General features: G+C 69.9%; 102 protein-coding genes, 1 tRNA gene and 1 pseudogene (2 of these 104 running past the window's edge). 68 read left to right on the top strand and 36 right to left on the bottom strand.

Annotated features, from left to right (window positions below; translation table 11 throughout):
- The 3 genes from clpB to AAHG03_RS16165 all read left to right on the top strand — a co-directional run.
- A protein-coding gene (gene clpB / locus AAHG03_RS16155; RefSeq protein WP_342151713.1) for an ATP-dependent chaperone ClpB crosses the window boundary here: on the top strand, window positions 1-2372 show its 3' portion. It extends 253 nt beyond the left edge of the window; 2372 of the gene's 2625 nt are visible here — the last part of the coding sequence; its start codon lies off the left edge, out of view; its stop codon occupies window positions 2370-2372.
- 107 nt (window positions 2373-2479) lie between these two features.
- Window positions 2480-2803, top strand: coding sequence for a type II toxin-antitoxin system TacA family antitoxin (locus tag AAHG03_RS16160; protein WP_342151714.1), 324 nt, complete (start codon window positions 2480-2482; stop codon window positions 2801-2803).
- Window positions 2791-3333 carry a GNAT family N-acetyltransferase gene (locus AAHG03_RS16165; protein ID WP_342151715.1) on the top strand — a complete coding sequence of 181 codons (543 nt, stop codon included), beginning with the start codon at window positions 2791-2793 and terminating at the stop codon, window positions 3331-3333. The genes AAHG03_RS16160 and AAHG03_RS16165 overlap by 13 nt, the downstream gene beginning before the upstream one ends.
- Before the next feature lie 22 nt (window positions 3334-3355).
- Here AAHG03_RS16165 and AAHG03_RS16170 read toward each other — a convergent pair whose 3' ends face one another.
- Entirely contained in the window at window positions 3356-3760 is a 405-nt protein-coding gene (locus AAHG03_RS16170; protein ID WP_342151716.1) for a hypothetical protein, read from the bottom strand.
- A gap of 201 nt (window positions 3761-3961) precedes the next feature.
- Between AAHG03_RS16170 and AAHG03_RS16175 the strand changes: the two genes are divergently transcribed.
- Together AAHG03_RS16175 and AAHG03_RS16180 are read left to right on the top strand one after the other, a co-directional pair.
- Window positions 3962-4636, top strand: a complete 675-nt coding sequence (locus AAHG03_RS16175) for a metallophosphoesterase family protein (protein WP_342151717.1) — start codon at window positions 3962-3964, stop codon at window positions 4634-4636.
- Window positions 4637-4722: 86 nt separating this feature from the next.
- A complete protein-coding gene (locus AAHG03_RS16180) occupies window positions 4723-6153 on the top strand; it encodes a short-chain fatty acid transporter (protein WP_342151718.1) in 1431 nt (476 codons plus the stop codon).
- A 127-nt stretch (window positions 6154-6280) separates the two neighbouring features.
- On the opposite strand, the gene AAHG03_RS16185 is transcribed toward AAHG03_RS16180, so the two are convergent.
- From AAHG03_RS16185 to rpmH, 5 genes are all read right to left on the bottom strand, one after another.
- The gene (locus AAHG03_RS16185; protein ID WP_342151719.1) at window positions 6281-6643 is read right to left on the bottom strand and encodes a DUF423 domain-containing protein; all 363 of its coding nucleotides are present in this window, start codon (window positions 6641-6643) and stop codon (window positions 6281-6283) included.
- The gene (gene yihA / locus AAHG03_RS16190; RefSeq protein ID WP_342151720.1) at window positions 6640-7296 is read right to left on the bottom strand and encodes a ribosome biogenesis GTP-binding protein YihA/YsxC; all 657 of its coding nucleotides are present in this window, start codon (window positions 7294-7296) and stop codon (window positions 6640-6642) included. The genes AAHG03_RS16185 and yihA overlap by 4 nt, the downstream gene beginning before the upstream one ends.
- 139 nt (window positions 7297-7435) lie before the next feature.
- Window positions 7436-9280, bottom strand: coding sequence for a membrane protein insertase YidC (gene yidC / locus AAHG03_RS16195; RefSeq protein ID WP_342151721.1), 1845 nt, complete (start codon window positions 9278-9280; stop codon window positions 7436-7438).
- The gene (gene rnpA / locus AAHG03_RS16200) at window positions 9273-9758 is read right to left on the bottom strand and encodes a ribonuclease P protein component (RefSeq protein WP_342151722.1); all 486 of its coding nucleotides are present in this window, start codon (window positions 9756-9758) and stop codon (window positions 9273-9275) included. The genes yidC and rnpA overlap by 8 nt, the downstream gene beginning before the upstream one ends.
- Before the next feature lie 74 nt (window positions 9759-9832).
- A complete protein-coding gene (gene rpmH, locus AAHG03_RS16205; protein WP_012253788.1) occupies window positions 9833-9967 on the bottom strand; it encodes a 50S ribosomal protein L34 in 135 nt (44 codons plus the stop codon).
- Between the two features lie 669 nt (window positions 9968-10636).
- Here rpmH and rcdA point away from each other — a divergent pair.
- Window positions 10637-11170, top strand: a complete 534-nt coding sequence (gene rcdA, locus AAHG03_RS16210; protein ID WP_342151723.1) for a protease adaptor protein RcdA — start codon at window positions 10637-10639, stop codon at window positions 11168-11170.
- Window positions 11171-11490: 320 nt separating this feature from the next.
- Window positions 11491-14187: an FG-GAP-like repeat-containing protein gene (locus tag AAHG03_RS16215; RefSeq protein ID WP_342151724.1), complete on the top strand. Its 2697-nt coding sequence runs from the start codon at window positions 11491-11493 to the stop codon at window positions 14185-14187.
- Window positions 14188-14293: 106 nt separating this feature from the next.
- On the opposite strand, the gene rpmE is transcribed toward AAHG03_RS16215, so the two are convergent.
- Window positions 14294-14548, bottom strand: a complete 255-nt coding sequence (gene rpmE, locus AAHG03_RS16220) for a 50S ribosomal protein L31 (RefSeq protein WP_342151725.1) — start codon at window positions 14546-14548, stop codon at window positions 14294-14296.
- A gap of 334 nt (window positions 14549-14882) precedes the next feature.
- On the opposite strand from rpmE, the gene AAHG03_RS16225 reads away from it, so the two are divergent.
- The 3 genes from AAHG03_RS16225 (at window position 14883) to AAHG03_RS16235 (ending at window position 19396) form a co-directional block, all read left to right on the top strand.
- The gene (locus AAHG03_RS16225) at window positions 14883-16730 is read left to right on the top strand and encodes an ABC transporter transmembrane domain-containing protein (protein ID WP_342151726.1); all 1848 of its coding nucleotides are present in this window, start codon (window positions 14883-14885) and stop codon (window positions 16728-16730) included.
- A gap of 17 nt (window positions 16731-16747) precedes the next feature.
- Complete coding sequence (locus tag AAHG03_RS16230) at window positions 16748-17764, top strand: D-cysteine desulfhydrase family protein (RefSeq protein WP_342151727.1); 1017 nt, start codon at window positions 16748-16750, stop codon at window positions 17762-17764.
- Between the two features lie 273 nt (window positions 17765-18037).
- Window positions 18038-19396 carry an ATP-binding protein gene (locus tag AAHG03_RS16235; protein ID WP_342151728.1) on the top strand — a complete coding sequence of 453 codons (1359 nt, stop codon included), beginning with the start codon at window positions 18038-18040 and terminating at the stop codon, window positions 19394-19396.
- A gap of 31 nt (window positions 19397-19427) precedes the next feature.
- Here the strand turns inward: AAHG03_RS16235 and polA are convergent, their stop codons facing one another.
- Window positions 19428-22556: a DNA polymerase I gene (gene polA / locus AAHG03_RS16240; RefSeq protein WP_342151848.1), complete on the bottom strand. Its 3129-nt coding sequence runs from the start codon at window positions 22554-22556 to the stop codon at window positions 19428-19430.
- A gap of 451 nt (window positions 22557-23007) precedes the next feature.
- Here polA and AAHG03_RS16245 point away from each other — a divergent pair, with 451 nt between their 5' ends.
- Window positions 23008-23436, top strand: coding sequence for a hypothetical protein (locus AAHG03_RS16245; RefSeq protein ID WP_342151729.1), 429 nt, complete (start codon window positions 23008-23010; stop codon window positions 23434-23436).
- Window positions 23437-23577: 141 nt separating this feature from the next.
- On the top strand, window positions 23578-24069 hold the full coding sequence (locus AAHG03_RS16250) for a cupin domain-containing protein (protein ID WP_342151730.1): 492 nt from the start codon (window positions 23578-23580) through the stop codon (window positions 24067-24069).
- 182 nt (window positions 24070-24251) lie between these two features.
- On the opposite strand, the gene AAHG03_RS16255 is transcribed toward AAHG03_RS16250, so the two are convergent.
- Window positions 24252-25412 carry a YihY/virulence factor BrkB family protein gene (locus AAHG03_RS16255; protein WP_342151731.1) on the bottom strand — a complete coding sequence of 387 codons (1161 nt, stop codon included), beginning with the start codon at window positions 25410-25412 and terminating at the stop codon, window positions 24252-24254.
- 257 nt (window positions 25413-25669) lie between these two features.
- On the opposite strand from AAHG03_RS16255, the gene AAHG03_RS16260 reads away from it, so the two are divergent.
- The 4 genes from AAHG03_RS16260 to dgcA all read left to right on the top strand — a co-directional run bounded on the left by AAHG03_RS16260 (window position 25670) and on the right by dgcA (window position 30119).
- Entirely contained in the window at window positions 25670-26404 is a 735-nt protein-coding gene (locus tag AAHG03_RS16260) for a hypothetical protein (RefSeq protein ID WP_342151732.1), read from the top strand.
- Between the two features lie 323 nt (window positions 26405-26727).
- Window positions 26728-27822, top strand: a complete 1095-nt coding sequence (locus AAHG03_RS16265) for an NAD(P)/FAD-dependent oxidoreductase (protein WP_342151733.1) — start codon at window positions 26728-26730, stop codon at window positions 27820-27822.
- A 285-nt stretch (window positions 27823-28107) separates the two neighbouring features.
- A complete protein-coding gene (dgcN, locus tag AAHG03_RS16270; protein ID WP_342151734.1) occupies window positions 28108-29118 on the top strand; it encodes an N-acetyltransferase DgcN in 1011 nt (336 codons plus the stop codon).
- Window positions 29119-29135: 17 nt separating this feature from the next.
- Window positions 29136-30119, top strand: a complete 984-nt coding sequence (gene dgcA / locus AAHG03_RS16275) for an N-acetyl-D-Glu racemase DgcA (RefSeq protein ID WP_342151735.1) — start codon at window positions 29136-29138, stop codon at window positions 30117-30119.
- A 176-nt stretch (window positions 30120-30295) separates the two neighbouring features.
- Here dgcA and AAHG03_RS16280 read toward each other — a convergent pair whose 3' ends face one another.
- Window positions 30296-30589 carry a hypothetical protein gene (locus tag AAHG03_RS16280; protein WP_342151736.1) on the bottom strand — a complete coding sequence of 98 codons (294 nt, stop codon included), beginning with the start codon at window positions 30587-30589 and terminating at the stop codon, window positions 30296-30298.
- Window positions 30590-30937: 348 nt separating this feature from the next.
- Between AAHG03_RS16280 and AAHG03_RS16285 the strand changes: the two genes are divergently transcribed.
- Window positions 30938-32818, top strand: coding sequence for an ATP-binding protein (locus tag AAHG03_RS16285; protein ID WP_342151737.1), 1881 nt, complete (start codon window positions 30938-30940; stop codon window positions 32816-32818).
- Between the two features lie 30 nt (window positions 32819-32848).
- Window positions 32849-33553 carry a peptidoglycan-binding domain-containing protein gene (locus AAHG03_RS16290; RefSeq protein WP_342151738.1) on the top strand — a complete coding sequence of 235 codons (705 nt, stop codon included), beginning with the start codon at window positions 32849-32851 and terminating at the stop codon, window positions 33551-33553.
- A 184-nt stretch (window positions 33554-33737) separates the two neighbouring features.
- On the opposite strand, the gene AAHG03_RS16295 is transcribed toward AAHG03_RS16290, so the two are convergent.
- The 3 genes from AAHG03_RS16295 to AAHG03_RS16305 form a co-directional block, all read right to left on the bottom strand.
- Window positions 33738-33935: a hypothetical protein gene (locus tag AAHG03_RS16295; RefSeq protein WP_342151739.1), complete on the bottom strand. Its 198-nt coding sequence runs from the start codon at window positions 33933-33935 to the stop codon at window positions 33738-33740.
- Window positions 33936-34301: 366 nt separating this feature from the next.
- Entirely contained in the window at window positions 34302-35381 is a 1080-nt protein-coding gene (recA, locus tag AAHG03_RS16300; RefSeq protein ID WP_412759760.1) for a recombinase RecA, read from the bottom strand.
- 319 nt (window positions 35382-35700) lie between these two features.
- Window positions 35701-36993 carry a hypothetical protein gene (locus AAHG03_RS16305; RefSeq protein ID WP_342151741.1) on the bottom strand — a complete coding sequence of 431 codons (1293 nt, stop codon included), beginning with the start codon at window positions 36991-36993 and terminating at the stop codon, window positions 35701-35703.
- Between the two features lie 272 nt (window positions 36994-37265).
- Between AAHG03_RS16305 and flgB the strand changes: the two genes are divergently transcribed.
- From flgB to cckA, 7 genes are all read left to right on the top strand, one after another.
- Window positions 37266-37688 carry a flagellar basal body rod protein FlgB gene (gene flgB / locus AAHG03_RS16310; protein ID WP_342151742.1) on the top strand — a complete coding sequence of 141 codons (423 nt, stop codon included), beginning with the start codon at window positions 37266-37268 and terminating at the stop codon, window positions 37686-37688.
- Window positions 37689-37760: 72 nt separating this feature from the next.
- Entirely contained in the window at window positions 37761-38171 is a 411-nt protein-coding gene (gene flgC, locus AAHG03_RS16315; RefSeq protein ID WP_342151743.1) for a flagellar basal body rod protein FlgC, read from the top strand.
- A 2-nt stretch (window positions 38172-38173) separates the two neighbouring features.
- Window positions 38174-38482: a flagellar hook-basal body complex protein FliE gene (gene fliE / locus AAHG03_RS16320; RefSeq protein WP_342151744.1), complete on the top strand. Its 309-nt coding sequence runs from the start codon at window positions 38174-38176 to the stop codon at window positions 38480-38482.
- Window positions 38483-38742: 260 nt separating this feature from the next.
- Window positions 38743-39009 (top strand): flagellar biosynthesis protein FliQ, encoded by a 267-nt coding sequence (gene fliQ / locus AAHG03_RS16325; RefSeq protein WP_342151745.1) that lies wholly within the window; start codon window positions 38743-38745, stop codon window positions 39007-39009.
- Window positions 39010-39042: 33 nt separating this feature from the next.
- Complete coding sequence (gene fliR, locus AAHG03_RS16330) at window positions 39043-39819, top strand: flagellar biosynthetic protein FliR (protein WP_342151746.1); 777 nt, start codon at window positions 39043-39045, stop codon at window positions 39817-39819.
- Window positions 39820-39831: 12 nt separating this feature from the next.
- On the top strand, window positions 39832-40899 hold the full coding sequence (flhB, locus tag AAHG03_RS16335) for a flagellar biosynthesis protein FlhB (protein WP_342151747.1): 1068 nt from the start codon (window positions 39832-39834) through the stop codon (window positions 40897-40899).
- A 125-nt stretch (window positions 40900-41024) separates the two neighbouring features.
- Complete coding sequence (gene cckA, locus AAHG03_RS16340; protein WP_342151748.1) at window positions 41025-43688, top strand: cell cycle histidine kinase CckA; 2664 nt, start codon at window positions 41025-41027, stop codon at window positions 43686-43688.
- Between the two features lie 279 nt (window positions 43689-43967).
- Here cckA and glpX read toward each other — a convergent pair whose 3' ends face one another.
- The 4 genes from glpX to AAHG03_RS16360 all read right to left on the bottom strand — a co-directional run bounded on the left by glpX (window position 43968) and on the right by AAHG03_RS16360 (window position 47722).
- Window positions 43968-44966 (bottom strand): class II fructose-bisphosphatase, encoded by a 999-nt coding sequence (gene glpX, locus AAHG03_RS16345; protein ID WP_342151749.1) that lies wholly within the window; start codon window positions 44964-44966, stop codon window positions 43968-43970.
- A gap of 134 nt (window positions 44967-45100) precedes the next feature.
- Entirely contained in the window at window positions 45101-46420 is a 1320-nt protein-coding gene (locus AAHG03_RS16350; RefSeq protein ID WP_342151750.1) for a homoserine dehydrogenase, read from the bottom strand.
- Between the two features lie 361 nt (window positions 46421-46781).
- On the bottom strand, window positions 46782-47159 hold the full coding sequence (locus AAHG03_RS16355; RefSeq protein WP_342151751.1) for a TIGR02300 family protein: 378 nt from the start codon (window positions 47157-47159) through the stop codon (window positions 46782-46784).
- A gap of 257 nt (window positions 47160-47416) precedes the next feature.
- Window positions 47417-47722: a hypothetical protein gene (locus tag AAHG03_RS16360; RefSeq protein WP_342151752.1), complete on the bottom strand. Its 306-nt coding sequence runs from the start codon at window positions 47720-47722 to the stop codon at window positions 47417-47419.
- A 173-nt stretch (window positions 47723-47895) separates the two neighbouring features.
- Here AAHG03_RS16360 and aroA point away from each other — a divergent pair, with 173 nt between their 5' ends.
- The 3 genes from aroA to AAHG03_RS16375 all read left to right on the top strand — a co-directional run bounded on the left by aroA (window position 47896) and on the right by AAHG03_RS16375 (window position 52761).
- Window positions 47896-49257 carry a 3-phosphoshikimate 1-carboxyvinyltransferase gene (aroA, locus tag AAHG03_RS16365; RefSeq protein ID WP_342151753.1) on the top strand — a complete coding sequence of 454 codons (1362 nt, stop codon included), beginning with the start codon at window positions 47896-47898 and terminating at the stop codon, window positions 49255-49257.
- A gap of 5 nt (window positions 49258-49262) precedes the next feature.
- Window positions 49263-49895, top strand: coding sequence for a (d)CMP kinase (cmk, locus tag AAHG03_RS16370; protein ID WP_342151849.1), 633 nt, complete (start codon window positions 49263-49265; stop codon window positions 49893-49895).
- A gap of 409 nt (window positions 49896-50304) precedes the next feature.
- Window positions 50305-52761 (top strand): sensor domain-containing protein, encoded by a 2457-nt coding sequence (locus AAHG03_RS16375; RefSeq protein WP_342151754.1) that lies wholly within the window; start codon window positions 50305-50307, stop codon window positions 52759-52761.
- 170 nt (window positions 52762-52931) lie between these two features.
- On the opposite strand, the gene AAHG03_RS16380 is transcribed toward AAHG03_RS16375, so the two are convergent.
- The gene (locus tag AAHG03_RS16380) at window positions 52932-53399 is read right to left on the bottom strand and encodes a sigma factor-like helix-turn-helix DNA-binding protein (RefSeq protein ID WP_342151755.1); all 468 of its coding nucleotides are present in this window, start codon (window positions 53397-53399) and stop codon (window positions 52932-52934) included.
- A gap of 221 nt (window positions 53400-53620) precedes the next feature.
- On the opposite strand from AAHG03_RS16380, the gene AAHG03_RS16385 reads away from it, so the two are divergent.
- The 4 genes from AAHG03_RS16385 (at window position 53621) to AAHG03_RS16400 (ending at window position 57583) form a co-directional block, all read left to right on the top strand.
- Window positions 53621-53696 (top strand) — tRNA-Thr (locus tag AAHG03_RS16385).
- A 61-nt stretch (window positions 53697-53757) separates the two neighbouring features.
- The gene (locus AAHG03_RS16390; RefSeq protein ID WP_342151756.1) at window positions 53758-54636 is read left to right on the top strand and encodes an SDR family oxidoreductase; all 879 of its coding nucleotides are present in this window, start codon (window positions 53758-53760) and stop codon (window positions 54634-54636) included.
- Window positions 54637-54702: 66 nt separating this feature from the next.
- Window positions 54703-55401 (top strand): glutathione S-transferase family protein, encoded by a 699-nt coding sequence (locus tag AAHG03_RS16395; protein ID WP_342151757.1) that lies wholly within the window; start codon window positions 54703-54705, stop codon window positions 55399-55401.
- Window positions 55402-55501: 100 nt separating this feature from the next.
- Window positions 55502-57583, top strand: coding sequence for a YgiQ family radical SAM protein (locus AAHG03_RS16400; protein ID WP_342151758.1), 2082 nt, complete (start codon window positions 55502-55504; stop codon window positions 57581-57583).
- Window positions 57584-57620: 37 nt separating this feature from the next.
- On the opposite strand, the gene AAHG03_RS16405 is transcribed toward AAHG03_RS16400, so the two are convergent.
- Complete coding sequence (locus AAHG03_RS16405; RefSeq protein ID WP_342151759.1) at window positions 57621-59054, bottom strand: aminotransferase-like domain-containing protein; 1434 nt, start codon at window positions 59052-59054, stop codon at window positions 57621-57623.
- Window positions 59055-59412: 358 nt separating this feature from the next.
- On the opposite strand from AAHG03_RS16405, the gene AAHG03_RS16410 reads away from it, so the two are divergent.
- From AAHG03_RS16410 to AAHG03_RS16445, 8 genes are all read left to right on the top strand, one after another.
- Entirely contained in the window at window positions 59413-59895 is a 483-nt protein-coding gene (locus AAHG03_RS16410; RefSeq protein ID WP_342151760.1) for an MSMEG_0572/Sll0783 family nitrogen starvation response protein, read from the top strand.
- Window positions 59896-59958: 63 nt separating this feature from the next.
- A complete protein-coding gene (locus tag AAHG03_RS16415; RefSeq protein WP_342151761.1) occupies window positions 59959-61035 on the top strand; it encodes a Nit6803 family nitrilase in 1077 nt (358 codons plus the stop codon).
- Entirely contained in the window at window positions 60989-62086 is a 1098-nt protein-coding gene (locus AAHG03_RS16420; RefSeq protein ID WP_342151762.1) for an MSMEG_0568 family radical SAM protein, read from the top strand. Before AAHG03_RS16415 ends, AAHG03_RS16420 begins: the two co-directional genes overlap by 47 nt.
- Window positions 62083-62622, top strand: coding sequence for an MSMEG_0567/Sll0786 family nitrogen starvation N-acetyltransferase (locus tag AAHG03_RS16425; RefSeq protein ID WP_342151763.1), 540 nt, complete (start codon window positions 62083-62085; stop codon window positions 62620-62622). Before AAHG03_RS16420 ends, AAHG03_RS16425 begins: the two co-directional genes overlap by 4 nt.
- Complete coding sequence (locus tag AAHG03_RS16430) at window positions 62622-63614, top strand: sll0787 family AIR synthase-like protein (RefSeq protein WP_342151764.1); 993 nt, start codon at window positions 62622-62624, stop codon at window positions 63612-63614. The genes AAHG03_RS16425 and AAHG03_RS16430 overlap by 1 nt, the downstream gene beginning before the upstream one ends.
- The gene (locus AAHG03_RS16435; protein WP_342151765.1) at window positions 63611-64786 is read left to right on the top strand and encodes an MSMEG_0565 family glycosyltransferase; all 1176 of its coding nucleotides are present in this window, start codon (window positions 63611-63613) and stop codon (window positions 64784-64786) included. The genes AAHG03_RS16430 and AAHG03_RS16435 overlap by 4 nt, the downstream gene beginning before the upstream one ends.
- Complete coding sequence (locus tag AAHG03_RS16440) at window positions 64779-65060, top strand: MSMEG_0570 family nitrogen starvation response protein (protein WP_342151766.1); 282 nt, start codon at window positions 64779-64781, stop codon at window positions 65058-65060. The genes AAHG03_RS16435 and AAHG03_RS16440 overlap by 8 nt, the downstream gene beginning before the upstream one ends.
- Before the next feature lie 39 nt (window positions 65061-65099).
- Complete coding sequence (locus AAHG03_RS16445) at window positions 65100-66368, top strand: MSMEG_0569 family flavin-dependent oxidoreductase (RefSeq protein WP_342151767.1); 1269 nt, start codon at window positions 65100-65102, stop codon at window positions 66366-66368.
- A gap of 25 nt (window positions 66369-66393) precedes the next feature.
- On the opposite strand, the gene AAHG03_RS16450 is transcribed toward AAHG03_RS16445, so the two are convergent.
- The 3 genes from AAHG03_RS16450 to AAHG03_RS16460 all read right to left on the bottom strand — a co-directional run bounded on the left by AAHG03_RS16450 (window position 66394) and on the right by AAHG03_RS16460 (window position 68004).
- The gene (locus AAHG03_RS16450; protein ID WP_342151768.1) at window positions 66394-67170 is read right to left on the bottom strand and encodes a creatininase family protein; all 777 of its coding nucleotides are present in this window, start codon (window positions 67168-67170) and stop codon (window positions 66394-66396) included.
- 109 nt (window positions 67171-67279) lie between these two features.
- Window positions 67280-67696 carry a CsbD family protein gene (locus AAHG03_RS16455; RefSeq protein ID WP_342151769.1) on the bottom strand — a complete coding sequence of 139 codons (417 nt, stop codon included), beginning with the start codon at window positions 67694-67696 and terminating at the stop codon, window positions 67280-67282.
- 107 nt (window positions 67697-67803) lie between these two features.
- On the bottom strand, window positions 67804-68004 hold the full coding sequence (locus tag AAHG03_RS16460) for a CsbD family protein (protein ID WP_342151770.1): 201 nt from the start codon (window positions 68002-68004) through the stop codon (window positions 67804-67806).
- Between the two features lie 321 nt (window positions 68005-68325).
- Between AAHG03_RS16460 and AAHG03_RS16465 the strand changes: the two genes are divergently transcribed.
- The 3 genes from AAHG03_RS16465 (at window position 68326) to AAHG03_RS16475 (ending at window position 71875) form a co-directional block, all read left to right on the top strand.
- Complete coding sequence (locus AAHG03_RS16465; RefSeq protein ID WP_342151850.1) at window positions 68326-69102, top strand: fumarylacetoacetate hydrolase family protein; 777 nt, start codon at window positions 68326-68328, stop codon at window positions 69100-69102.
- A 180-nt stretch (window positions 69103-69282) separates the two neighbouring features.
- The gene (locus AAHG03_RS16470) at window positions 69283-70290 is read left to right on the top strand and encodes a 2-dehydropantoate 2-reductase (protein ID WP_342151771.1); all 1008 of its coding nucleotides are present in this window, start codon (window positions 69283-69285) and stop codon (window positions 70288-70290) included.
- 4 nt (window positions 70291-70294) lie between these two features.
- Complete coding sequence (locus tag AAHG03_RS16475; protein ID WP_342151772.1) at window positions 70295-71875, top strand: acyl--CoA ligase; 1581 nt, start codon at window positions 70295-70297, stop codon at window positions 71873-71875.
- A gap of 319 nt (window positions 71876-72194) precedes the next feature.
- On the opposite strand, the gene ctrA is transcribed toward AAHG03_RS16475, so the two are convergent.
- Window positions 72195-72896, bottom strand: a complete 702-nt coding sequence (gene ctrA / locus AAHG03_RS16480; RefSeq protein ID WP_183568645.1) for a response regulator transcription factor CtrA — start codon at window positions 72894-72896, stop codon at window positions 72195-72197.
- A 457-nt stretch (window positions 72897-73353) separates the two neighbouring features.
- Here ctrA and fliI point away from each other — a divergent pair, with 457 nt between their 5' ends.
- From fliI to AAHG03_RS16500, 4 genes are all read left to right on the top strand, one after another.
- Window positions 73354-74688 (top strand): flagellar protein export ATPase FliI, encoded by a 1335-nt coding sequence (fliI, locus tag AAHG03_RS16485; protein ID WP_342151773.1) that lies wholly within the window; start codon window positions 73354-73356, stop codon window positions 74686-74688.
- An 89-nt stretch (window positions 74689-74777) separates the two neighbouring features.
- Window positions 74778-75182 carry a flagellar export protein FliJ gene (fliJ, locus tag AAHG03_RS16490; protein WP_056242087.1) on the top strand — a complete coding sequence of 135 codons (405 nt, stop codon included), beginning with the start codon at window positions 74778-74780 and terminating at the stop codon, window positions 75180-75182.
- Between the two features lie 490 nt (window positions 75183-75672).
- Window positions 75673-76725 carry a lysylphosphatidylglycerol synthase domain-containing protein gene (locus AAHG03_RS16495; protein WP_342151774.1) on the top strand — a complete coding sequence of 351 codons (1053 nt, stop codon included), beginning with the start codon at window positions 75673-75675 and terminating at the stop codon, window positions 76723-76725.
- A 304-nt stretch (window positions 76726-77029) separates the two neighbouring features.
- Entirely contained in the window at window positions 77030-77170 is a 141-nt protein-coding gene (locus AAHG03_RS16500) for a hypothetical protein (RefSeq protein WP_342151775.1), read from the top strand.
- 203 nt (window positions 77171-77373) lie between these two features.
- On the opposite strand, the gene flhA is transcribed toward AAHG03_RS16500, so the two are convergent.
- Window positions 77374-79506 (bottom strand): flagellar biosynthesis protein FlhA, encoded by a 2133-nt coding sequence (gene flhA / locus AAHG03_RS16505; RefSeq protein WP_342151776.1) that lies wholly within the window; start codon window positions 79504-79506, stop codon window positions 77374-77376.
- Window positions 79507-79662: 156 nt separating this feature from the next.
- Here flhA and AAHG03_RS16510 point away from each other — a divergent pair, with 156 nt between their 5' ends.
- A complete protein-coding gene (locus AAHG03_RS16510) occupies window positions 79663-80346 on the top strand; it encodes a hypothetical protein (protein WP_342151777.1) in 684 nt (227 codons plus the stop codon).
- Window positions 80347-80350: 4 nt separating this feature from the next.
- Here the strand turns inward: AAHG03_RS16510 and AAHG03_RS16515 are convergent, their stop codons facing one another.
- From AAHG03_RS16515 to AAHG03_RS16525, 3 genes are all read right to left on the bottom strand, one after another.
- Window positions 80351-81595 carry a capsule biosynthesis protein gene (locus AAHG03_RS16515; RefSeq protein WP_342151778.1) on the bottom strand — a complete coding sequence of 415 codons (1245 nt, stop codon included), beginning with the start codon at window positions 81593-81595 and terminating at the stop codon, window positions 80351-80353.
- An 87-nt stretch (window positions 81596-81682) separates the two neighbouring features.
- Entirely contained in the window at window positions 81683-82339 is a 657-nt protein-coding gene (locus AAHG03_RS16520; RefSeq protein ID WP_342151779.1) for an ABC transporter ATP-binding protein, read from the bottom strand.
- A gap of 76 nt (window positions 82340-82415) precedes the next feature.
- Window positions 82416-83084, bottom strand: a complete 669-nt coding sequence (locus AAHG03_RS16525; protein ID WP_342151851.1) for a hypothetical protein — start codon at window positions 83082-83084, stop codon at window positions 82416-82418.
- Window positions 83085-83341: 257 nt separating this feature from the next.
- Between AAHG03_RS16525 and xth the strand changes: the two genes are divergently transcribed.
- Together xth and AAHG03_RS16535 are read left to right on the top strand one after the other, a co-directional pair.
- Window positions 83342-84136: an exodeoxyribonuclease III gene (gene xth, locus AAHG03_RS16530; RefSeq protein ID WP_342151853.1), complete on the top strand. Its 795-nt coding sequence runs from the start codon at window positions 83342-83344 to the stop codon at window positions 84134-84136.
- A 108-nt stretch (window positions 84137-84244) separates the two neighbouring features.
- Window positions 84245-85234 (top strand): hypothetical protein, encoded by a 990-nt coding sequence (locus AAHG03_RS16535; RefSeq protein WP_342151780.1) that lies wholly within the window; start codon window positions 84245-84247, stop codon window positions 85232-85234.
- Between the two features lie 11 nt (window positions 85235-85245).
- On the opposite strand, the gene AAHG03_RS16540 is transcribed toward AAHG03_RS16535, so the two are convergent.
- Together AAHG03_RS16540 and AAHG03_RS16545 are read right to left on the bottom strand one after the other, a co-directional pair.
- The gene (locus AAHG03_RS16540; protein WP_342151781.1) at window positions 85246-85584 is read right to left on the bottom strand and encodes a DUF1491 family protein; all 339 of its coding nucleotides are present in this window, start codon (window positions 85582-85584) and stop codon (window positions 85246-85248) included.
- A 50-nt stretch (window positions 85585-85634) separates the two neighbouring features.
- Window positions 85635-86234: a glutathione S-transferase family protein gene (locus AAHG03_RS16545; protein WP_342151782.1), complete on the bottom strand. Its 600-nt coding sequence runs from the start codon at window positions 86232-86234 to the stop codon at window positions 85635-85637.
- 74 nt (window positions 86235-86308) lie between these two features.
- On the opposite strand from AAHG03_RS16545, the gene AAHG03_RS16550 reads away from it, so the two are divergent.
- The 3 genes from AAHG03_RS16550 (at window position 86309) to AAHG03_RS16560 (ending at window position 91054) form a co-directional block, all read left to right on the top strand.
- On the top strand, window positions 86309-87016 hold the full coding sequence (locus AAHG03_RS16550; RefSeq protein WP_342151783.1) for a helix-turn-helix transcriptional regulator: 708 nt from the start codon (window positions 86309-86311) through the stop codon (window positions 87014-87016).
- Window positions 87017-87106: 90 nt separating this feature from the next.
- On the top strand, window positions 87107-89785 hold the full coding sequence (alaS, locus tag AAHG03_RS16555; protein ID WP_342151784.1) for an alanine--tRNA ligase: 2679 nt from the start codon (window positions 87107-87109) through the stop codon (window positions 89783-89785).
- 204 nt (window positions 89786-89989) lie between these two features.
- On the top strand, window positions 89990-91054 hold the full coding sequence (locus tag AAHG03_RS16560; RefSeq protein ID WP_342151786.1) for a zinc-binding metallopeptidase family protein: 1065 nt from the start codon (window positions 89990-89992) through the stop codon (window positions 91052-91054).
- Window positions 91055-91184: 130 nt separating this feature from the next.
- On the opposite strand, the gene AAHG03_RS16565 is transcribed toward AAHG03_RS16560, so the two are convergent.
- On the bottom strand, window positions 91185-91562 hold the full coding sequence (locus AAHG03_RS16565; RefSeq protein ID WP_342151788.1) for a response regulator: 378 nt from the start codon (window positions 91560-91562) through the stop codon (window positions 91185-91187).
- 117 nt (window positions 91563-91679) lie between these two features.
- Window positions 91680-92549 carry a tetratricopeptide repeat protein gene (locus AAHG03_RS16570; RefSeq protein WP_342151789.1) on the bottom strand — a complete coding sequence of 290 codons (870 nt, stop codon included), beginning with the start codon at window positions 92547-92549 and terminating at the stop codon, window positions 91680-91682.
- 294 nt (window positions 92550-92843) lie between these two features.
- On the opposite strand from AAHG03_RS16570, the gene AAHG03_RS16575 reads away from it, so the two are divergent.
- Complete coding sequence (locus AAHG03_RS16575; protein WP_342151791.1) at window positions 92844-93233, top strand: response regulator; 390 nt, start codon at window positions 92844-92846, stop codon at window positions 93231-93233.
- Here the strand turns inward: AAHG03_RS16575 and AAHG03_RS16580 are convergent.
- Both AAHG03_RS16580 and purE read right to left on the bottom strand, forming a co-directional pair.
- Window positions 93202-94311 (bottom strand): 5-(carboxyamino)imidazole ribonucleotide synthase, encoded by a 1110-nt coding sequence (locus tag AAHG03_RS16580; protein ID WP_342151793.1) that lies wholly within the window; start codon window positions 94309-94311, stop codon window positions 93202-93204. The two genes, AAHG03_RS16575 and AAHG03_RS16580, sit on opposite strands and share 32 nt — an antisense overlap.
- Window positions 94312-94327: 16 nt before the next feature.
- A complete protein-coding gene (gene purE / locus AAHG03_RS16585; RefSeq protein WP_342151795.1) occupies window positions 94328-94825 on the bottom strand; it encodes a 5-(carboxyamino)imidazole ribonucleotide mutase in 498 nt (165 codons plus the stop codon).
- A gap of 220 nt (window positions 94826-95045) precedes the next feature.
- Here purE and AAHG03_RS16590 point away from each other — a divergent pair, with 220 nt between their 5' ends.
- Window positions 95046-95222, top strand: a complete 177-nt coding sequence (locus tag AAHG03_RS16590; protein WP_342151796.1) for a DUF3606 domain-containing protein — start codon at window positions 95046-95048, stop codon at window positions 95220-95222.
- Between the two features lie 165 nt (window positions 95223-95387).
- Here AAHG03_RS16590 and AAHG03_RS16595 read toward each other — a convergent pair whose 3' ends face one another.
- Window positions 95388-95609 carry a YdcH family protein gene (locus tag AAHG03_RS16595; protein WP_342151855.1) on the bottom strand — a complete coding sequence of 74 codons (222 nt, stop codon included), beginning with the start codon at window positions 95607-95609 and terminating at the stop codon, window positions 95388-95390.
- Window positions 95610-95854: 245 nt separating this feature from the next.
- Between AAHG03_RS16595 and AAHG03_RS16600 the strand changes: the two genes are divergently transcribed.
- Both AAHG03_RS16600 and AAHG03_RS16605 read left to right on the top strand, forming a co-directional pair.
- Complete coding sequence (locus tag AAHG03_RS16600) at window positions 95855-96034, top strand: YdcH family protein (protein WP_342151798.1); 180 nt, start codon at window positions 95855-95857, stop codon at window positions 96032-96034.
- 166 nt (window positions 96035-96200) lie between these two features.
- Window positions 96201-98105, top strand: a complete 1905-nt coding sequence (locus AAHG03_RS16605; protein ID WP_342151799.1) for a propionyl-CoA synthetase — start codon at window positions 96201-96203, stop codon at window positions 98103-98105.
- A gap of 313 nt (window positions 98106-98418) precedes the next feature.
- On the opposite strand, the gene AAHG03_RS16610 is transcribed toward AAHG03_RS16605, so the two are convergent.
- Window positions 98419-99126: a DsbA family oxidoreductase gene (locus AAHG03_RS16610; protein WP_342151801.1), complete on the bottom strand. Its 708-nt coding sequence runs from the start codon at window positions 99124-99126 to the stop codon at window positions 98419-98421.
- Between the two features lie 102 nt (window positions 99127-99228).
- On the opposite strand from AAHG03_RS16610, the gene AAHG03_RS16615 reads away from it, so the two are divergent.
- Window positions 99229-100188, top strand: a complete 960-nt coding sequence (locus tag AAHG03_RS16615) for a LysR family transcriptional regulator (RefSeq protein ID WP_342151802.1) — start codon at window positions 99229-99231, stop codon at window positions 100186-100188.
- A gap of 42 nt (window positions 100189-100230) precedes the next feature.
- Here the strand turns inward: AAHG03_RS16615 and AAHG03_RS16620 are convergent, their stop codons facing one another.
- On the bottom strand, window positions 100231-101130 hold the full coding sequence (locus tag AAHG03_RS16620; RefSeq protein WP_342151804.1) for a LysR substrate-binding domain-containing protein: 900 nt from the start codon (window positions 101128-101130) through the stop codon (window positions 100231-100233).
- A 102-nt stretch (window positions 101131-101232) separates the two neighbouring features.
- Here AAHG03_RS16620 and wrbA point away from each other — a divergent pair, with 102 nt between their 5' ends.
- The 10 genes and pseudogenes from wrbA to AAHG03_RS16670 form a co-directional block, all read left to right on the top strand.
- Window positions 101233-101832 carry an NAD(P)H:quinone oxidoreductase gene (gene wrbA / locus AAHG03_RS16625; protein WP_342151806.1) on the top strand — a complete coding sequence of 200 codons (600 nt, stop codon included), beginning with the start codon at window positions 101233-101235 and terminating at the stop codon, window positions 101830-101832.
- 48 nt (window positions 101833-101880) lie between these two features.
- Complete coding sequence (locus tag AAHG03_RS16630; protein WP_342151807.1) at window positions 101881-102996, top strand: efflux RND transporter periplasmic adaptor subunit; 1116 nt, start codon at window positions 101881-101883, stop codon at window positions 102994-102996.
- Between the two features lie 38 nt (window positions 102997-103034).
- Entirely contained in the window at window positions 103035-106151 is a 3117-nt protein-coding gene (locus AAHG03_RS16635) for an efflux RND transporter permease subunit (protein WP_342151808.1), read from the top strand.
- A 784-nt stretch (window positions 106152-106935) separates the two neighbouring features.
- Window positions 106936-108081, top strand: coding sequence for a hydroxymethylglutaryl-CoA synthase (locus AAHG03_RS16640; RefSeq protein ID WP_412759761.1), 1146 nt, complete (start codon window positions 106936-106938; stop codon window positions 108079-108081).
- A gap of 5 nt (window positions 108082-108086) precedes the next feature.
- Window positions 108087-108212, top strand: a complete 126-nt coding sequence (locus tag AAHG03_RS16645) for a hypothetical protein (RefSeq protein WP_342151809.1) — start codon at window positions 108087-108089, stop codon at window positions 108210-108212.
- A gap of 39 nt (window positions 108213-108251) precedes the next feature.
- Window positions 108252-108875: an enoyl-CoA hydratase-related protein gene (locus AAHG03_RS16650; protein WP_342151810.1), complete on the top strand. Its 624-nt coding sequence runs from the start codon at window positions 108252-108254 to the stop codon at window positions 108873-108875.
- Between the two features lie 10 nt (window positions 108876-108885).
- A complete protein-coding gene (locus AAHG03_RS16655; protein ID WP_342151811.1) occupies window positions 108886-109500 on the top strand; it encodes a class II glutamine amidotransferase domain-containing protein in 615 nt (204 codons plus the stop codon).
- An 85-nt stretch (window positions 109501-109585) separates the two neighbouring features.
- A pseudogene (locus tag AAHG03_RS16660) lies at window positions 109586-110553 on the top strand (asparagine synthetase B family protein).
- 69 nt (window positions 110554-110622) lie between these two features.
- Window positions 110623-110841: a hypothetical protein gene (locus AAHG03_RS16665; protein ID WP_342151812.1), complete on the top strand. Its 219-nt coding sequence runs from the start codon at window positions 110623-110625 to the stop codon at window positions 110839-110841.
- Window positions 110838-111404, top strand: partial view of an FAD-dependent oxidoreductase gene (locus AAHG03_RS16670; RefSeq protein WP_342151814.1) — the 5' portion only. Its footprint extends 312 nt past the window's final position; 567 of the gene's 879 nt are visible here — the first part of the coding sequence; it begins with the start codon at window positions 110838-110840; its stop codon lies off the right edge, out of view. Before AAHG03_RS16665 ends, AAHG03_RS16670 begins: the two co-directional genes overlap by 4 nt.

Raw genomic sequence — 111404 nt, forward strand, 5'->3', positions numbered from 1 at the left:
GCGACCTCGTGCGCCTGTTCGACACCGCGGAAAAAGCCGCCGAGAAGGCGGGCGATTCCTACGTCACCGTCGAGCGGCTGCTGCTGGCCTTCGCGGTCGAGAAGGAGTCGGAGGCCGGCCGCATCCTGACGGCGGCGGGCGTCACCGCGGCCTCGCTCAACGGCGCGATCAATGCCCTGCGCAAGGGCCGCACCGCCGACAACGCCAGCGCCGAGAACGCCTACGACGCGCTGAAGAAATACGCCCGCGATCTCACGGAAGCGGCCCGCGAGGGCAAGCTCGATCCGGTGATCGGCCGCGACGAGGAGATCCGCCGCACCATTCAGGTGCTGTCGCGGCGCACCAAGAACAATCCCGTGCTGATCGGCGAGCCCGGCGTCGGCAAGACCGCCATCGTCGAGGGGCTGGCCCTGCGCATCGTCAACGGCGACGTGCCGGAGAGCCTGAAGGAGAAGAGCCTGCTCGCCCTCGACATGGGCGCGCTGATCGCCGGCGCGAAGTATCGCGGCGAGTTCGAGGAGCGCCTGAAGGGCGTGCTGTCCGAGGTGACGGCGGCGGAAGGCCGGATCATCCTGTTCATCGACGAGATGCACACGCTGGTCGGGGCCGGAAAGGCCGACGGCGCCATGGACGCCTCGAACCTGCTGAAGCCCGCGCTCGCCCGCGGCGAGCTGCACTGCGTCGGCGCGACGACCCTCGACGAGTACCGCAAGCATGTCGAGAAGGACGCCGCGCTCGCCCGGCGCTTCCAGCCCGTCTTCGTGTCCGAGCCCACCGTCGAGGACACGGTGTCGATCCTGCGCGGCATCAAGGAGAAGTACGAGCAGCACCACGGCGTGCGCATCCAGGACTCGGCGCTAGTGGCGGCGGCCACGCTCTCGAACCGCTACATCACCGACCGCTTCCTGCCGGACAAGGCCATCGACCTCGTGGACGAGGCCGGCTCGCGCCTGCGCATGCAGGTCGACTCGAAGCCGGAAGAGCTCGACTCGATCGACCGCGAGATCGTGCGCCTGAAGATCGAGGCCGAGGCCCTGAAGAAGGAGACCGATTCCGCCTCCCGCGACCGCCTCGTGCGGCTGGAAGGTGAACTGGCCAACTTGGAGGAGCAGTCCGCCTCGATCACCGCCCGCTGGAAGGCCGAGAAGGACAAGCTGGGGGCCGCCGCCGAGCTGAAGAAGAAGCTCGACGAGGCCCGCAACGACCTCGCGGCGGCGCAGCGCCAGGGCCAGTACCAGCGCGCGGGCGAACTCGCCTACGGCGTCATCCCCGGCCTGGAAAAGCGTCTGGCCGAGATCGAGGCCGCGGGCGAGGGCGCCTCGGCCCGCGACGGCATGGTCGAGGAGGCGGTGACGCCGGCCCACATCGCGGGCGTCGTCTCGCGCTGGACCGGCGTGCCCGTCGACAAGATGCTGGAGGGCGAGCGCGAGAAGCTGCTGGCGATGGAGGAGACGCTGGGGCGCCGCGTCGTCGGCCAGCGCGAGGCGGTGGAGGCGGTCTCGACCGCGGTGCGTCGCGCGCGCGCCGGCCTTCAGGACCCGAACCGGCCGATCGGCTCGTTCATGTTCCTCGGCCCCACGGGCGTCGGCAAGACCGAGCTGACCAAGGCGCTCGCGGGCTTCCTGTTCGACGACGACACGGCGTTGGTCCGCATCGATATGTCCGAGTACATGGAGAAGCACGCGGTCGCCCGCCTCATCGGCGCGCCCCCGGGCTATGTCGGCTACGAGGAGGGCGGCGCGCTCACCGAGGCCGTGCGGCGCCGGCCCTATCAGGTCGTGCTGTTCGACGAGGTCGAGAAGGCGCATCCGGACGTGTTCAATGTCCTGCTTCAGGTGCTCGACGACGGGCGCCTGACCGACGGGCAGGGCCGCACGGTCGATTTCCGCAACACGCTGCTGATCATGACCTCGAACCTCGGCGCCGAGTTTCTCGTCAGTCAGCCTGCCGGGCAGGATACGGACGCCGTTCGCGATGAAGTCATGGGCGTCGTGAGAAATCATTTCCGGCCGGAATTCCTGAACCGGGTCGATGAGATCATCCTGTTCCACCGCCTCGCGCGCTCGGAGATGGGGGCGATCGTCGACATCCAGCTCGGGCGCCTCGCCAAGCTCTTGGAGGATCGCAAGATCGCCCTCGACCTTGACGAGGAGGCCCGCACCTGGCTCGCCGACAAGGGCTATGACCCGGCCTACGGCGCGCGCCCGCTCAAGCGCGTGATCCAGAAGACCGTGCAGGACCCGCTCGCCGAGGCCCTGCTCTCGGGCGCGATCCACGACGGCGAGACCGTGCCGGTGCGCGTCGGCCCGGCCGGCCTGATGATCGGCGACATCGCCGCCGAGCGCCGGCCCGCAGGGGTGTTGTTGAACTGATCCTTCGCCGGGTCTCAGCTCAGTGAAGGGCCGGGATGGGTTCGGAGCCGATCCCGGCCCTTCGCGTTTGTATGGACACTGTCCATACGCTGTGCGAGGGTTGCGCCATGGCGAAGGCACCCGCTTCATCGTCCGAGACTGCGCTGGCCGAGCGGCTTCCGCCCGCGGAGGCGAAGGGAAGCGTCAACCTGCGCATCGAGGCCGACACCCGCCGGCTCATCGACGATGCGGCGGCGCTCCTGGGCAAGACGCGGACCGAGTTCATGGTCGAGACGGCGCGGCGGCACGCCATTGATGTGCTGCTGGATCGACGGCTCTTCCGGCTCGATCCCGACGGCTACGACGCGTTCCTGCACGCGCTCGACAACCCGCCTGCGCCGGGGCCGAAGCTGAGGGCGCTGATGCGCCGCGCGCCGGCATGGCGGACGTAGGCGGCGAACCGGAGCAGCCTGAGCCGGTCCTTTCCGCTCCTGTTCCCCTGACGGCCGGGCACGATCTGTCCGCCTTCGCCTGTGGCGAGCCGGCGCTCGACGAGTGGCTGCGGCACCGGGCCTTGAAGAACGAGAGCGGGTTCTCCCGGACCTACGTCGTCTGCGACGGCAACAGGGTTGTCGCCTATTTCTGCATCTCGGCCGGAGCCGTCGAGCGCTCCGCCGCACCGGGAAAGTTGCGGCGCAACGCGCCCGACACGATCCCGGTCTCGGTGATCGGACGTTTGGCGGTCAGCCGCGAACATGCCGGCCGCGGGCTCGGGGCCGACCTCCTGTCCGACGCGTTGCGCCGCATCGCCCTCGCGTCGCGGAGCATCGGCATCGGCGCCGTGATGGTCCACGCCAAGGACGACGCCGCGCGGCGTTTCTATCTGAAATGCGCCGAGTTCATCGAGTACCCGCAGGACAGTCGCACGCTGTTCCTGCCGATCGAGACCGTGATGGCGGCCTTCGACGGGGAGTTCGGGTGACGCGCCCCGTGCGCTCCTCGTGTCAGCGAACCGCGATGTGATAACGCGCGCGCATCACGCTGCCATACTTCCCGACCATTTCGAGCACGAAGTCGTCCTCGCCGACGAAGCCGGGCGCCGATTGATAGACGAGCTTGTTGCCCGCGAGTTTGCGCGTGTTGCAGCGGGAACGTGGATTGTTGGGCGGGTAGTTGGGGAAATCGATCCCGCGTTCCATGCTGACCCGGCCGTGGGCCGGACCTTCGAGAATCGTGAAATCACCTGAGCCGGTCAGGTGACAGTCCGGGTCCATGGTCGTGATGAAGTTGATCTGTTGCGGTCGCCCCGAGGGGACGACACGTTGCTGAATTGGAATCTGCTGCGCCCAGCCGACGGCGGGCAGGGCGCAGCACAGGAACGCCGCACCGATCAAGGACAGGCCACGCATCGTCTGATTCCTCCCCATCCGCCGCTCGGGCGCGATGGCGGCGGGTGGAATACACGCGATGGTTAGGGGCTGAAAACTGAGACTTGGCTTTAATCCATGTTGGCGACATCACGTTCGCGTGATGGTGAGGGGTGAGAGAACCGGCCGGGCGGCCCAACGTGTCGCCTTGCATCGCGAAAAGAACCCGCCGACAACGGCCGCATGACCGCCGAAACGCTCACCTACGCCATCGGCGACATCCATGGCTGCGCCGATCTGCTCGACGCGCTGTTGGAGCGCATCGACGCCCATGCCGCGGGGCGCGCGAAGAAACTCGTGTTCCTCGGCGATTACATCGACCGCGGGCCCGACAGCGCGCGGGTGATCGAGACGCTTCGCAAGCTGCAATGGCGCGAGCCCGACGACGTGGTCTGCCTGATGGGCAACCACGAGGCGATGCTGCTGAAGACGCTGCAGGAACCCGGCGCCCTCGACCATTGGCTCGCCAACGGCGGGACGGCGACGCTCGCCTCGTTCGATGCGGCGGGGCCGGAAGAGATTCCCGGCGACGTGCTCGACTGGGTCGAGGGATTGCCGACGCTGCATGCGGACCCACAGCGCTGGTACGTCCATGCCGGCTTCCGGCCGGAGGCCGAGGTGCCCGACCCCGACCGCGAGGTGCATCTGTGGATGCGCGAGCCGTTCCTGTCGGAGGAGCACGATTTCGGCCGCCACGTCGTCCACGGCCACACGCCCCAGACCCGCGGCGGGCCGGAACTGAAGCGCTTCCGCACCAACCTCGACACCGGCGCGGTCTACGGCAACGCCCTGAGCGCGGGGGTGTTTTCGGGCCGCCAGGGGCGCCCTGAGGAAATCCTGAGCGTTCGGGCTTCGTAATCCCCGCGCGCCCTTGAGGCCGTCCCCGCTTCCGCTGCATACCGGGCGAAAGGCGCCTCGAGCGCGGGGAAACGGACGGGAACACCATGACGCCGGACAGCCGACGCCGCGAGGACAGCGGGCTCGCACGCCTCGCGCTGCGCTTCACCGATTGGGCGGAGAAGTGGTTCCCCGACGCCTTCGTGTTCGTGGCGATCGCGGTGGTGATCGTGGCGGGCGCGGCCCTCCTCAACGGCGCGCCGGTCCAGGCGGTGACGAAGAGCTTCGGCGACGGCTTCTGGAGCCTGATCCCCTTCACCATGCAGATGGTGTTCGTCACCATCGGCGGCTACGTGGTGGCGACCTCCGCCCCCGTGCAGGCGCTGATCGAGCGGATGGCACAGGTGCCCAAGACCGGTCGCGGCGCCATCGGCTACGTGGCGCTCGCCACCATGCTGTCCTCGCTCCTGTCCTGGGGCCTCAGCCTGATCTTCGGCGGTTTGCTCGCCCGGGCGCTGGCCCGCCGCACCGACCTCAGGATGGATTACCGCGCCGCGGGTGCGGCCGCGTATCTCGGCCTCGGCGCCACCTGGGCGATGGGCCTGTCCTCGTCCGCCGCGCAGCTTCAGGCCAATCCGAAGAGCCTGCCGCCGGGGCTGTTGCAGATCACCGGCGTGATCCCGTTCAGCGAGACGATCTTCCTCTGGCAGTCGATGCTCATCACCGCGATCCTCGTCGTCCTCTCGGCGGTGATCGCCATCGCCTCGGCGCCGGGGCCGGACACGGCGGTGACGGCGCAGGATCTCGGCGTCGATGTCACCAAGGAGGAGCAGGCGGTCGAGCCCCCGAAGCAACCGGGCGAGTGGCTGGAGCACGCGCCCGTGCTGACGGTGCTGATCGGCCTGCTCGCCGCGGGCTGGCTGATCCAGGAATTCCAGCGCCAGGACTGGATGGTCGCGATCTCCAGCCTCAACACCTACAACTTCCTGTTCCTGATGACCGGCTTCGTGCTGCACTGGCGCCCGAAGCGCTTCCTCGCGGCTCTGGCCAAGTCGGTGCCGGCCACCGCCGGCATCCTGATCCAGTTCCCGTTCTACGCGGCCATCGCGGCGATCCTGACGGGGGCCAAGAACGGCGCCGGCGACAGCCTCTCGCACGTGATCTCCCACGCCTTCGTGTCGCTGAACACGCAAGGGAGCTTCCCGCTCGCCATGGGCGTCTACTCGGCGCTGCTCGGCTTCTTCATCCCGTCTGGGGGCGGCAAGTGGCTGTTGGAAGCGCCCTACGTGATGCAGGCGGCCAACGAATTGAAGGTGCATCTCGGCTGGGCGGTGCAGGTCTACAATGCGGCCGAAGCGCTGCCGAACCTGATCAACCCGTTCTTCATGCTGCCGCTGCTCGGCATCCTGGGCCTCAAGGCCCGCGACATCGTCGGCTTCAGCTTTTTGCAGCTGGTCGTCCACCTGCCGGTGGTGCTGTTCCTGCTCTGGGCGCTGGCCTTCACGCTGGAATACCACCCGCCGGTGATTCCGAGCTGAGGGCACGCCGAAATCCGGGTTTCGAAAGGGATCATCCCTTTCGTGGGTCCAGGGCAAAGCCCTGGTTGAAGGGAAGCCGGGGCGCTGCCCCGGCGCCCCGCCAAAGGGCTCGCCCTTTGGGAACCCGTTACGGGATCAGGGCCGCGACCGCGGCGAGGAGCCAGCCGGCCATCAGCACGAAGCCGCCCGTCGGCGCGGCCATCGGGAAGAGCGGCTGGCCAGCCAGCGCCCGCATCGCGAGGTCGCCCGAGAACAGCGCGAGCCCGACGACCAGCGCGCCCGCCGCCGTGCGGGTGAGAGCGCCGCGGGTCAGCCCGGCGGCGGCGAGGGCCACCAGCGCCAGGATCGCGGGGGCGTGGAACAGCAGGAACTGGGAGGCCGTCTTCAGCGTCTCGCCGCCGCTGGTATGCGCGGCCGCGGCGCTCCCGGCGACGCCGAGGAGGCCCGCCAGCGCGGCCAAGGCGGCGAGCGCGCGGTCGAGGCCGGTCACGCGCCGCGCTCTTGCAGCAGGCGGGCGATGCTGGCACGCAGTTCCGGCACGCCGCGGTCGTCGCGGCTCGATGTCAGCAGCACCTCGGGATAGGCCGCCGGGCGCCGGGCGAGCGCCGCGTGGATGCCGGCGATGCGCTTGTCCATCTCGGATTTCTTGAGCGCGTCGCCCTTGGTCAGGACGATCTGGTAGGACACCGCCGCCTTGTCGAGCCCGTCGAGCAGCGCGGTGTCGATCTCCTTCAGGCCGTGGCGCGAATCGATCAGCACGTAGACGCGGGCGAGGTTCGAGCGGCCCTTGAGGTAGGCGTGGATCAGCCGGGTCCAGGCCTCGACCTTGGCCTTCTCGACCTGGGCGTAGCCGTAGCCCGGCATGTCCACCAGCGTCAGGCGCTCGCCGATGCGGAAGAAGTTGAGCTGCTGCGTCCGCCCCGGCGTGTGCGAGGTGCGCGCCAGGGTGTTGCGCCCGGTGAGCGCGTTGACGAGGCTCGACTTGCCGACGTTGGAGCGCCCGGCGAAGGCGATCTCGACGCCCTCCATCGGCGGCAGCGCCCCGAGTTCGGGGGCCGCCCATACGAAGTCGGCGGCGCCCGCGAACAGCAGGCGGCCGGCTTCCAGAAGTTCGGGGGTGGGTTCGTCGGCGGCGAGGGTCATGAAGGGGGCCGCTGCTTTCCCCTCCCCCTTGCGGGGAGGGGTTAGGGGTGGGGGTGGTTCAGGAGGCACCGGGGCGCCTCATCCTGCACGACCCCCACCTCCTACCTCCTCCCCGCAAGGGGGAGGAGAAGCGCCTGCGTCAGCTCTTGGCCGGCGCGTTCTTGCTGCGTTTGAACGTGCCCTTAAGGTTGTCCCATAACTCCACCTTCACGCCGTTGCGGCGCATGATGACGTATTGCTGGATCACCGAGAGGGTGTTGTTCCAGGCCCAGTAGATCACCAGGCCGGCCGGGAACGAGCCGAGCATGAAGGTGAAGATGATCGGCATGAAGGCGAAGACCTGCGCCTGGACCGGGTCCGGCGGCGCGGGGTTCATCTTCATCTGGATGAACATCGTCACGCCCATGATCAGCGGCCACACGCCGAGATGGACGAAGTCGGGTGCCGCGAAGGGCAGCAGGCCGAACAGGTTCAGAATGCTCGTCGGATCGGGCGCGGCGAGGTCCTGAATCCAGCCGAAGAAAGGCGCATGCCGCATCTCGATGGTGATGAACAGCACCTTGTAGAGCGCGAAGAAGACCGGGATCTGGATCAGCACCGGCCAGCAGCCGGCGACCGGGTTGATCTTTTCCTTCTTGTACAGCTCCATCATCGCCTGTTGCTGCTTCATCTTGTCGTCTTTGTACCGCTCCCGGATGGACATCATCTCGGGCTGCACGGCCTTCATCTTAGCCATGGAGACGTAGGAGCGGTTGGCGATCGGCAGGAAGAAGATCTTCAGGATCAGGGTCACGAGCAGGATCGAGACGCCGAAATTGCCCGCGAGGTGGAAGAAGAAGTCCAGCGCGCGGAACATCGGCTTGGTCAGGAACCAGAACCAGCCCCAGTCGATCATCGAGTCGAACTCGCGGATGTTGAGGTCGCGCTTGTACTCGTTGATCTGGTTGACCTCCTTGGCGCCCGCGAACAGGCGCTGCGTCGAGGCCGAGGAGGCGCCGGGCGCCACCGAGACGGCGTCGCCGCGCACGCTGGTCTGGAAGACCTTGGTCGCGCCGTCGGTGCGCTCGGTGAAGGCGCCGGTGAACGGCTTGTCCTGCTCGGGGATCGCGGCGGCGGCCCAGTACTTGTCGGTGATGCCGACCCAGCCGCCGGTGACGTTCGACCACGCCTTGCCGCGGGTGTTGGCGCCGCCGTAGGCCGGCTCCTTGGCGATGGCGTCGTAGCTGTATTCCTGCAGGCGGTCGTCGCCGAGCCAGCCGATCAGGCCCTCGTGCAGCACGTAGTACCCTTGAGTGACCGGCTTACCCCATCGGGAGACGAGGCTGTAGGGATAGAGCGTGATCGCGTTGCCCGACTTGTTCTCGACCTCGTCGCGGACCGTGAACATGAACTTGTCGTCGACCGCAAGGATGCGCTTGAAGACGAGGCCCTGGCCGTTGTCCCAGGTCAGCGTCACGGGCTTGCCCGGCGCCAGCAGGTCGCCCTCGGCGGTCCACAGCGTGTCGGCGTTGGGCAGCGGCCCGGCGTTCTGACCGACCCAGCCGAACTCGGCGTAGTAGGGGTTCGGGCTGCCGGTGGGCGAGAGCAGGACGATGCGCGGGCTCTCGTCGCTGACGGTCTCGTGGTAGTTCTTGAGGCTCACGTCGTCGATGCGCGCGCCTTTGAGCGCGACCGAACCGTAGAGCGCGGGCGTGTCGATGCGGACGCGGGCCGAGCGGGCGAGCGCGTCCTCGCGCGAGACCGGGCCGGCCTGGGGCAGGGTGCCCGGCACGGGGGCCGAGGGGCCGCCCTGCTGCGGGCTCGGGCCCGGCACGCCGTCGGCGGGCGAGGTGCCGCCGGGCTGCGGGGCCGTCTGGCTCTGCGCCGCCGCCTGCTGCTGCCGCTGCTTCTCGGTCGCCGGGCCGGTCACGAAGTAGTGCCAGCCGAGCAGGACCACCAGAGACAAGGCGATCGCGACGAACATGTTCGTCTTGTCGTTACCCATCGGTCGATCCGTCAGGCGCCATCGGTGCGGGAAGGGGAGAGGACTTGCCGGCAGGCCGATCCCGGCCGCGGCGGGGGCCGCGGGCCGGGCCCGGCCGGTCGGTCGATTGCTTGAGGCCCGGAGGCTTGGTCACCGTGCGAAGCGCCCGGCGCAGGTCCTCGACGAGGCTGTCGAACGGTGCATCGATCGCCGGGCGGCGGGCGATCACGACCACGTCGGCCCCGATCTCGGGCGCGCCGTCGGCCGCGAGAGCGAGCGCGCTGCGCAGGCGGCGGCGAATCCGGTTGCGTTCGGTCGCATGGCCCACGCGCTTGGTGATGGTGAAGCCGAGGAACAGGCCCTCGGCGATCGCGCCGTCGCGCTGCTCGTCCGGCTCGCGCAGGCGCCCCTGGGCGCTCATGCGCTCGGTGTGGAAGCGCCGGCCCCCGGCCGCGGCCAGGAAGTCAGGGCGCCGCCGGAGTCGGCGGATCGTCGACACGGGCGCTCCGAGGCCGGCTCCGATGAGCCGACGATGCGGCACCACCCGTCGAGGGCGGCGCCGGTCCTCAGCGATCAGGCGGAGAGGCGCTTGCGGCCGTGCGCGCGGCGGGCGGCGATGACCTTGCGGCCGCCGGCGGTCGCCATGCGGGCGCGGAAGCCGTGACGGCGCTTCCGGACGAGCTTGCTGGGCTGGTAGGTTCTCTTCATGGCGGGTCTCCGGCGGCCGAGGGGACGGCCCGGCGGCGCTGCACGAGCGCACGAACCGGCCTTGAGCCTCGAAATGGGATCTGCAAACGCGAAGGGCGCCCGGACGGGGCGCCGCTTCGCAATGGCGCGGCTTATGGCGGAGGGGAGGTCTCAAGTCAATGATCCGCGCTACGCGGGGTTTCTTGCTTGGCCTCAGGCGCCGGCAGCCGCGTCCGCGGCTTTGGCTATCGCTCCGTTAGACGCCTCGGCGTCGCCGAGGCCCACTGCGCGGGGCGCTCTTCGCGCCCGGCATTCGGCCGTTCCTTCTTCGAACGGTGCGTCCGGGGTGGTGTCTCCGGCGCGAGGCGTTGGGCCGCTTAACCGCCCGTTAACCTTTCCAAGGTACGAAGGGGCACATCCAGATTGTCTGGATCCTGAGTGGGTCTTCTGTCCACTCTGTTTGATGCCTCCCTGTAGACTCGCGACAAGCCGCTCTTCGGAGCGGCTTTTTTTTCGTCGCCGCGGCCCGCCGCCGGGCCGTCGTGCGCCCCCTCCGGCGCCGTTAACCTTAAAAGATCGTGAAGCCCCTTCCGGGCCCGAATCGGCGCTACACTTGCCACCGTGAACGCAGCCGCACCGAACCCGTCCCATAGCGGGACGAAACGAGCGCCGCGCGGCACAGGAGGCCCGATGACCGAGTTCGACGTGACGTTCCGGGACGAGCGCCATTGGGTGAGCTTCGGCGAGTCCTATGTGGCGTCGGAGGGGTTCCGCGCCCTGTTCCGCGAGGGGATGCTGCTGGTCGAGGAGACGGCGGCCTATCTCGACGGCGAGGGCCGGGCCGAATCGCGCCTGATCTCGCGTGACGCGACGCTGGCCTATGCCAGCGAGAGCATGCGGCTCACGACCCGCCTGATGCAGATTGCCTCCTGGCTCCTCGTGCAGCGGGCCGTCTCCGAGGGCGAGCTGACCCTGATACAGGCTCAGGAAGAGAAGACGCGGGTCAAGCTCAACGAGCCGGATCGGGTGCCGCCGGAGACGAGCGAGACCTTCGCCGCCCTGCCGCTGCGGCTGCAGGACCTCGTGCGCCGCTCGCGCCGGCTGCACGCCCGCATCCTGCACCTCGACCAGCTCATCAGCGAGGACCGCCCGGCCCCGGTGCCGATGGAAAGCCCGGTGACGGCCCAGTTCGGGCGCCTGCAGGCGGCGTTCGGCGGCCAATAGCGTCCTTCGGGCGGCTCCACGCGCGCCGGAGCCGCCGCGGCCCGATCCTCCGCGACCCGAGCCCGGTGCAGATTTTAGGGCCATACGGAAAGATACTTCCAGCGTCCGCAGCAAGCGGCCCTGGCCCAATCGCTCGCTGGTTGTCCAGTCCGCAGTCGTGGAGGGGGACATGCGATCGTTGCGGCGCGCAAAGGTTGTGGCGCGCGCGCGACAGCGGATGCAATCCGGCCGGGTGCTCTCCCCCAAAGCTGCCGTTTTGTGCAATCATCCCGGTGTCATGCGTCGCAGGGACGCGTTCGACTCCTGGCTGGACCCTTCGAATGAGCGCCGAAGTCACTCAGATCCTGACCCGGATCGTCCGGGCAGGCCCGTCGAATGCCACCGATACGGCGGTCAACACGGGCGACCAGATCGTCTTCACGCTCGTGACCGACTTTCCCATCTACGCGCCCGGCGATTTGACGTACTACCCCTATTACGGTCTTGTTCAAAGACCCACGCTCACGCTCAGCAACGGTGCCGTCGCTACCGATCGCGGTGTCGATGCTCAGGGGCGCCTCGAATTTTCCTACTCGGTCGGCTCGAATCAGGATGTGGCCGACCTGACCGTGACGGGCTTCGGTGCCCAAGGCGGGATACCTCTGCCGAAGAACATCTATTTCGACCAGAAGCGAACGATCGACACTCTTTCCGATGGAGATAGGGGGGCGATCGGCGATGCGAATCAAGATGGTCGCCCAGATATCATTATTACGCAGAGTTCTGGTAATACGATCACCTACCTGAACGACGGTGACAGAGGATTCAGCAAGGCTTCGCAGCCCTTTCCTCCGTTTGAAGCGGCCAGTTTCACGAACTCCGTCACTGCCGATATCGACGCGGACGGTGTCGATGATCTCGTGCGCTATGTGAATGACAAGTATCTTCCTCCGGGGGGGAAATTCCTGGTCGATTACTCCGCGGTCGAGATCCTGCGCGGCCGTGGCGACGGGACGTTTGAAGACGTCCGACTGTTTGTGTCCGACAGGAATATCAGCGGCATTGCTCTGGCGGATATCGACAGTGACGGGCGGCTCGACGTCGTCACCACGAGTGCGAAATATTTTGGGCTCGGGGGCTCGCAGGATCCCCTTCTGTCGTACCTGCTCAACGCCTCCGTCTTCGGCCAAACACAGTTCGACGCGGCGAGCGTCGGGACGGCCGCCGGGTCACGGACCGGCATTCGCGTGGACATGACCGCCCCGGTCGTCGCAGGCGTCACGGCCGGCGGCCCCGGCATCGTCAACGGCACCGGGACCCTGGTGACGGGCCAGACCGCTGCGATCACGCTCACCCTGTCCGAATCCGTCATCGTGACGAATGCCGGGCGATTGGTCCTGTCCCTGAACGACGGCGGACAAGCCACCTACGATGCGGCGGCCTCCACGGGAACGCAGCTCGTCTTCCGCCACACGGTGGCGGTCGATCAGGGAACCTCCGATCTCACGGTGACGGGCCTCGTGCCCAATGGCGCCGCCATCCGGGACTTGGCCGGCAACGAAGCCGTGCTGTCGGGCGCCGTCGCCAATCCGGCCGGCACGCTGCGGATCGACGGCTTCATCGGCACGGCCGGCAACGACGTGTTCCGGGGGCGCGGCGGCGCCGAAACCTTCCGGGGCTTGGCGGGCGACGACAGCTACTTCGTCGATACGGCCCAGGACGTCGTCATCGAGGCGGCGGGTCAGGGATACGACACGATCACCACGAGCGTGAGCTACGCCCTGCGGGACGGCCAGGAGATCGAGGTTCTCCAGGCGCAGGTGCTCCCCGATGGCAGCGGAACGGGCCTCAAACTCACCGGCAACGCCCTCAAGCAGACGCTTCGCGGCGGCAACTGGGACGATACCCTGGAGGGCGGCGCCGGCGCCGACGTGATGCAGGGCAAGGGCGGCAACGACACCTACTCCGTCGACAACGTCGGGGATCGGGTTCTCGAGGTGGTCGGCGGCGGCGTCGACCGGGTGTTCAGCACCATTTCCTACGCGCTCTCGGCCGGGCAGGAGGTCGAGTTCCTGCAACTCCTCGCCTCGACCGGCACGGCCAAGCTCAACGTGACCGGAAACGAGTTCGCCCAGACCCTCGGGGGCAATGCCGGCGCCAACGTGCTCGACGGCAAGGGCGGCGCCGACACGATGATCGGCGGCAAGGGCGACGACACATACGTCGTCGACGACCTCGGCGATCAGGTCGTCGAGGCGGCCGGCCAGGGCAACGACCGGGTGCTGGCCTCCACCTCCTACGCGCTCGCGGGCGGGCAGTCGGTCGAGACGATGCAACTGCTCGAACAGGGTGGGACGACGCAGTTCTACCTGCGGGGCAACGAACTGGCGCAGACGCTCATCGGCAACGCGAGCGCCAACGTCCTCGACGGCAAGGGCGGCGCCGACACCATGATCGGCGGGTCCGGCAGCGACACCTACGCCGTGGACGATGCCCGCGACGTCGTCCGCGAGGCGGTGGGCGGCGGCTACGACACCGTCGTGACGGAGACGTCCTATCGGCTCGCCGCCGGCCAGGAGATCGAGCTGGTGCGGATCGCCTCGTCGGCGAGCCGCTTCAACATCGATCTCACCGGCAACGAGTTCGGCCAGGCCCTGCGCGGCGGCGACGGCAACAACGTCCTCGACGGCAAGGGCGGTGCCGACGTCATGACCGGCGGACGCGGGCAGGACGCCTTCGTGTTCTCGACCGCGCTCGGCAACGGCAACGTCGACCGCATCGTCGATTTCGCGCCGGTGGACGACACGATCCGCCTGTCGGAGGCCGTGTTCTCCGCCCTCGCGCCCGGCCCGCTGGCGGGAAGCGCGTTCAAGAACATCAGCATTGGCAAGGTCGATGCCGACGACCGCGTTCTGTTCAAGCAGGCGACCGGCGAGCTGTTCTACGATGCCGACGGCTCGGGGAAGGGGGCCGCGGTGAAGTTCGCGACGCTCGACGGCCAGCCCAAGCTCACCCACGACGACTTTTTCGTGATCTGATTCGGGTCGGGCGCGGGCCGCCGCGCCCCACACCGGGCACGAACGAAAACGGCGCCGCAAGCGGCGCCGTTTCAGCGAATCGGGCCTGAGCCCGAGTCCCAAAAAATCACTTCTTGGCGAAGCCGAGGCCGGCGAAGCGGGTGTTGAAGCGCGAGACGCGGCCGCCGCGATCGAGCATCTTCTGCTCGCCGCCGGTCCAGGCCGGGTGCGTCGACGGGTCGATGTCGAGGTTGAGGACGTCGCCTTCCTTGCCGTAGGTGGAGCGGGTCCGGTACTCGGTGCCGTCGGTCATCACGACCTTGATGAAGTGGTAGTCGGGGTGCTCGGTCCCCTTGGCCTTCTCGGCCGCATTCTTTGCCATGACGCATTCCTGAGGTAGCAACCCGACCGGCCACGCCGCCGTGAAACCGGCCTAGGGCAAAAGATCGCGCGCATTCGGTTGAGGGCGCGCCTATACCTCAGCGTCCGGGGGCGGACAAGTGAGCCTGGGACACGGCTATCGTCCGATCCGAGGAATTATGCCGTATCACCGGGCGCGAAGAGCGCCCCGCGAAGCGGCCTCGGCTCAGCCGAGGCGTCGAGCGGAGCGAAAGCCTAAGGTCGCGGACGCGACCGCCGGCGACTGAGGCTATAAGCAAGGAAAGGGATCGTCGCGGCAGCGACGATCCCACGGGAAGAAACGATGACGAGGAACGATGGCCCGCGCGCGTGAGGGGATGTCCGGAGCTGCGGACGCGAAGGCCAGGGGGAAGGCGCCGCTCGGCGCGCTGAGGCCCCTGGTCCCGTTCGCCGCCCGCTATCGCGGCCGCATCCTGGCGGCGCTGATCTCGCTGATCGCCGCGTCGGGCGCGACGCTGGTGGTGCCGGTGGCGATCCGGCGGGTGATCGACCACGGCTTCTCGCCGGAGGGGCAGGTCTTCATCAACTCCTACTTCATCGCGCTGCTGGGCGTCGTCGCCGTGCTCGCGGTGTCGAGCGCAGGCCGCTACTACTCGGTGGTGACGCTGGGCGAGCGCGTCGTCGCGGATCTCCGCTCGGCGGTGTTCGCGCGGCTGACGAGCCTCGATCCGACCTTCTTCGACAAGGCGCAGTCCGGCGAGATCGTCTCGCGGCTCACGGCCGACGCGACCCAGGTCAAGGCGGTGTTCGGCGTCTCGATCTCGATCCTGCTGCGCAACCTGTTCCTATTCGTCGGCGCCGTCGTCATGATGGTGTGGACGAGCCCCGGCCTGTCGATCCTCGTGCTGGCCGCGATTCCCCTCATCGTCTTTCCGCTGATCGTCTCGGGCCGCGGCGTGCGCCGCCGCTCGCGCGCCGCGCAGGATCGGCTCGCCGACGCCTCGGCCTACGCCGCCGAAGCGGTCGGCGCGATCCGTACGATGCAGGCCTTCGGCATGGGCCGCACCACCGCCGAGCGCTTCGCTTCGGCCTCCGAGAACGCCTACGGGGCGGCGCGGGCCTCGATCACGGCGCGCGCCCTGCTGACCGGTGTGGCGATCTTCCTGATCTCGGCCTCCGTCGTCGGGGTGATGTGGTACGGCGCCAAGGAGGTGCTGGCGGGCCACACCTCCGCCGGCCAGCTCTCGCAATTCGTGCTCTACGCGGTGTTCGGCGCGAGCGCGCTCGGGCAGCTCTCGGAGGTCTACGGCGAACTCGCCCAGGCCGCGGGCGCCGCCGAGCGGCTGGGCGAGATTTTGGCGACCGAGCCGGTGATCCAGTCCCCGGCGAACCCGGTCCCGCTGCCGAGCCCGGCCCGCGGCGCCATCGCGCTCGAGAACGTGCGCTTCCGCTACCCGACGCGCCCCGAACACGCCGCGCTCGACGGCGTGTCCTTCGCGGTGGCGCCGGGCGAGCGGGTGGCCCTCGTCGGCCCCTCGGGCGCGGGCAAGACCACGGTGCTGCAATTGCTGCTGCGCTTCTACGACCCCGACGAGGGCACGGTGCGCCTCGACGGCGTCGGCCTGCCCCAGGCCGATCTCGACCAGCTCCGCGCCCGCCTGTCGCTGGTGCCGCAGGACCCGGTGGTGTTCTCCGGCACGGTCTCCGAAAACATCCGCTACGGCCGACCCGACGCCACCGACGCGCAGGTCGAGGAGGCGGCGCGGCTTGCCAATGCCGACGGCTTCATCCGCGCCCTGCCGCAGGGCTACGCGACGCTGCTGGGCGAGCGCGGCACCACCCTGTCCGGCGGCCAGCGCCAGCGCGTCGCCATCGCCCGCGCGATCCTCAAGGACGCGCCCGTCCTACTCCTCGACGAGGCGACCTCGGCGCTCGACGCCGAGAGCGAGCGCGCGGTGCAGACCGCCCTCGACCGGCTGATGCAGGGGCGCACGACGCTGGTCATCGCGCATCGCCTCGCCACGATCCGCGCGGCGGACCGCATCCTCGTCTTCGACGGCGGGCGCATCGTCGAGGAGGGCACGCACGAGAGCCTGCTGGCGCAAGGCCGCCTCTACGCGCAGCTCGCGAGCCTGCAATTCACCGACGCTTTTGAGGACAGCGCGCGGGCCCGCGATCCCGGCCCGAAGGTCGCCGCGGAGTAGGGCGGGGATTCGGCATCTTGGACCTCACCCGCTTCCCCCGCGCGGCGCTCACCGACGGCCCGACCCCGATCCGCTCGCTCGACCGGCTCTCGACCCATCTCGGATCGGAGCTCAACGGCGTGCGCCTGTTCGTGAAGCGCGACGACGTCGGCCCCGTGGGCGGCGGCGGCAACAAGCTGCGCAAGCTCGAATTTTTGTTGGGCCAAGCGCTGGCCGAGGGGGCCGACACGGTCATCACCGTCGGCGCCCTGCAATCGAACCACGCCCGGCTGACCGCGGCGGCGGCCGCCCGCCTCGGGCTCGCCTGCGAGCTGTTCCTCACCCGCAGCGTCCCGCGGGAGGATGCCGACTACACCGGCAACGGCAACCGCCTGCTGCACGAGCTGTTCGGCGCCCGCGTCCACCTGCTGCCGGGAGAGGCCGATTCGCTGAAGGAAGCCGAGGCGCGGGCGGAAGTTTTACGCGCCGAGGGCCGGCGCGTCTGCGTCTTCCCCTCCGGCGGATCGAGCCCGCTCGGCTGCCTCGGCTACGCGGCCTGCGCCGCCGAGATCGCCGAGCAGGCCGCCGTGCTGAGCCTCGACTTTGCTCGGATCGTCGTCCCCAACGGCAGCGCCGGCACCCATGCCGGCCTCGCCGCCGGCTTTTTCGCGATGGGTCACGATCCCCGCCGCGTCCTCTCCTACACCGTGCTCGCCCCGCAAGCGGACGCCGAAGCCGCCACCCTCGCGCGGGCGCGCGACACCGCCGCGCTGATCGACCCCGGCCTCACGCTCCCCGAGGACGCAATCCGCATCGACGGCGCCCACCGCGGCCCCGGCTACGGCATCCCCACGGAGGGCATGCGCGAGGCCGTGCGGCTGATGGCCCGCACCGAAGGCCTGCTGCTCGACCCGGTCTATAGCGGCAAGGCGTTTGCCGGGTTGCTGCACGACGTGCGCGCGGGGGCCTATCCGGCGGGGGCGGCGGTGCTGTTCGTGATGACCGGTGGGGTGCCGGGGTTGTTTGCGTATCGGGGGGAGTTCGCGGAGGGCTGAGACAGCTATCTAGGTCCTGTCGCAATTTGCGTATTTGCATAATTGCGTGCAATCGTGGTTTGGTTTATAACTGCGATTGCGTTATAAAACTGTTAAATGGCTGATTTTCGGCATTTTGCTTCGCCTTGTAGCGGGCCATTTTATTGAAAATATTCCAGTTGCAGTGGAGCTCGTGATATTTAGGATTGACGCCATTGTATGTCGAGTGGGATGGAAGACATTTGACTCTCCATCTGCGATTGCTCTCACAGCTTTTCTCCGAGGCATGACATCATGGCTACAGCTAGAGATAATTGGTCGGATAAAGTCGGCGCAATATTTGATGTTAGGCCTAGGGTTGCAATAGATGATAGGTCTAGATGGATAGCAAGAGAGGAGGAGGATAGATTTCGGCGAGCTATACTTTCTCCTGGCATGCATGCCATTCTCTACGGTCCATCTGGTTCCGGAAAAACATCGCTTGCCAAGTCAACGGTAGGTAGAATAGAAAACAAAGAGAGGCTTTTTATCTATACTAGAATAAACCACAATACGGATTGGAATTCTTTTAAATCGCAAATTATAGAAAATAAAAATGTTTCTAAGTCCGGCGAACCGCTTAGTTACAAAATTGGATTGAGAAACCTTCTACCTTACATCGAAGTTGGCGGCAGGAAATCGTTTGGTGTGTTTTCTGCTGCCGCAGATCGACAAGATTTGGTTTCTAAGATAGCAATACATCATATATCTCAGTTTATGATAGATAAAAATGTATGTCTGGTAGTTGATGATGCAAACTTTGCAACCAACGAACTAATGGAAATGCTTACATCTCTTGCCAAAGAGATCACTGATAATTCGAATACATCAAATTCTAAGGTGGTATTTGTCGGAGCAAACGACATATATAACAGAGTTATGGCACTAAATGACAGCTTAATGCATAGAACCAGGGAAATTTCGCTTGGGTCAATTGGCGGGGAGGAATTGGAATCAAGTAATAAAAAGTTCAGCAAAGCATTTCATTTTATTGCCGACGGACTTAAGGATCTTGGATTGGAAGATCCTCGGGACGATAGATTTATTAAAGGAAGCGAATTTGAAGAAATGATTAAGTGGGTTCGATACGCCGCTGATGGATTGCCAAAAAGTATTGTCGCATTAGGGCAAGAAATTGCTGAGACGGGTTTTAATAGAAAGAGAGTTTCTTCACGCGATATAATCAATTGTTCTCAGGAGATGGTAACATATAATTTTAGAAAATACAGGACAAAATATAGAGCTTTGTTCTCAATAATTAAGAAGCACCAAATCAGCCAGCAGATTTGCTTGTGGATGTTCAAAAAGGGGGCTTCCAGCATATACAGCAAAGAAGAAGTATGCGAAGACTTGGCTCAAATCGCAACTTACACGATGATCGATGAAGCAATAACGTATTTGGATCAGGCGGAATTTTTAGTTGTAACAGGAGAGGCTGCAAACGTATTTTTTGCTAGAGATCCTCTGCTTGCTCACACAATAGGAGTTGCGATGATACATTCAGAGGTAGGAACGCTCGTTGGGCAGGATTATTTCAAAACTGATAAAAACGCTGCGCAACTTCTTCTGCAATTCGTTGGAGATAAAGATCCAGAGAATAAGTCAAAAATATAAGATCATCACAGTATGCTAGAACGCCGCGCGCTCAATGCGCCTCCTCCCAATTCCCCGCCGCCCGCGCCTCCACCACCAACGGCACACTTAAGGTCAGGGCCGGCGCCGGCGCCTCCTCCATCACCCGGGCGATTACGGGGATCGCCCGCTCCACCTCGTCGGCATGGGCCTCGAACACCAGTTCGTCGTGCACTTGCAGCAGCATCTTCACGTCGAGTTGTTCGGCCACGAGCGCGTCCTCCATCCGCGTCATGGCGCGGCGGATGATGTCGGCGGCGGTGCCCTGGATCGGGGCGTTGATGGCTTGGCGCTCGACGCTCGCCCGCTCGGACGGGTTGTTTGAGCGAATCTGCGGATAGTGGCAGACGCGCCCGAACAGCGTCGTGACGTAGCCCTTGTCGCGGCACGAACGCTTCGTCGTGTCGATGTAGTCGCGGATGCCGGGAAAGCGCTCGAAATACTGCTTGATGAACGCGGAGGCCTCCTCGCGGCCGATGCCGAGGCGGTCGGCGAGGCCGAAGGCCGAGATGCCGTAGATGATGCCGAAATTGATGGTCTTGGCGCGCCGCCGCAGGTCGCCGGTCATCTGGTCGAGCGGCACGCCGAACATGGCCGACGCGGTCGCCGCGTGGATGTCCAGCCCCTGCTCGAACGCCTCCTGCAATTGCGGGATGTCGGCGATGTGGGCGAGCAGGCGCAGCTCGATCTGGGAATAATCGGCCGAGATCAGCCGCTTGCCCTCCGGCGCCACGAAGGCGCGGCGGATGCGGCGGCCTTCTTCGGTGCGGATCGGGATGTTCTGCAGGTTCGGATCGGACGAGGAGAGCCGGCCCGTGGTGGTGGCAGCCAGCGAGAACGAGGTGTGGACCCGGTCGGTCGTCCGGTCGGCGTGCTCTTGGAGCGAGTCGGTGTAGGTCGATTTCAGCTTGGAGAGCTGGCGCCAGTTCAAAATCTTCTTCGGGAGTTCGTGGCCGGCCTGGGCCAGCTCTTCGAGCAGCGTCGCGGGGGTGGCCCATTGGCCCGACGGCGTTTTTTTGGCGCCGGGCAGGCCCATCTTGCCGAACAGCACGTCGCCGATTTGCTTCGGTGACGACACCTGGAATTTCTCGCCCGCGTCCTCTTGGATTTCCTCTTCGAGCCGCGCCAGAATTTGCGAAAAGTCGCCCGAGAGGCGGCTCAGCATGTTGCGGTCGATGCGGATGCCGGCTCGCTCCATCCGGGCGAGCACCGGCACCAGCGGGCGCTCCAGCGTCTCGTAGACGGTCACGCGCCGCTCGGCGACGAGGCGCGGCTTCATCATCCGCCACAGCCGTAGCGTCACGTCAGCGTCCTCGGCCGCGTAGGCGGTCGCCTTGTCGAGAGCCACCCGCTCGAAGGTGATCTTGTTGCGGCCGGTGCCGCACACGTCGGCGAAGGTGATCGGCTGGTGGCCGAGATGGCGGCGGGCCAACTCGTCCATGCCGTGCCCGCCCTTGCCGGCATCGAGCACGTAGGAGATCAGCATCGTGTCGTCGAACGGCGTCACGTCGATGCCGTAACGGTGCAGCACCGAGAGATCGTATTTGAGGTTCTGGCCCACCTTGAGCGTGCCGGCATCCTCCAGCAGCGGCTTGAGCAGCTTGAGGGCGGTATCGAGGGGGATCTGCTCCGGGGCCTTGGCGGCCTCGGCGCCGTCGCCGAACAGGTCGCCGCCCTTCTGGTCGGGCGCCACGTGGGCGAGCGGGATGTAGCAGGCCCGCCCCGGCGCGGTGGCGAGCGAGACGCCGACCAACCCGGCTTTCGCCGCGTCGAGCGCGTCGGTCTCGGTATCGACCGCGACGACGCCGGCCTCGAACGCATCCGCGATCCAGGCCTCCAGCTGCGCGACCGTGGTGACGGTCTCGTAGGCGGCCGTATCGAACGGCTTGACGGCCTCCGCCGCGCGGGCGGCGACCAGCGTCGAGGGCGTGGGCTCGGACGGGCCGCGCTTCTTCGGCGCCGCGTCGGGCAGGTCGAGATCGGCGAAGGGATCGACCTCGCCCGCCTCCGGCGGGGCCGCGCCGTCGGTGCGCTCGGGGGCGGCTTCGGTTTCGGGATCGACCGGCACGGCATCGCCGAAGAACGGCACCGCGTCCGAGCCGCCCGCCGCGTTGGTGTAGGCGTGGGGCTGCGCGCCCGGCAGCAGCGCCGGATCGGGCTTCACGGCTTCGGGATCGACGTGGAGCATCTGCGCGATGCGGCGCGTCAGCGTGTTGAATTCCATGGCTTTGAGGAAGCCGACGAGCTTTTGCGGGTCGGGCTCCGGCACGCCGAGGTCGTCCAGCGGCACCGGCACCGGCACGGCCTCTTCCAGCGCCACGAGGCGGCGGGAAAGTTTCGCTTGATCGATGTTGGCCAGCAGCGTCTCGCGGCGCTTGGGCTGCTTGATCTCGGCGGCGCGCTCCAGGAGTTGCGCGAGGCTGCCGTATTCCTTGATCAGCGCGGCCGCCGTCTTGAGGCCGATGCCCGGCACGCCCGGCACGTTGTCCGAGGTGTCGCCGATCAGCGCCAGCGCGTCGCCGATCTGCTCCGGCGTCAGCCCCTCCCACTTGGCGATGATCGCGTCGCGGTCGAGGTTGCGCTCGGGCCGGTAGCCGGGCTTGCCCTTGGCCCCCGACTCGAAGTCGTAGAACCGGATCTTGTCCGAGACGAGCTGCATCAGGTCCTTGTCGGAGGACACGATGATGACCTCGGCGCCCCGCGCCTCGGCCTGCCGCGCGTAGGTCGCGATCAGGTCGTCGGCCTCGTAGCGGATCAGCTCGACCGCGTGCAGGCCGAAGGCGCGCACGGCGTCGCGCATCAGCGGCATCTGCCGCTTCAGGTCGTCCGGCGCGTCAGGGCGGTGGCCCTTGTAGTCCGGGAACATCTCCTTGCGGAACGAGCCCTCGGACTTGTCGAAGACGATGCCGAGATGGGTCGGCTTCACCCCCGCCGCGCCGTCCTGCAGGAACTGCGCGATCTTGGTGCAGAACAGCCGCACGGCGCCGGTCGGCAGGCCGTCGCTCGGCCGGGTGTTGTACTTCTGGTCCTGGTTGATCGACTGGAAATACGCGCGGAAGATGAAGGACGAGCCATCGACCAGGATCACCCGGTCGTCGGGGCCGACGGGCTTGGCCGGGGCAGGCTGGATCGCGTCGGTCATGGAGCGGGCCACCATCGGCGGGACGAGAACGGACAGGGCGAAGCCATAGAGCATTTTCGCCGGCTCCCGCCATCGCCGAACCTCCGGGAAACGCCGTGGGTCCCCGCTTCCCACGCGATCGCGCCCGGCCCGGATCGGAACGCCGATACGAACTCCTTAGCCGGATCGGGGCCCCGTGCGCCGTCGCACCTGCCGCGCGTGCGCTGCAAAAACTGAGCAACCCATTGACTTCAGATGTGAATTTACGGTGCGCATCCTGTCGCTGCACCAAACTGCATCGTGGAAAGTCTAGTTCGAAAAATAACGATGATGCGGTGCGACAAAACGAGCATTGTCCCGCGGATCATCGGCACCAGATCGGGTCCATCGCAAACGAGCGGTGATGATGCGAACGCGATTACGCAGTCTGCATCAGACGATCCGCTCCAGGCTTCAAGACAAAGGACCGATCATGAAGACCCTGACCAAGATCACCGCCGCCGCCGCCCTGTCGCTCGGCATGGCCGCCACCCCGTCGCTCGCTCAGGGCGTCTACGGCAACGCCTACGACAGCGCCAGCTACAACCGGGACGGCACGCTGAACGTGTGGGGCGCGCACATCGAGCCGACCCGTCCGGGCACCGGCCTCCTCGGCGGCGTCGGCTCCGTGGTCGGCGGCGTGACCAATGCGGCCGGCAACATCGTCACCGGCACGGTCGGCGCAGCGGGCAACGTCGTGGGCGGCGTGGTCGGCGGCACGGTCCGCGCGACCGACGACATCGTCACCGGCTCGATCAATCCCCGCCGCAACGTCGATTACTCGGCCCGCGCCGGCAACGCCGAGCAGGTCGACCGCACCGTGCCGCAGTACGGCCGCGTGAGCGGCGGCCCGGCCTACTAAGCCGGACCGGAGCGTCGAACCAGGGAGCGGCGGGGCGAGGAGCCCCGCCGCTCCTTTTTTCGTGAACGGCGGGTGCCGGCAACGATGCGGGCGACCGGGCGTTGGGCCGCGACACCGCCTGACGCTCACCGAGGTCGAGGAATGCCCGTTCGAATTGCCCTGGCCGCTGCGGCCCTGTCCGCGCTGCTCGCCGCCCCGGCTTTCGCGGCGGGCGAGCACGCACATCCCGCCGCCGTGACTCTGCCGGAGGGCAGCGCCGTGCAGTGGCAGCCGGGGCCGCCGAACCTGCCGAAGGGCACGCAGATCGCGGCGCTCGCGGGCGATCCCTCTAAGCCAGGCCCGTTCGTGCTGCGGGTGAAGTTCCCGGCCAACACCGTGATCGCGCCGCACACCCACTCCAAGGACGAGACGCTGACGATCCTGTCGGGCTCGATCCACCACCAGCACGGCAAGACCGTGGACAAGAGCAAGGGCGAGCAACTGAAGGCCGGCGGCTTCGTCTACCTGCCCGAGGCGATGCCGCATTCGCTCTGGACCACCGACGAGGAGGTGGTGCTGCAGGTCAACGGCAGCGGCCCGTTCGGCGTCGATTACCTGAATCCCGCCGACGACCCCAGCCGCGCCAAGAATTAGTTTTCTCGTTTTTTCAAAGGCTTGTTCGACCGGCGCGTCCCACCCAACCCCCTCATCCTGAGGTGCGAAGCGTAGCGAAGCCTCGAAGGAGGGCTCCAGGGATCGCGGAGACTTCTGGAGCCCTCCTTCGAGGCCGCTTCGCGGCACCTCAGGATGAGGGCGATGGGTGGGATGGGCCTACTTCAGGCCGCCGCCCCCACCGTGTCGGCCATCTTCGCGTCGCGATCACCCAGCGGCCTCGGCGCCCCTACCGTCGTGTCCTTCGCGGTCTGGTGCTCGGTCTCGGCGTTGATCTGCGCGCCGAGCAGCACGATCGTGGTCGAGAGCCAGATCCACGTCATGAAGCCGATGGCCGCACCCAGCGACCCGTAGGTCTTGTCGTAAGAGCCGAAATTCGAGACGTACCACGAGAACAAGAGCGAGCCCGCGAGCCACAGGAAGGCCGCGAGCGTGCCCCCCGGCGTCACCCAGCGCCAGCGCGGCGCGTCGCGGCTCGGGCCGTAGCGGTAGAGCACCGCGAGCATGCCGAGCACTACGATAAAGAGCGCCGGCCAGCGCAGCAGCGCGATCCACCAGCCTTCCGTGCTGAGGCCCAGCGTCTGGATCGCCACCGGCACGGCGACGATGCCGGCGAGCGCCAGCACCACGAACAGCAGCGCGCCCGCGGTGAAGCCGAGCGAGACGAGGTTCAGCCGGAAGAAGCCGCGCCGCTCCCGCTCGTTGTAGACGAGGTTGAGCGCATCGAAGACGTGCTTCACGCCGCCGTTGGCGCTCCAGACCGACAGCGCGATGCCGGTGAGCGCCGTGAGGCCCAGCGTGGTGTCGCCCTTCTCGGTCACGCGCTTGACCTGCTCGGCGACGATGTCGAGCCCGCCCGCGGGCAGGATGCCGCGCAGCGACGCGATCTGTTCGTTGATGGTCGAGACGTCGGCGATCAGGCCGTAGACCGAGACCAGGGCGGCGACCGCCGGAAAGAGCGCCAGCAGCACGAAGAAGGTCACGCCCGCCGAGACCAGCGTCAGCCGGTTCTCGCCGACATCGCAGTAGGCCCGCTTGAGGATGTCCCACCAGCCCGCCACCGGGATTTTTTCGGGGCTGTCGGCCGCGCGCCCGCGATGGCGTTCCGTCTGCGCCACCCGGTGGGCGTCCGCGCCCTCGTGCGAGGGGGATTCCTGCCGCGCGCTGTCCGCGTCGCCGCTCGGCGCGGGCGTGCCGGGTCGCGGGGCCGGTCGCCGCGGCAGGGCGACGAGGCCGATGAGGGCGGCGGAGACCGCGAGCGTCCACAGGGTGGCGTGGCGCGAATCGGGTTGGGGGGCGGGCAAGGTCGGCTCGTTCGTCGGCATCGGGCGATCGGCTCCGGCCGCGATGGGAGTGCGGCGCGACGGGGCAACCGGCCCTCGGCGCGGCCGGTTCACATCGGCGTGAGGCGGGATCGAACGAAGTCTTAAAAAAATCACAATCGCGGCACCGCCCGCCGGAACCGTGCAGCTCGGCCTCTTGTTGAAGGCGCATCGGTCGAACGCGACCAACCTCGCCGCGTGTCTCTCACGACTTTTCCGCCCCCTCGGCGGGGAACGGACTCCCGAGGAGCGGGAGCGTCGTGAGGCAGCTTCAGGAGCCGTCGATGCCCTCGATCCTGCCCCGCTCCGGACGGCGCGCCGCGCTCGTCCTGGCCTCCTCCGCCCTGGTTCTCACGACGGTCGCGGGCGTCCACGCCCAGGAGGCCGGACTGTTCGGGCATCTGTTCGGCGGCACGCCGCGGCAGGCCGATCAGCCGGCGCCTGCGCCCGTGCAGGCCGCACCGACCTATTACGGCGGCGGCGAGGTGAACGAGCGCTACCGCTGGCGCCGCAACGCCCGCGGCGCCGAGCGGCGCGCCAAGCCGAAGGTGCGCTACGCGGCGCTGCCGAAGGCCGAGGACGTCTCCGGCGTCAGCGGCAAGCAGCCGGTGGATCAGAAGGCGATCGCGGCCAACCCCACCGCCGCGCTGCTGCGCGACGAGACCCTGCGCCCCGGCGACATCGTGGTGATGCCCAACGGCCCGAAGGTGTTTCTGGGCCATGAGGAGCGCGGTCGCGGCACCAAGGCGGCCCGCCACCGGATGAGCGATTTCGAGGACGTGCGCAGCTCCCGCTCCCTCGACTCCAAGACCCGCAAGCAACTGCTGGCCATGATGCTCCCCCAGGGCGCCATGCCGGCGGAAGAGGCCCGCAAGGTGCTGGCCAAGGCCCGCCGCCTCGCGCCGAAGGAAGACATCGAAACCCTGACCCGCCAGGCCCGCAACGAGGCCGGCGAGGGCACGCGGGTGATCAACCTGTGGAAGGTCGCGCAGTAGGTTTCTTTTCGGGGTCGGCATCGACTTGCTGAAGCCTGTTCGGCTCGGCTCTTCCCATCCAACCCCTTCATCCTGAGGTGCGCAGCCGAAGGCGGAGCCTCGAAGGAGGGCTCCAGGGATCGCGAGACCTCTGGAGCCCTCCTTCGAGGCTGCTTCGCAGCACCTCATGATGAGGGGGATGGGTGGGATGAGGCCGTCGAACAGGCTCCTCTGAAACCACCGGGCCTCGTTGGCCCCGTTGCCAACCGTACCGATTTCCACCCATCGTCCCGGCACGCACCGGCCGTTCCGGCCCCGGATGCGCGTGGGGAGAGCATCGTCCGATGGAGGCGCTCGTCGTCGGGGCCGGGGTGGTGGGGCTCGCGGTCGGGCGGGCGCTGGCGCGGCGCGGGGCCTCCGTCATCGTCGCCGAGGCGGGAGACGCCTTCGGCACCGGCGTTTCCGCCCGCAGCTCCGAGGTGATCCACGGCGGGATGTATTATCCGCCGGGGTCGCTACGCGCCCGCCACTGCGTCGAGGGCCGCCGCCGCCTCGTCGCGTTCTGCGAGAGCCACGGCGTGCCGCACCGCCTCTGCGGCAAGCTCATCGTCGCCGCGCAGGAAGACGAGCGGGCCGCCATCGAGGGCATCTTTTCGCGCGGTGTCGCGAACGAGGTCGAAGGCCTGACCTTTCTGGAGCGCGACGAGGCCCTCGCGCTGGAGCCGGCGCTCTCCTGCGTCGCGGCCCTGCACTCGCCCGCCACCGGCATCGTCGACAGCCACGCGCTGATGCTGGCGCTGCTCGGCGGGATCGAGGATGCCGGCGGCGCCCTGGCGCTGCGCACCCCGATCCTCTCGGCCGAGCGCCGGGACGGGCGCTGGCTCGTCCGCTTCGGCGGCGAAGCACCCGACACGCTCGCCGTCGATGTCCTCGTCAACGCCGCCGGCCTCGGGGCGCAGGCGCTCGCCCGGTCCATCGAGGGCGTCTCACCGGAGCAGGTGCCGCGTCAGGTGCTCGCCAAGGGCAGCTATTTCGGCTGCACCGGTCGCCCGGCCTTCTCCCGGCTGATCTACCCGGCCCCGGTCGAGGGGGGCCTCGGCATCCATCTCACCCTCGATCTCGCCGGCCGCATGCGCTTCGGCCCCGATGTCGAGTGGATCGAGGCGGAAGATTTTTCGGTCGATCCGAACCGGGCGTCGGCCTTTGCCGAGGCGATCCGGCGCTACTGGCCGGCCCTCACCGCGGACCGCCTGACGCCGGACTACGCCGGCCTGCGCCCCAAGCTCACCGGCCCCGGCGAACCGGCGGCCGACTTCCGCATCGACGGCCCGGCGGAGCACGGCCTGCCCGGCCTCGTTCAACTCTTCGGCATCGAGAGCCCGGGGCTGACGGCGTCGCTGTCGCTCGCGGAGGCGGTCGTGGAGCGGGTCTGGCTGTAGGGCGATCGAACACGGGGAGTGAGCCATGGTGCATCATTCCGAAAAGCGCTCTCGCCGTCATTCCGGGGCCGCGCAGCGGAACCCGGAATCCACGACTGGCCGCGACGGTTCGGCTTCAGCCGGGCTTCGCGCATCACGGGTGGATTCCGGGTTCGCTGCGCGCCCCGGAATGACGGTGCGTTCTGGATGGAGTTCTTCCGTGTGGGGAGCCGACGCGCGGCTCGCGCATTGGGCACGGAACGCGCATAGACGGGGCGGTTCGACGCGCCGGACGGGACCGAATCGATGCAGATCGCCACGCCCTACCTGATGTTCCTCGGCGACGTGCCGGACACGCTCGCGGCCAAGACCGCCTACGGCATCAACGACTGGCGACCCGAATGGTGCGTCGGGCAACTCCGCATGGAGGGCTGCGCCGCCGATCTCGGCATCCCGGACCTGACGCTAGAAGCGGCGGTCGCCAAGGGCTGCAAGACCATGGTGGTCGGCGTCGTCAACGCGGGCGGCGTCCTGCCGGACCACTGGGTCGCCGAGATCGTCGCCGCGCTGAATGCCGGGCTCGACGTGGCGAGCGGCCTGCACGCGCGCCTCGGCTCGATCTCGCAGATCGCCGAGGCCGCGAAACGCCACGGCCGCGCCCTGCACGACGTCCGCCATACCACCGAAACGTTTCCGACCGGCAAGGGCACCAAGCGCCCCGGCCGTCGCCTGCTGACGGTCGGCACCGATTGTTCGGTGGGCAAGAAGTACACCGCCTTGGCGCTGGAAAAGGGCATGCGCGAGCGCGGAATGGACGCGGATTTCCGCGCCACCGGGCAGACCGGCGTGTTCATCTCCGGTCGGGGCGTGGCCATCGACGCGGTGGTGGCCGATTTCATCTCCGGCGCCGTCGAGTGGGTCTCGCCCGCCGCCGATCCGAACCACTGGGATCTGATCGAGGGCCAGGGCTCGCTGTTCCACCCCTCCTTCGCCGGGGTCAGCCTCGGCCTGCTGCACGGGGCGCAGGCCGACGCCTTCGTGGTCTGCCACGAGCCGACCCGCACCCATATGCGCGGCGTCGAGGCGAAGCTGCCGACGATTCAGGCGGTGATCGACCTGACGGTCCAGTGCGGTCGCCTCACCAACCCCGACATCCGCCCGGTCGGCATCGCGGTGAACACGCAAGGCCTGCCCGAGCCGCAGGCCCGCACGCTGCTGAAGGAAGCGGAGGCCGCCCATTCCCTGCCCGCCACCGACCCGGTGCGCTTCGGCGTGGACGGCATCCTTGACCGGCTCGCCGCCGAATTCCCGGCCTGAGAGAGGTCCCTGAAAAAATGCCGCGCCGCCTCTCCGTCGCCGTCGAGCGCTTTTCCATCGCGGGCGCCTTCACCATCGCCCGCGGCAGCCGCACCGAGGCCGTCGTCGTCACCGCCACGATCGAGGACGGCGATGTCCGCGGCCGGGGCGAGTGCGTGCCCTATGCCCGCTACGGCGAGAGCGTCGAGAGCGTCGCCGCCGCGATTCAAGAACAGGCCGAGTGGCTGGCGGGGGGCGGCACCCGCTCGGACCTGTTCGAGCGGCTGGGGCCGGGGGCGGCGCGCAACGCCATCGACTGCGCCCTGTGGGATTTCGAGGCCAAGCGCCAGGGCCGCCCGGCCTGGGCGCTCGCCGGCCTGTCCGAGCCCGGCCCCGTCACCACCGCCTACACGCTCAGCCTCGGCGAGCCGGAGGCGATGGAGGAGGCTGCCCGCAATGCCGCGCATCGGCCGCTCTTGAAGGTGAAGCTCGGCGGCGAGGGCGACCCCGAGCGCATCGCCGCCGTCCGCCGCGGCGCGCCGGATTCGCGCCTCATCGTCGATGCCAACGAGGCGTGGCGGGCGGAGACGATTCAAGCCAACCTCGCGGCCTGCGCGGCGGCGGGCGTGGCGCTGATCGAGCAGCCGCTTCCCGCCGACGATGACGGCCTGCTCGCCGACATCTCCCGAAAGATACCGATCTGCGCCGACGAGAGCCTGCACGACCGGGCCGGGCTCGACGCGCTCGCCAAGCGCTACGACGCCATCAACATCAAGCTCGACAAGGCCGGCGGCCTCACCGAGGCGATCCGGTTGGCGCACGAGGCCCGCGCCCGCGGCTTCGAGATCATGGTCGGCTGCATGGTCGGCACCTCGCTCGCCATGGCGCCCGCGATGCTGATCGCCCACCACGCCGCTTACGTCGATCTCGACGGGCCGCTGCTGCTGGCCCAGGACCGCGACCCGGCCCTGCTCTACGAGGGCAGCACCGTGCATCCGCCGCTGGCGGAGTTGTGGGGGTGAGGGCGGGATTGCCCTTATCCAACCCAACCCCCTCATCCTGAGGTGCTTCGCCGAAGGCGGAGCCTCGAAGGAGGGCTCCAGCCAGCCGCGCGCTCCGCTGGAGCCCTCCTTCGAGGCCGCTTTCGCGGCACCTCAGGATGAGGGGATTGGGTGGGATCAGCGGAGCGTGCGGCGGCTCAATGCCCGCCCGCGCCCCGCCAAGCCGGAGCCCGGTCGCTGGCCGAGAGCGTGTCGGCGGAGGCCGGTTGGCCGTTGAGCCGCCGCGCCACCGCCTCGCCGCCGAGCCGCAGCGCCTCCGTCCGCGTCTCCGGCGGCAGCGAGGCGGCGAGCCCCGCGAGGCTGCCGGTCGTCATCTCCACCGTCGAGCGCAGGGCCGCGGTATCGACGGGGCCGGGGCCCGCGCCCTGGCGTGCGGCGGCGAGGTAGGAGAGGACGCCGATCACCAGGGCGGCGCGCAGGAGGAAGGTCATGGGTCGGGCTCGGTGCGCCGCTTCGGGAACGCGCTTAAGACTGCCACCGCCGGGTGAGCGATCCGACCGCGCGGGGCTTTGAAAACGCGGCGATGCGCGGACGTGGTGAACGAAGGCTTTTTCCGCGCCCGTTCCCCTTCACGATGCCCCTCGCCGGCCCTGTGGACAGCACCGGACAACCCCCTCGAATCGGGTCCTCCGGGGGGCTCCGGGCGCCCCGATGGACGGCAAGCGACCGACCCTTTTCATCCTCGCTTAAACCGCCTCTGCGACGGTTCGGGGGTTCGAAACGAGCAGTCGAGGGGCGCGGGACGAGGGCCGAATTCGGTCCGACATCCGGCGCTGTGCGTGGTGGTGTTGCGTAACGACGGTACCCTTGCTTCTCTCTTCGACGCCCGGCTCGCCGGGCTCGTCCATGCCTCGGCCCTGTCGGAGCCCGGCATCCGTTTCCGCCACGAGCGCTTCCTCGTCTCCCGGCTCGCCACCGGCGCCGTGATGATGGCGGCGCTGCCGCCCTACCTCGTCTGGCGCGGCGTCCCGAGCGGCGTCGAGGCGGTGGCGATCGCCAGCCTGTTCCTGCCGGTTCTCGCCGCCGTCGTGCTGTCGCGCACCGGCTCGCTCTGGGTCGCCCACGCCCTGTCCTCGGCCGGGCTCACCGGGCTGCTCGTGTGCCTCGCCGCGCTCACCGGCGGGCCGAGTTCGGCGGCCGCGATCTGGCTCGTGGCCGTGCCCTTGGAGGCGATGGTGTCCGGCTCGCGCCGCGCCACCCTGGCCGCTGCGGTCATCGCCGTGCTCGGCGCCATCGCGGTGGCGATCTCCGGCCACGTTCCCCTCGGCGGCCCGGCCCTCGACTGGCCGAACGCGGTGGCGCTGCCGGTCTTCGCCATCACGGCCATCGGCCACATCACCGCGCAGGCGATCGAGCACATCCGCCGCGAGGGCGAGTGGCGCGCCCGGATGCAGGACAACGAGGCCCGCGACCGCCTGCTGCTCTCGGCCATCGACGACCTCGTGACGTGGCACGACGCCAACGGCCGGGTGCTGGAGGCGAGCGGCTCCTCGGCCCGCTTCGTCGGCGCCGATCCGGGCCGCTTGCGCGGCCACGGCCTGCTCGACCGGGTCCATATCGGCGACCGGCCGGCCCTGCTTCAGGCGATCAGCGACGTCGCCGCCAGCGGCACCCCCGCCACCGTGCCGTTCCGCCTGCATCTCGACGCGCCGCGTACCGATGGCGAGCGCACCATCCATGCCGAGATGCGCGCCCACCGGATCGAGGCGGCGCTGGCCGGCGCCAACGGCGGCACGGTCGTCGCCGTCACCCGCGACGTGTCCGAGCACCGCCGCCGGGCCGCCGAACTCGACCGCGCCCGCACCGAGGCCGAGCGCGCCGACGAGGTGAAGACCCACTTCCTCGCCACCGTCAGCCACGAGCTGCGCACGCCCTTGAACGCCATCATCGGCTTCTCCGACGTGCTGGCGGGGGAGGGCGCCATGACGCTTTCCCCTGAGCGGGCGCAGGAATATGCCGGCATCATCGGCAATTCGGGCCGCCACCTGCTCGACGTGGTCAACACGCTGCTCGACATCTCGCGCATCCGCAGCGGCCATTTCGACTTCCAGCCCGAGCCCATCGACGTCGAGGCGCTGATCCGCGGCTGCTGCGACCTGATGCGGCTGAAGGCCGACGCCTCCGGGATCGCGCTGAGCTTCGCCCCGGTCCCGGCCGGCAGCGCGCTCATCGCCGACGCCCGCGCCTGCCGCCAGATGCTGATCAACCTGATCTCCAACGCGGTGAAGTTCACGCCCCGCGGCGGGCGGGTCGAGGTGATGGTCCGCCGCGGCGGCGGCTATCTCGACTTCGTCGTGGCCGACGACGGCATCGGCATCGGTGAGGCCGACCTGCCGCGGCTCGGCGACCCCTTCTTCCAGGTCGGCGGCGGCTACGGCCGCAGCCACGAGGGCACCGGCCTCGGCCTCTCGGTGGTGCGCGGCCTCGCCGGGCTCCACGGCGGCTCGGTCTCGGTCGAGAGCGCGCCGGGCCAGGGCACGCTGGTCGCCGTCACCCTGCCGCTCGATTGCAGCCGCGCCCGCGGCTCCGACCAGCCGGCGCCGATCCGCACCTCCGTGCGGGGCGCCGCCCCCGAGATCGCGCCGGAGCCGATCCGCCTGCCGGTCGGCCTGTTCGACCCGGCGCCCGCCGCCCGCTCGCCGATGCGGCGGGCCGGCTAACCCTCAAACCCGACGAAACGGAGTTTTGTGATGCGGGAGACACCCGCCGGACGGGATCGGCGCGACATCGTGGTGCCGGGCGACATGCGCGGCGGCCGGGCGGCCCCGCGCCGTGCGAAGCCGGCACCGGCGGCGCACGGCGTCCCGGATTCCGCAAAGGCCTTCGCCCGCGCCGCGGGGACGTGGTGCCTGCGCCATCCGGGCGGTGCGCTCGGCTCGCTGGCGGCCTGTGGGGCGGCGATCTATGTCTGCCTCAACGCGGTCGGCTTTCAGGACGGCCGCCATCCGGCGCCGATCCTACCGACCGTCGAGGCCAAGGACACTGCGAAGGCTGCCGCGCCCAAGGCCCCGGACGCGAAGGTGGCCGAGGCGAAGCCGGCGCCCGTCCGCCCCGCGCCGGCGCGGGAGGTGCGCGCCGAAGCGCCTCCCCGCGACGCCATCGCCGACATGATCCGCTCCGGCGAGACCACCGCCTCGGTGACGCCGAAGCCCTCCGCGAAGGTCGATGCTTCGAAGGTCGATCCGCTCAAGCCCGATCCGGCGGTGGCCCGCGCCCAGCGCGCCCTGGTAAAGCTCGGCTACGGCCCGCTCAAGGACGACGGCCTGATGGGCCCCGGCACGAAGGCCGCCATCGAGCGGTTCGAGCGCGACCGCAAGCTCCCGGTCAAGGGCGAGGCCGCGGGCCGGACCCTGCGCGAACTCACCACCGCCAAGGCCGGCGCGGCGCAGGGGTAGGGTCTTCCTCCGACCCATCCCCCCTCATCCTGAGGTGCGGAGCGAAGTGCAGCCTCGAAGGAGGGCTCCAGTTGCCTCGCGATGCCTGGAGCCCTCCTTCGAGGCCTCCGCTGCGCTCCGGCACCTCAGGATGAGGGTGAGGATGGGAGGGGCCTCGATTCCGAACCCCGGTTGCGAAACCCGCTCACACCATCGGGCTCACGGCCCGCCCGTGCATGGTGATCCGGTAGTAGTCGGCATTGGCGGAGGAGCGCACCGCGAGGCCGCGGCGGACGAGGGCGTTGAGGGTGGTGCGGCAGGGGCCGCTGTCGTGGACCGGGATCCATCGGTGCTCCTCCTGACCCGCCAGCCATTGCAAGGCGCGCATCTGCCTCTGGTTCAACGTCGATATCGTCTGATTCATCTCTGATCGCGCAGAAATAGGCCCGCCTCTGGCGGCGGACCAAGTCATTTCTGGAGGCGCTGCAACGTCCGCAGCTATTAGGACGGACGACGTACGGGAGATGTTTAATCCGGGAAAGTACCTCGGTCGAGAAGGTCTCGTCCTCAGGCTCATCTATAGGAAGACGTTTCTTCCTTTAATCCTTGTATTCATTATGCCAGTCCGATCGGTCTTGCGGTGATGTGCGCTGGCGCAAGCCGCGGACTTGCCGCAGGGACGATACCGGAAAGCCCGCGGCGAACACGAAAAAGGGCGGGAGGATGAACCTCCCGCCCCGCGGATCGTGCTTGCGCCGTGAGTGGGCCGTCAGGCCTCGCCCTCGTCGAGGTCGTCCGCCGTCGGCTTGGCGTTCTCGAGGATGCGGTCGGCGACCAGCCCCGAGTTCTGCCGGATCGACGCCTCGATCTTGTTGGCGATATCGGGGTTGTCGCGCAGAAAACCCTTGGCGTTCTCGCGGCCCTGGCCGAGGCGCTGGCTGTCGTAGGAGAACCACGCGCCCGATTTGTCGACGATGCCGGCCTTCACGCCGAGATCGACCAGCTCGCCGACCTTGGACACGCCCTCGCCGAACATGATGTCGAACTCGACCTGCTTGAACGGCGGCGCGACCTTGTTCTTGACGACCTTGACGCGGACCTGATTGCCGATGGCCTCGTCGCGGTCCTTCAGGGTCGAGACGCGGCGGATGTCGAGGCGCACCGAGGCGTAGAACTTCAGCGCGTTGCCGCCCGTCGTCGTCTCGGGGCTGCCGTACATCACGCCGATCTTCATCCGGATCTGGTTGATGAAGATGACCATGCAGTTCGAGCGCGAGATCGAGCCGGTGAGCTTGCGCAGGGCCTGGCTCATCAGGCGGGCCTGGAGGCCGGGCTGGCTCTCGCCCATCTCGCCCTCGATCTCGGCCCGCGGGGTGAGCGCGGCGACCGAATCGACCACGAGCACGTCGATGGCGCCCGAGCGCACCAGCGTGTCGGTGATCTCCAGGGCCTGCTCGCCGGTATCGGGCTGCGAGATCAGCAGGTCGTCGAGGTTGACGCCGAGCTTGCGCGCATAGACCGGGTCGAGGGCGTGCTCGGCATCGACGAAGGCGCAGACGCCGCCCTTCTTCTGCGCCTCGGCGATGGTGTGGAGCGCCAGCGTCGTCTTGCCCGACGATTCCGGCCCGTAGATCTCGATGACGCGGCCCCGCGGCAGGCCGCCGACGCCGAGCGCGATGTCGAGCCCGAGCGAGCCGGTGGAGACGGTCTCGACCTCCTGCACCTTGTCGGACTTGCCGAGGCGCATGATCGAGCCTTTGCCGAAGGCCCGCTCGATCTGCGACAGCGCCGCATCGATCGCCTTCGCCTTATCCTTGTCCGCAGCAGCCATCGTCGTGGATTCCACCATCTTCAGCGCAGGCTGTGCCATCGCGTAAGGCTCCTTATGCATGGGAGGGGCGCGAGGCTCAATGCGCCCGGGCCGATGCATTTCGTACTTGTTTTGTTCTCATTGCGCAAGGGTCGGGTGGGGTTTTGGGGGTGATCCTGTTGAGGGAGAGGCCTTGCCGCGTCCCTCTCCGAATCATCGTGTCGGTCACCACGGCACTTCTCCTCCCCCTTGCGGGGAGGAGGTAGGAGGTGGGGGTGGTGCCGGATGAAACTCGGCGATCCATCCTGAACCACCCCCACCCCCAACCCCTCCCCGCAAGGGGGAGGGGACCCGCGACTCACCCCTTGTTGTTGTCGAGCGGGCGCCCGAGCAGGCGGGCGAACTCGGCCTCGATCTCCTCGACCGAGAACGGATTCTGCGCCGTGGTCTCGGCGGCAGGGGCGTCCGGCTTCGCCGGCTCGGGCTTGGGCGGGGCCGGCGCGGGCTTCGCTTCCGGCGCAGGCTTGGGCGCGGCCTCGGCGGGTTTGGCCGGGGCCGGCTTCGGCGCGGGTGCGGGTTGGGGTGGGGCCGGCGGCGGGACGGCCACGGGGGCGGGATCGGCCGGCGCGGTCATGGCCGGGATGGCTTTGGCGCCGGCCTCGACCTTCGGCTCGGCGGCGGGCTTCGCCTCCGCGGCCGGCTTCGGCGCGGGGGCCGGCTTGGCAGGCGCCGACTTGGCCGGAGTGGGCTTGGCGGGCGCGGGCGGCTTCGGGGCCGGCGGCGGATCGGCCTGGGCGGCGGCCATCGCGGCGGCGAGCGGGTCGGGGCGCAGGTCCGGGGCGGGCGGCAGGGGCGGGGATTCGGGCCCGCCCGGCGGCGGCGTCACCGCGGAGGAGGGGCGCTTGAGCGCGACCTGAAGCTGGCGCGCCATGTCCGACAGCACCGCCGGATCGACCGGCCGCGGCCCGCGCCCGGCGATGACCGGCGGCGTCTCCGGCACCGGCTCGGAGGCAGGCGGCGGGGCGGGGGCAGGGGCGGGCGGCGGCACGGGCTCGGGCGGCGTGTCGGCGAGCGGCGGCGCGCTGCGCCGGATCAGGCGGCTGACCGGCGAGGCGGGCCGGGAGCGGGCCGGCGCGGCGGGCGTGGGCGACACCACCTCCGGCTCGAACAGGCCGGGATCGAGCGGCGGCGTGCGCTCGGGATGCGGCGGCTCGGCACCGGGCAGCGCGGGCGGCACGACCTCCGGCATCGCGAAGGCGGGCGGGGCCGGGCTGTCGAGGAATTTGTCGGCCCGCGCGGCGTCCAGGGCCGGGTCGGCGGTCTGGTCGGGCTCGGGGGCGTAGCGCGCGCCCGCGCCGCGCTGGATGTTGCGCTCGATCACCACGTCGTTCGGGCCGCCGACGAGGAGCAGGTGCTCGACGTTGTCCCGCCGCAGCAGGATGAGCTGGCGCTGCCGATCCAGCTCGTAGATGTCGACGATGCCGAGCCGCGGCTGGCGCCCGCGCCCGTTCGCGCCCGCGGTCAGCGACAGGCCGCGCCCGGAGAAGCGCCGGAACAGCAGCACCGCCCCGATCAGCAGAACCAGGATGACGAGGAAGATCACCAGGAACTGCACGACGAACGAACCGTCGGAACTGAAGAACGCTTGCAAGACCCGTGTCTTTCGCAGTCGGGGCCCAATCCGGGCCCGCTCGTGAGACCGCGCGATTATCGCTGCGGCGCGACAGGCCCGCAACAAATCCGAATCGTTCGTTAACAGGACTGTGGGACGCCGCCTGCCCCGTTTCGGCACATTCGCGGGCGACCGCCGGGCAGGATTTGCCGGGTTAACGCGTTCTTAACCATCGCAGCGGCATTTTCTGCCGGGTCCGGTCCTCGCGTCCCCACACCGCGGTCGGCCGGAGCCCTCGGGAAGGTCTCCTCATGTCCCTCACCGACCTGCCCATCCTCGGCATGCTGCGCACCCGGATGCACTGGCATCAGGCCCGCCAAGCGCTGCTCGCCGAGAACGTCGCCAACGCCGACCTTCCGGGTTTTCGACCACGCGATTTGGCCGAGCCCGCCGGCAATGGCGTGGGCGCCGCGCTCGCTGCGCCCCTCGGCGCCTCGGTCGGCGGCGACGGGCTCGCCCGCACCGAGCCGGCTCATTTCGGACTCTCCACCCAGGACGGACCGAACGCCGACCCCCGCCGGTTCAAGGGCTTCGAGGTGCGCCCCTCGGGCAACGGCGTGAACCTGGAGGAGGAGATGATGAAGGCCGGCGACAACCAGTCGGACTATCAGCTCGTCGCCTCGCTCTACCAGAAGAGCCTCGACGCCCTGAAGATCGCCGTCGGCAAGCGGTAATTCTTTGTTTTCGCATCGTCTTTTTCCGAAAGCCGGCAACCACCTTTCGGGACGATGCTGGAGGAGGCTGAAATGGACTTCCTGAAGAGCCTCGGCATCGCCGCCTCCGGCCTCAAGGCGCAGTCCGGGCGGATGCGCATCATCGCCGAGAACATCGCCAACGCCGACTCCACCGCCAACACCGCGGGCGGCGAGCCCTATCGCCGCAAGATCCCGACCTTCTCCAGCCGCCTCGACCGCGAGCTGAACGCCAACGTGATCGAGGCCGGCCGCGTGCGGCGCGATCCGTCGCCCTTCCGCACCAAGTACGATCCCGGCAACCCGGCGGCGGATGCCCGCGGCGAGGTGCGGCTGCCCAACGTCAACGGGCTGATCGAGAACATGGACATGCGCGAGGCCCAGCGCTCCTACGAGGCCAACCTCAACATGGTCACCGCGACCCGGCGGATGATCTCCAAGACCCTCGAGATCCTGAAGGCCTGACCATGCCGAGCTCCGCCTTCGCCGCGGGCGCCTACGCCGCCGCGCAAGGGATCGCCCGCCCGACGGGCCCCAAGCCCGTGCAGGCGACCGGCGCCTCCGGCTTCACCGGCCTCTTGCAGCAGACGCTCGACGGCGTCGCGCAGTCCGGCGAGAAGGCCGACCGCGCCGCCCTCTCGGCCGCCGCCGGCAAGGCCAACGTGGTCGATGTCGTCACCGCGGTCGCCGAGAGCGAGACCGCGCTGCAGACGCTGGTGGCGGTGCGCGACCGGGTGATCTCGGCCTACGAAGAGATCATGCGGATGCCGATCTGATTTTTTGTTTTTTGTCCCCTCTCCCCGCGTGCGGGGAGAGGCCTGCATGGACCTCGTCGTCCATGCAGGAAGCGGAGGCGAAGCCGGAGCGGTGGTGAGGGGGCGTCTCATGAAGAGGCTCTTCCGAACAAGCCCCCTCACCATCGGCTGCCGCCTCGCTTCGGCGACGACGAGGTCGCCGAAGCCCTCTCCCCGCGTGCGGGGAGAGGGGATGCGCGCTTCAACGATCTGATCTCCGGCAAAGCGAAGTCCCAAAAGAAATGACCGGCCTCGCCATCCTCGACGTCGCCCGCGACGGCATCTTCGTCTTCCTCAAGGTGGCCGGGCCCCTGATGATGGTCGCGCTGCTGGTCGGCCTCGTGGTGTCGCTGTTCCAGGCGCTGACGCAGATTCAGGAGCAGACGCTGATCTACGTGCCCAAGATCGTCACCGTGTTCGGCGTGCTGCTCCTGATGCTGCCGTTCATGGGCGATGCCATGGCGGCCTACATGGCCCGCATCGCCGCCCGCATCGCGGCGGGTGGATGATGCCGACGCCGCCGCGGTGTAGAAGCGGCCAGGATGCCCGCTTCGCTCAACCTGCTGCTGCCGGGGCTCGCCGCGGCGTTCCTGCTCACCTTCGCCCGCGTCGGCACGCTGATCATGCTGATGCCGGGGGTCGGCGAGCAGCTCGTCTCGGCGCGCGTCCGGCTGGCGCTGGCGCTCCTCGTCACGCTGGTGCTGTTTCCCGTGGTGCGGCCGATGCTGCCGGCCGTGAACGGCACGCTCGCCCCGCCGGTGCTGATCGGGCTGCTGTTCAGCGAAATCCTGATCGGGCTGATGCTGGGCCTGTGCGTGCGCATGGTGCTCGCCGCGCTGACGACGGCGGGCAACGTCATCTCGCAGCAGCTCGGCCTGTCCTACGCCATGACGGTGGACCCGACGATGGGCGGGCAGCAGGCGGCAATCGGCAACTTTCTGTCGCTCCTCGGCATCACCCTGGTGATGGCGACCGACCTGCATCACCTCGCGCTGGAGGGGATCGCCCGCAGCTACGTCGTCCTGCCGCCGACCGGGCTGCCGGCGCTGGGGGATGCGGCCAAGCTCGCGCTCGACGCCTTTGCCCGCAGCTTTGCGCTCGGTGTGCGGATCGCCGGCCCGTTCATCGTCTTCGCGATCCTGTTCAATCTCGGGCTCGGCGTGCTGTCGCGGCTGATGCCGCAATTGCAGGTGTTCTTCCTGGCAGTCCCGGCCTCGGTGATCATCGGGATGTTGCTGCTCGCGGGCGCGCTCGGGCTGCTCATGAGCCTGTTCCTGGACGACCTCGGCCGCTATCTCGGCCAGCTCGTCGGTCGGTGAGGCGCTAGAGCCGTGGCCGAGGAAACCGACCAGGAAGACAAGACCGAAGAACCGACCTTCCGCCGCATCGAGCAGGCGATCGAGCGCGGCGACGTGCCGAACTCTCCGGAAATCTACACCTTCTTCATCCTGGCGGCGCTGACGCTGGTGCTGATCGTCTCGGCCAAGCCCATCGCGGAAGGCCTGTCGCGCGACATGCGCGGCTTCCTGCTGCATGCCGGCGACGTGCCGGCCGATCCCGGCACGTTCCTCGGCGTCGCCGTGCGCGCGGCCTGGATCGGGCTGAAGGCGCTCGCGATCCCGCTCGGCCTCGCGGTGGTGGCCGCGCTCGCCGCGGGCTTCCTCCAGCACCGGCCGATCCTGACGGCGCAGAGCCTGATGCCGCAATTCTCGCGCATCTCGCCCATGGCCGGGATGAAGCGGCTGTTCGGAATGGAGGCCTGGGTCAATTTCGGCAAGGGGCTGGCCAAGCTCATCCTCGTCGGCGTGGTGGCGGGCGCGATCCTGTGGGCCGAGCACGAACGGGCCGAATCCTTCGCCCAACTGGAGCCCGGCGCGGCGCTCGCCGCGACGCTGACGCTCGCCGTCAAGATGATGGGCGGGATGCTGGCGATCTACGCCGCCATCGCGCTCGCCGACGCGCTCTACCAGCGCCACCGCTGGCGGGCGCGCCTGCGCATGTCCAAGGAGGAGATGAAGCAGGAGCACAAGGAGAGCGAGGGCAGCCCCGAGGTGAAGGCCCGCCAGCGCCAGCTGCGGCAGGCCAAGGTCAAGAAGCGGATGATGGCCGCCGTGCCCACCGCCACCGTGATCGTGACGAACCCGACCCACTTCGCCGTGGCGCTCCGCTACGAGGCCGGCATGGCGGCGCCGATCTGCGTCGCCAAGGGCGTCGACTCCCTGGCGCTGCGCATCCGCGCGGTCGCCAAGGACCACGACGTGCCGGTGATGGAGAACCCGCCGCTGGCGCGCGCCCTCTACGCCACCGTCGAGGTCGATGACGAGATCCCGGCCGAGCATTACCGCGCGGTTGCGGAAGTCATCGGTTTCGTGCTTCGCCTGCGCCGCCGCGCGGCGTGAGGACGCGCGTCGTCCCGAGACGGCGAAGTCCCTCAGATGCCACGGTTTATGCACCTTTGTCCGGATAGGATGCGCGCGAAGGCGTCGGCCCGGAAGGTGGGCGACGCGGGGATGGGTAGGGCCTGATGGCTGAGGTCAGCGGACCAGCGGTGCCGGCGTCGGGCTCGATCGACCGCTCGGAGCGCCCCGGCCGGGTCGGGCTGCTGCTGATGCTGGCGGGCCTGCTCGTGGGCGCCGCCGTCGGCCTGTCGTTCGTGGCGAACGAACAAGCCCAGCCGCTCATCCTCGGCCTGCTGGCGCTGCTCGCCATGGCCGGCGTGTTCTTCCTGTTCGCGCTGGCCATCGGGGCGATCCAGCTCGCCGGCCCGGCGTCGCGCGACGACATCACCCGCGCGATCACCGATGCGGCCCCCGAGGGCAAGCTGGTGATCGAGGAGAGCGGGCGGATGATCTACGCCAACGAGGCCTATATGCGCCTCGCGGGCGGTGACAGCTTTTCCAACCTGCGGCCGATCGAGCGCATCTTCGTCGGCGCGCCGGAGGTGTCCGAGGCGGTCTATCGCCTTGCGCAGGCCGCCCGCGACGAGCGCGCCTATACGGAGGAAATCCGCATGTCGCCGCCGCCCGGCGGCGCGGCCGAGCGCGACTTCGCGTGGTACCGCATCGCCGTGCGGCCGATCCCGCGGCCCCGCGGCGCGGCGGCTCTGTGGACCGTCAGCGACATCACCCACGAGCGCGAGCGCCAGGAAAACGTCTTCCAAGAGCTGCAGCACGCGATCGACTATCTCGACCACGCGCCCGCGGGCTTCCTGTCGATCGATGCCGCGGGCGCCATCGTCTACATGAACGCGACGCTCGCCTCCTGGCTCGGCTACGACCTCGCCACGGTGGGCTCGGGCGGGCTCAAGCTCCTTGAGATCGCGCCCGGCGCCGACGTGCTCTCGGCCGCTCCTGGCCTGCCCGGCGAGGTGCGCACCGACCGCTTCGACATCGACCTGCGCCGCCGCAACGGCCAGCCGCTGCCGACCCGCCTCTACCACCGCGTGGCCTACGGCCAGGACGGGGCGCCGGGGCCATCGCGCACCTTCGTGCTCAACCGCTCGGCCGGCTCGGATTCCGACGAGCCGCAGCGGGCGGCCGAGGTGCGGCTCGCCCGCTTCCTCAACACCAGCCCGATCGCCATCGCGACGCTCGACGGCGACGGCCGCGTCATCCGCGCCAACGCCTCGTTCGTGCGCCTGTTCTCCGGTATGCCGCGCCAGCCCTCGGCGGAAGCCGGACGCGAGGCGGCCGAGCCGATGATGCGCGAGGCCGTGCTGGAGCGCGACCGCCACGCCATCGAGGCGGCGCTCTCGCGCGCGGCCAACGGCTTCGGCGGGCTCGACCCGATCGAGATCGGGCTGCTCGGCGAGGGCGAGCGCTCGGCCCGCGTCTGGATGAGCCCGGCGGATGCCGACGGCACGCAGCGCGTCGAGTCGGATGCCGACCGCGAGCGGGTGATCCTCTACGCGCTCGACACCACGGCCCAGCGCCAGCTCGAGCAGCAGATCGCCCAGACCCAGAAGATGGACACGGTGGGCCAGCTCGCGGGCGGCATCGCCCACGACTTCAACAACGTGCTCCAGGCGATCATCGGCTATTCGGACCTGCTGCTGGCCAGCCACCGGCCGACCGACCACGCCTTCCAGGACATCATGCAGATCAAGCAGAACGCGAACCGGGCGGCCTCGCTCGTTCGCCAGCTGCTGGCCTTCTCCCGCCGCCAGACCCTGCGGCCGGAGGTGATGGATGTCGGCGAGGCCCTGTCCGACCTGACGCTGCTGCTGAAGCGCCTGCTCGGCGAGCGGGTGCAGCTCGATTTCCGCCACGGCCGCGAGATCTGGCCGATCAAGGCCGACGTGAACCAGTTCGAACAGGTGATCGTGAACCTCGCGGTCAACGCCCGCGACGCCATGCCCGGCGGCGGGCGCCTGTTGATCCGCACCACCAACTGCGCGGCGGACGCCGAGCGTCCGGTCGGTATCCCGCCGGGCGACCACGTGATGATCGAGGTGACCGACACCGGCGAGGGCATCCCGCCGGCGGTGCTGCAAAAGATCTTCGAGCCGTTCTTCACCACGAAGGAGATCGGCAAGGGCACGGGGCTGGGCCTCTCAACCGTGTTCGGCATCGTCAACCAGTCGGGCGGCGCCATCGACGTGCAATCGACGGTCGGCGAGGGCACCACCTTCCGCATCTACCTGCCGCGCCACGAGCCCGGCGCCGAGACCCTGCCGGAGCCCGAGCCCGTCGCGGCGCTGCCGCGCCCCGAGCGCACGGCGTCCGAGCCGAGCGAGGCGACGCCGACGGTGGGCGACGTCGCCCCCGAGCCCAAGCCCGCGCCGAAGCCCGAGCCGCAAAAGCCCGCCGCCGACCATACCGGCCAGGGCACGGTGCTGCTCGTCGAGGACGAGGACCCGGTGCGCGCGGTCAATTCCCGCGCGCTCTCGGCCCGCGGCTACACGGTGCTGGAGGCCGCCTCCGGCGTCGAGGCGCTGCGCCTGATCGAGGAGCATGCCGACGGCATCGACGTGGTCGTCTCCGACGTGGTGATGCCCGAGATGGACGGCCCGACGCTCCTGCGGGAACTCCGCAAGCACCGCCCCGACCTGAAGGTGATCTTCGTCTCCGGCTACGCCGAGGACGCCTTCCGCAAGAACCTCCCCGAGGGCGAGGCCTTCAACTTCCTGCCGAAGCCGTTCAGCCTGAAGCAGCTGGTGGAGACGGTGAAGACCACGATGGCGGGGTAGGGGAGGGGGCCCGGAGCCCGTTCGAAGGCTCATCCCACTCATACCCCTCATCCTGAGGTGCTGCGCAGCAGCCTCGAAGGAGGGCTCCAGTTCGCTCAGCGATCCCTGGAGCCCTCCTTCGAGGCCCGCCTGCGGCGGGCACCTCAGGATGAGGGGGAGGATGGGATCATCGAGTCGAACAGGCTCTCGGTGGCCGCCGTCTCGTCCTCTCCGGACCCTGCGGAGCCCTGGATTGCTTCGGCTTCGCCTCGCAATGACGGCGCGGGCGTTCGGCGCCGCTCAGCTATGTGGCGAAACCTCTGGCCGCCGGTGCTCGCTGGCGATGCGGCGGACCGTGCCGGTGTTGGAGCGGTAGACGACCGTTTCGGTCTCGATCCGGCCGGGGCGGAAGCGCACGCCCGAGAGCAGTGCGCCCGTGGTCACGCCGGTCGCCGCGACGATGACGTCGCCGCGGGCCATGTCGTGCATGTCGTACTTCCGGGCCGGATCGGTGATGCCCATCTTGGCGGCCCGCGCCCGCTTGTCGGCGGAATCGAGGATCAGCCGGCCCTGCATCTGGCCGCCGATGCAGCGGAGCGCGGAGGCCGCGATCACGCCCTCGGGCGCGGCGCCGGTGCCCATGTAGATGTCCACGCCGGTCTCGTCCGGCTTGGTGCAGTGGATGATCGCGGCGATGTCGCCGTCCGAGATCAGGCGGATGCCGGCACCCGTGTCGCGCACGGCGGCGATCAGGTCCATGTGGCGGGGCCGGTCGAGGATGATCGCGGTGAGGCCCGAGGGCTCGACGCCCTTGGCGCGCGCCAGCGAGGCGATGTTCTGGGCCGGGCTCCAGTCGAGATCGACCGTGCCGGGCGGATAGCCGGGGCCGATGGCGATCTTCTGCATGTAGACGTCGGGTGCGGCCAGCAGCGTGCCGCGTTCGGCCAGCGCCATCACGGCGATGGCGCCGGGCATGTCCTTGGCGCAGAGCGTGGTGCCCTCCAGCGGATCGACGGCGATGTCGACCGCGGGCCCGGAGCCGTTGCCGACCCGCTCGCCGATGAACAGCATCGGCGCCTCGTCGCGCTCGCCCTCGCCGATCACTACGGTGCCCTCGACCGCGAGCGCCATCAGCTCGCCCCGCATGGCATCGACGGCGGCTTGGTCGGCCTCCTTCTCGCGGCCCTGGCCGCGCAGGCGCGCGGCGGCGATGGCCGCGGATTCGGTGACGCGCACGAGTTCGAGGGTCAGGCCCCGCGCAGTGGGGTCGCTGAAGATTCCGGTATCGGCCGCCGCCATCGCCCTTGGGTCCCTCGTCCCGGAAAGCCCGGCTGTTGCCGCCGATGCCTGAACCGCTCACATGCAGCGGAGTTCATGCCGCAAGTGCAATCTGTCGGAAAGCCCGGCAGGATCGTGCAGGGGCAGCGTCCCCGCTATTCGCGCTCGATGCGGATGAGCTGGGGGGCTTCCGCCAGCAGCCCGTCGCCGTTGATGGCCGCGAGCGCCTTGCGCACGTTCCCCTCGGTCGCCGCGTAGGTGATGAGCACCAGCGGCACCGGCTGACCCGACTGGCCCTTCGGATCGCTGGAGGCCGCCTTGGCGGAGCGGCGCTGGACGATGCTCTCGATGGAGATGCCGGCCTCGGCCATGCGGGTGGCCACGCCCGCGGCGACGCCGGTGCGGTCGTGGACGGTGAGCCGGATGTAGTAGCCGCCCTCGTGGCGCTGCATCTCGACCCGCCGGGGCGGCGAGAGCGCCGCGACCGGGCGGCCGAAGGTCGGGCGGCGCACGCCGGCCGCCACGTCGGCGATGTCGGCGACGACGGCCGAGGCCGTGGCCTTGCCGCCCGCACCGGGGCCGATCAGGGTGAGTTCGCCGACCGCGTCGGCATCGACCGTGACCGCGTTGGTCACGCCCATCACCTGGGCGATGGCCGAGGCCTTCGCCACCATGGTCGGGTGGACGCGCTGCTCGATGCCGGCCTCGGTCGCCTGCGCGACGCCGAGGAGCTTGATGCGGTAGCCGAGCTCGTCCGCCATGGCGAGGTCGAGCGGCTGGATCGCCGAGATGCCCTCGACCGAGACGCCGTCGGCGTCGATCTTGACCCCGAAGGCGAGGCTCGTCAGGATCGCGAGCTTGTGGGCGGTGTCGAAGCCCTCGACGTCGAAGGTCGGGTCGGCCTCGGCGTAGCCCAGCGCCTGCGCGTCCTTGAGGCAGGCCTCGAACGTCAGCCCCTCGGCCTCCATCCGGCTGAGGATGTAGTTGCAGGTGCCGTTGAGGATTCCGTAGACGCGGGTGATCGCGTTGCCGGCCAGCCCCTCGCGGATCGCCTTGATCACCGGGATGCCGCCCGCGACCGAGGCCTCGTAGGCGAGCGCCACGCCCCGCTCTTCCGCGGCCTTAGCGAGCGCCGCGCCGTGGCGGGCAAGCAGCGCCTTGTTGGCAGTGACCACGTGCTTGCCCGAGGCGATGGCCGCCTCGACCGCCGCCTTGGCCGGGCCTTCGGCGCCGCCGACGAGTTCCACGAACACGTCGATGTCGCCGGACTGCGCCAGCGCTACCGGATCGTCGAACCACGTGAACCCGGAGAGGTCGAGGCCGCGGTCGCGGGTCTTGTCGCGGGCCGAGACCGCGGTGACGACGACCGGGCGGCCGGAGGCGCCGAGCGCCTCGGCGCGGCGCGCCACCATCCCCACCACGGCGGCGCCGACGGTGCCGAGACCGGCGATGCCGAGGCGAAGGGGCTGGGTCATGGGCGTGCCGTCTTGCGTGGATTCGGGTGTGCGGCCCGGACGGCGGAGGTCGCTCTCAAGGGCCTCCGCGCGGGAGGCCGGCGGGAGGCACGACGGCGCGTCCGGAACGGCGCGCACTTCTGCAACGATTTCGGCAGGGGCGCAAGGAAACCGGGGCGGTCAGAGGTACGTGGAACCGTGCCTGCGGCCGATGCGATGGAAGTCGATCCTCCTCGCTGTCATTCCGGGGCTCGCCGAAGGCGAGAACCCGGAATCCACCCGTGATGCGCGGCCCGACGAGGCGTCGCGGCCAGTCGTGGATTCCGGGTTCCGCTGCGCGGCCCCGGAATGACGGGGGTGGGTTTGGTAGGCGAGACGGGCCTCAGCCCTCCTCGTCGTTGTCCGAATCGTTGTCGATCAGGTCGGAGACGTCGTCGTCGCCGTCCTCCTCTTCGAGGAAGGTGTCGTCGTCGCCGCCCGAGCTGGCGTCGTCGCCGCCCTCGTCGTCGTCCACGCTGATGTCGTCGGCGTCGTCGCTGGCCTCGGCCTCATCCAGGGAGACGATCTCCGGGCCGGCCTTCTCCTCTTCCTCCTCGTCGTCGTCGGCGGCGCGGCTGGCGATCGGCGGGGCGACGCGGCTGGTGGCGACCTGATAGATCGTGCCGCATTTCGGGCAGGTCGCCGGATCGCGGTCGAGATCGTAGAACTTGGCACCGCAATTCATGCACTGGCGCTTGACGCCGAGTTCCGGTCTAGCCACGGCAGCGAACCTCTGGGCAGATGTCGAAGGGGGTCGGGGAGAAGCGGCCCCGTTAGTCGCAGCCTCCGCCCATGTCAAATGGGTGGGCGGTCCGGTGCCCGTCCGGAAAAAAGCAAGGCGCGCCATCACGGTGGATGCGCGCGCCTCAGGTGGTTCCGGGTCTCAGGAAGGAACTGCGGCGAGGGTTACCGCATCTGCCCGGCGGTCGCTGTGCCCGATGCGCCACAGCCTCACAGGCGGCGGCCGTCACCGATCCGTCACAGAGCGTTCGCCTGGAGCGAGGCCGTGGTCCGCCGCGCCTGGGTCACGCCGCGCACGCGGGCGCGGTGGGACCAGCCGCCCTGGCGCCGATCGACGGCGACGCGCAGGAGGCGGGCGAGCAGGGCGTTCCCGGCCGAGGGGCCGCGCTCGAATTCGTGGAGCAGCGCTTCGAGGGCGACGATGCGCTCGCTCGGGCGGGCATAGGCCGCCTCCAGTTCGCCCAACACGTCGCGGATGCGATCGGCGAGCGCCGGATCGGCGGTCGCGGCGGCTTCATCGACCTTGCGGAGACAACGGCGCACGGGCGTCATGGCCGGCCAATATATACCTATGTTGATCCCTGTCGAGTCGCCCCCGCGCGTTGCCCCCATGCGCGGAGCGGCGCGTCGGTCTCGCCCGGCCCCTCGGATGACGCGGCCGGACCCGCATGGTAACGGGCCGCATCCCGCCCTCTCGCCGGAAGCCCTGGCCTCCCGTGTCGCACGATTCCGATCCCCAGCCCCTCACCGCGCGTCCGGGCCACGCGCTCCGCGGCGACCTGAAGCCGCCGGGCGACAAGTCGATCTCGCACCGGGCGATGATCTTCGGGCTGCTCTCCATCGGCGAGACCCGCGTCGAGGGCCTGTTGGAGGGCGACGACGTGCTGCGCACGGCCGACGCCGCCCGCGCGCTCGGCGCAACCGTCACCCGCGAGGGCGAGGGGCGCTGGCGCGTCGTCGGCACCGGCATCGGCGGGATGCAGGATCCGGCGGGCGTGCTCGATTTCGGCAATGCCGGCACCGGCTCGCGGCTGATGATGGGCGTGGTCGGCGGCCAGCCCGTCACCGCGACCTTCGACGGCGACGCCTCCCTCCGCAAGCGGCCGATGCGGCGCATCCTCGATCCGCTGCTGCAGATGGGCGCGCAGATCGTGTCGGAGGCCGAGGGCGGGCGCGTGCCGCTGACGATCCGGGGCCCGCGCGAGGGCATCCCGATCCGCTACGAACTGCCCGTCGCCTCGGCGCAGATCAAGTCGGCGGTGCTGCTCGCCGCCCTCAACGCGCCGGGCGTCACCACCGTGATCGAGCGCGCCGCCTCGCGCGACCACACCGAGCGGATGCTGCGCCTGTTCGGCGCCGACGTGAACGTCGAGCCCACCGGCGAGGGCGGTCACGGCCGCTCCATCGCGCTCACCGGCCAGCCGACGCTGCGGGGTACCGACGTGATCGTGCCCGCCGACCCGTCCTCGGCGGCCTTCCCGCTGGTGGCGGCGCTGATCGTGCCGGGCTCCGAGGTGACGTTGCGCGGCGTCATGATGAACCCGCTGCGCATCGGCCTCATCACCACGCTGATCGAGATGGGCGCCGACATCGAGCGCCTGGACGAGCGCGAGGAGGGCGGGGAGACGGTGGCCGACCTTCGCGTGCGGGCGAGCCGCCTCACCGGCGTCGACGTCCCGGCCGAGCGCGCGCCCTCCATGATCGACGAGTACCCGGTGCTCGCGGTCGCCGCGTCCTTCGCCGAGGGCACCACGCGGATGAACGGCCTGCACGAGCTGCGGGTGAAGGAATCCGACCGCCTCGCCGCGGTCGCGGACGGGCTCGCGCAGAACGGCGTGGATCACCGGATCGAGGGCGACGACCTGATCGTCACCGGCACGGGCGCGGCGGCGAAGGGCGGCGGCACCGTCGCGACCCATCTCGACCACCGCATCGCCATGGCCTTCCTCGTCATGGGGATGGCCACGGAGAACCCGGTCACGGTGGACGACGGGGCGATGATCGCCACGAGCTTCCCGAGCTTCCGCCCGACCATGGCGGAACTCGGCGCCGAGATCGTCGAGGGGGCGAGCCGCTGATGGGCATGCCCCTCGTCATCGCCATCGACGGCCCGGCCGCCTCCGGCAAGGGCACGCTCGCCAAGCGGCTCGCCGCGCATTTCGGCCTGCCGCATCTCGACACCGGCCTGCTCTACCGCGCGGTGGCGCTGGCGCTGATCGATGCCGGCACCGATCTCGGCGACGAGGCGGCGGCCGCGCGCGCCGCCGCCGCGCTCTCGGCCGAGGGCCTGTCCGATCCGCGCCTGCGCGAGCGGGCGATGGGCGAGGCCGCCTCGCGGGTCTCGTCGGTGCCGGAGGTGCGGGCCGCGCTCCTGTCCTGGCAGCAGCGCTTCGCCGGCGGCCCGGAGGGCGCCGTGCTCGACGGGCGCGACATCGGCACGGTGGTCTGCCCGGACGCGCGGGTGAAGCTGTTCATCACCGCGACCCCCGAGGAGCGGGCGCGCCGCCGCCACCGCGAACTCGCGGGGCGGGGCGAGGCGGCCTCGCCGGAGGCGATCCTGGCCGACATCCGCGCCCGCGACGCCCGCGATTCGAGCCGCGCCGCCGCCCCGCTCAAGGCCGCCGCCGACGCGGTGGTGCTGGACACGACCGAACTCGACGCCGACGCCGCCTTCGCCGAAGCCCTCGGACTCGTCACCCGCCTCGGCGGTCTCTAGTCCCAATTCGAGGTTTCGAAAGGACTACGTCCTTTCGCGGGTCCAGGGCAGAGCCCTGGCCGGCGGAGCCATCCTCAGGGCTCCGCCCCGAGACCCCGCCAAAGGACTCGTCCTTTGGGAACCCGGATTCAGGGCACGGCCTCCGGTCTGCCGCCCACGTCACGCGATCGTGACACCTTGTGGGATGCGCTGCGCCGGACTCGGTTTTCGCGCCGAAACCGGGCTCGACGGGCCGTTTCGGGACCGATCAGGTTGAATTGCGCGCAATTTTATGGACTCAAGCGCGACCATTGGACTTAAGGGTGCGGCGCGCTGCGACGCCGGCGCCAGCGTAAAGATCGAGACTTTTCGAGCTGATTAACATTTGTGCGCTTTCGATGCAGGCCAGATGCCTGTCGAAGAGCCGACGATGCCGAATCGAGCCCACGATTCCGACGCGATGTACCGCCTGCTGGTCCAGGGCGTGACCGATTACGCGATCTACATGCTGAGCCCCGACGGGACGGTGGCGAACTGGAATGCTGGGGCGCAGCGGGCCAAGGGCTACAGCGCCGAGGAGATCGTCGGGCGCCACTTCTCCTGCTTCTACACCCCGGAGGACCGGGCCGCGGGCCTGCCCGAGCGGGGGCTTGCCACAGCGCGGTGGGACGGCGGCTTCGAGACCCAAGGCTGGCGCCTGCGCAAGGACGGCAGCCGGTTCTGGGCGCATGTCGTGATCGATCCGATCTACGACGACGGCCACCTCGTCGGTTACGCCAAGGTGACGCGCGACTGGACCGACCTTCAACTGATGATGGACGCCTCGCGCGAGCACGAGCGGCGCTTCCGCCTGCTGGTGCAGGGTGTGACCGACTATGCGATCTACATGCTCGCCCCCGACGGCACCGTGGCGAACTGGAACGCCGGGGCGCAGCGCGCCAAGGGCTACACCGCCGAGGAGATCGTCGGGCGCCACTTCGCCTGCTTCTACACCCCGGAGGACCGGGCCGCGGGCCTGCCCGAGCGGGGGCTCGCCACCGCGCGGGCGGACGGGCGCTTCGAGGCCGAGGGCTGGCGCCTGCGCAAGGACGGCACGCGGTTCTGGGCCCATGTCGTGATCGACGCGATCAAGGACGACGAGGGCGCCTTCGCCGGTTACGCCAAGATCACCCGCGACTGCACCGAGCAGCGCCTGACCGCCCTCAATCTCGACGCCGCGCGGCAAAAACTCGACCTCGCGCTCGCCAACATGTCCCAGGGCCTGTGCCTGATCGACGGCGAGGGCCGGCTGGTGCTGGCCAACGCGCGGCTCGCCGAGATGCTCGGCACCGCCGCCGACGTCTCGCCGGTGGGCCTGAGCGTGCATGCCGTCCTCGCGAACGCGTTCGGCCCGGCGGCGGACGCCTTCGTGCACGAGCACCTGCGGCCCGACCTGCCGAGCGACCGGCCGGTGGTCTCCGAGATCGCCGGGCCGGAGCGCATCCTCTCGGCCACCACCCGGCCGCTCGCCGGGGGCGGCTGGGTCTCGACCTTCACCGACACGAGCGAGCGCCGCCGCTACGAGGACCGCATCCGCTACCTCGCCCGCCACGACGCGCTGACGGGGCTGGCCAACCGCACGACCCTGCACGAGCATCTCGCCGCGGTGCTGCGGTTCTCCGGGCCCGGCGGCGCGCGCGCCGACGACGAGCGCCGCGCCGTCCTGTTCCTCGACCTCGACCGGTTCAAACCAATCAACGACACGCTCGGCCACGCCGTCGGCGACCGGCTGCTGCAGGAGGTCGCCCGGCGGCTACGCGGGGCGGTGCGCGCCTACGATTTCGTGGCGCGGCTCGGCGGCGACGAGTTCGCCGTGGTGCTCGACGCGGTCGAGGCGGTCCACCTGCCGACCATCGCCGACCGGATCATCGAAGCCCTCAACCGGCCCTTCACCTTCGACGGGCTGTCGCTGACGGTGGGCGTCAGCATCGGCATCGCGGTCTCCTGCGAGACCGTCCACACCCCGGACGAATTGCTGCGCGACGCCGACCTCGCCCTCTACCGGGCCAAGAAGGACGGCCGCAACCGCCACCGCTTCTACGATCCGAGCATGAGCGAGGTCGTCAACGCCCGCGCGGCGCTGGAAACCGAGCTGCGCCGGGCGTTCCGCGAGGGCGCCTTGAGCCTCCACTACCAGCCGATCGTGCGCGCCCGGTCGGGGACGACGATCGGCTTCGAGACGCTGCTGCGCTGGCACCGGGCCGACGGCAGCGCAATCTCGCCCGCGATCTTCGTGCCCGTGGCCGAGGAAGCCGGGATGATGCCCGAGATCGGCGCCTGGGTGCTGATGGAGGCCTGCCGCGAGGCCGCGGGCTGGCCCGCCGGGCTCAGCGTGGCGATCAACGTCTCGGCGACGCAGCTGCGCGACCCCCGCTTCACCGAGACGGTGGAACGGGCGCTCGCGTCGAGCGGCCTGCCCGCGGCGCGGCTCGAGATCGAGATCACCGAGACCGCGGTGCTGGAGAACCGCGAACTGGCGCTGGCTCTGCTCCAGCGCGTCGCCGCGCTGGGCGTGCGCATCGCGCTCGACGATTTCGGCACCGGCTACTCGTCGCTGAGCTTCGTGCACAGCTTCCCCCTGAGCCGGATCAAGATCGACCGCAGCTTCGTCAAGGGGCTGGGGCAGGACCCGCAATCGACCGCGATCGTGCGGGCGATCCTCGGCCTGTCGCGCAGCCTCGGCCTCGCCGTCACCGCCGAGGGCGTCGAGACCGAGGCGCAGCGCCTGATCCTCGTCAAGGAGCGATGCCCGGACCTGCAGGGCTTCCTGTTCGGCCGCCCCGAGGCGCGCCCCCGCCTGCCCGAGCCCGCGACCCGGCGGGAGCCGCCGCAGCCGCACGCGGCGTGAAGGTGAAGGAGGGATCGACCGGTCCCACCCATCCCCCTCATCCTGAGGTGCCGCGAAGCGGGCTCGAAGGAGGGCTCCAGCGTATCGCGCGATCCCTGGAGCCCTCCTTCGAGGCGCCGCCTTCGGCTGCGCACCTCAGGATGAGGGTGGGAATCGGGATGAGGACGCGCTCAGTGGCCCGTTGGCCGCGGTGCCAGATCCGCCGCGAGGCGGGCGCGGGCGCGGGCGACGCGGCTCTTGAGGGTGCCGACCGCGACCCCGCAGATCGCGGCGGCCTCCCGGTGGCTGAAGCGTTGCGCGGCGACCAGCAGCAGTGCTTCGCGCTGGGTGTCGGGCAGCCGCCGCAGGGCTTCGCGGAATTCGAGCGGCTCGGCATGCGGGGTCCGCTCCGCCCGGCGCAGGGCGGGCGGGCGCTCGGCGTAGAACCGGCGGTGCAGGATCGCGAACAGCCACGCGGTGACGTCGCCGCGGGCGGCGCCCTCGGTGCAGCTCCAGGCGCGCAGCAGCGTGTCCTGCACGAGGTCGTCGCCCCGCGCGCCGTCGTCGGCCAGCGAATGGGCGAAGGCCCGAAGCTCCGGCACCGCGCCGAGCAGGCGCTCGCGCAGGTCGGCGGGGGGCGGCGGTCCGGTCGGCCGCATCGCGAGGCTCCTCCCATGCGAAGGCGTGGGGGGCGGCCGGGACGCTGATACGCTTCGGACCGGCCGCACCCGCCCCGGATGTCCGGGACGGCGGCGGGATTAGGCCGGGGCGGTTGAATTCACTCTGAAACGGGCATTCAGCCGAACGACAGTGTCCGGAAACGAGCCAGAAACATCCCAACTTGCGCGCGCGAAAGCGGGCTGGTAGCGAAACGGGCAGCGCCGGTTTAGCTCAGCTGGTAGAGCAACCGCCTTGTAAGCGGTAGGTCGCGAGTTCAAGTCCCGCAACCGGCACCATTCTGCCGCGGTGACCAATGCAGGTCCGGCACGTTAGCCGAGACCGCAGAAGGAACCCGCGATGACCACCGATCCGCGCGAAGCAGGGCCGCGTCCGCCCTTTCCAGGCGAGCAGCAGCAGGAACGGCCCGGCCTCACGTCGAAGATGACGCCCGCGCCCGATCACGGCGAGGAGAGCTACGTCGGCAAGGGGCTGCTGACCGACCGCGTCGCGCTGATCACCGGGGGCGATTCCGGCATCGGCCGGGCGGTGGCCATCGCCTATGCCCGCGAGGGCGCGGACGTGGCGATCTCCTATCTCGAAGCCGAGCAATCGGATGCCGAGGAGACCGCGCGCTGGGTGGAGCGGGCCGGGCGGCGCGCCCTGCTGCTGCCGGGCGATCTACGCGACGAAGAGCATTGCCGCGCGCTCGTCGCGCGCACGGTCGAGGTACTCGGCCGCATCGACATCCTCGTCAACAACGCGGCGGCGCAGACCATCAACGACGGGCTCGACGACGTGACCGCGAAGGACCTCGAAGGCGCGTTCCGGGCCAACGTGTTCGCGATGGTTTACCTCGCGCAGGCCGCGGTGCCGCACATGCGGCCGGGCTCGGCCATCGTCAACTCGACGAGCCAGCAGGCCAAGGTCGCCGACAGCACCATGCTGATCTACGCCGCGACCAAGGGCGCCATCGCCAGCCTCACCATCGGCCTGTCGAACCTGCTGGCGCCGAAAGGCATCCGGGTGAACTGCGTGGCGCCGGGCCCGGTCTGGACGCCGATCCAGCCGATCGCGAAGTCCCCTGAGCAGATCGAGCAACTCGGCGCCGACACCCCGCTCGGCCGGGCCGGCCAGCCGGCCGAACTGGCGCCGGCCTACGTGCTGCTCGCCTCGCGCGAGGGCAGCTATATGTCGGGCGCCCTCGTGCCCGTCACCGGCGGCACGCCGATGTACTGATCGGCCGTCGAGCCAACGCAAACCGCGGCGATGCCGCCCATCGGACCCAAGCGCTCCTGAGGCTTCATGGACAAGCTCATCCTCTACACCTCGCCGTCGGCCTTCCCGAACCCGCAGCGGGTGCGCCTGCTCGTGCACGAGAAGGACATCGCCCAGCACATCGAGGAGCGTCTGCTCGACATGGCACCGGTCGGCGAGCAGCGCGGCTGGCGGCACCTCAAGCGGAATCCCTGGGGTGAGACCCCGACCCTCGAACTGAAGGACGGCGGCTACCTCGCCGAGAGCGTCGCGATCGCCCGCTATCTCGATCTGAGTTTCCCGGGCCGGAAGATTCTGGGCGAAGGGGCGCTGGAGCAGGCGCAGGACGTGATGTGGAACGACCGGATCTGGGTGCAGATCCTGTATCGTCTGACGACGCTGTTTCACGTCTCCCATCAGGGTCTCGGACCGAAGCTGGAACTGACCAGCAACCCGCAATGGGGCGAGCATTGCCGCAAGGAGGCGCTCGCCCACGCGGGCCTCGTCGAGCGGCACCTGTCGGACGGGCGGGACTGGGTCCTCGGCGGCGAGCATCCGACCTTCGCCGACATCACGCTGTGCACAGCGATCGCATTCTCCAAGTTCGGTCCCGTGGCGACCCCTCTGGACGAGCGCTACGAGCAGCTCGACCGGTTCTGGCAACGCTGGAAGGCGCGCCCGAGCTTCCGCCTCGCTTACGCGGACGGCGGCGGCCTTGAGGAACTGAGCGGGCTTCGAACGGCCTGACCGGCCTACGGCCCGGCGGAAGCGTCACGCTCTGCGCCGGGCCGCCGCGACCTCTTGCATCCGTTGAGATCGGGCTCGGGGCGGCTTATGCACGGATGCCATGGAACTCCAAGCGTCCACCCCACGCCTTCCGGCCCTCGCGTCCCCCCTGGCCTGCAAGTCGCCGCCCGCGGGCAAGGCGGCTCCGTTCCTGCCGATGAGCCGCGCCGAGATGGCCGCGCTCGGCTGGGACGCCTGCGACATCGTGTTGGTGACGGGCGACGCCTATGTCGATCACCCGAGCTTCGGCATGGCGATCATCGGCCGGCTGCTCGAAGCGCAGGGGTTTCGCGTCGGCATCATCGCCCAGCCCGACTGGCAATCGGCCGAGCCGTTCAAGGTGCTCGGCCGACCGAGGCTGTTCTTCGGCGTCACCGGCGGCAACCTCGATTCGATGGTCAACCGCTACACCGCCGACCGGCGGCTTCGCCACGACGACGCCTACACCGCGGGCGGCGAGGGTGGGAAGCGGCCGGACCGCTCGACGATCGTCTACACCCAGCGCTGCCGCGAGGCGTTCAAGGACGTGCCGATCGTGCTCGGCGGCATCGAGGCCTCGCTGCGCCGGATCGCCCACTACGATTACTGGTCGGACAAGGTGCGCCGCTCGATCCTGGCCGATGCCAAGGCCGACCTGCTGATCTACGGCAACGCCGAGCGCGCCGTGGTCGAGGTCGCCAACCGCATGGCCGCGGGCGAGGCGCCGCATCAGCTCGATTCGGTGCGCGGCGTCGCCCTGTTCCGCCGCGTGCCCGCGCACTACACCGAACTCCCCGCCGACGACCTCGATTCGACCGACGAGGCCGCCGCGCGGAAAGCCGGCGACACGGTGATCCGGCTGCCGGCCTACGACGAGGTGAAGGACGACAAGGAGGCCTACGCCCGCGCCTCGCGGGTGCTGCACCGGGAGGCCAATCCCGGTAACGCGCGCCCGCTGGTCCAGCGCCACGGCGACCGCGACCTGTGGTTGAACCCGCCGCCGATCCCGCTCTCCAGCGACGAGATGGATGCGGTCTACGATCTCCCCTACGCGCGGGCCCCGCACCCGTCCTACGGCGACGCCAAGATCCCTGCCTGGGACATGATCAAGTTCTCGGTGACGATCATGCGCGGCTGCTTCGGCGGCTGCACCTTCTGCTCCATCACCGAGCACGAGGGCCGGGTCATCCAGAACCGCTCGGAGGGCTCGATCCTGCGCGAGATCGAGCATATCCGCGACAAGACCCCCGGCTTCACCGGCGTGATCTCGGATGTCGGCGGGCCGACCGCCAACATGTACCGGATGGCCTGCAAGGACCCGAAGATCGAGGCGGCCTGCCGCCTGCCGTCCTGCGTCTTCCCGGACATCTGCCCGAACCTCAACACCTCGCACGACGACCTGATCCGGCTCTACCGCAAGGTCCGCGAGGTGGAGGGCGTCAAGAAGGTGATGGTGGCCTCGGGCGTGCGCTACGACCTCGCCGTGCGCAGCCCCGAATACGTCGAGGAACTGGTGACCCACCATGTCGGCGGGCGCCTCAAGATCGCGCCGGAGCACACCGAGCGCGGGCCCCTCGACCTGATGATGAAGCCGGGCATCGGCACCTACGACCGCTTCAAAGAGATGTTCGACGAGGCGGCGAAGAAGGCCGGCAAGAAGTACTACCTGATCCCGTACTTCATCGCGGCGCATCCCGGCACGACCGACGAGGACATGCTGCAGCTCGCGCTGTGGCTCAAGAAGAACGACTACCGCGCCGACCAGGTTCAGACCTTCCTGCCCTCGCCGATGGCGACCGCCACCGCGATGTACCACACCGAGGTCAACACGCTGAAAGGGGTGCGCCGCGGCGGCAGCGAGCCGGTCGAGGCGATCAAGGGCCTGCGCCAGCGCCGCCTCCACAAGGCGTTCCTGCGCTACCACGACCCCGAGAACTGGCCGCTGCTGCGCGAGGCCCTGCGGGAGATGGGCCGGGCCGACCTGATCGGCCCGCGGCCGGACCAGCTCGTGCCGCTTTCGCAGCCGCCGGGGACGGGGTTGGGCAAGGGGACGGGCAAGGGCAAGGTCGGCGGCAAGGGCGGCGGGCGCGGCCAGCCGCGGCCCGAGTATCGCCCCGGCGGCGGGCAGCGCTTCACCACCAAGGGCGTGCCGATCGGGAAGTGACGCGCGCGCCCGGTCGCGTCCGGACCTCGATGAGGCTTCAGATGTAGGTCGAGGCGAGCGCGGGCGAGCCTTCGAGCGCGTGGGCGAGCACTTCCAGGCCGTGGGTGATCTGCGGGCGGGTCGAGGGGCCGCCGAGGCACAGGCGCACCGCCTCGGGCGGCGTGCCGGAGACGCAGAACGGGTCGCTGCCGACGACGCCGAGCCCGGCCGAGCGGCCCTGGCTGGCGAAGGCGGCGCGGGTCCAGCCCTCCGGCAGCCTGATCCAGACGTGGAAGCCGTGCGGGTCGGCGGTGTAGGTCTCGGGCGGAAGCAACGCGGCGGCGATGCGCTGGCGCGCGGCCGATTCCGCGCGGACGAACTGCACGATGGCGTCCGCCGTGCCGTCCGCGATCCAGCGGGTCGCGAGGGCGGTGGCGATCGGCGAGGCCATCACGGTCGCCGTGCGCAGGGAGCCCGCGAGCGGCAGCGCCGCGCGGGCGTTCGGGGCGATCAGGAAGGCGAGGCGCAGGCCCGCGCCGAGGCACTTGGCCAAGCCCGCGACGTAATAGGTGATCTCGGGCGCGAGTTCGGCGAAGCTCGGGGGCGGGGCGGGGCAGAGATGCGCGTAGGCGTCGTCCTCGATGATGCTGACGGCGTAGCGCCGCGCCACCGCGACGATCGCCTCCCGCCTCGCCCGCGGCAGGGTCGCGGTGGTCGGGTTCTGGAGCAAGGGATTCAGGTAGATCGCCTTCGGGGCGACCCGCGTGCAGGCGGCGGCGAACGCGTCGGGATCGACCCCGTGCCGGTCCATCGGCAGGCCGACGAGGCGCAGGCCCAGATGCGCCGCGAGCGCGCGGATGCCCGGATAGGTGATGCACTCGGCGCAGATCGCGTCGCCCGGACGCGCCACCTGGGCCAGCACGCCGGAGAGCGCGCTGTGCGCGCCGGGGCAGATCAGCAGGCGCTCGCGCGCCGCCTCGATGCCGCGGTCCCGCAGCCAGCGTAGCGCCGCTTCCTTGTCGGCGTCGGTCCCCCCGAAACCCTGGTAGCGCAGCAGGTTGGTGAGGTCGCCGGACAGCTCGGCGAAGGCGGCCTGCATCCTGGCCCGCAGCGCCGGGGCATCGGGCTCGGGCGGCAGGTTCATGGTGAAGTCGGTGGGCCCGACCCGCGGCGCGGCGTCGCCCGCGCGCGGCGCGCGTCCCGGCTCGACCACGAAGGTGCCCTGGCCGACGCGCCCCTCGATCAGCCCGCGCTGATGCGCCTCGACATAGCCCCGCGACACCGTGGTGAAGTTCAGGCCGAGCGCCTCGGCCAGGGCCCGCTGGGTCGGCAGCCGCGTGCCCGGCGTCAGGAGACCGGTGCGGATGTCCTCGGCCAGCGCCTCGGCGATGGCGCGGTAATGCGGCTTGCCCCAGCGCTTGAGGTCCGGCGTCCAGCCCCGCGCGGCGGTGTTCTCCGGGCCCGCGCCCCCGCCGCGTTCGCTCGCCGCCATCCGCTCCGGTCTCCGCTGCATCAAAATACGATCAAGGGTCGATTGTATGGCTAGCAATCGCCGTACCTGCGGCCCGCATGGCGAGGGAGAAACGGCAATCCATACAATCCGAACAATTCATGGCCGGCGAACAAGCAACCGATGATCATCCGATACGCATCGATTGCCGACGATTTGAGCGTCGCCCGGTGCAAGCAGCGGTGAAACCCAAAAAAATTGATCGGACAATTGTATGTATTCTATTCGGGCGCATTGATCGGCACCAAATGCGGCGCGGTTTGGCATCTGGATTGCCATGAGGGCCCGTGGCCGTCGGCGGCGCAACCGTCACGGCCTCATCCTTCAAGGAGCGAGAGCCATGCCTGCCGTGAACCGCGAGCCGCACAAGAAGGGCGACTTCCTGGTCGATTACGAGGAGAAGGTCTTCGAGGACGTGAAGGCGGAGCCGGGCCAGAAGGCGCTCGTCACCTTCCACACCGTCGCCTTCGAGGGCTCGATCGGCCTCGTGAACCTGCTCCAGGCCACCCGCCTGCAGCGCAAGGGCTTCGACACCTCGATCCTGCTCTACGGCCCCGGCATCACGCTCGGCGTCCAGCGCGGCTTCCCGCGGCTCGGCGACGAGGCGTTTCCGGGCCACCTCAACTTCAACAACCAGCTCGAGAAGTTCATGGCCGAGGGCGGCAAGGTCTATGCCTGCCGGTTCTCGACCCAGGCGCTGTACGGCCACGGCGAGGCCGCCTTCATCGAGGGCATCCGCATGATCAACCCCCTCGACGTGCTCGACTGCATCCTCCTGCACAAGCGCGACAACGCGGTGATCCTCGACACCTGGACGGTCTGAGACCCGCACCGCGCATCCGGCGGCCGCGCCCCGCGGCCGCTGCCACAAGCCGGAGGATCAGCCATGTCGGACAGCCGGATCGTGCGGGCCGCCGCCGTCCAGATCGCGCCGGACCTCGACCGCCCGGACGGCACCCTGGAGCGGGTGCTCAACGCCATCGACGAGGCCGCCGCCAAGGGCGCGCGGTTCATGGTCTTCCCTGAGACCTTCCTGCCCTACTACCCGTACTTCTCCTTCGTGCTGCCCCCCGCGATGCAGGGCGCGGAGCACCTCAAGCTCTACGAGCGGGCCGTCACCGTGCCGGGCCCCGTCACCCAGGCGGTCTCGGCCGCCGCGCGGCGGCACGGAGCGGTCGTCGTGCTCGGCGTCAACGAGCGCGACCACGGCTCGCTCTACAACGCGCAGCTCATCTTCGACGCCGACGGCAGCCTGAAGCTCAAGCGGCGCAAGATCACGCCGACCTACCACGAGCGCATGATCTGGGGTCAGGGCGACGGCGCCGGGCTCGACGTGGTGGACACCGCGGTCGGGCGTGTCGGGGCGCTGGCCTGCTGGGAGCATTACAACCCGCTCGCCCGCTACAGCCTGATGGCGCGCCACGAGGAGATTCACGCCGCGCAATTCCCCGGCTCGCTGGTGGGCCAGATCTTCGCCGACCAGATGGAGGTGACGATCCGCCACCATGCGCTGGAGGCGGCCTGCTTCGTGGTCAACGCCACCGGCTGGCTGACCGATGCGCAGGTCGCCCAGGTCTGCCCCGACGAGCGCCTGCGCGGCGCCTGCCGCGGCGGCAACTGTACGGCCATCGTCTCGCCCGAGGGCCGGCACCTCGCCGAGCCGCTGCGCGAGGGCGAAGGCATCCTCATCGCCGATATGGACCTCGCGCTGGTGACCAAGCGCAAGCGGATGATGGACTCGGTCGGCCACTACGCCCGGCCCGAACTCCTGAGCCTCGTCCACGACGACCGCCCGGCCCCGTTCGTGCACCGGCCGGCCCGCCCTCAGCCCGATCTCCGGAGCCTCGACCATGAGCAGCCCCCCGCTTTCGATGCCCCGTCCCTCTTCGACGCCGGCCGCGGCGGGCTTGATCGGGATGCCGACGGAGCGCCTGATCAACGCGTTGCAATCCTACGGCGTTAGGCTCGCCGACAGCCGCGCCGGGGCCCCGAGCCGCCGCGGCGGGGCGGGTCCCTCCGACCACAAGGCTATGACCATCGCGGGCCGCACCGTGATGGTGCCGGTCCACACCGAGGCGGCCTTCGACTCGCCCTTCCTCGTGCGCCGCCCGGATGCCGACGGGGTGTCGGTGATCGAGCACGAGGGCGCGGTGATCGGGCACGCGACCTTCCCCGGCAAGCCGCGCTTCTATGCGCTGTCGACCTTCGACGGCGTGCCCTACTCCAAGATCGCCGTGCTGCACGGGCGCGACGTGCTCGCCACCACCGTGCTGCAGACCTGCATCCGCTACGCCAGCCGCACCAAGACCTGCCAGTTCTGCTCCATCGGCCAGTCGCTCGCCGCCGGCCGCACCGTCGCGCACAAGAGCCCGGCGCAGCTAGCGGAAGTCGCCCGCGCCGCCGTGCTGCTCGACGGCGTGCGGCACATGGTGATGACGACGGGCACGCCCAATGCCACCGACCGCGGCGCGGCGGTCCTGTGCGAGAGCGCCTTCGCCGTGAAGGCCGCGGTCGATCTGCCGATCCAAGCGCAGTGCGAGCCGCCCGACGACGACCGCTGGTTCGAGCGGATGAAGGCGTCGGGCATCGACGCGCTCGGGATGCATCTGGAGGCCGTGATGCCCGACGTGCGCGCCCGGATCATGCCTGGCAAGGCGTCGGTGCCGCTGGAGCGGTACTTTTCCGCCTTCGAGGCCGCGGTGCCGGTCTTCGGCCGCGGACAGGTCTCGACCTACATCCTGGCGGGCCTCGGCGACGCGCCCGAGGCGATCCTGGCCACCGCCGAGCGGCTGATCGGGATCGGCGTCTATCCCTTCGTCGTGCCGTTCGTGCCGATCTCGGGCACGCCGCTGGAGAGCCATCCGGCGCCCTCACCCGATTTCATGCACGCCATCCTGAAACCCCTCGCCGATCTGTTGGCGCGCGCGGGCCTGCGCTCCACCGACATCAAGGCTGGCTGCGGGCGCTGCGGCGCCTGCTCGGCGCTCTCCAGCTACGAGGGGGCGGCGGCATGATCCTCGAACCCGTGGCGCCGTACCGGCCGAGCCACTTCCACGTGAAGTTCGCGGTCGCCGAGTGGGAACGGCGCGCCTGCGCCGCGCTCCGGCGCCAAGTGTTCTGCACCGAGCAGGGCATCTTTGCGGGCGACGACCGCGACGCCATCGACGCGCACGCCATCCCGATCTGCGCCCTCTCGACGCTGGGCGGCGAGGCCGATGCCGTCGTCGGCACGGTCCGCATCCACGAGGCCGCGCCCGGCGAGTGGTGGGGCTCGCGGCTGGCTGTGGCCGCCCCCTTCCGCGGCACGGCGGCGCTGGGGGCCGGGCTGATCCAGGTCGCGGTCGCCTCGGCGCATGCCCGCGGCTGCACCCGCTTCCTGGCGCATGTGCAGGAGAAGAACGTCGCCCTGTTCGAGGCGCTGCACTGGGACAGCCTGGACCGGGTGGACCTGCACGGGCGGCCCCACCGCCTGATGCAGGCGGAGCTGTCGGCCTACCCGCCGATGCACGACCCCGAATGCGGACTCATCACCTTCCGTAAGGCCGCGTGATGGGCGTGAGGCTCGATCTCCCGGCGCTCGCAAATCAGATCCGCGCGGCGCGCGGCCTCGCCCACAAGCGCGACATCGACGCCGTCGTCGCGCGGCTCGGGCTCGGGGGCCGGCACGCGACGGTGCCGGTCGGCGACGACTGCGCCGCGATCCCCGACGGCGACGGCCACCTACTCTTCGCCATCGAGGGCTTCCTCGACGGGTTCGTCGCCGCCGACCCGTACTTCGCCGGCTATTGCGGCATCATGGTCAACCTGAGCGACGTCGCCGCCATGGGCGGGCGCCCGCTCGCGGTGGTCGATGCGCTCTGGAGCCGCGACGCCGCGGGGGCCGACCCGATCCTGGCCGGCCTGTCGGACGCCGCCGCCCTCTACGGCGTGCCGATCGTCGGCGGCCACACCAACACCCGCGCGGGCACGGGCAACCTCGCGGTCGCGGTGCTCGGCCGGGCGGGCCCGCGCCTGCTGACGAGCTTCGACGCGGCGCCGGGCGACGATTTGATCGCGGCGATCGACCTGCGCGGGCGTTTTCGCGAGCCGAACCCCTACTGGGACGCCTCGACCGGTGCGCCGGGGGCGCGCCTGCGCGGCGACCTCGCCCTGCTGCCGGGCCTCGCCGAGGACGGGTTGGTGGCGGCCGCCAAGGACATCAGCATGGCCGGCCTCGTCGGCACCGCGCTGATGCTGCTCGAATGCTCGCGCGTCGGCGGCGTCATCGACCTCGCCGCGATCCCGCGGCCCGATGGCGTGCCGCTCGCCCGCTGGCTCACCGCCTTCCCGAGCTTCGGCTTCCTCCTCGCCGTCCGCCCCGACCGCACGCCCGCGGTGCTTGCGCGCTTCGCCGAGCGCGGCATCGCGGCGGCCGGCATCGGGCGCCTCGACGCGAGCCGGGTCGCGCGCATTCGCGACGGGATCGAAGAAGCCGTGGTGTGGGATTTCGTCGGCGGCCCGCTCATCGGCTGCGGCCGGACCGACGCGGAGGCCGCGCCGTGACGGGCCTTCGCATCGCGCTCCTGACCCACTCGACCAACCCGCGCGGCGGCGTCGCCCATTGCCTCGCGCTGGCCGAGGCGCTCTGCGCCATGGGCCACGAGGCGGTGGTCCACGCCCCCGACCCCACCGGCCGCGGCTTCTTCCGCGACGCCGCCTGCCCGACCGTCTCGGTCGCCTCCCGACCCGCCGGCGAGACGCTCGTCGAGCGCGTGCGGGCGCGCATCAACGATTATCTCCGCCATTTCGGAACACCGGCGGCCTGCGACTTCGACGTGTTCCACGCCCATGACGGGATCGGCGGCAACGCGCTCGCGACCCTCCGGCACCGGCGCCTGATCCCGCGCTTCGCCCGCACGGTCCATCACCTCGACAGCTTCGCCGAGCCGCTGCTCGCCGACTGGCAGGAACGCTCGATCCGCGAGGCCGCGCGCCTGCTCTGCGTCAGTCGGCTGTGGGCCGACCGGATCGGCGACGAATTCGGCACGCGGGCCGACCTCGTCGGCAACGGGGTGGACCTCGCGGTCTACACCCCTGAGCCGACCGAGGCGGACGCGGCCGTGCGGGCGCGCTTGGGGCTCGGCGCCGGGCCGGTGATCCTGAGCGTGGGCGGCTTCGAGGAGCGCAAGAACACCGCCGGCATCGTCGCGGCCTTCGCTCGCCTGCGGCAGAGCCACCCTCAAGCCCAGCTCGTGGTCGCGGGCGGCGCCTCTCTTCTCGACCACGCCGCCTACCGCGCCCGCTGCCACGCGCTGCTTACGGCGCACGGCCTCGACATCGGTGCCGGCCGAGCCGTGATCGAGACCGGCCCGGTGCCGCAGGCCGAGATGCCCGCGCTGTACCGGATCGCCGACGCGCTGGCCTTCCCCTCGTGGAAGGAGGGGTTCGGCCTCTGCGTGCTGGAAGCCATGGCCTGCGGCACGCCGACCATCGTCTCGCGGCTCGCGCCCTTCACCGAATACCTCGCGGAAACCGACGCCCTGTTCGTCGACCCGGCCGACCCCGAGGCCATCGCCGCGGCGATGGCGCAGGCGCTGGTACCCGACATCCGCGCGCGCCTGCGGGCTGCCGCCCCGGCGCGGGTCGCCGCCCATTCGTGGCGCGCCTGCGCCGAGCGCCACCTGCCCGCCTACGCGGCCTGCGCCCGCGCCCGACAGGAGCCGATCCATGCCTGAGATGCGCTTCCACGTCCGCTGGCCCGACGGGCGGCGCGAGGCCTGCTACTCGCCCTCCCTGGTCGTGCGCGACTTTCTCACGCCGGGCGAGAGCTACGCCCTCGACGAGTTCGTAGCGAAATCCCGCACGGCGCTGACCATCGCCAGCGACCGGGTGCGGGAGAAGTACGGGTTCAGTTGCTCGGCCGCGATGGACCAGCTCGCCCGGATCGAGGCCGCCGCGAAGCGGCAGGCGCCGGGCGGCCACGTCACCGTCGAGGCCTTCGAGCCCTGAGCCGACACGCCTTCCTTTCAGCCTCACGGAGCCTGAGCCATGACTTCCACGGCGCGTCACGTCCCCGTCGTCATCGTCGGCGGCGGGCAGGCCGGCCTCTCGGTCAGCCATCACCTCAAGCAGCGCGGCATCGCGCATCTCGTGTTCGAGAAGGAAACGGCCGCCCACACCTGGGCGAGCCAGCGCTGGGACACGTTCTGCCTCGTCACGCCGAACTGGCAATGCGACCTGCCCGGCCACCCCTATGACGGGCCGGACCCGGACGGGTTCATGAAGCGCGACGAGATCGTCGCCTACCTCAAGGCCTTCGTCGCCAAGGTGGACCCACCGATCCGCGAGGGTGTCGCCGTCACCCGCGTGACGCGGCGCGAGGACGGCCTGTTCGACGTCCACACCTCGGAGGGCGACTACACCGCCGACGAGATCGTTGTGGCGTCCGGCGGCTACCACACCCCGATCGTCCCGCGCATGGCCGAGCGGCTGCCGGGATCGATCACGCAGATCCACTCGAACCGGTACCGCAACCCGGCGCAACTGCCCGAGGGTGCGGTGCTCGTCGTCGGCTCGGGCCAGTCCGGCGCGCAGATCGCCGAGGACCTGCACCTCGCCGGGCGCACGGTGCATCTGGCGGTGGGCGATGCGCCCCGCTGCGCCCGGTTCTATCGCGGGCGCGACGTCGTCACGTGGCTCGCCGACATGGGCTACTACGAGATGACGGTCGAGAACCATCCGCTGCGCGATGGCGTGCGCGACAACACCAACCACTACGTCACCGGCCGCGACGGCGGGCGCGACATCGACCTGCGCCGCTTCGTCCTTGAGGGCATGCGCCTCTACGGCGTGCTGGAGGACTTTTGCGAGGGCGCCCTGCGCTTTCGCGACAATCTCCGGCGCTCGCTCGATTCGGCCGACCGGACCTACAACGGCATCAACGCGGCCATCGACAAGCACATCGCCGAGCGCGGCATCGAAGCCCCGCCGCAGGCGCCCTACAGCCCGGTCTGGGAGCCGGGCGAGCCGGTCACGCGCCTGCCGCTCGACGGCTCGGGCATCACCAGCGTGGTGTGGTGCATCGGCTTCACGCCGGATTTCCGCTGGCTCGACGCCTCGGTGTTCAACGGCGCCGGCCACCCCAAGCACAGGCGCGGCATCACGAGCGAGCCCGGCGTCTCCTTCATCGGCCTGCCCTGGCTCAACACCTGGGGTTCTGGCCGCTTCGGCGCGGTGGGCCGCGACGCCGAGCACGTCGTCGGCGTGATCCAGAAGCGCCTCGCCGCCGCGCGCGCCGCCCTGAAGGTCGCGGTCTGATCACGAACGCGACGAGTCGCGGGGCCTACAGCCGGAAGCGGTCGATCTCGCCGAGCAGGGTCACGAAGGCCTGAGCACCGTGCTCCAGGGCGGCGCGGCCCTTCTCGGCGGTGCCGAGGCGCGCGTCGCCGAGCGCGCCCGAGGCGTGCAGGTCCTGCGTTTTCCAGGCGAAGGCGGCCGGGCGCCCGGCCCGCAGCAGCGAAAACTCCCGCTCCATCGCCACCGTGCGCGGTTCGAAATCGGCGATCTTGTCGGTGCGCACGAGATCGGGCCGCAGGTGCAGCATCAGCGCGGTCTCGATGCCGCCGGCATGGATGCCGTGGCGGACCTCCTCGTCGGGAAACAGCCCCGCGGGCAGGGTGAGGCGGCTCCACGCGGTCGTCACCGCGAGCATGCCGAAACGCCCGCGCAATTCAACCGCCACGAGGTCCATCAGCGGGCTGTTGCCGCCGTGCGAGGAGACGATGACGAGTTTTCGAACGCCCGCCCGGTGCAGGCCGGCGCCGATCTCGGTCCAGGCCGCGATGGCCGTGGACGCGGTGAGCGTGAGGGTGCCGGGAAAATCGTCGTGCTCGTCCGACTTGCCGACCGCCTGCACCGGCAGCAGCCACACGTCGAGCGCCGCGGGCACCAGCGCCGCGACCCGGTCGAGATAGCCCTGCGCGATATACGTGTCGGTGCCGAGCGGCAGGTGCGGCCCGTGCTGCTCCACCGCCGCCACAGGCAGCACCGCGATGGCGCGGCCCATGTCGCGGGTCCGCACCTCTTCGGTCGTCAGATCGAGCCAGGAACGTGCCGGCATTTTTTTGGGAGACGCCTCTGCCCTTCGCCATCCCTTGGGACGGCAAGACGGCTTCGGCGTCAACGTCGGAGCGGCCCCGCGCGGAACACGCGCGGGGCTCGGGCCGGCCTCAGCGACCGCGGCTCACCAGCCAGCCGAGGCCGAAGGCCGCCGCCGCCACGAGGGCGAGCGTGGTGCCGCGGTTGTCCTCGGCGCGGGCGACGAGCGCACGGCCCTGGCGGCGGGCCTCGTCGCGGTAGTGGCGCGAGCGGTCGTAGGCCTCGTCGCGCAGCGAACGGCCGCGCTCGTACGCGTCGTCCCGCAGCGAGCGACCGCGGCTCACGGCCTCGTCGGCGAAGTGGCGTCCGTCGCGGTGCAGGCCCTCGGCCTGGGCGTGGATGCGGCCGTAGGTGGATTGCGCGACGCCGGCCACCTGCTCGTAGGCGCCCTCCATCTGCGGCCGGGCGCGGCCCGAGACGGCGCCGAGCGCGGAACGCCCGCGGCCCTTGATGTTGCGGATACCGCCCTCGAATTGATCACGATTCATTGAAGTCGTCTCCAATGGCGAGGCGCCCGGATCGACGCCGAAAAAGAAAGAGCCGCACCCGGGGGCGGGTGCGGCTCTGTCGGTCAGAACCGGAAGTCCCGTTGGGATCAGCGGCCGGTGATCTTGTCGGCGACGTTCTTCACGCCGTCCTTGGCTTCGCCGACGGTGCGCTGGGTCTTGCCTTCGACTTCCTGCGCCTTGCCCTCGGCCTGAAGCTTCTCGTTGCCGGTCACCTTGCCGACGGACTGCTTGATGTTGCCGGCCGCTTCGTTGGCGAGGCCCTTGAGCTTGTCGGTGGTGCTGCTCATCGGAAATCTCCCTGCGTTGGCTTTGCGCCGGGTTGCGGCGCCTTCGGGAAGCGGAACGGTGAGCGCGGGCGTTGGTTCCAAACCTAGGTTATGGGCAACCCTGGCCTGCACGACCCGCATCGAGCCCAAGCCGCGCGCTCTGCTTCAAAAAATTTCTGCGCACCGGCCAAATATTTTCCAGTCAACCTTCGCGGCTCGATGGTTCAAGGATGCTGTATCCAAAATACCTAACCGCATAGCGTCCGGCCGATGACGCCAATTCGGCATTCGCACCGGGACGAGGGACCAGGAGACTCGATGAGCGCCGCCACTGAGACGGGCGTGACCCGCTGGATCGGCTTCCGCCACGACGGCGCGGCCGGCTTCGGCCGCCTCGACGGCGAGACCATCGCGGTGTTCGAGGGCGACCTGTTCGACGCGCCGACCGACACGGGCCGCACCCTGCCGCTGTCGGAGGTGACGGTCGACCTGCCGTGCCGGCCCTCCAAGCTGATCGCCCTGTGGAACAATTTCGGCGCGCTGGCCGAGAAGCTGGAGCTGTCCCGGCCGGAGGCGCCGCTGTTCCTGATCAAGCCCGCCAACACCTACCGCACGTCCGGCGCGACGATTCCCGTGCCGGAGGCCTCAGGCCGGGCGCTCTACGAGGGCGAACTCGCCATCGTGATCGGCAAGGTGCCAGGCAAGACGGCGCGGGATGTCTCCGAGACGGACGCCATGGACCACGTCTTCGGCTTCACCTGCATCAACGACGTGACCTCCGCCGCGATCCTGAAGGCCGATGCGAGCTTCACCCAATGGGCGCGGGCCAAGGGCCTCGACGGGTTCGGGCCGTTCGGCCCCGTCATCGCCACCGGGCTCGACCCCGCGACATTGACGGTGCGCACGCTCGTCAACGGCCGCGAGCGCCAGAATTTTCCGATCAGCGACATGCTGATGCCGGTGGCGCGGCTCGTGGCGCTGATCTCGCAGGGGATGACCCTGGAGCCCGGCGACGTCATCGCCTGCGGCACCTCGGTCGGCTCCGGGCCGATCCCGAAGGGCGCGACGGTCGAGGTCGTCATCGACGGCATCGGCACGCTGACGAACCGGTTCGAGTAGCGCACACCGAAACGTGCGTGTGGAAAGGCCGCCATGCCTGCCCATCGGGGCAACGCGTTACGGCCAAGTGACTTGTAGAGGCGGACGGCCCGCGGAGCGACGAACCCGCGGGCCGTCCCGGACGACCATCACGCGGACGAGCCCGAGAGGGGCTTTTTCCGCGAAACACGGATGAGAGACATGAGCATCGCGATCGTCGGCGCCGGCGCCATCGGCGGATATCTCGGGGTCAGGCTGGCGGAGGCCGGCGAGGACGTGACCTTCATCGCCCGCTCCAACGCGGACGCCATCCGCGAGAACGGCATGCGCCTCATCGAGGAGGACGGCACCGAGATCCATTCGAAGTCGGTGAAGGCGACCCGCTCCATGCAGGAGGCGGGCGTCCACGAGGTCGTGCTGCTCACCGTCAAGGCGCATCAGGTCGGCCCGATCGCCGCCGACATCAAGCACCTGATCGGCCCCGACACCGTCGTGGTCACGATGCAGAACGGCATCCCGTGGTGGTATTTTCTGGGGGGGCACGGCGGCGAGCACGCGGGCACGCGGCTGGAGAGCGCCGATCCGGGCGGCCTCATCGCCGACAACCTCGACCCGAAACACGTCATCGGCTCGGTGGTCTATCCGGCCACCGTGCTGACCGATCCCGGCACCGTGAAGGTGATCGAGGGCAACCGCTTCGGCCTGGGCGAACTCGACGGCTCGAAGTCCGAGCGGGTACTCGCTTTGTCGCAGCGCCTCGCCAAGGCCGGTTTTCGCGCGCCGGTCACCAGCGACATCCGCGCCGAGATCTGGCTCAAGCTGTGGGGCAATCTCAGCTTCAACCCGATCTCCGCCCTGACCCACGCCACGCTGGAGGACATCTGCCGCTTCCCCGACACGCGGACGATCGCCGCCGAGATGATGCGCGAGGCCGAGACCATCGCCAACCGCCTCGGCGTCACCTTCCGGCTCGGCATCGAGAAGCGCATCGCGGGCGCCGAGAAGGTCGGCCCGCACAAGACCTCGATGCTGCAGGATGTGGAGGCCGGTCGCCCGATCGAGCTGGAGGCGCTGGTCGGCTCCGTGATCGAACTCGGCCGCCTCACCCAGACACCGACGCCCCACATCGACACCGTCTTCGCCCTGATGCGCCTGCTCGCCCAGAGCCTCGAGCGCGCCAACGGGCGCCTCTCGATCCAGGGAGCCTGACCCGATGCGCATGCCCGACGATTCCGCCTCCCTCCCCATCGACGCCAAGGAGCCCGCCGTGGCCGCGACCACCCTCTACGACCTGATCCGGGCCGGCGACGACGCGGCCACCGCCCTGTCGAGCCCCGGCGGCGTGCCGCTCACCTTCCAGGCGCTCCGCGCGCTCACCGACCGCACGGTCGCCGAACTCAACGCCCGCGGCATCGGCCGCGGCGACCGGGTCGCGATCGTGCTGCCGAACGGGCCGGAGATGGCCGCCGCCTTTATCGCGGTGGCCGCGGGCACCACCTCGGCCCCGCTCAACCCGAGCTACAAGGCCGACGAATTCGAGTTCTATCTCACCGACCTGAAGGCAAAGCTCCTCATCGCCGCCGACGGCTCGGCGACGCCCGCCGCCGCGGTGGCCGAAAAACTCGGCGTGCCGGTGGCGCGGCTGAAGGCGACCCCCGAGGAAGGCGCGGGCAGTTTCTCGCTGCACTTCGCCGACGAGGCCGCCGAGCCCGCCGCCCAAGGCGGCCCGGCGAGCGCGGACGAGATTGCGCTGGTGCTGCACACCTCCGGCACCACCTCGCGGCCCAAGATCGTGCCGCTGACGCAGACGAACGTCTGCGCCTCCGCGCGCAACATCCGCACGGCGCTGCAGTTCACGGCCGAAGACCGCGGCCTCAACATCATGCCGCTGTTCCACATCCACGGCCTGATCGCCGGCATCCTGGCCCCGCTCTCGGCGGGCGGTCAGGTCTCCTGCACGCCGGGCTTCAACGCGCTCAAGTTCTTCGCCTGGATGGATGAGGTGCGCCCGACTTGGTACACCGGCGTGCCGACGATGCATCAGGCGATCCTGGGCCGCGCCGGGCGCAACGCCGAGATCATCGCCAAGAACCCGCTGCGCTTCATCCGCTCCTCGTCCTCGTCCCTGCCGCCGCAGGTGATGAAGGAGTTGGAAGAGACGTTTTCGGCGCCCGTCATCGAGGCCTACGGCATGACGGAAGCCGCCCACCAGATGGCCTCGAACCCGCTGCCGCCCAAGCCCCATTACGCCGGCTCGGTCGGCCTCGCGGCGGGCCCGGAGATCGCCATCGTCGATCTCGCGGGCGAGCCGGTGCCCGCGGGCGAGACCGGCGAGATCGTCATCCGCGGCGACAACGTGATGAAGGGCTACGAGAACAACGACAAGGCCAACGCCGAGGCCTTCACCCGCCAGGGCTGGTTTCGCACCGGCGACCAGGGCACGCTCTCGCCCGAGGGCTACCTCTCGATCACCGGGCGCCTCAAGGAAATCATCAACCGCGGCGGCGAGAAGATTTCGCCGCGCGAGGTGGACGAGGTGCTGATGGACCATCCGGCGGTGTCGCAATGCGTCACCTTCGCGATGCCCCACGACAAGCTCGGCGAGGACGTCGCCGCCGCGATCGTGCTGCGCGAGGGCGTGCATGCCGCCGAGAAGGACATCAAGGGGTTTGCGTCCGAGCGGTTGGCCGCCTTCAAGGTGCCGTCGAAGATCCTGATTCTGGACGAGATTCCGAAGGGGGCGACCGGCAAGCTCCAGCGCATCGGGCTGGCTCAGAAGCTCGGTCTGGCGTAGTTCTTTTTTGTGACGCCCCGCGGCCCACCGGCCGCGGGGATTTTTTTGTTTTGCTCGACGCTCGTCATTCCGGGGCGCCGAAGGCGAACCCGGAATCCACGACTGGCCGCGACGGTCCGACTTCGGCCGGGTATCCCGCATCACGGGTGGATTCCGGGTTCTCGCCTACGGCGAGCCCCGGACCGACGGCCGGGGATGTCGAAAGAAAGATCTGCCACGCATCGCTTCTGGCGCGCAGCGCCGGCTGACACGCAGTCCCAAAATCCCAAAAATAAACCCCGCCGGAGCGGGGTTTTGTCGTCGTCCGTCGGCTTGAGCCTCAGACCGCCATGCGGTCCTCGCCCTCGACCGGTTCGCGCAGCACGTAGCCGCGGCCCCACACCGTCTCGATGTAGTTCTTGCCCTCGGAGGCGTTGGCGAGCTTCTTGCGCAGCTTGCAGATGAACACGTCGATGATCTTCAATTCCGGCTCGTCCATGCCGCCGTAGAGATGGTTGAGGAACATCTCCTTGGTGAGCGTCGTGCCCTTCCGCAGGCTGAGGAGTTCCAGCATCTGGTACTCCTTGCCGGTGAGGTGCACCCGGGCGCCGCCGACCTCGACGGTCTTCTGGTCGAGGTTCACCACGAGGTCGCCGGTGGTGATGACCGACTGAGCGTGGCCCTTCGAGCGGCGCACGATGGCGTGGATGCGGGCCACCAACTCGTCCTTGTGGAACGGCTTGGTGAGGTAGTCGTCGGCGCCGAAGCCGAGGCCCTTCACCTTGTCCTCGATGCCGGCCATGCCCGACAGGATCAGGATCGGCGTCTTCACCTTCGCCACGCGCAACGAGCGCAGCACCTCGTAGCCCGACATGTCGGGCAGGTTGAGGTCGAGAAGGATGATGTCGTAGTCGTACAGCTTACCGAGATCGACGCCCTCCTCGCCGAGGTCGGTCGTGTATGTGTTGAAGTTCTCGGATTTGAGCATCAACTCGATGCTCTGCGCCGTGGCGCTGTCGTCCTCGATCAGAAGTACGCGCATCGTCGGTCCCCACCCCGGCCAGGCCGTATCAGGGCGCTTGAGACAAGCCGCCGCCGGGCGCCTACCGACGGCCTCGGCAGACGCTCCCTCATTCCCACTTCAGAAACGCTATTCCTTAACCGTTAACAAAAGCCGAATCCCGCTTGCAAGGATCATCGCATTCGACTCCGCATGCGATTCTCCTCATGGTTGGCAATCTGTTCTCCGGGAACCGCCGCTTTTACCGTGCCGCTCAGAGGCCGGTCGGGGTAAGTCGTTCATTTCCCTCAGGTTGTCAGATTTGTTGCTCAAGAGTGACAGGGTGCGATCGTTACCGCACAAGCTTTCGCGGGCCTTAACCCGACCGGACGGATTGCGGGCGGCCCGTGCCGGGCGGGCCGCCGGGGTGTTAAGACATCCGTCCGATCGATGGCGCGAGGACGAGGACTAAGCCGATGACGCGCGGGCGGTGGCCGGCATGACGGGCGGGCTGGAGGCGGCGCTCGCCGCCCTGTCCACGGTCGAGACCCTGGAGGTCTTCGGGCGGGTCACGGCGATTCGCGGGCTCTTGGTCGAGGTCGCAGGACCCGTGGCCGCCATGCGGCTCGGCGGGCGGCTCGACGTGGTGGTGGAGGCGAGCGGCGCCGGCAGCGTCCCCTGCGAAGTGATCGGATTCTCCGGCGACCGGGCGCTCGCCATGCCGTTCGGCTCGCTGGAGGGCGTGCGCCGCGGCTGCCCGGTGCTGGTGCGCGACGAGGCGGCGGGCGCGGTGCGCCCCTCGCAGGGCTGGCTCGGCCGCACGGTCGATGCGCTCGGCCGCCCCATCGACGGGCTCGGGGCCCTGCCGCAGGGGCCGGCGATCTATCCGCTGCGCGCCGACCCGCCGCCCGCCCACGGGCGCCGCCGCGTCGGGCCGCCGCTCGATCTCGGGGTTCGCTGCATCAACACCTTCCTGACCATGTGCCGCGGCCAGCGCATGGGCATCTTCGCCGGCTCCGGCGTCGGCAAGTCGGTGCTGCTCTCGATGCTCGCCCGCTACACCGCCGCGGACGTCGCCGTGATCGGCCTCGTCGGCGAGCGCGGGCGCGAGGTGCAGGAGTTCTTGCAGGACGATCTCGGGGCCGCCGGCCTCGCCCGCTCCGTCGTGGTGGTGGCGACCTCCGACGAGCCGGTGCTGATGCGCCGCAACGCGGCCTACGTGACGCTGGCGGTCGCCGAGTACTTTCGCGATCAGGGCGCGCAGGTGCTGTGCATGATCGATTCGATCACCCGCTTCGCCATGGCGCAGCGCGACATCGGGCTCGCCGGCGGCGAGCCGCCGACCGCCAAGGGCTACACCCCCACCGTCTTCTCCGAACTGCCGCGCCTGCTCGAGCGCGCCGGCCCCGGCACCGGGGAGGGGGCGATCTCCGGCCTGTTCACGGTGCTGGTCGAGGGCGACGATCACAACGAGCCGGTGGCGGACGCCGTGCGCGGCATCCTCGACGGGCACATCGTCATGGAGCGGCGCATCGCCGAGACGGGGCGCTATCCGGCGATCAACGTGCTGCGCTCGGTCTCGCGCACCATGCCGCGGGCCTGCGACCCGGCCCACCTCCCCACCGTCCGCCGGGCCCGCAAGGTGCTCGCGACCTACGCCGACATGGAGGAACTGATCCGGCTCGGCGCCTACCGGGCGGGCTCGTCCCCGGAAATCGACGAAGCGGTCGCGCTCATGCCGGATCTGACGGCTTTTCTGGGGCAGGGTAAGGAAGAAGCAACCTCCATCGGCGAGGGTTACGCACGGCTGGCCGCCATCGTGGGCGGCGGGTGAGGCGGCATCGCGTCGGGGGTCGGACCCACAAGGTCCGGCGAACGCGTCCGGCCCTTTCGCCAGCGTAGCGTAGGAGTGGATGGCCCGACATGAAATCGCGTGACACGCTGATCCGGCTGCGGCGGTTCCAGGTGGACGAGAAGCGCCGCCGGGTGGCGCAGATCGAGATGATGATGGCCGACTTCAACCGGATGGCGTCCGAGTTGGAGCGCGAGGTCGCCCAGGAAGAGGCCCGCGCCGGCATCTCCGATCCGGCCCACTTCGCCTACCCGACCTACGCCCGCGCCGCGACCACGCGCCGGGACAACATGCGCCAGTCGGCCGCCGCCCTGGAGGGCCAGCTCGCCGAGGCCAAGGCCGAACTCGGCGAGGCCTTCGAGGAACTGAAGAAGGTCGAGATCCTGGAGGACCGCGAGCGCTCCGCCGAGCGCGCCGCGGAAGCCGCCCGCGAACAGGCCGAGATGGACGCGATCGGGCTCCGCGCGCGGGCCTGATTCTTTTCGGAGTTACAGGGTGCTTTTTTGAATCGTCGGGCCGCTTGGGCGGCTCGGCGATTTTTTTGCGTCGCGGCTGACGAACAACCGCCCTCATACCGATTCCGGACGAGCGCCTCGGTCACCGCTCCACCCCTTCATCGCGAGGCGGAGCCGAAGCGATCCAGGGCGCGCGTTAGCCGGAGAAGGCGAGACCGCGCCGACGATACGGTCGGGCGCGCGACCCACCCTGACGATGCGGAGCACTGGATTGCGTCAGTTTCGCCTTGCAATGACGGCGTGAGGCGGGACCGACTTGATCGAGTGAAAGCCGTATCAGGCGCGAAGCCGTGGTCGATTTCTGCGTGAACTCGGCATGAAACCGTCACGATCGGCGGGCAAGAGCGCGCCGCATCGAGCCGGTCGTTCCAGTGCCGATTGCCGATGCCGCTTGCGATGCACGCGGCCCTGGCGCAGGAGGGACCGGTCCCGAGGGAGGCGGCCGGTATCCATGAAGAAAGTCAGCGAAATCTTTTGGGGCCTGGTCGGCCTCGTGGCTGTGGCGGCCTCCTGCTACCTGCTCTGGGGCAAGCTGAAGGACCAGTCCTGGGCGGACATCGAAGCCGCCTTCCTGGCGATCCCGCCGCACCACGTCCTCTTCGCCGCCCTCTCGACTCTCGTCGCCTACGCGGCGCTCGCTTGGTACGACCGGATCGCGCTGCTGCATCTGGGCGTGCGCGGCATCTCGTGGATGTTCGTTTCCGTCTGCTCCTTCACCACCTACGCGCTCTCGCACAACATCGGCGCCTCGGTGTTCTCCGGCGCGCTGGTGCGCTACCGGGCCTACACCGCCAAGGGGCTATCGGCGGCGCAGGTCGCGGTGCTCGTGGCGCTCTGCTCCTTCACCTTCGGCCTCGGTACGATCCTGCTCGGCGGCTTCGTGCTGGTCTACGATCCGGGCCTGCTGGCCCGGCTCGACAGCCTGCTGCCCGCCGCACTCACCAATCCGCACACCGCCCGGCTCGTCGGCTTCGCGCTGCTGGCGTTCGTGGCGCTCTACGTGCTCGGCTCGGTGCTGCGCTTCCGCCCGCTGACGATCCGCACGTTCAAGGTCGAGTATCCCCGGCCGCAGATCATGGTGCGCCAGCTCATCGCGGCGCCGCTGGAACTGCTGGGCGCCGCCGGCATCATCTACTTCGCGCTCCCCGACAGCCTGAACCCCGGCTTCATCGCCGTGCTCGGCATCTTCCTCGCCTCGTTCTCGGTGGCGCTCGCCTCGCACGCCCCCGGCGGTCTCGGCGTGTTCGAACTGGTGTTCTTCACCGCCATGCAGCTCCAGACCGACGCCGAGAAGGCGCCGGTGCTGGCGGCCCTGTTGATCTTCCGCCTGTTCTACCTGCTGATCCCGTTCGCCATCGCCATCGTCGTGGTGGTGCTGTTCGAGCGCTCGCGCCTGTCGAAGGCGTTGCACAAGGCCGATGCCAACCCGCCCGAGCCCCCGCTCGTGGCCCCGGGCCTCGACAACCACGTCATCGAGAAGCGCCTGGAGAAGAAGGCGGTTTGAGCTTTCTTGCTGGCCTCAGTCGCCGGCGCCCGCCTCCGCGGGCTTGGCTTCCGCTCCGCTCGACGCCTCGGCAGAAGCCGAGGCCCGCTGCGCGCGGCGCTCTTCGCGCCGCGAAGCCGCTGACGCGGCTTCGGGCCATGCGCGGCAAGCGAATCTGCGGACCGTTTCCCGCAGGATGACCGCGCGTTCGTAAACGATTAACTGCGGCGATCGTGGACGGTGGGACGGGCGCCCTTGCCCGGCCTTCACGAACGGTTAAGCTTGCAGTGTGGGCGCCCGTCCCGCGCTCGGATCATCGAACATCATGGCTTCCATCAAGGTGCGGGTTTCCGAAGACGGAACCTGCTCGATCTGCCGCAACGGCACGATCCTCCGCTCAGGCCTCACGCGCCATCAGGCCGACCAGCTGGTCGCGGTGCTCCGCGCCATCGAAGGCCACGACTGAGGTTTTTCGGGCGCTCGGCTCCGTGCGACCCTCCCACCCAACCCCCTCATCCTGAGGTGCCGCGAAGCGGCCTCGAAGGAGGGCTCCAGCGGATCGAGCGATCCCTGGAGCCCTCCTTCGAGGGCGACGCTTCGCGCCGCCACCTCGGGATGAGGGCGGTGGGTGGGAGGCGCCGTGAGGCGTGAAGGCGGCTCTCTTCCGACTCACACCGAACCGACCGTCCGCAGCCGCGCGCGCGGATGGATCTCCGCCTGGCTCATCACCGGCGTCTCGCGTCGAAAACGCTCGATGATCGAGCGCACGAAGGGCCGCGCCTGCACCGAGGTCACCAGCACCGGCATCTCGCCCATGCGGGCGGCCTGCTCGAAGCGGTCGCGGACCGTGTTGACGAACTCCGTGAGCCGGGAGGGCTGCATCGCGAGGTAGCGTTCCTCGCGCTCGCCGACGATCGATTCGAGGAAGGCCTGCTCCCAGGCGGGCGACAGGGTGATGATCGGCAGCGTGCCGTCCGGGCCCTGGTACTGCGCGCAGATCTGGCGGCCCAGCCGGGCGCGGACATGCTCGACGATGTCGCGCGGGTTCTTCACGTGGCCCGCCACCTCGGCGATGCCCTCGACGATCGCGCCGAGGTCGCGCACCGAGACCCGCTCGGCCAGCAGCAATTGCAGCACCCGCTGGATGCCGGTGGTGGCGATCTGCGTCGGCACCACCTCCTTCAGGAGTTCGGTGTGCTCCTTGGGCAGCTCGCGCAGCAGCTTCTGCACCTCGACGTGGTTCAGCAGCTCCGAGACATGCGCCTTGATTACCTCGGTGAGGTGGGTCGAGATGACGGTGGCGGCATCGACCACGGTGTAGCCCTTGAGCTGGGCCTGATCGCGGAGCGAGGCGTCGACCCAGGTGGCGGGCAGGCCGAAGGTCGGCTCCATCAGGTGCAGGCCGGGCAGCTGCACCTGTCCGCCCATCGGGTCCATCGCCATGAACTGGCCGGGGAACACTTGGCCCGTGCCGGCCTCGATCTCCTTGACCCGCACCGTGTAGGTGTTGGCGTCGAGGCTGACGTTGTCGAGGATGCGCACCGACGGCATGACGATGCCGAGCTCCGCCGCGAGCTGGCGGCGCAGGGCCTTGATCTGGTCGGTGAGCCGGTCCTGGCCCTCGCCGTTGACGAGCGCGAGCAGGGCGTAGCCCATCTCCAGCTTCAGGTCGTCGAGCTTGAGGAGGTCCGTGACCGTCTCCTCCGCCGGCGCGGCCCCGGGTGCGGCGGGCGTGCCGTCGGCGTTGACGACGACGGGGGGCGCCTCGCGTTGCGTCTTGGCGATGCGCCACGCGGCGTAGCCCGCGGCCGCACCCAGCCCGAGGAAGGGCAGCATCGGCATGCCCGGCAGGAGCGCGATCAGCCCCATCACGCCCGCCGACATGCCGAGCGCCTTGGGGTAGTTCGCCATCTGCTTACCGAGGGCCTTGTCGGCCGAGCCCTTCACGCCCGCTTTCGAGACGAGGATGCCGGCCGCCGTCGAGACGATCAGCGCGGGCACCTGCGAGGCCAGCCCGTCGCCGATGGTCAGCAGCGTGTAGGTCCTGGCGGCCTCGGAGAAGCCGAGCCCCTGCTGGGCGACGCCGATGATGATGCCGCCGACGATGTTGATGCCGGTGATGAGCAGTGCGGCCACCGCGTCGCCGCGCACGAACTTCGAGGCGCCGTCCATGGCGCCGAAGAACGAGGACTCTTCTTCCAGCGCCGAGCGGCGGGCCTTGGCGACCTTCTCGTCGATGAGGCCGGCCGAGAGGTCGGCGTCGATCGCCATCTGCTTGCCGGGCATGGCGTCGAGGGTGAAGCGGGCGGCCACTTCCGCGATGCGGCCCGAGCCCTTGGTGATGACGACGAAGTTCACGATGATCAGGATCGCGAACACGATGATCCCGATGACGAAGTTGCCGCCCATCACGAAGTGGCCGAAGGCCTCGATGACGTGACCGGCCGCCGCCGTGCCCTCGTGGCCGTGGCCGAGGATGAGCCGGGTCGAGGCGAGGTTGAGCGCCAGCCGCAGCAGGGTCGCGACGAGCAAGAGCGTCGGGAAGACGGTGAATTCGAGCGGGTTGTCGATGAACAGACCCGTCATCATGATCAGCACCGAGAGGATGATCGAGACGGCGAGCAAGAGGTCGAGCAGGATCGCGGGCAGCGGGAAGATCAGCACCACGAGGATGCCCATCACCGCGGTGGCGAAGAACAGGTCGGTGCGCTTCGACAGCGCCTGGAGGCTGGCGCGGTTCGGCACGAAGGCGGAGAAGGCGCTCAAACCTCCCGCCGGGGCGGCGCCCGCCGACTCGCTCATCTCGACACGATTCCCGCACGGGCCGACGCGCCCACCCGGCAGGATTTGCCGGGTGCAGGGTTAGCGCGGAGTTAACAGCCGGCCCGGAGCGGAACCAAGCGGAAAGCCTCGGGCTTGGTGAGGCAGGTCGCCCGAACGCGTAAGAGGAATACCGCCATGGCAGGACGCGCCGTCACCGCGCTGTTCGACAGCCACGAGGACGCCGCCCGCGTCGTCGATCGGATCGAGGCCGAGGGCGTGCCGCATGCCGAGATCGGCATCGTCTCGCTGAAGAACGACGGGCCGCTGCCGCCCACCACCGCCGAGCCCGGCCCGGCGCGCTCCGGCGAGGCCGAGGCCGCCGATGGGGCCGGCGCGGGCGCCACGGTGGGCACCGTGCTCGGCGGAGGCGCCGGCCTGCTCGCCGGGCTCGGGCTGATCGCGATCCCCGGCATCGGGCCGCTGGTCGCGGCGGGCTGGCTGATCACGGCCTTGTCGGGGGCGGGTGTCGGCGCCGCCGCGGGCGGGCTGATCGGCGCGCTCACCGGCGCGGGCCTCAGCGGGACCGATGCCGAGACCTATGCCGAGGGGGTGCGCCGGGGCGGCACCCTGGTGACGGTGCGGGCCGACGGGGAACTGGCCGAGCGGGTGGTGGCGCTGATGCGCCGCGGCGGCGCGGTCGATCTCGACGAGCGGGCGGAGGGCTGGCGGGCGCAAGGCTGGACCGGCGGCCCCGCGGCGCCGGTCGCGACCGCCACGCCCGCGCCCGTTCCGGAGCCGGCGCTCGCGCCCGATCGCCCGAGCCCGGCCGACCCCACCGCCGCGCCCCCGACCCGGCGCCCGCCCGGCGAGATCGTCTAAAGTTTTAGCTGAACACGTACTTGCGGATCACCACCGAGAGGCCGAACAGCGCCATCGCCATGAGCGCGGAGATGCTCGACCACAGGGCCCGCTTCGGCTCGGTCGAGGAAACCGGAGGGCTCGGCTCGACCACGGGGGTGAAGAACTCGACCTGACGGGCCGCCAGGATGCGGGCGGACTCGTGGGCGGCGAGCACGCGGCCGTAATACTCCTCCGCGTCCTTGCGCTGGTTGTCGTAGGCCTCGAACTGGCCGAGCAGGTCCGCCAGCACCTTCTTCTGGTTCGGGTCGGTGCTCGCCGTCTGGCGCTCGATCTTCTCGATGTTGTCGTCGAGGTCGCGGATCTGGGTCTTGAGATCGCGGATCGGGCGGGTGTCCGGGGCGAGGTCGCGCAGGCCCAGGGTGAGCTGCACCGCCAGATCGATGCGCTGCTTGCGCAGCTCGGAGACCATCAGCAGGTTGCTGTTGTTGGTCGCGGTCGCGTCGAGGACGCCGCCGGCGTTGCGCAGCTCGCGCACCGCCAAGCGGGTCTTGATCATGCGCTCCTCGGCCCGCGCCAGCTCGCGGGTGGTCTCGCTGACCGCCGCCTGCCGGGCCTTGAGGCTCAGCTCGTTCATCTTCCGCTCGCTCTCGGCGATCAGAGCCTGGGCGATCCTGTAGGAATCCTCCGGATCGAACGCCGAGACCGAGAGCGTGACGATGCCCGAGTGGTTGTCCACCGAGGTGACGACCCGCTTGGTCCAGTAGCGCAGGAAGCGCTCGATCGGGGCGTTCTGGGGCCCGCGGGAGAACGTGTCGATGCTGTCGCGGGTGAACATCTCCCGCACCGGCATCTGCTTTTCCAGGGTCTCGATCATCTGGCGGCTTTCGATGTAGTTCGCCGTGATGATGGTGTCTTGGATGATCATCTGCTTGGGCAGACTGGAATCGTTGCCGGTCTTTTCGGAATCGACCTTGTCGACGTTGCCGAGCGCCGGCCGCAGGGCGAACCGGGCCTCGGTCACGTAGCGGTCCGAGGCGACGAAGTAGAAGTAGCCGACCATCGTCAGGGTCGGCAGTATGAACACCAGCACGAACAGCAGCGGGATCACCGGATCGCGCTTCACGTGGGTCCGGTAGGCGCGGATGCCCTTCTTGCGGTCGGTGTGGCGGGCGATGCGGGCGAAGCGCTTGAGCGATTCGCTGACCGCCGTCGAGCGCTCGCCGGTCGTCAGGGGCGCACCGGCCGGATTGGTGATTTCGGTGCTCATGCGCCCTCGATTGCGCCCTCGTTCGGGTTGGCGACGGTATCGCCGCGTGCGGTCTGGCGCGGGCTCGCGGCGAAACCGTGTCCGGGATCAGCCGTTCAGGCGGCGATAGGCCAGGATCGCGTCGTCGACCTTGTCGTAGACCACCGCCTGGCCGTTCACGAGGATGATGGCCTGGCTGCAATATTGCCGGATCATCTCCATCGAGTGCGAGATCAGCACCACGTTGGCGGTCTCGCGGCGCTTGTCGAAGATCTCCTTGCAGCGCCGCTGCAGGCGCGCGTCGCCGACCGAGAGCGTCTCGTCGATGAGGTAGGTGTCGAACGGAATCGCCATGCTGACGCCGAAGGCGAGCCGCGAGCCCATGCCGGAGGAGTAGGTGTTGACCGGCATGTTGATGTAGTTGCCGAGTTCGGCGAAGTCCTCGACGAATTCGAGCACCTTGCGCGGGTCCTCCCCGTGGATGCGCGAGACGAAGATGACGTTGTCGCGGCCGGTCATCCTCGGGTTGAAGCCGCCCGAGAAGCCGATCGGCCAGGAGACGCGCTGTCCGCGCCGGGTGATGCGCCCGCGGCTCGGCTCCTCGACGCCCGCGAGCAGGCGCAGGGTGGTCGACTTGCCCGCGCCGTTGATCCCCATGACGCCGTAATTGATGTCCGGCCTCAGGGTGAAGTTCACCCGGTCGAGGATGACGCGGCGCCTGCCGTAGACGGAATAGAACTTGGAGACGTTGTCGAAGCGGATCACGGTAGCCAGACCCCGCCGGTCGTAGGAGGGCCGAAAAGCCCGAAGAAAGCGGCGAATCTGAGGATGCCGCTCATCCTCACCCGACCCCTCGCCGGAACCGCGCCGCGGTCGCGAGCAGGCGGTAGAGCACGAGCGCGTTGAGGGCGTGCCAAAGGAAGTGCGTCCCGAGCGGCAGCGCGGCGCAGGCCCGCGCATCGACCGTGCGGAAGGCCAGCGACACGAGGAACACGCCCCCCGTCGCCAGGATCGCGCGGCCGGCCCATGGTGCCCGCCCCAGCAGCGCGAGGCCGACGCCGAACAGGGCCAGCACCGCGGGCGCGTAATCGACCGAGCCGTTGGTGAGCGCCGCGACATCCCGGCCCGTCAGCGCGTCGAGGGCCGGCGACAGCCCGAAGCCGAGACCCGCGAAGGCCAGCGTGCCGAGCACCGCCGCCCGGATCGGCAGGCCGAAGAAGCGGGCGAGCGCCAGCCCGAAATAGCCGTGGATGAACAGGGCGATCGGGATCACGTCGGCGAGCATCGACCAGCGGTTGGCCAGCGTGTGGAACAGGAACGAGCCGATCCCGACCACGGCCACCACGCCCGCGAGCGCCAGCACCGGTCGGTCGCCCCGTGCCCGCAGGGCCGCCATGAGCGCCGCGACGAGGAAGGCGGCGTTGGTCGCGGCATTGACCGGCTCGGACCAGAACGCCGCGTCGGTGCGCTCGCAATAGGCCCGCACCGGCTCGAACCAGGAGGAATTGATCATCTCGTTTTTTGGCCTCAAGCGCCGGCGGTCGCGTCCGCGACCTTAGGCTTTTCGCTCCGCTAGATGTCTCGGCCGTGCCGAGGCCGCTGCGCGGGCGCTCTTCGCGCCCGGTGATACGGGGCTGCCGCACGATTCGATGGGTCGGCCGTCTCTGCTGTTGCCAGCGTCGGCGTTTGCCATCCATCGCCTTGCCAGGGGCCCGCGAAGGCCCGATGACGATGGCGTCGGTCGCGCCGTTCGCGCTTTGGGGCCCCATGCGGATCACCACCTGGAACGTCAACTCGATCAAGCAGCGGGTCGGGCATCTGCTCGGCTTCCTCGACGAGGCGCGGCCCGACGTGGTCTGCCTGCAGGAGCTGAAATGCCAGGACGCGGCCTTCCCCCGCACCGAGATCGAGGCGGCGGGCTATGCCGTCGAGACGCTGGGGCAGAAGGCCTATAACGGCGTCGCCCTGCTGGTGCGCCAGCCTTTGACCTACACGCAGCTCCTGCGCGGCCTGCCGGGCGACGCCGAGGACGAGCAGGCCCGCTACATCGAGGCACTGATCCACGGCGAGGGCGTCGCGCCGGTGCGGGTCGCCTCGATCTACCTGCCGAACGGCAACCCGGCGCCGGGGCCGAAATACGACTACAAGCTCGCCTTCATGGATCGCCTGCGCCGCCACGCCCGCGCCCTCATGGCGACCGAGGACGCCCTGGTGCTGGCGGGCGACTACAACGTCATCCCCGAACCCGAGGACGCCGCCGACCCGGCCGCCTGGACCCAGGACGCCCTGTTCCTGCCCGAGACCCGCAGGGCCTTCCGGGCGCTCCTGGCGGAGGGTTTTACGGAAGCCCTTCGCGCCTGCGACCCGAGCCCCGGCCTCTACACCTTCTGGGACTATCAGGCCGGCTGCTGGCCGCGGAACCAAGGCATCCGCATCGACCATCTGCTGCTCTCGCCGCAGGCCGCCGACCGCCTCGTCTCGGCCTCGGTCCAGCGCCACCTGCGCGGCCTCGAAAAGCCCTCCGACCACGTGCCGGTGACGGTGGAGCTGAGCGACGGCTGATCCCCGTAATCCCCGTCGCGGGACAGGCGGACGGCACCGCCCTTAAAGGTCGATTCACGCAGAACCGTTCTACTCAGCCCCAGTAGCGTTCCGCGTAAACGAAGTGCCATGCCCGCATCGGTCTCCGCCGTGCCGGACCTGTCCGGTCTCATCGAGCTCTCGCGCGATCCCGCGCTCGATCTCAAGCCCGTGATCCTGCGGGTGCAGACCGATATGTTCGTCGCCGCGCCCAACCGCGACCGGGCGATGATCCACGCCTTCGAGTCGCTCGCCGCGGGCCTGATCCCGACGGTGGACGAGGCGACCGCTTCCATCGTCGCGGACAAGCTCGGCGGCTGCCCCGATCTCCCGGAGGCGGTGCGCGCCGCGCTGATCGCCCGCGGCCTCGACGTCGCCCCGCCGCGCCCGGCCCAGGATCAGGCGGAGGCCGACCGGGCGCTCGCCGAGAATCCCGGCGTGCTGATCGGCCTGCGCGCCCTGGAACGGCTGCTCGCCCGCGCTCGCCGCGACGCCGACCTCGCCCGCACCCTGCTCGCCCGCCTCGACATCCCCGCCGCCGACCTCGCCCCGCTCTGGCTGCACGCCGACGCCGGGACGCGCCGCGCGATCACCGAGGCGGTGGAGGCCACCGCGGCCCTGCGCCCGTGCCCCGCCGCGCCCCGCGCGCTCGCCTCGACCCTGGTCGAGCGCTCGCATGCCCGCGACGTGCCGGGCTTCCTCGCGACGCTAGGCGAGGGCCTCGGCCTGCCGCAGGACTACCTCTCCGCCGCCCCCGATCCGGCCTCCCGCTACGACCTGCTGACGCTGGCGCTGCGCGCCGCGGATCTCCGCGAGGGCGAGGCGGTGTTCATCTTCCTCACCCTCAACGACACCGTGGCGCGCTCGGTCGACCGGGTTTTTTCGCTCGTCACGTTGTTCCGCGAGACCGGCCGGGCTGCCGCCCGCGACCTGCTGGTCGCCATCCTCGGCGCCCCCGTGCTGGAGCGGTCCGGCACCGCCGAGCACCGGCCGTTCCACGGCCCGGAAGCCGCCAAGCCCCGCGCCGCCGCCGCATCCATCCGCCCGGCGCTGCCCTCGCGCCTGCGCCGCACGAACTGACGCGCAAAAAACTACTCGGCCAGCGGGAGCGCGTGGCGGTCCCCCGCGTCGTCGATCTCGACGATCCAGAGATCGGAATCGAACCGCATCTCGCGCGTCAGCTGCTCCTCGACCTCGTAGGACGGCACGGCCGCCATCACCCGGCTGAAGCGGCGCTCGCCGTCGTCCTCCGCCATGAGGGATTGAGGCGCCGGGCCGAACAGGTCGGCGCTGCCGTCGAGCCGGTCCACCTTCACGAAGATCGCCCCGGCCTCCGCCGCACCGCGCCGCCGCAGCACGGCCGGCACGCCCGCGTCGTTGAGGCGGCGCAGATGGGCCGAGACCCAGAAATCGGAGCGCAGGCGCGTCATGGCGCCGTGATAGGCGCCTGCGTCCGCGGCGTCACCCGTCGGCGATGCGCTCAGGCTCCGTGCCGCGCGTCGAACTCCGCCGCGAAGCGCGCGCCCGGCCGGTCCATGCAGCGATCCACCCAGGCATCGATCGCCGGCACGCCGGGCTTGCCGAACCACGCATAGGGCGAGTGCAGCAGCAGGTCGGCGGCGGTGTAGTGCTCGCCGAGCAGATACGGCCGGTCCGCGAGCGCCGCGGCGAGCCGCGCCTTGAGGTCGTCGCCGGTGCGGAACGTCTTGGCGAGGCCCGGATGGTCGAGGCCGAGCGCCTGCAAGGTCAGCACCGGCTCGACCACGCCGGCATACCACGCGAACCAACTGAGGTAGGCGCCCCGCTGCGGATCGCCGACCGGCACGCTCAGACCCGCATCGGGAAACAGCTCGGCGAGATGCTGGACGATGGCGCTCGATTCCCACACCAGCACGCCGTCGTGGTCGAGCACCGGCACCTTGCCGTCGGGATGGGGATTGCGCGGATCGCGCCCGCCGCTGCCGTCCATCCGGGGAATGGTCACGATTTCGATGCCGACGTGATCAAGCGCGTCGAGGTCCTTGAGCAGCGCGACGATGCGGGTCGAGCGGCTCCGGGGCGAGTGGAAGAACGTGATCATTGGCGGGCTCCTGCTGGTGGGTGGGCGAGGAACGGTGTAGCTCACCCCACCTGTCAGTTTCCGTCAGCAGCCCGATGGCCCGCACCGACCGGCTCTTCCGCCTGCTCCACGCGCTGCGCGTCCTGCCCGCGCCCGTCACCGCGGCGCGGCTCGCCGAGGAGACCGGCGTGTCGCCACACTCGCTCTATCGCGACATCGACGCGCTGCGGGCCGCCGGCGCCCGGATCGAGGGCGAGCGCGGCTACGGTTATCGCCTGATCGAGGATGTGGCCCTGCCGCCGCAGACGTTCGAGCGCATCGAGATCGAGGCGCTGGTACTCGGCATGTCCGAGGTGCGCCAGATGGGCGACCCGGCGCTCGCCCAGGCCGCGGCCTCGGTGCTCGCCAAGGTCGCCGCGACCCTGCCCGACCGGGCCGAGCAGCACCTGCTCCACGCGGTCTCCCAGGCCCGCCGCTTCGAGGCGCGTTTTTCGGCGATTCCCGACATGGAGACGATCCGAGCCGGCTGCTGGCGCGAGGAGGCGCTGGCGATCCGCTACGCCGACAAGGACGGCGCGGAGACGGAGCGCACGATCCTGCCGCTCTCCATCGTCTATCTCGACAACAAGATGACCCTGCTGGCGTGGTGCTGCCTGCGCGACGCTTTCCGCATGTTCCGCCTCGACCGCTTGAGCGCGGTGGCCGCGACGGGCACGAGCTTCCGGCCGCGGCGGGCAGCCCTGCTGCGGGACTATCTCGCCGAACTCCGCGGCGGTCCGGCTGCGCAGGATACCCATAGGTGACTCATGAGGCGCCGGCCCGTATGAGGGCCGGATGCGGCCGCGCTCGTTCGAGCCGGCCTCCCGACGCGTCTTGATTCCCGAGCCTATCCGATGAGCGGCGTCAACGAGATCCGATCGACCTTCCTGGACTACTTCCGGGATGCCGGGCACGCGGTGGTGCCGTCGTCCTCGCTCGTGCCGAAGAACGACCCGACCCTGATGTTCACGAACGCCGGCATGGTGCAGTTCAAGAACGTCTTCACCGGTGTCGAGAAGCGCCCCTACGTGAAGGCGACCTCGTCGCAGAAATGCGTCCGGGCCGGCGGCAAGCACAACGATCTCGACAACGTCGGCTACACCGCCCGGCATCACACCTTCTTCGAGATGCTCGGCAACTTCTCGTTCGGCGACTACTTCAAGGCCGACGCGATCGAGCTGGCGTGGACGCTCATCACCAAGGAGTTCGGCCTCTCGCCGGAGAAGCTCCTCGTCACGGTCTACGCCGCCGACGACGAGGCGGCGGGCCTGTGGAAGAAGATCGCGGGCTTCTCGGATGAAAAGATCATCCGCATCGGCACCTCGGACAATTTCTGGCAGATGGGCGACACCGGCCCCTGCGGCCCGTGCTCCGAGATCTTCATCGACCAGGGCCCGGCGCTCGCGGGTGGCCCGCCCGGCTCGCCGGACGAGGACGGCGACCGCTTCCTCGAATTCTGGAACCTCGTGTTCATGCAATACGAGCAGATCGAGCCGGGGTTACGCAACCCGCTGCCGCGGCCCTCGATCGACACCGGCATGGGCCTGGAGCGCATGGCCGCGATCCTCCAGGGGATGCATTCGAACTACGACACCGACCTGTTCCGCGCGCTGATCGATGCGGTGGCGCATGCCGTGTCGAAGGCGCCCGAGCCCGCGACGCGCGCCTCCTACCGCGTCATCGCCGACCACCTGCGCTCGACCTCGTTCCTCATCGCCGACGGCGTGCTGCCCTCGAACGAGGGCCGCGGCTACGTCCTGCGCCGGATCATGCGCCGCGCCATGCGCCATCTCGAACTGCTCGGCGCCCGCGAGCCGGTGATGTACCGCCTCGTCCCCACGCTGGTGCGCGAGATGGGGCAGGCCTTCCCCGAGCTAACCCGCAGCGAGGCGCTGATCTCGGAGACCCTGCGGCTGGAAGAAGGCCGGTTCCGCAAGACCCTGGAGCGGGGCCTCGCCATTCTCGATGCCGAGACCCGCGATCTCGGCCAGGGGCAGAACCTCTCGGGCGAGACCGCCTTCACCCTCTACGACACCTACGGCTTCCCCCTCGACCTGACCCAGGACGCGCTGAAGGCCCGCGGCATCGGCGTCGACACGGAGGCGTTCACGGCCGCGATGCAGCGCCAGAAGCAGGCCGCGCGCGCCGCGTGGCAGGGCTCGGGCGAGGCCGCGACCGAGACGGTCTGGTTCGGCATCAAGGAGCGCACCGGCGCCACCGAGTTTTTGGGGTATGATTCCGAGGTGGCCGAGGCCGTCGTTAGCGCGGTCCTGCGCGAGGGCGCCGAGGTCGAGGCGCTGGGGGCGGGCGAGTCCGGCCTCGTCGTCGTCAACCAGACGCCGTTCTACGGCGAGTCCGGCGGCCAAGTGGGTGACACCGGCACGATTTCGGGCCCCGGTTTAAAAGCGCGGGTGACCGGAACTGACAAAAAACTCGGCGACCTGTTCGTCCACCACGTCACCGTGGACGAGGGCACGCTGGCGATGGGCGCCGCCGTCGAGCTGAAGGTAGACCACGCCCGCCGCGCCGCGATCCGCGCCAATCACTCCGCGACCCACCTGCTGCACGAGGCCCTGCGGCAGGTCCTCGGCGACCACGTCGCGCAAAAAGGTTCGCTCGTCGCCCCCGAGCGCCTGCGCTTCGACATCAGCCATCCCAAGCCCATCGACGAGGCCGAGCTGACCCGCGTGGAGGAGATCGCCAACGCGGTGCTGCTCCAGAACGCCCCGGTCGTCACCAAGCTGATGGCGGTGGACGAGGCGATCGAATCCGGCGCGCGCGCGCTGTTCGGCGAGAAGTACGGCGACGAGGTCCGCGTCGTCTCCATGGGCCGGCCCGTGGACGACGACGGCATCGAGGTCGAAGGCGGGCGGTTGCCCAACTTCTCGATCGAACTCTGCGGCGGCACCCACGTGTCGCATCTCGGCCAGATCGGCCAGATCACCGTGCTCGGCGAGAGCGCGGTCGGCGCGGGCGTGCGCCGCATCGAGGCGATGACGGGCAACGCGGCCCGCCGCCACCGGCAGGCCGAGAGCCGCACGCTGAGCCAGCTCGCCGGCCTGATCAAGGCCCCGGTCGCCGACGTGCCGGACCGCCTCGCCACGCTGATCGAGGAGCGCCGCCGCCTGGAGAAGGAACTGGCGGATGCGCGGAAAAAAATCGCCATGGGCGGTGCGGCCGGCGGGGGCGACGAGGCCCGCGAGGTCAACGGTGTGAAGCTGATGGCGCGCGTGGTCGAGGGCGTCGAGATGCGCGACCTCAAGGGGCTCGCTGACGAGGGCAAGACCCGGTTGGGCTCCGGGATCGTGGCCATCGTCGGCGTCGCGCCCGACGGCAAGGCCGGCCTCGTCGTCGGCGTCACCGAGGACCTGACCGGGCGCTACGACGCGGTCGGCCTCGTGCGCGTGGGCGCGGGCCATCTCGGCGGCAAGGGCGGCGGCGGACGCCGCGACATGGCCCAGGCCGGCGGCCCCGACGGCAAGGGCGCGGACGCGGCGCTCGCCGCCATCGCCGAGGCCCTGGCCGCGGCGTAAGTCACGGGTTCCCAAAGGACGAGTCCTTTGGCGGGGCGCCGGGGCAGAGCCCCGGCTTCCCTCCAAGACCAGGGCTCTGCCCTGGACCCGCGAAAGGACTTGTCCTTTCGAAACCTGGAACATGGGCGGCGGTCGCGGCTTTCCCGGCGGCTACGGCGTGTCTGTTGCATCGCCGTGCCTTCGCGTCTCGAGAACCCCGCCCCGATGAAACTCTTCCGCTGCCAGTCCTGCGACAACATCCTGTATTTCGAGAACCGCACCTGCCAGCGCTGCGGCCACCGGCTCGGCTACCTGCCGCAGACCGGGACGCTCTCGGCGCTGGAGCCCGCGGGCGCCAACAACGCCTGGACGCCGCTGGCGCTGCCTGAAAGCCAGAGCTTCCTCTGCACCAACGCGGCGCACGACACCTGCAACTGGATGGTGCCGCCGGGCTCGACCGACGCGTTCTGCCTCGCCTGCCGCCACAACGGCACGGTGCCGGATGTGTCCGACCCGAAGAACCTGCATCACTGGCAGGAGATGGAACTGGCCAAGCACCGGCTGTTCTACACGCTGCTGCGCTGGAACCTGCCGCTGAAGACCCGCGCCGAGGACCCGGAGCACGGCCTGATCTTCAACTTCCTCGCCGACCCGCCCGCCGCGGACGGCCCCAAGGTGATGACCGGCCACGAGAACGGCGTCATCACCATCGCGCTGGTCGAGGCCGACCCGGCCGAGCGCGAGAAGCGCCGCACCGGCATGGGCGAGCCCTACCGGACCCTGCTCGGCCATTTCCGCCACGAGGTCGGGCACCATTACTGGGACATCCTCGTGCGGGATGCGGGCAAGCTCGAACCCTGCCGGGCGATGTTCGGCGACGATTCGCAGGATTACGGCGAGGCGCTGAAGCGCCACTACGACCAGGGCCCGCCCGCCGACTGGCAGGAGAACTTCGTCTCGGCCTACGCCACGACCCATCCGTGGGAGGACTTCGCCGAGACCTGGGCCCACTACCTGCACATCGTCGACACCCTGGAGATGGCTGCAGCCTTCGGCCTTCAGGTGAAGCCCGACGTCGACCGCTCCGGCGAGATCTCCGCGCAGATCACCTTCGACCCCTACACGGCGCAGACCATCCAGCAGATCGTGGATGCGTGGCTGCCGCTGGTCTTCGCGCTCAACAGCATGAACCGCGCGATGGGCGAGGGCGACCTCTACCCCTTCGTCCTCGCCCCGCCGGTGGTGCGCAAGCTCGGCTTCATCCACGACCTCGTCCACGGCCGGGTCTGAGCGGGCCCAGTCAGGGGTTCCCAAAGGGCGAGCCCTTTGGCGGGGCACCGGGGCAGAGCCCCGGTTTCCCTCCAAGACCAGGGCTCCGCCCTGGACCCGCGAAAGGACTTGTCCTTTCGAAACCTGGGTTTCAGCAGGCGAGGGCTTCTCCGAACAGCACGTCGGCGATGCGGGTGGGCTCGACCGGCTTCTCGCAATGGATCGCGTCGCGCAGGCGCTCGGGGATCACCGTGCTCTCGTAGCCGGTGGCGAACACGAACGGCACGCCGCGCTGCCGCAGCGCGTCGGCTACCGGGTAGACCATCGTCTGGCGCAGGTTGATGTCGAGCACCGCCCCGTCGATCCGCGGTGCGTCGGACAGGATCGCCAGCGCGTCCTCGACGCTGCCGACGGGGCCGATCACCTGCGCGCCGTTCTCCTCGAACACGCGGCGCAGGTCGTCGGCGATGAAGTACTCGTCCTCGACGACGAGCACGGTGCGCCCTTCCAGCAAGCGGGATCGGGTCATCGTTCGGCTCCCTGACAGGCGTTCCGACACCGACGCGCGGGGCGCCGGGATCGGACAGCAGTCAGGGAAGAACCCCGTGAACGGTAACGAGTTCGTGAACGGCCGTCCGGAGGGGCGTTAGAACAGCCCGCCGCCGCCCGACATGCGGCCGACGCCCTGCTTGGCCATGGCGTTGTTCGGGTCGAGGCGCGCGGCCTGCTGGTAGCTCTCGGCGGCTTCCTTGCGGCGGTTGGTCTTCTCGTAGGCAAGCCCACGATAGGCCCAGGACGCGGAGTCCTTCGAATTGACGTTGAGCGCCGCGTTGAAGTCCTCGATCGCCTTGTCGTACTGGTTCTGCGCGATCAGGCTCTGGCCGCGGGCAGCGTAGGGCGCGGCGACGAACGGGTTGCGGTCGATGGCGGCGGCGAAGTCGCCGATCGCGTCCGGGTGGTTCCCCTGCTTCTGCCGCACGAGGCCGCGGGCGTGGTAGGCTTCGGCCGATTCCGGTGCGAGGCGGATCGCGACGTTGAGGTCGTTGAGCGCGCCGTCGAGGTCGCCCTGCGCCCGCTCCAGATTCGCCCGGCCGATATAGGCGGCGGAGAAGTTCGGATCGTTGGCGATGGCTTTCGAGAAGTCCTGCATCGCCGCGTCGGCCCGGCCGGTCTGGCGGTAGGCCAGCGCGCGGTTGTTGAAGGCCGAGGCCGAGGACGGATCGAGCTGGATCGACTTCGAGAAGTCGCCGATCGCGTCGCCGAACTGGCCCGAGCGGGCATAGGCCGCCCCGCGGGTGTTGTAGGCGCCGGCATCCGACGGGTTGCGGGCGATCACGTCCGACAGCGAGGCGATGTTGACATTGGTGGCCCCCGTCGTGTCCGTCTCCATCACGGCGAACTGGCGCGGCGCGGAGGTGGCGGTGCCGTAGGTCTCGCAGCCGGCGAGCGCCGCGGCCGTCAGTGCGACGGCGCCGACCAGCCTCGCCTTCGGTCCCTGCAGCGTCATCCCGATCATCTTCGATTCTCCCCCGCGTCGCGTCCGCGGATGCCGGTCCCGGCGGACCTGGGTTCCCTCGTCGCGCACGCTGCCGCAACAGAGTGAATGGGCGCTTAAGGTCCGCTGAAAACGGCGCCCCGTCCCGCTGCTCAAGCGGCGCGATGTGGCGAAGGTGTGGCCCCCGTCCCGGCACCCCCCTCGGGAGACGCGGGGGGCCTCAGACTTTCGTCGGCTGTTGCCGATGCGCGACAGGATTTACGGTTAAGCTTCAACGCTCGGGCGGCGCAACGGCGCGCCTGCGGGGGGAACGTCATGGGCTCGCAATATCCCCTGTCGGGGCTCCGCATCCTCGTCGTCGAGGACGAGTACTTCACCGCGCAGGACACGCGGCGGATCATCGAGCGGGCCGGCGGCGCCGTGGTCGGGCCGTTCGGGGAGGTGCCCGAGGTGATGGCCGAGGGCCTGGACCAGCCGCTCGACGCCGCGGTGGTCGATATCGGCCTGCGCGGGCAGACCTCGTATCGCCTCGCCGACGCGCTGGAGGCCCGCGGCGTGCCCTACCTCTTCGCCACCGCCCACGATTCGAACGTCGTGCCGGAGCGGTTCTCGGGCGTGCCGCTGCTGCAGAAACCCTTCGGCGATCCCGAACTCGTCCGGCTGGTCGCCGGGCTCAAGGGGCCGGCTTCGGGATCAGCCGGGTGACGTGACCCATCTTGCGGCCGGGCCGGGCCTCGGCCTTGCCGTAGAGGTGGAGATGGGTGCTGCCCTCCGCGAGCAATGCGTGCCAGCGCTCCGACGCGTCGCCGATCAGGTTCTCCATCTCGACGCTCATGCCGCCGGTGCGGGCGGTACTGCCCAGCGGCCAGCCGCAGACGGCGCGCACCGTCTGGGCGAATTGCGAGGTCAGCGCGCCTTCCGTGGTCCAGTGCCCGGAATTGTGCACCCGCGGGGCGATCTCGTTGACGACGAGGCGGGCGGGGCCGGCCTCCGCCTCCACCTCGAACAGCTCGACCGCGAGCACGCCGACATAGTCGAGCGCCTCGGCGATCGCGCGGGCGATCCTTTCGGCCGCTGCGGCGGTCGCCGGATCGAGGCCGGAGGCCGGCACGCGGGTGAAGGCCAGGATGTGGTCGCGGTGCTCGTTCTCGCAGGGCTCGTAGGCCGCGAACGCCCCGTCCGGCCCGCGGGCGGCCACCACCGAGATTTCGCGCAGGAAAGGCACGAAGCCTTCGAGGATGCAGGGCGCCCCGTCGAAGCCCGCCAGGATCGCCACCGCGTCGTCGCCCTCGCGGATGGTGCGCTGACCCTTGCCGTCGTAGCCGAACCGGCGCGTCTTCAGGATCGCCGGGCGACCGAGCTCTTCGAGAGCCGTCTCAAGCTCCTCCGCCGTCCCGACCTCCCGGTAGGGCGCGGTCGGGATGCCGAGGCCATTCACAAAGTCCTTCTCGACCAGCCGGTCCTGCGTGGTCAGCAGGGCGTGCGCGCTCGGGCGCACGGTGGCGTGTTCGGCCAGGATCGCGGCGGTGGCGTGGGGGATGTTCTCGAACTCGTAGGTGACCACGTCGCAGGCATCCGCGAAGGCCGCGAGCGCGGCCTCGTCCTCGTAGGCTGCGACCGTGTGGGCGGCGGCGACGTCGAAGGCCGGGCTGTCGGCGTCGGGGGCGTAGACGTGGACCTTGAGGCCGTAATTCGCCGCCGCGAGCGCGATCATGCGGCCGAGCTGGCCGCCGCCGACGATGCCGAGGGTGGCGCCGGGCCGGATGGGCGGGGAAGGGGTCATCGAGTTCTGGCGTCTGTCAGGGTTGGGTGGTGTCGGGGCGCTCGGTGACGGATTCGGTCTGGCGGGCGCGCCACGCATCGAGCCGGGCGGCCAGCGCCGGGTCGGTCAGCGCCAGCACCGCGGCGGCCAGAAGCGCGGCGTTGACCGCGCCGGCCCGGCCGATGGCGAGCGTTCCCACGGGGATGCCCGCCGGCATCTGCACGATCGAGAGCAGGCTGTCCTGGCCCGACAGCGCCTTCGATTCCACCGGCACGCCGAAGACCGGCAACGGCGTCATCGCCGCCGTCATGCCGGGGAGGTGGGCGGCGCCGCCCGCGCCCGCGATCACCACCTTGAAGCCCGCCTCCCGCGCGCCCTTGGCGAAGGCGACGAGCCGGTCCGGGGTGCGGTGGGCCGAGACGATGCGGGCGTCGTAGGCGACCTGAAGCGCGTCGAGCGTCTCGGCGGCGTTGCGCATGGTCGCCCAGTCGGACTGGCTCCCCATGATGATCGCGACCGGGGGAGATCCCGCCATCGTCGTCCTGATCCGCTGCGCACGAGAGGCGGGCCAGCGCCCGCGAAGCGGGTCGCATAACAGGCGCGTGCGTGCGCCCGCAAGCGCGGCCGGAGCATCCTGCCGCAGCCCATCGAAAAAGCGCGGGACGGGCGTGTTTTGCCGGAGCCGAAGCCGGGTCTTCGCGTTGTGAGCGTAATGGCCCTCGACTGGGCCTTCCTTACAACCAGCGAGTCCTCCGATGTCCACTCAGGACCCGATCACGCGCGCCCGTACCCCCTCCCATATCGACATCTACGACACCGCCAGCCGCCGTCACTGGGCCGACCTCTTGCAGGTCACCGACGAGCGCCTGCGCAAGGCCGTCCGCATGGTCGGCACCCGCGTCTCCAGCGTCACAGCCTATCTGGCAAAATAGCCCGGCCTCAAACTCACTCCGTCATTACGAGCGGAGCGAAGCAATCCAGCGGCGCGAGCTCTCCGGAGAATGCGGAGCGCTGGATTGCGTCAGTTCCGCCTCGCAATGACGGCGCGGGTCTGAACGGATCGGTCGAGGCCGTTGGACGCGAAAAAACGCCCGGCGTCACGCGATGATGTCGGGCGTCATCTGGTCTTCGAGCAGGTTGATGCGATCGCGCAGGATCAGCTTGCGCTTCTTCAGCCGCTGGATCTGCAACTGATCGCCCGCCACGCTGAGCTTGAGCGCCTCGATCGCCTCGTCGAGGTCGCGGTGCTCCTCGCGCAACCGGCTGAGCTCGCCCGCCGGATCGGGGTTCAGATCGTTGGCAACCTCGTCCGCCATCATCGCTCGAAACACGCCATCGCACCGACCGGCCCGACCATGCGCCAAGCCTCCCGGCGGGGCAAGGCGGGCGAGCCAAGCTCGGCGGATTCGGCCGGGGATAGGGGGGAGAAGGTTCTTCCGCCAAGACCCCGCAATTTGAAATGAGCTTGTTATCCTGCCGTGCATTTTGCCGCCGAATGGCTTCGACAGCGGCGGTTTCCTGTGCCAGTCTACGGAGGTCGGAAACGATAGAGGAGCTTCCCCTCATGTCCTTGCAGACGCATTTGAGCCAGCTCGCCGCCAAGCACGATGCTTTGGAGCGCGAGCTTCACGACGCGATCCAGTCGCCCTCCAGCAACGACCTGCGCATCGCCGAACTCAAGCGTAAGAAACTGCAGTTGAAGGACGAAATCCAGCGCCTCCAGTCGCACGAGACCGTGCACTAGGGCGCCGACCCGAGGCCCGCGGCCCACGCCGCCGGGCCTTTTTCTTTGTTCATCGCGTATGCCGCCGCCTGGGCCACCAGCGCGGCGGTCTTCGTTTTTGGGCCATGCCCGCGCTATCTTGCGAACCGACGAGCCCGGAGCGAACCGGGCCCCGCGAGGAAGCCCGATGAACCGCTACGCCGACCTCCACGCCGCGTCGCTGAGCGACCGCGAGGGTTTTTGGCTCGACGCCGCCGATGCCATCGACTGGGACGCGGCGCCGACCCGCGCTTTCGATCCGACCCAGGGCGCCTACGGCCGCTGGTTCCCGGAGGCCCGGCTCAACGTCTGCCGCAACGCCGTCGACCGCCACGCCGAGGGGGGCCGCGCCGACCAGCCGGCGATCATCCACGATTCGCCCGTCACCGGCACGAAGCGCACGGTCACCTACGGCGAACTGAAGGACGAGGTGGCGGTGTTGGCCGGACTGCTCGCCGAGTTCGGCGTCGGCCACGGCGACCGGGTGGTGATCTACATGCCGATGGTGCCGGAGGCGCTCTTCGGCATGCTGGCCTGCGCCCGGCTCGGTGCGATCCACTCGGTGGTGTTCGGCGGGTTCGCCGCCAACGAACTCGCCGCCCGCATCGAGGACGCGACGCCGAAGGTGATCCTCGCCGCCTCCTGCGGCATCGAGCCGAGCCGCGTCGTAGCCTACAAGCCGCTGCTCGACGCCGCCATCGCCCGCTCCGCTCACAAGCCCGAAGCCTGCCTGATCCTGCAACGGCCGCAAGGCCTGGCCGCGATGACCGAGGGCCGCGACCGCGATTGGGCCGAGAGCGTCGAGCAGGCGCGACGCGACGGGCGCCGGGCCGATCCGGTGCCGGTGGCGGCGACCGATCCGCTCTACATCCTCTACACCTCGGGCACGACCGGCCGGCCAAAGGGCGTGGTGCGCGATTCCGGCGGCTACTGCGTCGCGCTGACATGGTCGATGACGCATCTCTACGACGTGGCGCCGGGCGAGGTGTATTTCTGCGCCTCCGACATCGGCTGGGTCGTGGGCCATTCCTACATCGTCTACGGCCCGCTGCTGCACGGCTGCACCACCGTGCTCTACGAGGGCAAGCCGGTCGGCACGCCGGACGCCGGCGCGTTCTGGCGGGTCGCGGCCGAGCACGGCGTCTCGACGCTGTTCACCGCGCCCACGGCCCTTCGCGCCATCAAGAAGGAAGACCCGCGCGCGCAAAAACTCGCGGATTACGACCTGTCGCGGCTGCGCGCCCTGTTCCTCGCGGGCGAGCGCGCCGACCCGGATTCCGTCGCCTGGGCCGAGCGGGCGTTGGGGAAGCCGGTGATCGACCATTGGTGGCAGACCGAGACCGGCTGGGCGATCGCCGGCAACCCGCTCGGGGTCGAGCCGCTGCCGGTCAAGCACGGTTCGACGGCGAAGCCCATGCCGGGGTACGACCTCCACGTCCTCGACGAGGCCGGCAAGCCGGTGCCGACCGGCACGATGGGCACCATCGCCCTCAAGCTGCCGCTGCCGCCGAGCTGCCTCCCGACCCTGTGGAACGCCGACGACCGCTTCCGCCAGAGCTACCTCACAACCTATCCGGGCTATTACGACACCTCGGACGCGGGCGTGGTCGATGCCGACGGCTACGTCACGGTGCTGGGCCGCACCGACGATATCATCAACGTCGCCGGCCACCGCCTCTCCACCGGCGGCATGGAGGCGGTGCTGGCCTCGCACCCGGACGTCGCCGAATGCGCCGTGATCGGCATCCGCGACGCGCTCAAAGGGGAAGCTCCCTGCGGCTTCGTCGTCCTCAAGTCCGGCGTTGACAAGGCGCCGGAGGAACTGGAGCGCGAACTGGTCGCCAAGGTCCGCGACGAGATCGGCCCCGTGGCGGCCTTCCGCCTCGCCCTCACCGTCGGGCGCCTGCCCAAGACGCGCTCGGGCAAGATCCTGCGAGCCACGATGAAGCGCATCGCCGACGGCGAAGAGTTTTCGATGCCGCCGACCATCGAGGACCCGGCGGTGCTGGAGGAGATCGGCGTGAGCCTGAAGGAGCGGGGGATCGGGGGGTGACGACCGTCCAGAGCATCGGCCCGAGAGGTGGGAACCGGCTCTCGGAAGAAAGCCGATGCGGCACGTCAACTTAGAGCGGCGATCGTAAAGCGCGACGCAAGTCCCTCCCCCCTCTGCGGGGGAGGGTGTCCGCGGAGCCGACGGGAGAGGGGCAGCGCAACGCTACCGCCTCGCCGCCGTTGTCCAGCCATCTCCGGAAGCCGGGCTCCCCTCTCCCGACCCCCTTCGGGGGCCACCCTCCCCCGCAGAGGGGGGAGGGATGCGGCACGGCAACTTAGACAATCGTCCTGGATTTCATGTCCAGGACGATTGTCTAGCTCGCGCGACGATGCAGAGTGGGGTCGTCGAGAAGGCTCTCGACCATCCGGCGCAGCGCGGCCTCGTTAGAGGTGGCCGGCAGGACGCGCTCGCCGACGACGAGGCTCGGGATCGAGCGGATGCCGAGGATGCGCGCGCGCCGCCGGTCGGCCTCGACCTGGGCCCGCGTCTCGGGCCGCCGGACCGCCGCGCGGAACGCCGCCGCATCGAGGCCGACGGCAGCGGCGCAGGCTTCGAGCACGGCCTCGTCGCCGACGTTCCGATTCTCGGTCAGGTGCGCCGCCTGAATGCGGTCGAACGCATCCCAGTGCGCGGCCTGCCCGCCCAGGATTTCGGCGGCCTTGCAGGCCAGCGCGCCCGGTAGCCCGTGCGGGTACTCGAAGGGCTGCGCCCGCATCCCCTCGACGTCGATGCGGCCCGGCTGGTCGTCGGCGGCGGCGCACTGCACCCAGTGCCCGAGGATGATCTCCTTGGCGGCGGGCATCGAGCCGAACACCTCGGACATCCGCTCGCGGCTGTCTTGAAGCACGAAGCAGCGGTGCTTGATCTCGACCGGAAAATCCTGGACGAGACGGCGCAGGCGCGGCGACATGACGAAGCACCAGCCGCATAACACATCGTGAAAAAATTCAATACTCATCTTGGTCATTGATCTTCCCCGATCATCGCAGATGATCGGAATCTGTGTCCCGCGACGGGGCATGAACAGCAAATTTAATTGGGAATGCTTGCCGACTTTGGTCATACCCGCCGCCTGCCGGGCCCGGCCCGGGGATCGGGGGCGCCGGATCGGGACGGGGGCGGAATGGACAGGTCGTTCGCGCGAATCACGCTGGAACAGTGGCGGGCCTTCGTGGCCGCGGCGCAGAGCGGGAGCTTCCTCCAGGCGGCCGAGCGGCTCGGCAAGACGCAGTCCGCGATCAGCCACGCGGTGCGGAAGATGGAGGAGTGCCTCGGCCAGGACCTGTTCGTGGTCGAGGGCCGCCGGACACGGCTGACCCATATGGGCCGGATGGTGCTGCCGCGCGCCCGCGAACTCGTCGGGCACGCCGCGCAGATCGAGCAGTTCTGCACCGGCTTCGACCCGGAGGCCGAGGGCGAGGTCGCCATCGCCATCGACATCATCTTCCCGCGTCGGCTCCTATTCCGGGCGCTCTCGGACTACGCGCGGATCTACCCCAACCTCTCGGTGATCGTGCACGAGACGGCGCTCTCGGGCGCGAAGGCGATGATGGAGGACGGGCGCATCAGCATCGCCATCGCCGGTCAGCTCCCCACGAGCACGATCGTCGAGCCGATCCTGCCGGTGCGCTTCCTGTGCGTGGCCGCGCCCGGCCACCCGCTCCAGGCCCTGCCCGAACCGACCCACGCCGTCCTCAAGGAGCATCGGCAGGTGGTGCTGAGCGATTCCGGCCCGCGGGGCGTCGACAGCGGCTGGCTCGGCTCGCGCCGCCGCTGGACCGTCAGCCACATCGCCACCTCGATCGCCCTGGTCTGCGCGGGGGAGGGCTTCGCGTGGCTGCCCGAGCACGCGATCCGGGACGAACTCGCCGCCGGCCGCCTGCAGCCGCTGCCCCTTGCCCAGGGCGCCCGCCGCGTCGTCCAGCTCCATCTCGGCTACATGGACCACGACGGAGACATGCGGCAGGTGCTCGACCTCGTCGGCGTGTTCTGCGACGCGGTCGCGGAAGCGGAGGACGAGGGCGTCGTCCCGGATGGCGGTCGCCGGCCGTCGGACGACGACGAGGCCGGAACGAGGGTGTAGCGCCTCCTGTCGCGCCTTTTGCCGAGCGAGGCTTCCGGCGGGTCAGCCGTCGGCACCGAAGCGCTCCGCGAGGAAGTCGACCAGCACCCGCACGCTCGGCGCGAGGCTGCGACGGGAGGGGAACACCGCGTGGATGATGCCGGGGGTCGGCGTCCAGTCCGGAAGCACCCGTTCGAGCGTGCCGGCGGCGAGGTGGTCGCGCACGAGGTAGACGGGCAGCTGGACGATGCCGACGCCGTCGATGGCCGCCTGCCGCAGGGTGACCATGTCGTCCGAGGTGAAGCGCGGCGCGAAGGGGACGCTCGCCGGAGGCCCGTCCGCGCGTCCGATCTCCCAGACGTGGCGGGTCTCGGAGCGGATCAGGTCGATCCCTTCGAGGCCGCGCAGGTCGTCCGGCTGCCGCGGTCGGCCCCGGCGGGTCAGCAGCGCCGGCTGACCGACGAGCGCCTGCTCGCTCCGCGCCAGGACCCGCATGACGAGGTCGCTGTCGTCCAGCGGCGGGAAGCGCACCCGCAGGGACAGGTCGATCCCCTCCTCGATCATGTCGACGCGGCGGTTCGTGGCGATCAGCCGGACCGCGACCTTCGGGTAGGCGAGCAGGAAGTGCGAGAGCATCGTCGAGACCCGCGCCTGGGCGAGGGCGATGGGGCAGCTGACGCGCAACTGCCCGTGCGGCTCGGCGCGCCAGCGCTCCACCGTCTCCTGCGCGGCCTGCGCCTCGGCGTCGATCGCCCGGCAATGGACGAGATACGCCTCGCCGATCTCGGTCAGGGAGAAGCGGCTCGACGAGCGCTGGATCAGGCGGGCGCCGATGGTGTCCTCCAGCGCCGCGATGCGTCGGCTGAGGGTCGATTTCGGCAGGCCGAGCATGCGCGCGGCCGGCGAGAAGCCGCCGTGCTCGGCGACCTTGGCGAACAGCAGGAGATCCGTGAGGTTGTGCATCGCCTCGTTCCATTTCTGGAACGGGGCGTGCCATCCATCGCTCCTCCCGGCAAGGGGGCCGGCGCCTAGCTCTCGGGCCGTACCGCAGAGAAGGAGGCCCCCATGCCCAAGGTTCTCGTGCTCTACCACTCCACCTATGGTCACATCGAGACGATGGCCGAGGCCGTCGCCGAGGGGGCCCGCGAGGCCGGCGCCGAGGTGGCGATCCGGCGCGTTCCGGAAACGGTTCCCGAGGCGGTGGCCCGCCAGTCCGGCTACAAGCTCGATCAGGCCGCTCCGCTCGCCCGCGTCGAGGAGTTGCCGGACTACGACGCGATCGTCGTCGGCGCCGGCACCCGCTACGGACGCCTGCCGGCCCAGATGGCCGACTTCCTCGACCGGACCGGCGGCCTCTGGGCCGAGGGCGCCCTGAACGGCAAGGTCGGCGCGGTCTTCACCGCCACGGCGACCCAGCACGGCGGACAGGAGACGACCCTGTTCTCGCTGATCACCAACCTGATGCATCTCGGGCTCGTGATCGTCGGACTGCCCTACGGCTTCAAGGGGCAGATGACGCTCGACGCGGTGAGCGGCGGCAGCCCCTACGGCGCCACCACGATCACCGGCGGCGACGGGTCCCGCACCCCGAGCCCGAACGAACTCGACGGCGCCCGCTTCCAGGGCCGGCACGTCGCGCAGGTCGCCGCCCGCCTCGCCGCCTGATCCCGCCCGCCAAGCTGCCTGCCAAGCCCGCCCACGAGGAGACGCGTCATGCGTATTGCCCGATCGGTTGCCCTCGCGCTCGTCCTCGTGCTCGCCGCAGGGTCGGCGGCGGGTTGGCTCCGCGCCACCCGCGCCGAGGAGGCGCCCGCCGGCAAGCCGGAGACCGTCCAGACGGTGGAGACCGAGGCGGTCTCCGCCGAGCCCGTCGCCCGCACCGTCACCGCCGCGGCCTCGCTGCGGGCGGTGCGGCAGGTGATGCTCTCGGCGGAGGTCGCGGGCCGGGTCACGGCGATCCGCTTCGAGGGCGGCGGGCGGGTCGCCGCGGGCGCGCCCCTCGTCGAGCTGTTCGCCGACCCGCAGCGGGCCGAACTCGAACGCTACCGCGCCGACGAGACGCTGGCCCGGCTGCAGCTCGACCGCGGCAGCGAACTCCTGCAGCGCGCCGCGACCGCGCAGGCGGAGGTCGACAAGCGCCGGGCGGGCCTCGACCAGGCCCGGGCCCTGCGCGAGGGCGCGGAGGCGGCGCTCGCGCAGCGCACCGTGCGGGCGCCGTTCGCGGGCGAACTCGGCCTGCGCCGGACCGATCTCGGCCACACCCTCAAGCCCGGCGACCCGATCGCCACCCTGACCGACCTCGACGCGCTCTACGTCGATTTCGCGTTGCCGCAGCGCCATCTCGCGGATCTGCGCGTCGGGCAGGCGGTGGAGGTGGAGAGCGACGCGGCGGGCGGGCGACGCTTCACCGCGCGGCTCGAGACCATCGACCCCCAGATCGACCCCGCCACCCGCAACATCGCCCTGCGGGCGCGGCTCGACAACCGCGAGGCCCTGCTGCGTCCGGGGGCCGCTGCCTCGGCGAGCCTGAGCTTCGCCCCGGAGGCCGGCGGCCTCAGCGTGCCCGAGACCGCGATCGTGGCGAGCGCGGCCAGCGACACCGCCTTCGTGGTGCGCGACATCGACGCCTCGGGCCGCGGGCGCGCGGAGCAGGTCGCGGTCGCCACCGGCCGCCTCCGGGACGGGCGCGTGGCCGTCACGGGCGGCCTCCGCGCGGGCGAGACGGTCGTCACCGCCGGCCAGATCCGCCTGAGCTCCGGCGCCGCCGTGCGGGTCGAGACGTCGGCCCGCCCGGTCGCCACGGCCTCCGTCGGCGCCGACCGGCGCTGACCGCCCCTCCCACGGATCAAGAAGCGAGGAACCCCTCGATGGCCTTCACGGACCTGTTCGTGCGCCGCCCGACCCTGGCGGTCGTGGTCAGCCTGCTCCTGCTGATCGGGGGCGCCTTCGCGCTCTTCGCCCTGCCGCTACGCCAGTATCCCAAACTGCAGAGCGCGGCGATCACCGTCGAGACGCGCTATCCCGGCGCTGCGCAGGACCTGATGCAGGGCTTCGTCACCGCCCCGCTCGCCCAGGCCGTGGCGACCGCCGACGGCATCGAGTACCTGACCTCGATCTCGACGGAGGGGCGCAGCCTGATCAAGGCGCGCCTGCGGCTCGACGCGGACGCCGACCGCAGCCTGTCCGAGATCATGGCCAAGGTGCAGCAGACGAAGTACCGCCTGCCCCGGGAGGCGTTCGACCCGGTGATCGAGAAGGTCACCGACGATCCGACCGCGGTCATGTACGTGGCGCTGATGAGCGACACGCTCCCGGTGCAGGAGATCAACGACTACGCGGTGCGCGCTGTGCAGCCGCTGCTCTCCTCGGTCAAGGGCGTCGCCTCGGTGCAGATCATGGGCGGGCGCAACCTCGCCATGCGGGTCTGGCTCGACCCGGACAAGCTCGCCGCCCACGACGTCACCGCCGCGGAGGTGTCGCAGGCGCTCGCGCGCAACAACGTCCAGATCGCCGCCGGGCAGGTGAAGGGCGCGATGACCGCCGCGGCGGTCGCCGCCGACACCGACACGCAGGATCCCGAATCCTTCCGCCGCATGGTCCTGCGCGACGGCATCGCCGCCGTGCGCCTGGAGGACGTCGCCCGCATCGAGGTCGGCGGCCAGGACTACGAGCAGAGCGCGCTCATCAACGGGCGCCGGGCGGTGGTCGTGGCCGTCAACGGCACGCCCGAGGCCAACCCGCTGGACATCGTCGCGGCGGTGACCGGCCTGCTGCCGCAGCTCGAACGCTCGAAGCCGCCGGGCCTCGACATCAGCAACGTCTTCGACGTCGCCCGCTTCGTGCGCGCGGCCCTCACGGAGGTCGAGCACACGCTGGTCGAGGCGGCGATCGTCGTCGTGGTGGTGATCTTCCTGTTCCTCGGGTCCTGGCGGGCCGTGCTGATCCCGATGGTGACGATCCCGCTCTCGCTGGTCGGGGCCGCCGGGCTGATGCTGCTGGCCGGCTTCAGTCTCAACCTGCTCACGCTCCTCGCGATGGTGCTCGCCATCGGCCTCGTCGTGGACGACGCCATCGTCGTGGTCGAGAACGTCTACCGGCACATCGAGGAGGGCCTGAGCCCGTTCGAGGCCTCGCTGCGGGGCGCGCGCGAGGTGGTCGGCCCCGTCGTCGCCATGACGATCACGCTGGCGGCGGTCTACGCGCCGATCGGACTGATGGGCGGGCTGACCGGCTCGCTGTTCCGCGAGTTCGCCTTCACCCTGGCGGGCGCCGTGCTGGTCTCGGGACTCGTGGCCCTGTGCGTGTCGCCGATGATGAGCGCGCTGCTGCTGCGCCCGCAGAGCCCGCAGAGCCCGCAGAGCCCGCGGGGCTTCGGGGCGTGGATCGAGCGGGTCTTCGCCCGGCTCGCGGAGCGCTACTTACGGCTCCTGCGCGCCACCCTGCGGGTCCGCCCGCTCATGCTGCTCGCCGGCCTCGCCACCCTCGTCGGCACCGGCTTCCTCTATGCCGGCTTCCAGCGGGAATTCGCCCCGAGCGAGGACCAGGGCACGGTGATGGAGGTCGCCAAGGCGCCGCGCTACGCCAACCTCGACTACACCGAGCGCTATTCGGCGCGGCTGGAGGCGGCCTTCCGTCGTCTGCCGGAGACCGACACGACCTGGGTGCTCAACGGCTCCAGCCAGACGGAGCCCGGCCCGCGCTCGGTCTTCGCGGGCGTCAACCTCGCGCCCTGGGACAAGCGGACGCGCAGCGCCAGCGCGATCATGGCCGAACTCCAGGCCGACGGCGCCCAGAATCCCGGCCTCGCCGTGATGGCCTTCCTCCTGCCGGCCCTGCCGACGGCGCCGGGCCTGCCGGTGCAGATGGTCCTGCGCGATCCGGTCGACTTCGCGCAGCTCCAGGCCGAGAACGCGCGCCTCCAGAAGGAGATGCGGGAGAGCGGCCTGTTCGCGGTGGTCGATTCCGACCTGTCCTGGGACAAGCCCGGCGTCACGCTCTCGGTCGATCGCGATCGGGCGAGCGACCTCGGCCTGTCGATGCGCGACGTGGCCGGCACCCTCGCGATCCTGGTGGGCGAGAACTACGTCAACCACTTCGCCTTCCGCGGTCGGTCCTACGACGTCATCCCGCAGGTGGAGCGGCGCTTCCGGGCCGATCCGGCCGACCTCGGCCGCTTCTACCTGCGGGCCCGCTCGGGTGCGCTCCTGCCGCTCGACACGGTGGTGCGCTCCTCCCAGCGCGCCGAGCCGAACCAGCTCGGCCAGTACGACCAGATGAACGCGGCGACCCTCTCGGCGGTCCCGGCGCCGGGCGTGACGATGGGGCGGGCGGTGGCCTTCCTCAAGGAGCGGACGCAGGCGCTGCCCGCCGGGCTCGACGTCGCGTGGCTCGGCGAATCGCGCCAGTTCGTCACCGAGGGCGACCAGCTCACCATCGCCTTCGGCCTCGCCCTCGTGGTGATCTTCCTCGTGCTGGCCGCGCAGTTCGACAGCTTCCGCGATCCGCTGGTGATCCTGGCGAGCGTGCCGCTCTCGATCTTCGGGGCGCTGCTGCCGCTCTGGCTCGGCTACGCCACGCTCAACATCTTCACCCAGATCGGCCTCGTGACCCTCGTCGGGCTCATCGCCAAGCACGGCATCCTGATGACGGCCTTCGCCAACGAGCTTCAGGTCAGCCGCGGGCTCGACCGCGGGGCCGCGATCGTCGAGGCGGCCCGCATCCGCCTGAGGCCGATCCTGATGACCACGGCGGCGATGGTGGTCGGGCTGCTGCCCCTGGTCTTCGCCGCCGGGGCGGGCGCGGCGAGCCGCTTCGCCATCGGCGTGGTGGTGGTGGCCGGGATGCTGGTGGGCACGCTGTTCACGCTGATCGTGCTGCCGAGCGTCTATACGATGCTGGCCCGCGACCACCGCCCGGACGCGGCCAGGAATCCGGTCGAGAGCCCGGTCGAGGACCGGGCCGGCCTGTCCGCGCCGGCGGAGTGATCCTGAAGCATCGGCCCGAAAGGTGGATGCCGGCTTTCGGAAGAAGCCGATGCGGCACGAGAACCCAGCGCATCGGCCCGAAAGGTGGATGCCGGCTTTCGGAAGAAACCGATGCGGCACGGGAATCTGGACGATCGTCCAGGCGCTACCTGAAGTCACCTAAACTTCGGCCTGGACGCCCTCGCACCCCACCGGTGCGGGGGCGTTCGCATATGCAGCGAAAGGGGCCGCGTGGGAGGGGCGCTCCGCCATGCCGTCGAATGAATTGTCTGCAATATATCCGGCGTCATCGACCATCCGCCGTGCAGCAACGATCGGATCTCCGGCGCATCGCCGCTTTCCTGACGAGATATGTTAAATCGCCTTGAGACATTACTGGATAATAATTTCTCCTCTCTATCAATCCGCGAGAACATCAAGAGTCGAGAATTGGTCTAGTTCCATGAGATGGATTCCGAAATAAGCCCGATATTTCGAACTGTTTCCGAATCACCGGCGCGTGCGATGACCTTGGGCGACGACGCAGTGCAGCACGGGACGGGCACGGAAACATCCGGCCCCCCGGTCCGCTCCGGCCACAGGGTCCGGCGGCTGCACAACCTGAGATGAAAATCTCGGAGCGTCGGGACGCGCCCTCCGATCCGGTGGCCGCGCCCGCCGCGCATTCCGGTGCGCTCCAGCAACGTGACGAAGCACGAAGCAGAGAGGACGACCCGCCAATGACCCCATCAACGCCGTCGGCATCGACGACATCGCGATCTACACCCCCGGCCAATACTACGACCTGGCCGATCTCGCCGCCGCGCACGGGATCGACCCGGCCAAGTACACCAAGGGGATCGGCCAGGAGCGCATGGCCGTGCCCGCGCCCGACGAGGACATCGTCACCATGGCGGCCAACGCCGTCGCCCCGCTCCTGAGCGACGTCGTGCGCGACGCCGTCAGCACGGTGATCTTCGCCACCGAGAGCGGCATCGACCAGTCGAAGTCGGCGGGTCTGTTCGTGCACGGCGTGCTGGGGCTCAACCCCAATTGCCGCGTGGTCGAGTTCAAGCAGGCCTGCTACGGCGCCACCGCCGGCATCCAGTTCGCCTGCGACCTCGTGCGCCAGCACCCCACCGAGAAGGTGCTGATCATCGCCTCCGACATCGCCCGCTACGAGCGCGGCTCGGAAGGCGAGTGCACGCAGGGCGCCGGCGCCGTGGCGATGGTGATCTCCGCCAACCCGCGCCTGATCGAGATCCACCCGCAGAGCGGCCTGTTCAGCGTCGACGTCATGGACTTCTGGCGGCCCAACCACCGCTCCGCGGCGCTCGTGGAGGGCAAGCTGTCGATCGACGTCTACCTGCGCTCGCTCACCGAGGCCTGGGCGGACTTCCGCCGCAAGGGCGGCCTGCCCCTCGACGCGGTCGACAAGCTCTGCTTCCACCAGCCGTTCACGAAGATGGCCAAGAAGGCCTTCGCGGCGCTGGCCGAGGCCGCCGGCCCCGAGGCCGCCCATCTCGGCGAGGCGAGCTATGCCGACAGCCAGGTCTACGGCCGCCTGATCGGCAACACCTACTCGGCCTCGCTCTACGTCGGCCTGTGCTCGCTCCTCGACAACTGCGCCGAGGATCTGGGCGGGCGCCATATCGGCCTGTTCAGCTACGGCAGCGGCTCGGTGGGCGAGTTCTTCACCGCGACCGTGCGCTCGAGCTACCGCCGCTACCTGCGCGCCGAGGCCCACAAGGCGATGATCGAGGCCCGCCAGCGCCTCGACGACGAGACCTACGCGGCGTGGTTCTACGACGTGCCCAAGCAGGTCGAGGACCGTGCGCTGCCCCAGGAGGCCGCCGGGCGCTTCCGCCTCGCGGCGGTCGAGGACCAGCGCCGGGTCTACGAGGAGGCGATCCCCGAGGCCCAGCTCGTGCCGCTCCAGGCCGTGGCCTGATCGCCATGGACCGGTCCGTCCACGTGAGCTGCCGCGTGTCCCGCGGCGGCGGCGAGATCGCCGAGATCCGCCTCGCCCGGCCGCGGCGCGGCAACGCCCTCGACGAGGTCATGCTCGGTGAGATCGCGTAAGCCGCGGCGGACCTCGCCCGGGAGTCGGACCTGCGGGCCGTGCTCCTCACCGGCGAGGGGCGCCACTTCTGCGCCGGCGCCGACCTGAACTGGATGCGCCGCGGGGCCTGCATGGGAGAGGCCGACAACCTGCGCGACGCCCGCCACCTCGTGACGGCGCTGCGCGGCCTCGCGGCCCTGCCGATGCCGGTGATCGCGGTGGCCCAGGGCTGCACCTACGGCGGCGGCCTCGGCCTGCTCGCCTGCGCCGACATGGTGCTGGCGGAGGAGGCGGCGACCTTCCGGTTCAGCGAGCCCTGCCTCGGGCTCGTGCCGGCGGTGATCGGGCCCTTCGTGGTCCGCGCGATCGGCGTGCGCCGGGCGCGCCGCCGCTTCCTGGCGGCGGAGGCGTTCGATGCGCGCGACGCCCTCGCGGACGGCCTCGTCCACGAGGTGGCGGCGGCCGACGCCCTGCGCGGCTGCAAGAGCCTGCTGGGACAGCTCCAGGAGCACACGGGCTCTCGGAGGAGGCGGAGAGCACCTGCCGCCTCATCGCCCGCCTGCGGGTCGGCGCGGAGGCGCAGGAGGGCATGGCCGCCTTCCTGGCCAAGCGCCGCCCCGCCTGGATCCCGGCCGTCGGCGAGGCCGCCTGAGGCCCCGCCATCCCTTCCCCCATTCCGATAGGAGATCGACTATGTGCGGCTTCCTCGCCGTCCAAGACGGCGCCCGCCCGATCGCGCGCCGCGACATCCTCGCCGGCCTCTCGGCGATCCGCCACCGCGGCCCCGACGAGCACGACATCTGGCTGGACCCGCGGGCGGGCGTCGCCCTCGGCCACACCCGGCTCAGCATCATCGGCCTCGACAACGGGCGCCAGCCCATCGCCTCGGCGGACGGGCAGGTGCAGCTCATCGTCAACGGCGAGTTCTACCACTTCGAGCGCATCCGCGCCGAACTCGAAGCCCGCGGCTGCCGCTTCCGCACCGAGAGCGACAGCGAGATCGCGCTGCACCTCTACCGCGAGTTCGGCACGGCCGGGCTGGAGCGTCTGCGCGGCGAGTTCGCGCTCGTGCTCTACGACGCGGCCGAGCGCCAGCTCGTGGCCATGCGCGACCGCTTCGGCATCAAGCCGCTGTTCGTCGCCGAGCACGCGGGCGCACTCTACGTCGGCTCCGAGGTCAAGGCGCTGCTCGCCGCCGGCGTGCCCGCGGTCTGGGACGAGGACGCCTACACGTCTCCCGCGGCTTCTATCTCGGCGACCGCACCCTGTTCCGGAACGTGCGCAGCCTCGCGCCGGGCCACATCCTGACCGCCGCGCCGCGCCGGGCCGCGTCCGCGAGCGCGCCTACTGGGACCTCGACTTCGCCACGGCGCAGGCCCTGGCCTAGGGGGACATGGGCGAGGCGGAGGCCGTCGAGGCCCTGCGGGCGGCGGTGCTGGAATCGGTCTCGCTGCGCCTGCGCGCCGACGTGCCGGTCGCGGTCTACCTCAGCGGCGGCATCGATTCCTCGGCGCTGCTCGGCTGCGCCACGCACCTGCGCGAGGCGCCGCTCGACGCCTTCAACCTCTCCTTCACCGACGACGGGGGCTACGACGAGCGCCGCTTCGCCGTCGAGGCCGCCGCCTTCAACGGCGCGCGCTTCCACCCGATCTCGGTCGCGCAGGACGACCTCGCCGACGATTTCGAGGACGCGCTCTGGCACAACGAGACGCCGTTCTTCAACGCGCACGGCGTCGCCAAGTACCGGCTCAGCCGGGCGGTCGCGCAGGCGGCTTCAAGGTCGTGCTGACCGGCGAGGGCGCCGACGAGATGTTCGCGGGCTATCCCCATTTCCGCCGCGACATGATCCTGCACAACCCGGAGGGCCAGGACCCGGCCGTCATCCGCGAACTGCGCGGGCGGCTCGCCGCGAGCGAGGGCGGCTACGGCCGAGACGCCTTACCCGCCGACGCCGCCTGGATGACCGAGCGCCTCGGCCACGGGATCTCCTGGGTCGGCAACCAGGCGGGCTGGTTCGACGCGCTCCAGCGGCTCTACGACGGCGGGCTGCGGGCGCGCGCCGGGGGCGTCGCCCCCTACCGGCGCTTCTACGACGGCCTCGACCACGGGCGGCTCGCCGGCCGCGATCCGGTGCACCGGTCGATGTATCTCTGGGCCAAGAGCTTCCTGCCGAACTTCGTGCTCACGACCCTCGGCGACCGGATGGAGATGGCCCACAGCATCGAGGGCCGCGTGCCGCTCCTCGACCACCACGCCGCGGAACTCGCCGCGCGCATCCCGGTCCGGCACAAGATCCGCGGCGCCACGGAGAAGCACGTCTTCCGCGAGGCGATGCGGCCGTTCCTGCCGGACGCCCTCTAGCGGCGCAAGAAGCACTACTTCCGCGCGCCCCCCGCGACGCCCCGGCGCGCGGACCGGCTCTCGCAGCTCGTGCGCGACACCCTCGCGAGCCGGACGCTGGACGCCCTGCCGTTCTTCGACGCGGGGGCCGTGCGGCGCGCCTACGCGGAGGCCGCCGACCTTCCGCCCGCCGGCCAGGCCGCCCTCGACCCGATGTTCACCGAGATCACCAGCCTGTGCCTGATGCAGCGCCGCTTCGGCCTGTCCGCCGGCCATGCGTCCGGTGAGCGCCTGGAGGTCGTGGCATGAGCGGCGCGGCTTCTCCCGGTGCGGGCGGCCTGCGGGTCGGCATCGTCGGCGCGGGGCTCAACGGCCTGGCCTTCGCCCTGCTCCTGCGGCGCCTCGGCATCGAGGCGCAGGTGTTCGAGCGCGGCGACGGCCCGCGGGACGCGGGTTCGGGCATCTATGTCTGGCCGCAGGGAGTGCAGGTACTGCGCTTCATCTTCGGCGACGACCGCGTCCTCGCGGCCGGGCAGCCGATCGAACACCTCGACACCCACGACCGCCACGGCCGACTGATCCACAGCCAGCCGGTCCGGCTCGATGGGTTCGACTTCCCGGCCCCGGCGGTGATGTTCCACCGCACCCGCCTGTTCCGGCTGCTGCGCGAGGCGCTGCCGCCGGACGTGGTGGTCTACGGGGCGCCCTGCACGGAGATCGAGCAGGACGGGGAGGGCGCCACGATCCGCCTCGCCGACGGCGGGCGCCGCCGCTTCGACCTCGTGGTCGGGACGGACGGCGTCTTCTCCGGGGTTCGCGCGCACGTCGCCCCGCAGGCGCGGGCGGTCGATACCGGGGTGGCGGCCTGCCGC

The organism is Methylorubrum subtropicum (assembly GCF_038442325.1).
GTDB lineage: Bacteria > Pseudomonadota > Alphaproteobacteria > Rhizobiales > Beijerinckiaceae > Methylobacterium > Methylobacterium subtropicum.

Excerpts from the sequence above, each read along its gene's own strand:
- AAHG03_RS16655 (WP_342151811.1), top strand. The coding sequence starts at position 108,886 with ATGTGCGGCTTCCTCGCCGTCCAAGACGGCGCCCGCCCGATCGCGCGC.
- polA (WP_342151848.1), bottom strand. The coding sequence starts at position 22,556 with ATGACCGACGCGATCCAGCCTGCCCCGGCCAAGCCCGTCGGCCCCGAC.
- AAHG03_RS16415 (WP_342151761.1), top strand. The coding sequence starts at position 59,959 with ATGTCGGACAGCCGGATCGTGCGGGCCGCCGCCGTCCAGATCGCGCCG.
- AAHG03_RS16170 (WP_342151716.1), bottom strand. The coding sequence starts at position 3,760 with ATGCGTGGCCTGTCCTTGATCGGTGCGGCGTTCCTGTGCTGCGCCCTG.
- wrbA (WP_342151806.1), top strand. The coding sequence starts at position 101,233 with ATGCCCAAGGTTCTCGTGCTCTACCACTCCACCTATGGTCACATCGAG.
- AAHG03_RS16535 (WP_342151780.1), top strand. The coding sequence starts at position 84,245 with ATGCCCGCATCGGTCTCCGCCGTGCCGGACCTGTCCGGTCTCATCGAG.
- AAHG03_RS16620 (WP_342151804.1), bottom strand. The coding sequence starts at position 101,130 with ATGCACAACCTCACGGATCTCCTGCTGTTCGCCAAGGTCGCCGAGCAC.
- AAHG03_RS16430 (WP_342151764.1), top strand. The coding sequence starts at position 62,622 with ATGGGCGTGAGGCTCGATCTCCCGGCGCTCGCAAATCAGATCCGCGCG.
- dgcN (WP_342151734.1), top strand. The coding sequence starts at position 28,108 with ATGCAGATCGCCACGCCCTACCTGATGTTCCTCGGCGACGTGCCGGAC.
- AAHG03_RS16605 (WP_342151799.1), top strand. The coding sequence starts at position 96,201 with ATGAACCGCTACGCCGACCTCCACGCCGCGTCGCTGAGCGACCGCGAG.
- AAHG03_RS16475 (WP_342151772.1), top strand. The coding sequence starts at position 70,295 with ATGCGCATGCCCGACGATTCCGCCTCCCTCCCCATCGACGCCAAGGAG.
- AAHG03_RS16615 (WP_342151802.1), top strand. The coding sequence starts at position 99,229 with ATGGACAGGTCGTTCGCGCGAATCACGCTGGAACAGTGGCGGGCCTTC.
- AAHG03_RS16175 (WP_342151717.1), top strand. The coding sequence starts at position 3,962 with ATGACCGCCGAAACGCTCACCTACGCCATCGGCGACATCCATGGCTGC.
- AAHG03_RS16630 (WP_342151807.1), top strand. The coding sequence starts at position 101,881 with ATGCGTATTGCCCGATCGGTTGCCCTCGCGCTCGTCCTCGTGCTCGCC.
- purE (WP_342151795.1), bottom strand. The coding sequence starts at position 94,825 with ATGGCGGGATCTCCCCCGGTCGCGATCATCATGGGGAGCCAGTCCGAC.
- AAHG03_RS16440 (WP_342151766.1), top strand. The coding sequence starts at position 64,779 with ATGCCTGAGATGCGCTTCCACGTCCGCTGGCCCGACGGGCGGCGCGAG.
- rcdA (WP_342151723.1), top strand. The coding sequence starts at position 10,637 with ATGACCGAGTTCGACGTGACGTTCCGGGACGAGCGCCATTGGGTGAGC.
- AAHG03_RS16235 (WP_342151728.1), top strand. The coding sequence starts at position 18,038 with ATGGCTACAGCTAGAGATAATTGGTCGGATAAAGTCGGCGCAATATTT.
- AAHG03_RS16540 (WP_342151781.1), bottom strand. The coding sequence starts at position 85,584 with ATGACGCGCCTGCGCTCCGATTTCTGGGTCTCGGCCCATCTGCGCCGC.
- AAHG03_RS16405 (WP_342151759.1), bottom strand. The coding sequence starts at position 59,054 with ATGGCGGCGAGCGAACGCGGCGGGGGCGCGGGCCCGGAGAACACCGCC.
- AAHG03_RS16245 (WP_342151729.1), top strand. The coding sequence starts at position 23,008 with ATGAAGACCCTGACCAAGATCACCGCCGCCGCCGCCCTGTCGCTCGGC.
- glpX (WP_342151749.1), bottom strand. The coding sequence starts at position 44,966 with ATGGCGGCGGCCGATACCGGAATCTTCAGCGACCCCACTGCGCGGGGC.
- AAHG03_RS16350 (WP_342151750.1), bottom strand. The coding sequence starts at position 46,420 with ATGACCCAGCCCCTTCGCCTCGGCATCGCCGGTCTCGGCACCGTCGGC.
- AAHG03_RS16595 (WP_342151855.1), bottom strand. The coding sequence starts at position 95,609 with ATGATGGCGGACGAGGTTGCCAACGATCTGAACCCCGATCCGGCGGGC.
- AAHG03_RS16165 (WP_342151715.1), top strand. The coding sequence starts at position 2,791 with ATGGCGGACGTAGGCGGCGAACCGGAGCAGCCTGAGCCGGTCCTTTCC.
- AAHG03_RS16395 (WP_342151757.1), top strand. The coding sequence starts at position 54,703 with ATGGACAAGCTCATCCTCTACACCTCGCCGTCGGCCTTCCCGAACCCG.
- fliR (WP_342151746.1), top strand. The coding sequence starts at position 39,043 with ATGCCCGCTTCGCTCAACCTGCTGCTGCCGGGGCTCGCCGCGGCGTTC.
- fliI (WP_342151773.1), top strand. The coding sequence starts at position 73,354 with ATGACGGGCGGGCTGGAGGCGGCGCTCGCCGCCCTGTCCACGGTCGAG.
- AAHG03_RS16610 (WP_342151801.1), bottom strand. The coding sequence starts at position 99,126 with ATGCCCCGTCGCGGGACACAGATTCCGATCATCTGCGATGATCGGGGA.
- fliQ (WP_342151745.1), top strand. The coding sequence starts at position 38,743 with ATGACCGGCCTCGCCATCCTCGACGTCGCCCGCGACGGCATCTTCGTC.
- xth (WP_342151853.1), top strand. The coding sequence starts at position 83,342 with ATGCGGATCACCACCTGGAACGTCAACTCGATCAAGCAGCGGGTCGGG.
- AAHG03_RS16645 (WP_342151809.1), top strand. The coding sequence starts at position 108,087 with ATGGACCGGTCCGTCCACGTGAGCTGCCGCGTGTCCCGCGGCGGCGGC.
- AAHG03_RS16560 (WP_342151786.1), top strand. The coding sequence starts at position 89,990 with ATGAAACTCTTCCGCTGCCAGTCCTGCGACAACATCCTGTATTTCGAG.
- dgcA (WP_342151735.1), top strand. The coding sequence starts at position 29,136 with ATGCCGCGCCGCCTCTCCGTCGCCGTCGAGCGCTTTTCCATCGCGGGC.
- flhA (WP_342151776.1), bottom strand. The coding sequence starts at position 79,506 with ATGAGCGAGTCGGCGGGCGCCGCCCCGGCGGGAGGTTTGAGCGCCTTC.
- AAHG03_RS16425 (WP_342151763.1), top strand. The coding sequence starts at position 62,083 with ATGATCCTCGAACCCGTGGCGCCGTACCGGCCGAGCCACTTCCACGTG.
- AAHG03_RS16515 (WP_342151778.1), bottom strand. The coding sequence starts at position 81,595 with ATGAGCACCGAAATCACCAATCCGGCCGGTGCGCCCCTGACGACCGGC.
- AAHG03_RS16500 (WP_342151775.1), top strand. The coding sequence starts at position 77,030 with ATGGCTTCCATCAAGGTGCGGGTTTCCGAAGACGGAACCTGCTCGATC.
- fliE (WP_342151744.1), top strand. The coding sequence starts at position 38,174 with ATGCCGAGCTCCGCCTTCGCCGCGGGCGCCTACGCCGCCGCGCAAGGG.
- AAHG03_RS16290 (WP_342151738.1), top strand. The coding sequence starts at position 32,849 with ATGCGGGAGACACCCGCCGGACGGGATCGGCGCGACATCGTGGTGCCG.
- yihA (WP_342151720.1), bottom strand. The coding sequence starts at position 7,296 with ATGACCCTCGCCGCCGACGAACCCACCCCCGAACTTCTGGAAGCCGGC.
- cckA (WP_342151748.1), top strand. The coding sequence starts at position 41,025 with ATGGCTGAGGTCAGCGGACCAGCGGTGCCGGCGTCGGGCTCGATCGAC.
- AAHG03_RS16250 (WP_342151730.1), top strand. The coding sequence starts at position 23,578 with ATGCCCGTTCGAATTGCCCTGGCCGCTGCGGCCCTGTCCGCGCTGCTC.
- ctrA (WP_183568645.1), bottom strand. The coding sequence starts at position 72,896 with ATGCGCGTACTTCTGATCGAGGACGACAGCGCCACGGCGCAGAGCATC.
- AAHG03_RS16470 (WP_342151771.1), top strand. The coding sequence starts at position 69,283 with ATGAGCATCGCGATCGTCGGCGCCGGCGCCATCGGCGGATATCTCGGG.
- AAHG03_RS16225 (WP_342151726.1), top strand. The coding sequence starts at position 14,883 with ATGGCCCGCGCGCGTGAGGGGATGTCCGGAGCTGCGGACGCGAAGGCC.
- AAHG03_RS16180 (WP_342151718.1), top strand. The coding sequence starts at position 4,723 with ATGACGCCGGACAGCCGACGCCGCGAGGACAGCGGGCTCGCACGCCTC.
- rpmE (WP_342151725.1), bottom strand. The coding sequence starts at position 14,548 with ATGGCAAAGAATGCGGCCGAGAAGGCCAAGGGGACCGAGCACCCCGAC.
- AAHG03_RS16565 (WP_342151788.1), bottom strand. The coding sequence starts at position 91,562 with ATGACCCGATCCCGCTTGCTGGAAGGGCGCACCGTGCTCGTCGTCGAG.
- AAHG03_RS16390 (WP_342151756.1), top strand. The coding sequence starts at position 53,758 with ATGACCACCGATCCGCGCGAAGCAGGGCCGCGTCCGCCCTTTCCAGGC.
- alaS (WP_342151784.1), top strand. The coding sequence starts at position 87,107 with ATGAGCGGCGTCAACGAGATCCGATCGACCTTCCTGGACTACTTCCGG.
- fliJ (WP_056242087.1), top strand. The coding sequence starts at position 74,778 with ATGAAATCGCGTGACACGCTGATCCGGCTGCGGCGGTTCCAGGTGGAC.
- AAHG03_RS16280 (WP_342151736.1), bottom strand. The coding sequence starts at position 30,589 with ATGACCTTCCTCCTGCGCGCCGCCCTGGTGATCGGCGTCCTCTCCTAC.
- AAHG03_RS16580 (WP_342151793.1), bottom strand. The coding sequence starts at position 94,311 with ATGACCCCTTCCCCGCCCATCCGGCCCGGCGCCACCCTCGGCATCGTC.
- AAHG03_RS16400 (WP_342151758.1), top strand. The coding sequence starts at position 55,502 with ATGGAACTCCAAGCGTCCACCCCACGCCTTCCGGCCCTCGCGTCCCCC.
- flgC (WP_342151743.1), top strand. The coding sequence starts at position 37,761 with ATGGACTTCCTGAAGAGCCTCGGCATCGCCGCCTCCGGCCTCAAGGCG.
- AAHG03_RS16455 (WP_342151769.1), bottom strand. The coding sequence starts at position 67,696 with ATGAATCGTGATCAATTCGAGGGCGGTATCCGCAACATCAAGGGCCGC.
- cmk (WP_342151849.1), top strand. The coding sequence starts at position 49,263 with ATGCCCCTCGTCATCGCCATCGACGGCCCGGCCGCCTCCGGCAAGGGC.
- AAHG03_RS16410 (WP_342151760.1), top strand. The coding sequence starts at position 59,413 with ATGCCTGCCGTGAACCGCGAGCCGCACAAGAAGGGCGACTTCCTGGTC.
- AAHG03_RS16600 (WP_342151798.1), top strand. The coding sequence starts at position 95,855 with ATGTCCTTGCAGACGCATTTGAGCCAGCTCGCCGCCAAGCACGATGCT.
- AAHG03_RS16575 (WP_342151791.1), top strand. The coding sequence starts at position 92,844 with ATGGGCTCGCAATATCCCCTGTCGGGGCTCCGCATCCTCGTCGTCGAG.
- flgB (WP_342151742.1), top strand. The coding sequence starts at position 37,266 with ATGTCCCTCACCGACCTGCCCATCCTCGGCATGCTGCGCACCCGGATG.
- AAHG03_RS16215 (WP_342151724.1), top strand. The coding sequence starts at position 11,491 with ATGAGCGCCGAAGTCACTCAGATCCTGACCCGGATCGTCCGGGCAGGC.
- AAHG03_RS16255 (WP_342151731.1), bottom strand. The coding sequence starts at position 25,412 with ATGCCGACGAACGAGCCGACCTTGCCCGCCCCCCAACCCGATTCGCGC.
- AAHG03_RS16265 (WP_342151733.1), top strand. The coding sequence starts at position 26,728 with ATGGAGGCGCTCGTCGTCGGGGCCGGGGTGGTGGGGCTCGCGGTCGGG.
- AAHG03_RS16375 (WP_342151754.1), top strand. The coding sequence starts at position 50,305 with ATGCCGAATCGAGCCCACGATTCCGACGCGATGTACCGCCTGCTGGTC.
- recA (WP_412759760.1), bottom strand. The coding sequence starts at position 35,381 with ATGGTGGAATCCACGACGATGGCTGCTGCGGACAAGGATAAGGCGAAG.
- AAHG03_RS16420 (WP_342151762.1), top strand. The coding sequence starts at position 60,989 with ATGCCGACGGAGCGCCTGATCAACGCGTTGCAATCCTACGGCGTTAGG.
- AAHG03_RS16160 (WP_342151714.1), top strand. The coding sequence starts at position 2,480 with ATGGCGAAGGCACCCGCTTCATCGTCCGAGACTGCGCTGGCCGAGCGG.
- yidC (WP_342151721.1), bottom strand. The coding sequence starts at position 9,280 with ATGGGTAACGACAAGACGAACATGTTCGTCGCGATCGCCTTGTCTCTG.
- AAHG03_RS16450 (WP_342151768.1), bottom strand. The coding sequence starts at position 67,170 with ATGCCGGCACGTTCCTGGCTCGATCTGACGACCGAAGAGGTGCGGACC.
- AAHG03_RS16635 (WP_342151808.1), top strand. The coding sequence starts at position 103,035 with ATGGCCTTCACGGACCTGTTCGTGCGCCGCCCGACCCTGGCGGTCGTG.
- rpmH (WP_012253788.1), bottom strand. The coding sequence starts at position 9,967 with ATGAAGAGAACCTACCAGCCCAGCAAGCTCGTCCGGAAGCGCCGTCAC.
- AAHG03_RS16510 (WP_342151777.1), top strand. The coding sequence starts at position 79,663 with ATGGCAGGACGCGCCGTCACCGCGCTGTTCGACAGCCACGAGGACGCC.
- AAHG03_RS16590 (WP_342151796.1), top strand. The coding sequence starts at position 95,046 with ATGTCCACTCAGGACCCGATCACGCGCGCCCGTACCCCCTCCCATATC.
- AAHG03_RS16380 (WP_342151755.1), bottom strand. The coding sequence starts at position 53,399 with ATGCGGCCGACCGGACCGCCGCCCCCCGCCGACCTGCGCGAGCGCCTG.
- AAHG03_RS16545 (WP_342151782.1), bottom strand. The coding sequence starts at position 86,234 with ATGATCACGTTCTTCCACTCGCCCCGGAGCCGCTCGACCCGCATCGTC.
- AAHG03_RS16460 (WP_342151770.1), bottom strand. The coding sequence starts at position 68,004 with ATGAGCAGCACCACCGACAAGCTCAAGGGCCTCGCCAACGAAGCGGCC.
- AAHG03_RS16570 (WP_342151789.1), bottom strand. The coding sequence starts at position 92,549 with ATGATCGGGATGACGCTGCAGGGACCGAAGGCGAGGCTGGTCGGCGCC.
- AAHG03_RS16445 (WP_342151767.1), top strand. The coding sequence starts at position 65,100 with ATGACTTCCACGGCGCGTCACGTCCCCGTCGTCATCGTCGGCGGCGGG.
- AAHG03_RS16495 (WP_342151774.1), top strand. The coding sequence starts at position 75,673 with ATGAAGAAAGTCAGCGAAATCTTTTGGGGCCTGGTCGGCCTCGTGGCT.
- AAHG03_RS16550 (WP_342151783.1), top strand. The coding sequence starts at position 86,309 with ATGGCCCGCACCGACCGGCTCTTCCGCCTGCTCCACGCGCTGCGCGTC.